Below are 115,343 nucleotides of genomic sequence, written 5' to 3'. Positions count from 1 at the left end.
CAGGTCGACAGTCATGTCCATATCAACGGCTTTGACAGTTTTGAACAGCAAAGGCTGTGGTTGCTTGAATCAGGCTTCAGGCAGCAATCTTTTAAGCAGCAGACTGAAACGCTTTACTACCCTGAACTGTTTCAGATGTTGAGAGAATTAAAAGCATTAGGGGTAAATACGGTGCATGGTCGGCCATCCGGTTTGGTAACCCGGAGGCGGTTGACCCAACTGCAGGAAGCCTACGAGTCTTTTCGGGCGGACGCCGGTTTACCCCTCTCCTATCAGGTGTTGTACGGAATTTTAAGAAAACCAGCCCATGCCTAGAACGTTTTTTGTCACCGGCACCGATACGGATGCCGGGAAGACTTTTGTCACCTGTGTAATGTTGCAGGCTGCCAATGAGCAAGGGCTTAAAACACTGGCCCTGAAACCGGTGGCTGCGGGCTCCGATGAGACTTCAGACGGCCCAAGAAATGCTGATGCCCTGAACCTGATGAGTGCCATGAATATCAAGTTGAGTTATTCACAGGTTAATCCGGTTCTTTTTGAAGCACCCATTGCCCCTCATATTGCGGCACAGGAAGAAGGTCGGCGAATCACTGTCGATCGTCTGACCGGTTTTTGCCGTGGGGCCCTGATGACCCGCCATGATCTTTCTTTCATTGAAGGCGCGGGCGGTTGGCGAGTCCCCCTGAACGACCGGGAGATGCTGGCCGATCTGGCTAAGGCGATGAACCTTCCGGTGATTCTGGTGGCAGGAATGAAGCTGGGATGTATCAGTCATTCCCTGTTGACGGTCGAATCCATTTTGCAAAGTGGTTGTCAGCTGGCGGGTTGGGTGGCCAATCAGGTGGATCCCGATATGAGCCGTTTTCAGGAAAATGTTGAAGCTCTCAAGCAGTCAATTCATGCGCCCTGCCTTGGCGTTGTCCCCTGGTGTTCTGAACAACAGGCGGGTGACGCGGTAGTCAGTCTTGATCTCTCTCCTTTAACTGTCTGATCTTTTGTGAACTACTCGCTCCTAGCAGCGAGTAGTTCACCACAGTAAGCGAGACAGTGAGCCGCTTGCTTCCCGGGTGACCGCAATAAAAAAGCCAGTGTTCAGGTTTCTCTGCAAATCCTTCGCAACACAGGCATCGGATCATGTCGCCCTTTCGGGCAACGGCATCCGGAGGTACTTCACGCTGTTTGCTGAATGGGATGATGCCTTTTTTCCTACCTTGCCCCGGCGTTGATCAGGAGTCTCTCGCAGTCAGCATTGCCCATCCCGGTTGCGATGGCAAGAAGAGTGGTGCCATCCGACAAGACGGCGTTGAGGTCAGCCCCGGCGTTGATAAGGAGTTCCACGCAGTCGGTGTTATCTTCTTGTACAGCCATGAGCAACGGGGTGGCACCATCCTCGATCCAGACGGCATTGGGATCGGCCCCGGCGTTGATCAGGAGTTTCACACAGTCGATGTGATTTTCTTGTGTAGCGATGAACAGTGGGCTGGCGCCATCCTCAGCCCGGGCGTTGATATTCGCCCCGGCGTTGATCAGGAGTTGCACGCAGTCGGTATTGCCCTTCTCGGCTGCTATGAGTAGCGGGGTGGTGCCATCCTCAGTCCGGGCGTTGATATCCGCCCCGGCATTGATCAGGAGTTTCAGGCAGTCGGTGTGATTTTTTTGTGCAGCGATAAGCAATGGGGTGGAGCCACTCTTATTCCGGAGGTTGAGATCGGCCCCGGCGTTGATGAGGAGTTCCACGCAGTCGGTATTGCCCTCCTGGGCTGTGATGAATAGTGGGGTGATGCCATTCTCACTCGGGATGTTGATATCCGCCCCGGCGTTGATCAGGAGTTTCAGGCAGTCGATGTGATTTTCTTGTGCAGCTATGAACAACGGGGTGGTACCATCCTTGATCCAGACGGCATTGAGATCGGCCCCGGCGTTGATCAGGAGTTTGACGCAGTCGATGTGATTTTCTTGTGTAGCGATGAACAGTGGGCTGGCGCCATCCTCAGCCCGGGCGTTGATATCCGCCCCGGCGTTGATAAGGAGTTCCACGCAGTCGGTATTGCCCTTCTGGGCTGCGATGAATAGCGGGGTGGCACCATCCTCGATCCAGACGGCATTGAGATCGGCCCCGGCGTTGATCAGGAGTTTCAGGCAGTCGATGTGATTTTCTTGTGTAGCGATGAACAGTGGGCTGGCGCCATCCTCAGCCCGGGCGTTGATATCCGCCTCGGCATTGATCAGGAGTTTCACGCAGTCGGTGTTATTTTCCTGGGCAGCGATGAACAGTGCCGTGGCACCAGCCTCATCGACAGCGTTGAGATTCGCTGCGGCGTTGATAAGGCGTTCCACGATAGCCTTGTGTCCCCGGTAGGATGCGATCAGCAAGGCAGTCAAGCCATTCGTCATAACGGCATTGACATTGACGCCTTCTGCCAGTGACCTATTCAACTGATCCAAATCTCCGTTCAGACAGGCACTATAAAACGTCTGATCGGGGAAAAATGTATCCGGGTGAGATTCACCGGTGTTCAGATTCACCACAGGCATCGGGTCCTGCCGACAAATAGCGCACCGACGTGAGCCGATGGGCTGATCAACAAAACATCTTGAAATACAGTCCAGATCGAAGCGGTGACCACAACATTGGGTTTTGACGACCACAGGGGCTGGACTTCGGCCATGAAAGTAAGCCAAACAAACAGGACAGTGATCGGCCTTAAGTGTCAATGGGGAGAGTACAGAGAGCAATGCGATCCGTAAAAAGAACATCTGTGTTGGTCAAGCAAGTGGCCAGGGTTTGATGCAGAAAAATTATGGTAGTTTATTTATGGGCCTATCAAAGTTTGCTGTGGCTAAATAATCACGCATTTTAAAATACAGAAGCCGACAACAACTGAAAGCCGTGTTCACTGGATAATACAACGACTTTCTGTTGTTCCCTCCCTTGCTCCGGCATTGATCAGGAGTCTCGCGCAGCCAGCATTGCCCATCTCGGTCGCGATGGCGAGAGGAGTAGTGCCATCCGACAAGGCGGCGTTGATATCTGCCTCGGCCCTGATCAGGCGTTTCAGACACTCTATATTGCCATCCCGGGCTGCGATGAACAGCGTGGTCGCGCCATCCTCAGTCCTTCGGGCGTTGAGGTCAGCCCCGGCGTTGATCAGAAGTTCCATGCATTCGGTATTGCCCTTCCGGGCTGCAATGAATAGCGGGGTGGTGCCATCCTTACCCGGGATGTTGATATCTGCCCCGGCGTTGATCAGGAGTTTCAAGCAGTCGGTGTTATTTCTATAGGCAGCAACGAACAACGGTGTGGCACCAAGCTTGGTCCAGATGGCGTTGAGATCCGCCCCCTCTTTGATCAGAAGTTTAACGCAGTCGATGTGATTTTCTTGTGCAGCTATTAACAGTGGGCTGACGCCATCCTTAGTCCGGGCGTTGATATCTGCCCCGGCGTTGATCAGGAGTTTCAGGCAGTCGGTGTTATTTTCTTGCGCAGCGATGAGCAGCGGGGTGGCACCATCCTGGATCAGGGCGGCGTTGAGATCTGCCCCGGCGTTGATCAGGAGTTTCAGGCAGTCGGTGCTATTTTCTTGTGCAGCCATGAAAAGCGGGCTGGCGCCATCATTATTCTGGGCGTTGAGATCAGCCCCGGCTTTAATCAAGAGTTTCAAACAGTCGGTGTTATTTTCTTTTGCAGCGATAAACATTGGGGTGACGCCTCTCTCATTCCGGGGGTTGAGATCCGTCCCGGCGTTGATCAGGAGTTTCAGGCAGGCGGTGTGATTTTTTCGTGCAGCGATAAGCAATGGGGTGGAGCCACTCTTATTCCTGGGGTTGAGATCCGCCCCGGCGCTGATCAGGAGTTTCACGCAGTCGGTGTTATTACGCAGGACTGCCATGAACAGCGGGCTGATGCCGTCTTCAGTTCGGGTGTTGATATCAACCCCGGCCTTGATCAGGGCTTTCATGCAGTCGGCGTTATTTTCCTGGGCAGCCAAGAGCAGCGGGGTGACGCCATACCTAGGCCCGGCATTGAGATCTGCCTTGGCTTCGATCAGGGCTTTCACGCAGTCGGTATTGCCTTTCGCAGCAGCGATGAGCAGCGGGGTGTTGCCATCCTCAGTTTTGATGTTGAGGTTCGCCTTTGCTTCGATCAGGGCTTTCACGCAGTCGGTATTGCCCAACTGGGCGGCCATGAACAGTGGGGTGGAGCCATCCTCAGCCACCGCATTGAGATCTGCACCGGCCTTGATCAGGAGATTCACGCAGTCGGTGTTATTATTCTGGGCAGCGAGGAACAGTACCGTGCCACCATCCCCATCGGCGGCGTTGGGATTCGCCCCGGCGTTGATCAAGAGTTTCACACAGTCGATGCTATTTCTCAGGACAGCGATGTACAGCGGAGTGATGTCATCTTCAATTCTGGTGTTGATATCCGCCCCTGCCTTGATCAGGAGATTCACGCAGTCGGTGTTATTTTCCTGGGCAGCGAGGAACAGTGCCGTGGCACGAGCCTCACTGGTGGCGTTGAGATTCGCTCCGGCGTTGATCAGGCACTCGACGATAGCCTTGTGCCCCCGGTAAGATGCGATCATCAAGGCAGTGAAATCATCATGCGTAATGGCATTGACATTGACGCCTTCTGCCAGTGACCTCTCCACCTGATCCAAATCCCCGTTTAAACAGGCATTAAAAAACGTCTCATCGGGAAAAAATGTATCCGGATGAGATGCACCAGTGTTCAGATTCACTACAGGCATCGGGTCTTGCCGACACATAGCGCACTGGCGTGAGCCGATGGGCTGATCAACAAAACACCTTGAAATACAGTCCAGATCGAAGCGGTGACCACAACATTGGGTTTTGACGATCACAGGGGCTTCAGTTCTGCCATGAAAGTAAGCCAAACAAATAGGACAGTGATCGGCCTTCAGTGTCCACGGTGAGAGGATAGAGAGCAATGCGATCCGTAAGAAGAACATCTGTGTTGGTCAGGCAAGTGGCCAGGGTTTGATGCAGAAAAATTATGGTAGTTTATTTATAGGCCTATCAAAGTTTGCTGTGGCTAAATAATCACGCATTTTAAAATACAGAAGCCGACAACCACTGAAAGCCGTGTTCACTGGATAATACAAGGCCTTTCTGTTGTTCCCTTCCTTGCCTATCTTTCCTGTCTGGCCCCGGCGTTGACCAGGAGTTTTACGCAGTCGGAATTGCCTTTCGCAGCAGCGGCGAACATTGGAGTGGCGCCATCCGAAGTCCGGCGGATGTTGAGATTAGCCCCGGCGTTGATCAGGAGTTCCACGCATTCGGTATTGCCTTTCACAGCAGCGGCGAACACCGGGGTGGCACCATCCTTAATCCTGGCGGTGTTGAGATCCGCCCCGGCGTTGTTCAGGAGTTTCACGCAGTCAATGTGATTTTCTTGTGTAGCAATGAACAGTGGGGTGGCGCCATCTTCAGGCTGGGCGTTGATATCCGCCCCGGCACTGATCAGGAGCTTCAGGCAGTCGGTATTGCCCTTCTGGGCTGCGATAAACAGCGGGGTGGCACCATCCGACGCAGTAGCATTGAGATCCGCCCTGGTGTTGATCAGGAGTTTCACGCAGTCGATATTGCCTTTCGCAGCAGCGATGAACAGTGGGGTAGCGCCTCTCCTGGTTCGCGTCTTGGGATCTGCCCCGGCGTTGATCAGGAGTTCCACGCAGTCAGTATTGCCATTCTGGGTAGCTATGAACAGCGCAGTGGCACCAACCTCACAGGCGGCGTTGAGATTCGCCCCGGCGATGATCAGGAGTTTTACGCAGTCGGTCTGGCCTTTCTCAGCAGCAGTAAACAGCGGGGTGGTACCATCCGACGCAGTAGCGTTGAGATCCGCCCTGGCGTTGATCAGGAGTTTCACGCAGTCGATATTGCCTTTCGCAGCAGCGATGAACAGAGGGGTAGCGCCTCTCCTGGTTCGCGTCCTGGGATCGGCCCCGGCGTTGATCAGGAGTTTTACGCAGCCAGTATGGCCTTTCTCAGCAGCGATAAACAGCGGGGTGGCACCATCTGACAATGTAGCGTTGAGATCCGCCCCAGCGTTGACCAGGAGTTTTACGCAGTCGGTCTGGCCTTTCTCAGCAGCAATACACAGCGGGGTGGCACCATCCGACAAAGTAGCGTTGAGATCCGCCCCGGCGTTGATCAGGAGTTTTACGCAGTCGGTGTGGCCTTTCTCAGCAGCAATAAACAGCGGGGTAGCGCGTCTCCTGGTTCGCGTCTTGGGATCTGCCCCGGCGTTGATCAGGAGTTCCACGCAGTCTGTGTGATTTTCCTGGGCAGCGAAGAATAGCGCAGTGGCACCAGTCTCACAGGCGGCGTTGAGATTCGCTCCGGCACTGATCAGGCATTCGACGATAGCCTTGTGCCCCCGGTAAGATGCGATCATCAAGGCAGTGAAATCACCATGCGTAATGGCATTTACATTAACGCCTTCTGCCGCTGACCTCTCCACCAGATTCAACTCCCCGTCAACACAGGCATCATAAAACGCCTGATCGGGAAAAAATGTATCAGGGTGAGATTCACCGGTGTTCAGATTCACCAAAGGCATCGGGTCTTGTCGACACATAGCGCACCGACGTGAGCCGATGGGCTGATCAACAAAGCACCTTGAAATACAGTCCAGATCGAAGCGGTGACCACAACATTGGGTTTTGACGATCACAGGGGCTTCAGTTCTGCCATGAAAGTAAGCCAAACAAATAGGACATTGATCGGCCTTCAGTGTCCATGGGGAGAGGATAGAGAGCAATGCGATCCGTAAGAAGAACATCTGTATTGGTCAAGCAAGTGGCTAGGAGGCTACTAGGGTTTGATGCCGAAAAATTATGGTAGTTTATTTATAGGCCTATCAAAGTTTGCTGTGGCTAAATAATCACGCATTTTAAAATACAGAAGCCGACAACCACTGAAAGCCGTGTTCACTGGATAATACAAGGCCTTTCTGTTGTTCCCTTCCTTGCCAATCTTTTCTACCTTGCCCCGGCGTTAATCAGTAGTCTCGCGCAGTCAGCATTGCCCATCCCGGTTGCGATGGCGAGTGGGGTAGTGCCATCCGACAAGGCGGCGTTGAGAGCTGCCCCGGCGTTGATCAGGAGTTTCACGCAGTCGGTATTACCGAACTCAGCAGCGATGTACAGTGCGGTGGCACCACCCGAACGGGCAGCGTCAAGGTTTGCCCCGGCGTTGATCAGGAGTTTTACGCAGCCAGTATGGCCTTTCCCAGCAGCGATAAACAGCGGGGTGGCACCATGCGACAAAGTTGCGTTGAGATCCGCCCCCTCTTCAATCAGGAGTTTCACGCAGTCGGTGTTATTTTCCTGCGCAGCCATGAACAGTGGGCTGGCGCCATCCTCAGTCCGGGCGTTGATATCCGCCCCGGCGTTGATCAGGAGTTTCAGGCAGTCGATATGATTTTCTTGCGCAGCGATGTACACAGGGGTGGCACCACTGTTGGCCCCAGCATTGAGATCTGCCCCTTTATTGATCAGGAGCTTCAAGCAGTCGGTGTTATTTTCCTGGGCAGCGAAGAGCAGTGGGGTGGCGCCATCCCTATTCCGAGCGGTGTTGACGTCCGCTCCGGCGTTGATCAGACGTTCGACGACATCCGTGTGCCCCCTGATGGATGCCAACATCAAGGCAGTCAAACCATCCGTCATAACGGCATTGACATTGACGCCTTCTGCCAGCGACCTCTCCACCTGATCCAACTCCCCGTAATTACAGGCATCATAAAATGCCTGATCGGGGAAAAATGTATCAGGGTGAGATTCACCGGTGTTCAGATTCACCAAAGGCGTCGGGTCTTGTCGACACATAGCGCACCGACGTGAGCCGATGGGCTGATCAACAAAGCACCTTGAAATACAGTCCAGATCGAAGCGGTGACCACAACATTGGGTTTTGACGACTACAGGGGGCAGACTTCGGCCATGAAAGCAAGCCAGACAAATAGGGCAGTGATCGGCCTTCAGTGTCCATGGGGAGAGTACAGAGAGCAATGCGATCCGTAAAAAGAACATCTGTATTGGTCTGGCAAGTGAGAAGGGTTTGATACAGAAAAATTATGGTAGTTTATTTATGGGCCTATCAAAGTTTACTGTGGCTAAATAATCACGCATTTTAAAATACAGAAGCCGACAACAACTGAAAGCCGTGTTCACTGGATAATACAACGCCTTTCTGTTGTTCCCTGCCTTGCCCGGGCATTGATCAGGAGTTCCACGCAGTCGGTATGGCCCATCCCGGTTGCGATGGCGAGAGGAGTGGTGCCATCCGACAAGGCGGCGTTGATGTCTGCCTCGGCTCTGATCAGGCGTTTCAGACACTCGATATTGCCCTCCCGGGCTGCGATGAACAGCGGGGTCGCGCCATCCTCAGTCCTGCGGGCGTTGAGATCGGCCTCGGTGTTGAGCAGGAGTTCCACGCAGTCGGTATGGCCCTTCTGGGCTGCGATGAATAGCGGGGTGGTGCCATCCTCACCCGGGATGTTGATATCCGCCCCGGCACTGATCAGGATTTTTACGCACTCGGTATTGCCCATCTCGGCTGCGATGTGCAGGGCAGTGGTGCCGTATTTGGTCCGGGCGTTGAGATCCGCCTCGGCGTTAATCAGGTGTTTCAGGCAGTCGGTGTTATTTTTTTGTGCGGCGACGTGCAGCGGGGTGCCGCCATCATTATTCTGCTTGTTAAGGTCCGCCTCTGCTTCGATCAGGAGTTGTACAATATCGGTGTTATTTTCTTGTGCAGCAATGAACAACGGGGTAGCACCCTCCTCGATCCAGACGGCGTTGAGATCCGCCCCCTCTTTGATCAGGAGTTTCACGCAGTCGGTGTTATTTTCTTGTGCAGCCATGAACAGTGGGCTGGCGCCATCCTCAGTCCGGGCGTTGATATCCGCCCCCTCTTTGATCAGGAGTTTCAGGCAGTCGATATGATTTCTTAGTGCAGCGATGTACACAGGGCTGGCGCCACTCTCAGTCCGGGCGTTGATATTCGCCCCCTCTTTGATCAGGAGTTTCACGCAGTCGATGCTATTACGCAGGACGGCGACAAAAATCGGGCTCATGCCATCTTCAGATCGGGCATTAAGATCTGCCCCGGCCTTGATCAGGAGTTTCAGGCAGTCGGCGTTATTTTCCTGGGCAGCCAAGAGCACCGGGGTGATGCCACTCTTATGCCCGGCATTGGGATCTGCCTTGGCTTCGATCAGGGCTTCCACGCAGTCGGTCTTGCCTTTCGCAGCAGCGATGAGTAGCGGGGTGTGGCCAGCCTTATCCTTGACGTTGAGGTTCGCCTTCGCTTCGATCAGGGCTTTCACGCAGTCGACGTTGCCCAACTGGGCGGCCATGGACAGTGGGGTGGAGCCATCCTCAGTGCCAGCATTGAGATCTGCCCCGGCCTTGATCAGGAGTTTCATGCAGTCGGTGTTATTTTCCTGGGCAGCAGCGAACAGTGCCGTGGCACCAGTCTCACTGGCAGTGTTGAGATTCGCTCCGTGGCTGATCAGGCGTTCGACGATAGCCTTGTGCCCCCGGTAAGATGCGATTATCAAGGCAGTGACATCATCATACCTAACGGCATTAATATTGACTCCTTCTGCCAGTGACTTCTCCACCTGATCGAAATCCCCGTCATAACAGGCAGTATAAAACGTCTGATTGGGGAAAAATGTATCCTGGTGAGATTCACCGGTCTTCAGATTCACAACAGGCATGGGGTCTTGCCGACACATCGCGCAGTGTCGTGAGCCAACGGGCTGATGAACAAAGTGTCTTGTAATGCAGTCCAGATGGAAGCGGTGGCCACATTGGGTTCGACATTGGGTTTTGACGTCCATTGGCGCCACATCGCGGCCATGGAATTCATCGTGACAAATAGGGCAGACATCGGCCTCCGACTTTACGTCAGCTCCAATGGTGAGAGGGGGGCGAGCAATACCATCCATAAGTAAAACAACTGTGAAAGCAGCAAAATAATATAGATATGACATGAGAGCGGTAGGATAGTTCATTTATGTGGCTGTAAAGTCCACTGTGGCTAAATAATCACCTATTTCAAAATATCTGATGCATATCTGCCGCAATACCGGCACCGGGTCATGCCGACCTGTCGCACACCGGCCTCATTCACCTTCCCTGCATTGCCTCTGTTGCCTGCCTGGTCCCGGCGTTGGTCAGGAGTCTCGCGCAGTCGGCATTGCCCATCTCTGTTGCGATGGCGAGAGGAGTGGTGCCGTCCGACAAGGCGGCGTTGATGTCTGCCTCGGCTCTGATCAGGCGTTTCAGACATTCGATATTGCCTTCCCGGGCTGCGATGAACAGCGGGGTCGCGCCATCCTGAGTCCTGCGGGCGTTGAGATCGGCCTCGGTGTTGAGCAGGAGTTCCACGCAGTCGGTATGGCCCTTCCGGGCTGCGATGAATAGCGGGGTGGTGCCATCCTCACTCGGGATGTTGATGTCTGCCCCGGCACTGATCAGGCGTTTCACACACTCGGTACTGCCCATCTCGGATGCGATGTGCAGTGCAGTGCTGCCGTATTTAGTCCGGGCGTTGAGATCTGCCCCGGCGTTGAGCAGGAGTTTCAGGCAGTCCGTGTTATTTTTTTGCGCAGCGATGTGCAGCGGGGTGCCGCCATCATTATTCTGCTTGTTAAGGTCCGCCTCTGCTTCGATCAGGAGTCTCACAATATCGGTGTTATTTTCAAGTGCAGCAATGTGCAATGGGGAGGCACCATGCTCGATCCAGACGGCGTTGAGATCCGCCCCCTCTTTGATCAGGAGTTTCACGCAGTCGGTGTTATTTTCTTGTGCAGCCATGAACAGTGGGCTGGCGCCACTCTCAGTCCGGGCTTTGATATCCGCCCCCTCTTTGATCAGGAGTTTCATGCATTCGATATGATTTTCTTGTGCAGCGATGTACACAGGGGTGGCACCATTGTTATTCGGGGTGTTGATATCCGCCCCCTCTTTGATTAGGAGTTTCACGCAGTCGATGCTATTACGCAGGACGGCGACAAACAGCGGGCTCATGCCATCTTCAGATCGGGCATTAAGGTCCGCCTCGGCCTTGATCAGGAGTTTCATGCATTCGGTGTTATTTGCCTGGGCAGCCAAGAGCAGCGGAGTGGTGCCATTCTCAGGCTTGGCGTTGGGATCTGCCTTGGCTTCGATCAGGAGTTTCACGCAGTCGGTGTTGTCTTCCGCAGCAGCCATGATTAGCGGGGTGTTGCCATCCTCATCCTTGGTGTTGAGGTTCGCCTTGGCTTCGATAAGGGCTTTCAGGCAGTCGGTATTGCCCATCTCGGCAGCGATGGACAGAGGGGTGGCACCATTCTTGGCCCTGGCATTGAGATCTGCCCCTTTATTGATCAGGAGCTTCACGCAGTCGCTTTTATTTTCCTGGGCAGCGAAGAGCAGCGGAGTGGCACCAAGCTCATTCCGGGCGTTGAGATCCGCCTCGGCGTTGATCAGGAGTTCCACGCATTCGGTATTGCCATTCACAGCAGCCATGATTAGAGGGGTGTCGCCATCCTCATTCCGAGCGGTATTGACGTCCGCTCCGGCGTTGATCAGACGTTCGACGACATCCGTGTGCCCCCTGATGGATGCCACCATCAAGGCAGTCAAACCATACGTCATAACGGCATTGACATTGACGCCTTCTGCCAGCGACCTCTCCACCTGATCCAAACCCCCGTAATAACAGGCATCATAAAATGCTTGATTGGGGAAAGATGTATCCGGGTAAGATTGACTGGTGTCCAGATTCACTACAGGCATCGGGTCTTGCCGGCACACCGCGCAGTGTCGTGAGCCGATGGGCTGATAAACAAATTGTTCTGAAATACAGTCCAGATGGAAGTGGTGGCCGCAGTGGGTTCGACATTGGGTTCTGACGTCCACTGGCGCCACATCGTGGCCATGAAATTCAGTCAAACAAATAGGGCAGACATCGGCCTCCGACTTTACGTCAGCGCCAATGGGGAGAGGGGGGTGAGCAAGGCTATCCATAAGAGTTGAACATTCTTGATATCCAATAAATAGTACTGATCAGACATAAGAAAATTACGATAGTTCATTTGTTTGGCTATTAAGTTTGCTGCGGCTAAATAATCACCAATTACAAAAACTCAGAAGATGGGAACACCTGAAAGCCTTGTTCACTGGACAACATAATGTCTTTCTTTTGTTTTTTTCACCGCCTCTGTCCCCCTCTTTGCCCCGGCGTTTATCAGGAGTCTTGCGCAGTCGGCATTGCCCATCCCGATTGCGATGGCGAGAGGAGTGGTGCCGTCCGACAAGGCGGCGTTGATGTCTGCCTCGGCTCTGATCAGGCGTTTCAGACACTCGATATTGCCCTCCCGGGCTGCGATGAACAGCGGGGTCGCGCCATCCTCAGTCCTGCGGGCGTTGAGATCGGTCTCGGTGTTGAGCAGGAGTTCCACGCAATCGGTATGGCCCTTCTGGGCTGCTATGTGCAGTGCAGTGCTGCCGTATTTAGTCCGGGCGTTGAGATCTGCCCCGGCGTTGAGCAGGAGTTTCAGGCAGTCCGTGTTATTTTTTTGCGCAGCGATGTGCAGCGGGGTGCCGCCATCATTATTCTGCTTGTTAAGGTCCGCTTCTGCTTCGATCAAGAGTTTTACAATATCGGTGTTATTTTCTTGTACAGCAATGAACAATGGGGTGGCACCCTCCCTGATCCAGACGGCATTGAGATCTGCCCCCTTGTTGATCAGGAGTTTCACACATTCGATGTGATTTTTTTGTGCAGCGATGAACAGTGGACTGACGCCATCTTTAGCCCGGGCGTTGATATTCGCCCCCTTTTTGATCAGGAATTTCAGGCAGTCGATATGATTTTCTTGCGCAGCGATGTACACAGGGGTGACACCATCGTTATTCGGGGCATTGATATTCGCCCCCTCTTTGATCAGGCGTTTCATGCAGTCGATGCTATTACGCATCACGGCGATGAATAGCGGGGTCATGCCATCTTCAGTTCGGGCATTAAGATCCGCCCCGGTCTTGATCAGGGCTTCCATACAGTCGCTATGACCCATCGCAGCAGCGATCATCAGCGAGGTGCTGTCATCCTTATTCCGGGCGTCGGGGTCTGCCTTGGCTTTGAGCAGGGCTTTTACGCAAGCGGTATGGCCATTCGCAGCAGCGATGAACAGCAGGCTGCTGCCAGCCTCGGTCCGGACGTTAGGATCCGCCCCGGCGTTGAGCAGGAGTTTCACGCATTCGATGTAATTATTTTGTACCGGAATGAAAAGCGCGGTGACGCCATCCTCATCCCTGGTGTTGAGGTTCGCCTTGGCTTCGATAAGGGCTTTCAGGCAGTCGGTATTGCCCATCGCGGCAGCGATGGACACAGGGGTGGCACCATTCTTGGCCTCAGCATTGAGGTCTGCCCCTTTATTGATCAGGAGCTTCACGCAGTCGCTGTTATTTTCCTGGGCAGCGAAGAGCAGTGGGGTGCCGCCATCCTCATTCCGAGCGGTGTTGACCTCCGCTCCGGCGTTGATCAGACGTTCGACGATATCTGTGTGCCCATTGATGGATGCCAACATCAAGGCGGTCAAACCATCCGTCATAACGGCATTGACATTGACGCCTTCTGCCAGCGACCTCTCCACCTGATCCAAATCCCCGTAATCACAGGCATCACAAAATGCCTGATTGGGGAAAGATGTATCCGGGTAAGATTCACCGGTGTCCAGATTCACTACAGGCATCGGGTCTTGCCGGCACATCGCGCAGTGTCGTGAGCCGACGGGCTGAAAAACAAATTGTTCTGAAATACAATCCAGATGGAAGCGGTGGCCACAGTGGGTTCGACATTGGGTTCTGACGTCCACTGGCGCCACATCGTGGCCATGGAATTCAGCCAAACAAATAGGGCAGACATCGGCCTCCGACTTTACGGCAGCGGCAACGGAGAGAGGGGGGTGAGCAATGCTATCCATAAGGGTTGAACATCCTTGATAACCAATAAATAGTACGAATTAGACATAAAAAAAGTACGATAGTTCATTTATTTGGCTATAAAGTTTGCTGCGGCTAAATAATCACCTATTGCGAAAACTCAGAAGATGGAAACACCTGAATGCCGTGTCCTCCGGACAACCTAACGCCTTTCTTTTGTTCCTTTCACCGCCTCTACTCCCTCTCAGCCCCGGCGTTCATCAGGAGTCTCGCGCAGTCGGCATTGCCCATCCCGGTTGCGATGGAGAGAAGTGTGGTGCCATCCGACAAGACGGCGTTGATATCTGCCTCGGCCCCGATCAGGCGTTTCAAACACTCGATATTGCCTTCCCTGGCTGCGATGAACAGCGGGGTCGCGCCATCCTTAGTTCTTCGGGCGTTGAGGTCGGCCCCGGCGTTGATCAGGAGTTCTACGCAGTCGGTATTGTCCTCCCTGGCTGCGATGAACAGCGGGGTCGCGCCATCCTCAGTCCTTCGGGCGTTGAGGTCAGCCCCGGCGTTGATCAGGAGTTTCAGGCAGTCGGTGTGATTTTCTTGTGCAGCCATGAACAACGGGGTGACACCCTCCTCAATCCAGACGGCGTTGATGTCGGCCCCGGCGTTGATCAGGAGTTTCACGCAGTCGATGTGATTTTCTTGTGCAGCGATGAACAGTGGGCTGGCGCCATCCTTAGCCCGGGCGTTGATATCCGCCCCGGCGTTGATCAGGAGTTTCAGACAGTCGATATTGCCCCTCTGGGCTGCGATGAATAGCGGGGTGGTGCCATCCTCACAGGGGATGTTGAGATCCGCCCCGGCGTTGATCAGGAGTTTCAGACAGTCGATGTTATTTTTTTGCGCAGCCATGAACAACGGGGTGGCACCATCCACGAGCCAGACGGTGTTGAGATTGGCCCCGGCGTTGATCAGGAGTTTCACGCTGTCAATGTGATTTTCTTGTGCAGCGATGAACAGTGGGCTGGCGCCATCCTTAGCCCGGGCGTTGATATCCGCCCCGGCATTGATTAGAAGTTTCACGCAGTCGCTGTGATTTTCCTGGGCAGAGAGGAACAGTGCCGTGGTACCAGTCTCAGAGGTGGCGTTGAGATTCGCTCCGGCGTTGATCAGGCATTCGACGATAGCCTTGTGCCCCCGGTAAGATGCGATCATTAAGGCAGTGAAATCATTATGCGTAAAGGCATTGACATTGACGCCTTCTGCCAGTGACTTCTCCACCTGATCCAAATCTCCGTAATAACAGGCATCACAAAACGTCTCATTGGGGAAAAATGCATCCGGATGAGATTCACCGGTGCTCAGATTCACTACAGGCATCGGGTCTTGCCGGCATATCGCACACTGTCTTGAGCCAACGGGCTGAGAAACAAATTGTCTTGAAATACAGTCCAGATGGAAGTGGTGGCCACATTGGGTTTTGACGACCACTGGCGGTACTTCGTGGCCATGAAAATCAGCCAAACAAATTGGGCAGACATTGACCTCCGGCTTTACGTCAGTTCCCATGGAGAGGAGGGCGAGCAATACCATCCATAAGTAGAACATCTGTGAAACCTGCCAGATAGTACAGATTAGTCATAAGAACAGCAGGTTAGTTCATTTATGTGGCTATTAAGTTCCCTGCGGCTAAATAATCACCTATTTCAAAATCTCAGAAGATGGGAACACCTGAGAGCCTTGTTCACCGGGAAGGATGTTAATTTTCCTGCATTGTCTCTGTTTCCTGCCTTGCCCCGTGATAGATCAGGAAATTCGCGCATGAGGTATTGCCCATCCTGGTTGCGATGGCCAGTGGGGTGGTGCCATCCGATAAGGCGGCGTTGGGATCCGCCCCGGCTTTGACAAGGAAACCCAGGCAAAAGATATTGCCCTCCTGAGCTGCGAGGTACACCGGGGTGGAGCCATCCGTAGTCCGGGCGTTGGGGTCCGCTCTGTTTTTGAGCAGCAGTCTCATGATTTTGTTGTTATTATGCAGGATCGCGATTAGCAAGGAGGTGCAGCCATTCGGCAAGGCAGCGTCGACATCCGCTCCAGCTTCAATAAGTTTTACCGTGCAGCAGGTGTTATTTTCCTTGACAGAGGTTAGCAAAGGGGTAAAGCCGTCCTTGTTCCGGGCGTTAAGATTCGTCTCAGCTTTGATCAGGAGTTCCAGGTTGTCGACGTGATTGTTCTGGGCAGCCAGGGACAGTGGTGTGGCGCCCAGGGAATCGGCGGCATTGACTTTCGCCCCGGCGTTGAGCAGGAGTTCCACAACGGCAGGGTTATTTTTTCTGGCAGCCAAGAGCAGTGGTGTGGCGCCATCCTCAGTCCGGACAGCGTTGACCTGCGCCCCAGACCTGATCAGGTGTTCGACGACCTCCTCGCTCCCGGTCGAGGATGCTATCATCAAGGCGGTGAGATCATCAGTCATAACGGCATTAACATTGACTCCTTCTGTCAATGACTTCTTCACCTGATCCAAGTCCCCTTTATAGCACGCACTTAAAAACACCTCGTCGGGGAAAGATTCATCCGGGTAAGTTTCGCCGGTGTTCTTATTCACCACAGGCATGGGGTTTTGCTCGCACACCATGCAATGGCGTGAGCCGATGGGCTGTTTAACCACATGCTTGGAAATACAGACCCGATCGAAGTCGTGGCCACATTGGGTTCGACATGGGGTTCTGGCAGCCAGAGCCGCCACATCGCGGTCATGGAAATCAACCGGACAAACAGGACTGGCATCGGCCTTCGCCGCCTCTTTTTCCGCCACGGCGTTGCTCAGTAGTTTCACGCAGTCGATATTGCCCAGCTTGGTTGCGATGGACAGCGGGGTGTTACCATTGGGCAAGGTAGCGTCGGGATCTGCGCCCCTGTCGATCAGGCGTTTCACCACATTGGTGTTATTTTTTCTGGCAGCAAAGTGCAGCGGGGTGGCGCCATATTTATTCCGGACGCGGGGGTCCGCCCCTTCGTCGAGCAGGAATTGCACGAAGTCGGCATTGCCCTTATCGATTGCCTCGAACAGCGGGGTGCCGCCATCCTCATCCCGGACCTTGAGATCCGCCCCATTCTCTAGCAGGAGTTTAACCATATCGGCGTTATTTTTTTGGGCAGCCAAGTGCAGCGGTGTGGTGCCAAACATAGTGGGAGTGTGGACATTAGCCCCGGCTTTGATCAGGCGTTTCACGCAGTCGATATTATTTTTCAGGACTGCGATGGCCAGTGGGGTTTTGCCATCGGGCAAGTCAGTGTCGAGATCCGCCCCATTGTTGAGTAAGAGTTCCAGAATGTCGGTTTTATTGTCCTGGGCAGCGCAGAACAGCAGGCTCCTGCCATAGGCAGTGGGCTTATTGACGTTTGCCCCGGCATTGAGCAGGTGTTTCACGCAGTCGATATTATTTTCCTGGACTGCGATGGCCAGTGGGGTGGTACCATCGGGCAGGGCAGCGTTGATATCCGCCCCATTGTCGAGCAGGAGTTGCATGCAGTCGCTATTGCCCATCTCGGCTGCTAAGAACAGCGATGTGGCGCCCTTCATATTCCGGTCGTCGATATCCACCCCTTTCTCGAGCAGGAGTTTCACAATATCGGTGTTATTTTTTCGGGCAGCGAAGTGCAGCGGGGTCTCGCCATCCTTATTCCGGGCGTTGAAATCCGCCTCGTTTTCGAGCAGGAGTTTCACAATGTCGGTGTTATTTTCATGGGCAGCGGAGTGCAGCGGGGTGTGGTCAATCTTATTCCGGGCGTCGAGCTCCGCCCCTCCCTCGAGCAGGAGTTTCACAATATCGATGTTATTTTTTCGGGCAGCGAAGTGCAGCGGGGTGTCGCCAAACACAGTGAGCATGTTGACATTCGCCCCGGCTTTGATCAGGTGTTTCACGCAGTCGATATTGCCCATCAGGGCTGCATAGTGCAGCGGTGTGTCGCCACACTCATTGCGGGCGTCGAGCTCCGCCCCTTTCTTGAGCAGGAGTTTAACAATATCGGTGTTATTTTTTAGGGCAGCGAGGTGCAGCGGAGTGGACCTACTAGAGGCTTGGACAGCGTTAACGTCTGCCCCGTGTTTGATCAGGTGTTTGGCGATGTCTGTGTACCCCCTAAAGGATGCCGTTATCAAGGCAGTGCAATTATCCTTCATAGCGGCATTGACATTGACTCCTTCTGCAAGTGACTTTTTCACCTGATCCAAATTTCCATTCAAGCAGGCAACTGAAAACACCTGGTCGGGGAAAAACTTGTCCGGGTGAGATTCACCGGTTTTCAAATCCAACACAGGGAACGGGTTCTGTCCGCAATGCAAGCAGCTGCGTGAGCCTATGGGCTTATAAAGAAATAGCCATGTAAGATAGGCCAGATGAAAGCGGTGGCCACAGCGGGTTTGACATTCCTGTTTGAGGTCCACATCCGCCACATCGCGGCCGTGGAACTTAACGAGACTGACAAAACAGATATCGGCCTTCGACGTTACGTCATTGCTCGAGGGAAGACGGTGGGGATTAATAGCGTCCATAACTAGAATCTCCATGTTATTCAATAAGTTATATAAGTTAGACACAAAAAAAGTACGATAGTTCATTTTTATGGCTACAAAGTTTTTTGTGGCTAAATCATCACGCATTGCAAAACTCAGGGGATGAAAACACTTGAAAGCCGTGTTTACAGGATGATGCAGAGTCCTTCTTCTGTTCTTCTTGTCTTAGCCTCGTTAATGGCTTCCACGCAGTCGAAATGGCCCATCATGGTTGCGACGTTCAGCGGGGTGGCGCCATTGGTCAGAGCAGCGTCCGGATCCGCTCCTTTCTCGAGCAGGAGCTGTACGCACTTGCTTCTGCGTTTGAAGACTGCGACGAACAGCGGGGCGAAGCCATCCGAGAGAGCGGCGTTGGGATCTGCCCCAGCGTTGAGCAGGAGTTCCAAACATTCGGTATGGCCTCCGTCAGCAGCTACGAACAGCGCAGTGGTGCCGTGTTCAGTCCGGGCGTCGAGATCCGGCTCTTTCTCGAGCAGGAGTTGCACGCAGTCGGTCTTGCCTCTGAGGGCTGCGGCGTACAGTGGAGTGACGCCATTCAACAAGGCGGTGTTGGGATTCACCCCTTTGTCGAGCAGGAGTTTCACGCAGCCGCCAGAGCCCTGCTGGGCTGCCATGGACAGCGGGGTGGCGCCATCCGAAGTCCGGGGGGTGTTGAGATTTGTCCCGTTGTCGATCAGGAGTTTCGCAATTTCGGTGTGATTTTTTTGTGCAGCGAAGAACAGCGGGGTGACGCCATTCTCATTCCGGGCGTTGATATCCGCCCCGTAGGTGAGAAAGAGCTTCACGCATTCGATATTGCCATTCTGTGCTGCGATGTGCAGCGGGGTCATGCCAGAGGACAAGACGGCGTTGGGATTCGCCCCGGCGCTGATCAAGAGTCTCACGGAGTCAATAGAGCCCGTCTGGGCCGCCATGGACAGCGGGGTGTGGCCATCCTTAGTCTGGGGGAGGTCGAGTTTCGCCCCCTTACTGATCAGCAGTTCCACAATGTCGGTGTGATTGTTTTGCGCAGCGAAGAACAGTGATGTAACGCCTCTCTCAGCCATAGTGGCGTTGACGTTCGCCCCGTTGTTAATCAGGACTTCGGCTAATTCTGTGTGCCCCTCAGCGGATGCAATCAACAAGGGATTGAAATCATAACTCATAACGGCATTGACATAGACTCCTGCTGCCAGTGACTTCTTCACCTCATCCACATCCCCATTCCAGCAGGCACGAGAAAACGCCTGGTCGGGAAAAAACTCGTCCGGGTAAGATTTACCGGTTTCCGTATCCAACGCAGGGAACGGGTTTCCTCGGCAATACGCGCAGCTGCGTGAGCCTATGGGCTTATGAACAGATAGCATCGTAAGACAGTCCAGATGGAAGATGTGGCCGCAGTGGCTTTTACATTTAGGGTTGTGTTGCGCAGGCGCCACATTGCGGCCATGGAACTCAGCAAAACAAATATCACATTTATCGGGCTCCGACGTTAATTCAGTGCTGGTGGGGAGAGGGGGGTGATTAAGAGTAATGGCATCCACAAGTAGAACCTTCATGTTATTAAAGTAAGTTATACGAATTAGACAAAAAAAAAGTAGATAGTTCAGTTTTATGGCTACAAAGTTTTTTGTGGCTAAATAATCACGCATTGCAAAACCCAGGGTATAAAAACACCTGAAAGCTGTTTTTACAGGATGATGCAGAGCCCTTCTTCTGTTCCCCTGCTTCTCTCGGCCTCATTAAGGGCTTCCACGCACTCGGTATGGCCCATCCTGGTCGCGATGGACAGCGGTGTGCTGCCATCTGGCAAGGCGGCGTTGGGATCTGCCCCAGCGTTGAGCAGGAGTTCTAAACATTCGGTATGGCCTCCCTCTACAGCTACGAACAGCGCAGTGGTGCCGCGTTCAGTCCGGGCATCGAGATCTGGCCCTTTCTCGAGCAGGAGTTGCACGCAGTCGATCCTGCCTTTAAGGGCTGCGGCGTACAGCGGAGTGACGCCATTCAACAAGGCAGTGTTGGGATTCACCCCTTTGTCGAGCAGGAGTTTCACGCAGCCGCCAGAGCCCTGCTGGGCTGCCATGGTCAGCGGGGTGGCGCCATCCGAAGTCCGGGGGGGGGTGAGATTTGCCCCGTCGTCGATCAGGAGTTTCGCAATTTCGGTGTGATTTTTTTGTGCAGCGAAGAACAGCGGGGTGACGCCATTCTCATTCCGGGCGTTGATATCCGCCCCGTAGATGAGCAAGAGGTTCACGCATTCGATATTGCCTTTCTGTGCTGCGATGTGCAGCGGGGTCATGCCACAGGACAAGACGGCGTTGGGATTCGCCCCGGCGATGAGCAAGAGTCGCACGGAGTCGTTAGAGCCCTGCTGGACTGCCATGGACAGCGGGGTGTAGCCATCCGTAGTCCGGGGGGAATCGAGTTTCGCCCCCTTATTGATCAGGAGTTTCAAAATATCGGTGTGATTTTGTTGTGCAGCGAAGAACAGCGGGGTAACGCCATCCTCAGCCATAGCGGCGTTGATGTCCGCCCCTTGGTTAATCAGGACTTCGGCGAGGGTTGTGTGCCCCTCACCGGATGCCATCAACAAGGCATTGAAATCACCCTTCATAACGGCATCGACATAGACTCCTTCTGCCAGTGACTTCGTCACCTGATTCAAGTCCCCGTGAAGACAGACATCATAAAACCTCTTATCGGGGAAAAACTTATCCGGGTAAGATTTGCCGGTTTTCATATTCAACACAGGGAACGGCTTTCCTCGGCAATACGCGCAGCTGCGTGAGCCTATGGGCATACCATAAAATAGCCTCGTAAGACATTTCAGATGGAAGAGATGGCCACAGTGGGTTTTACATTCGGGGTCGTCTTCCACAGGCGTGACATCTCGACCACGGAACTCAACGAAACAAATATTACATTCATCGGCCTCTGAAGTTACTTCAGTGCTCATGGTGAGAGCAGAAAGACTAATTGTATTCATAAGTAAAACCCCCGTGTAATTTAATGAGTTATACAAATTTAGACACTAAAAAAGTACGATAGTTCAGTTTTATGGCTATTGAGTTTGCTGTGGCTGAATCATCACGCATTGCAGAGCTCAGGGGATGGAAACACCTGAAAGCTGTGTTTACTGGAGAACATCGCGCTTTTCTTTTGCTTCTTTGCTTTTCTCGGTCTCGATAAGGACTTTTACGCAGTCGGTATGGCCCATCCTGGTTGCGATGGACCGCGGGGTGGTGCCATCCGGCAAGGCGGCGTTGATATCTGCCCCGGCCCGGATCAGGCGTTTCAAACATTCGGTATGGCCTCCCTCAGCGGCTACGAACAGCGCAGTGGTGCCGTATTTAGTCCGGGCGTTGAGATCCGGCCCTTTCTCTAGCAGGAGTTGCACGCAGTCGATCCTGCCTTTAAGGGCTGCGGCGTAAAGCGGAGTGACGCCATTCGACAAGGCGGTGTTGGGATTCACCCCTCTGTCGAGCAGGAGTTTCACGAAGTCGGTAAAGCCATGCTGGGCTGCCAAGGCCAGTGGGGTGGCACCATCCGAAGTCCGGGGGGTGTTGAGATTTGCCCCGGCGTTGATCAGGAGTTTCGCAATTTCGGTGAGATTTTTTTGTGCAGCGAAGAACAGCGGGGTGGCGCCATCCTCATTCCGGGCGTTGACATCCGCTTTGGCGAGGAGCAAGAGTCTCACGGAGTCGGTAGAGCCCTTCTGGACTGCAATGCTGAGCAGGGTGTGGCCAGACGACAAGACGACGTTGGGATTCGCCTCGGCGATGAGCAAGAATCTCACTGAGTCGATAGAGCCCACCTGGGTCGCTACGGACAGCGGGGTGTGGCCATTCTTAGTCTCGGGGGTGTCGAGCTTCGCCCCCTTATTGATCAGCAGTTTCACAATGTCGGTGTGATTGTTTTGAGCAGCGAAGAATAGCGGTGTAACGCCTGTTTCAGCCATAGCGGCGTTGACGTCCGCCCCGTTGTTAATCAGGACCTTGGCTAATTCTGTGTGCCCCTCAGTGGATGCAATCAACAAGGCATTGAAATCACCCTTCATAACGGCATCGACATAGACTCCTTCTGCCAGTGACTTCGTCACCTGATTCAAGTCCCCGTGAAGACAGACATCATAAAACCTCTTATCGGGGAAAAACTTATCCGGGTAAGATTTGCCGGTCTTCATATTCAACACAGGGAACGGCTTTCCTCGGCAATACGCGCAGCTGCGTGAGCCTATGGGCATACCATAAAATAGCCTCGTAAGACATTTCAGATGGAAGAGATGGCCACAGTGGGTTTTACATTCGGGGTCGTCTTCCACAGGCGTGACATCTCGACCACGGAACTCAACGAAACAAATATTACATTCATCGGCCTCCGAAGTTACTTCAGTGCTCATGGTGAGAGCAGAAAGACTAATTGTATTCATAAGTAAAACCCCCGTGTAATTTAATGAGTTATACAAATTTAGACACAAAAAAAGTACGATAGTTCAGTTTTATGGCTGTTAAGTTTGCTGTGGCTGAATCATCACGCATTGCAAAACTCAGGGGATGAAAACACCTGAAAGCCGTGTGTACAGGATGACGCAGAGCCCTTCTACTGTTCCCCAACTTGTCTCGGCCTCGTTAAGGGCTTCCACGCACTCGGTATGGCCCATCCTGGTTGCGACGGACAGTGGGGTGGTGCCATCCGGCAAGGCGGCGTTGATATCTGCCCCAGCCCCGATCAGGCGTTTCAAACATTCGGTATGGCCTCCCCTGGCAGCTACGAACAGCGCAGTGGTGCCGTATTCAGTCCGGGCGTCGAGATCCGGCCCTTTCTCTAGCAGGAGTTGCAAGCAGTCGATCCTGCCTTTAAGGGCTGCGGCGCACAGCGGAGTGACGCCATTCAACGAGGCGGTGTTGGGATTCACCCCTTTGTCGAGCAGGAGTTTTACGCAGCCGCCAGAGCCCTCTTGGGCTGCGATGGCCAGCGGGGTGGCGCCATCCGAAGTCCGGGGGGTGTTGAGATTTGCCCCGTTGTCGATCAGGAGTTTCGCAATTTCGGTGAGATTTTTTTCTGCAGCGAAGAACAGCGGGGTGGCGCCATCCTCATTCCGGGCGTTGACATCCGCTTTGGCGAGGAGCAAGAGTCTCACGGAGTCGGTAGAGCCCTTCAGGACTGCAATGCTGAGCAGGGTGTAGCCAGACGACAAGACGACGTTGGGATTCGCCCCGGCGATGAGCAAGAATCTTACTGGGTCGATAGAGCCCACCTGGGTCGCTATGGACAGCGGGGTGTGGCCAGCATTAGTCTCGGGGATGTCGAGCTTCGCCTCCTTACTGATCAGCAGGTTCACAATGTCGGTGTGATTGTTTTGAGCAGCGAAGAACAGCGGTGTAACGCCTGTTTCAGCCATAGCGGCGTTGACGTCCGCCCCGTTGTTAATCAGGACCTTGGCTAATTCTGTGTGCCCCTCAGTGGATGCAATCAACAAGGGATTGAAACCATGACTCATAACGGCGTCGACATAGACTCCTGCTGCCAGTGACTTCTTCACCCCATCCACATTCCCATTCCAGCAGGCACGTAAAAATACCTGGTCGGGGAAAAACTCGTCCGGGTAAGATTTACCGGTTTCCGTATCCAACACAGGGAACGGGTTTCCTCGGCAATACGCGCAGCTGCGTGAGCCTATGGGCTTATGAACAGATAGCATCGTAAGACAGTCCAGATGGAAGATGTGGCCGCAGTGGCTTTCACATTTAGGGTTGTGTTGCGCAGGCGTCACATCGCGGCCATGGAACTCACCGAAACAAATATCACATTTATGTGCCTCCGACGTTAATTCAGTGGTGATGGGGAGAGGGAGGTGATTAAGATCAATGGCATCCATAATTAGAGCCTCCATGATATTCAAGTAAGTTATACAAATTAGACACAAAAAAAGTACGATAGTTCAGTCTTATGGCTGTTGAGTTTACTGTGGCTGAATCATCACGCATTTCAGAACTCAGGAGATGGAAACACCTGAAAGCTGTTTTTACAGGATGATGCAGAGCCCTTCTTCTGTTCCCCTGCTTCTCTCGGCCTCGTTAAGGGCTTCCACGCACTCGGTATGGCCCATCCTGGTTGCGATGGACAGCGGGGTGGTGCCATCCGGCAAGGCAGCGTTGATATCTGCCCCGGCCTGGATCAGGCGTTTCAAACATTCGGTATGGCCTCCCTCAGCGGCTACGAACAGCGCAGTGGCGCCGTATTTAGTCCGGGCGTTGAGATCCGGCCCTTTCTCTAGCAGGAGTTGCACGCAGTCGATCCTGCCTTTAAGGGCTGCGGCGAAAAGCGGAGTGACGCCATTCAACAAGGCGGTGTTGGGATTCACCCCTCTGTCGAGCAGGAGTTTCACGCAGCCGCCAGAGCCCTGCTGGGCTGCCAAGGCCAGTGGGGTGGCGCCATCCGAAGTCCGGGGGGGGTTGAGATTTGCCCCGGCGTTGATCAGGAGTTTCGCAATTTCGGTGAGATTGTTTTGTGCAGCGAAGAACAGCGGGGTGACGCCATCCTCATTCCGGGCGTTGACATCCGCTTTGGCGAGGAGCAAGAGTCTCACGGAGTCGGTAGAGCCCTTCTTGACTGCAATGTTGAGCAGGGTGCAGCCAGACGACAAGACGACGTTGGGATTCGCCTCGGCGATGAGCAAGAATCTCACTGAGTCGATAGAGCCCACCTGGGTCGCTATGGACAGCGGGGTGTGGCCATCCTTAGTCTCGGGGATGTCGAGCTTCGCCCCGTTATTGATCAACAGTCTCACAATGTCGGTGCGATTGTATAGCGCAGCGGAGAACAGCGGTGTAACGCCTGTCTCAGCCATAGCGGCGTTGACGTCCGCCCCGTTGTTAATCAGGACTTTGGCTAATTCTGTGTGCCCCTCAGCGGATGCAATCAACAAGGGATTGAGACCATTACCCACAACGGCGTCGACATAGACTCCTGCTGCCAGTGACTTCTTCACCTGATCCACATTCCCAGTCAAGCAGGCAGTTAAAAACACCCGGTCGGGGAAAAACTCTTCCGGGTAAGATTTACCGGTTTCCGTATCCAACACAGGGAACGGCTTTCCTCGGCAATACCCGCAGCTGCGTGAGCCTATGGGCTTATGAACAGATAGCATCGTAAGACAGTCCAGATGGAAGATGTGGCCGCAGTGGCTTTTACATTTAGGGTTGTGTTGCGCAGGCGCCACATCGCGGCCATGGAACTCACCGAAACAAATATCACATTTATGTGCCTCCGACGTTGATTCAGTGGTGATGGGGAGTGGGGGGTGATTAAGATCAATGGCATCCATAAGTAGAGCCTCCATGATACTCAAGTAAGTTATACAAATTAGACACAAAAAAAGTACGATAGTTCAGTTTTATGGCTGTTGAGTTTGCTGCGGCTAAATCATCACGCATTTCAGAACTCAGGAGATGGAAACACCTGAAAGCTGTGTTTACTGGAGAACACCGCGCCTTTCTTTTGCTTCCTGGCTTTTCCCGGTCGCGATAAGGACTTTTACGCAGTCGGTATTGCCCATTCTGGTTGCGATGGACAGCGGGGTGGAGCCATTCCTGGTCCGGGCGTTGAGATCCGCACCGGCATTGATCAGGCGTTTCACGCAGTCGGTATTGCCTTTCAGGGCTGCGATGTACAGCGGGGTGATGCCAATCGACGAAGCATCGTTGGGATCCAGCCCGGCGTTGAGCAGGAGTTCCACGCAGTCGGTATTGCCTCTCAGGGCTGCGATGTACAGCAGGGTCATGCCACTGGACAAGGCTGCGTTGATATCCGCCCCGGCGTAGATCAGGAGTCTCGCGCACTCGGTGCAGCCCTCCTGGACTGCGATGGCCAGCGGGGTGGCGCCATCCGAAGTCCGGGGGGTGTTGAGATCCGCCCCGGCACCGATCAGGAGTCTCGTAATGTCAATGTCATTGTTTTTTGCAGCGAAGAACAGCGCGGTAACGCCATCCTCAGCCCGAGCGGCGTTGACGTCCGCCCCGTGTCTAATCAGGAGTTCGGCGAGGTCTGTGACCCCCTCACTGGATGCAATCATCAAGGCTGTGAAACCAGCATTCATAACGGCATTGATATAGACTCCTTCTGCCAGCAGCTTCTGCACCTGTTGCAAATCCCCGGAACAACAGGCACTACGGAACATCTGATCGGGGAAAAATTTATCCGGGTAAGATTTACCGGTGTTTATATTCAACAACGGGATCGGATTTTGTCGGCAAAGCTTGCAGCGGCGTGAGCCTATGGGCTCATCAACAAATTGCCCCGTAATGCAGTCCAGATGGAAGTAGTGGCCACAGTGGGTTTGACATTTGGGGTTGAGGTTCACAGGCACCACATTGCGGCCATGGAACTCACCGTGACAAATAGAACAGACATCGGCTTCCGACGTCAATTCAACGCCCATGGAGAGAGGGGAGGGAGCAATAGCATCCATAAGTAGAGTTTTCGTGTTATTTAATGAGTTATACAAACCAGACATAAAAAAATTACGATGGTTCAGCTATATGGCTATATCAAAAACTCGGAAAATGAGAACACCTGAGAGCCGTGTTTACCGGATAACATAACGCCTTTCTTTTGTTCCCTTCCTTGCCTATGTTCCCTGCCTTGCCCCAGCGTTGATCAGGAGTTTTTCGCAGTCGGTATTGTCATTCTGCGCAGCGATGGACAGTGGGGTGCTGCCATCCTTAGTCCTGGCCTTGATGTCAGCCCCGGCTTCGATCAGGGCTTTCACGCAGTCGGTATTGCCCATCTCGGCTGCGATTAACAGTGGGGTGGCGCCATCCGGCAAGGTGGTGTCGAGATTCGCCCCGGCTTCGATCAGGAGTTTCAGGCACTCGGTATGGCCATTCTCTGCAGCGATGGACAGCGGGGTGGCACCATCCGACAAGACAGTGTTGATATCCGCCCCGGCATTGATCAGGCGTTTCAGGCAGTCAGTATTGCCATTCTGTGCTGCCATGAACAGTGGGGTGGCACCATCCTCAGCCTGCGCTTTGACATCCGCCCCGGCTTCGATCAGGGCTTTCACGCAGTCGCTATGGCCCATCTCGGCTGCGATGAACAGCGGGGTGGCGCCAGCCTCAGTCCGGGCGTTGAGATCCGCCCCGGCTTCGATCAGGATTTGCATGCAGTGGGTGCTATTTTCCTGGGCGGCGATGAACAGCGCAGTGATGCCACCCTCAGTCCGGGCGTTGAGATCTGCCTTGGCTTCGATCAGGATTTTCATGCAGTCTGCGTTATTTTTCAGGGCAGTGATGTACAGCGGGGTTGCACCATTTTTAGTTTGTATGTTTGGATTCGCACCGGCTTTGGTCAGGAGTTCCACGCAGTCGGTGTGATTTTCCCGGGCAGCGAATAACAGTGCAGTGGCACCCACCTCACAGGTGGCGTTGAGATTCGCCCCGGCGTTGATCAGGCGTTCGACGATAGCTTCGTACCCCCCGTCGGATGCCATCATCAAGGCAGTGTAATCATCATGCTTTACGGCATTGACATTGACGCCTTCTGCCAGTGATCTCACTACCTGATCGAAATCCCCGTCATAACAGGCATCATAAAACGCCTGATCGGGGAAAAATGTATCCGGGTGTGATTCACCGGTGTTCAGATCCAGCAGAGGCATCGGGTCTTGCCGACACATCGCGCATCGACGTGAGCCAATGGGCTGATCAACAAAACACTTCGAAATACAGTCCAGATCGAAGTGATGGCCACAACAACGGGTTTTGAGGACCACAGGCGCTGCTTTACGGCCATGAAAACCAGTCAAACAAATAGGGCATTTGTCGACCCCCGACGGTTCGACAGGATTCCCGGGGGCCGAGGTGCGAGCAACGCTATCCATAAATAGAGCATCGTGTGCCAGTCAATAAGTGCTTAAGGTTGGATACAAAAACAGTTAAATAGTTCAGTTCTATGGCTATAAAGTTTGCTGTGGCTAACTAAATAATCACCTGTTTCAAAAACTCCGAAGATGAGAACACCTGAGAGCCGTGTTTACCGGATAACTAACGCTTTTGTTTTGTTCCCTGCCCTGCCCCGGCGTTGATCAGGAGTTTCTCGCAGTCGGTATTGCCCATCACGGTTGCAATGGCCAGTGGGGTGGTGCCATCCGACAAGGCAGCGTTGATATCTACCTCGGCCCTGATCAGGAGTTTCATACACTCGCTATTGCCTTTGCGGGCTGCGATGAACAGCGGGGTCGCACCATCCTCAGTCCTTCGGGCGTCGAGATCGGCCCCGGCGTTGATCAGGAGTTCCACGCAGTCGGTATTGTCTTGTGCAACAGCGGCGTGCAGCGGGGTGGCGCCATTCTTGATCCGGGCGTTGAGATCCGCCCCGGCTTCGATCAGAATTTTCAGGCAGTCGACGTTATTGTTCAGGGCAGCGATGAACAACGGGGTGGCGTCATCCTTGGTTCGGGGGTTGAGACCTGCCTTGGCGTCGGCCAGGAGTTTCACGCAGTCGGGGTGATTTTCCTGGGCAGCGATGAACAGCGCGGTGGCGCCATCCTTATTCTGGGCGTTGAGGTCCGCCCCGGCGTTGATCAGGAGTTTCGCGCAGTCGGTATTGCCTTTCTGGGCTGCGATGTATAGCGGAGTAGAACCATCTTTGATGCGGGCGTTGAGGTCCGCCCCGGCTTCGATCAGGAGTTTTACGCATTCGCTATGGCCTCCTGCAGCAGCGCTGAACAGCGGAGTGCAGCCACTCGACAAGATGACGTTGGGATCCGCTCCGTCGTTGATCAGGAGTTTCAAGCTGTCGATGTGATTTTCTTGTGCAGCGATGAACAGCGGGGTGACGCCATGCTTATTTCGCGCGTTGAGATCCGCCTTGGCTTCGATCAGGGTTTTCACACAGTCGCTATGACCTCTCGCAGCAGCAATGATTAGCGGGGTGCTGTCATCCTTGTTCCGGGCGTCGGGGTCTGCCTTGGCTTTGAGCAGGGCTTTTACGCAAGTGGTATGGCCTTTCGCAGCAGCGATGAACAGCGGGGTGGTGCCATCCTCAGTCCGGACGTCAGGCTCTGCCCCGGCGTCGAGCAGGAGTTTCACGCACTCGGTGTGATTTTTTTGTACCGCAATGAAAAGCGGGGTGACGCCATCCTCAGTCTTGGCGTTGAGATCCGCCTTGGCTTCGATCAGGGCTTTCACGCAGGCGGTATTGCCCATCTCGGCCGCAATGTAGAGCGGGTTGGCACCATCTTTGAAGCGGGCATTGAGATTCGCCCCGGCCTTGATCAGGAGTTTCAAACAGTCGATTTGATTTTCCTGTGCCGCAATGAAAAGCGCAGTGATGTCACCATCCTTAGTCCTGGCATTGAGATCTGCCTTGGCTTCGATCAGGGCTTCCACGCAGTCGGGATGGCCTTTCGCAGTAGCAACGATCAGTGGGGTGAAGTCATCCTTAGCCCTGGCGTTGAGGTCTGCCTTGGCTTCGATCAGGGCTTTCACGCAATCGGTATGGCCATTCGCAGCAGCGATGAACAGTGGGCCGGTGCCATCTTCATTACGAGTGTTGATATCAACCCCGGCGTTGAGCAGGGCTTTCACGCAAGCGGTATGGCCATTCGCAGCAGCGATGACAAGCGGGGTGCTGCCATCCTTAGTCCTGGCGTTGAGGTCCGCCTTGGCTTCGATCAGGAGTTTCACGCATTCGGCGTGATTTTCCTGTGCAGCCATGAGCAGCGGGGTGGCGCCACCCTTGGTCCGGGCATTGAGATCCGCCCCGCCTTCGATCAGGAGTTTCATGCACTCGGTATTGCCCATCTCGGCTGCGATGAGCAGCGGGGTGGTGCCATCCGGCAGGGCAGCGTCAAGATTTGCCCCGGCTTCGATCAGGAGTTTCACGCAGTCGATATTGCCCATCTCGACTGCCATGAGCAGCGGAGAGGTGCCATCCAGCAGGGCGGCGTCAAGATCTGCCCCGGCTTCAATCAGGAGTTTCACGCACTCGGTATTGCCCATCTCGACTGCCATGAGCAGCGGGGTGTTACCATCTTTAGTTCGGACGTTGAGGTCTGCCTTGGCTTCGATCAGGAGTTTCAGGCATTCGGTATTGCCGTTCTGGGCTGCCAGAAGCAGCGGGGTAGCACCATCCTTAGTCCCGGCGTTGAGATCCGCCCCGGCTTTGATGAGGGCTTTCACGCACTCGGTATTGCCTTTCGAAGCAGCGATGAGCAGCGGGGTGGCGCCCTGCCTGGACTGGGTGTCGAGATTCGCCTTGGCTTCGATCAGAGCTTTCACGGACTCGGTATTGCCTTTCGAAGCAGCGATGAACAACGCGGTGGCGCCATGGGAAGTTCGGGCGTTGCTATCCGCCTTGGCTTCGAGCAGTCTTTTCAGGCAGGCAGTGTTATTTTTTTGTGCAGCTATGATCACTGCGGTAAGACCGCTCTTAGCGACGGCGTTGAGATTGGCTCCGGCGTTGATCAGGCATTCGACGATCGCCATATGCCCACTCATGGATGCCATCATCAAGGCAGTGAAATCATCATACGCAATGTAATGGACATTGACATTGATTCCTCCTGCCAGAGTTCTTTCCACCTGATCCAAATCCCCTTCAAAACAGGCACGAAAAAACGTCGGATCAGGGAAAAACGTATCCGGGTGAGACTCCCCGGTGTTCAGATTCAACACAGGCATCGGGTCTTGTCGGCACATTGCGCACCGCCGTGAGCCGATGGGCTGATCGACAAAACACTTCGAAATACAGTCCAGATCGAAGAGGTGGCCACAACATCGGGTTTTGACCACCACGGGCGCTATAACACGACCATGAAAATGGGTCAAACAAATAGGACAGGGATGTGCCTCCTCTGGTACTTCACTATCCCCGGGGACAGGGGGGTGAGCAATGCCGTCCATAAGTAGAACATCTATATCAGTCAATAAGCAATGCAGTTTGGACACAGGAAAAATATGATAGTTCAATCGGGTAGTTATTAAATTTGCAGTAGGCAGATAATCACCTATTTCAACAACCCGCAAGATAGGAACCCCTGAGAGCTGTGTTTACTGAACAAATCAACGTCTTTCATTTGTTTCCTTCTCTGCCTCTGTTCCGAACTCTGCCCCGGCGTCGGTCAGGAGCTTCACGCAATCGGTATTGCCCATCTTGGTTGCGATGCCAAGTGGGGTGGTGCCATCCGGCAGGGCTGCGTTGAGATTCGCCCCGGCCCGGATCAGGAGTTTCACGCAGTCGGTGTTGCCCAACCCGGCTGCAATGTATAGCGAGGTGACACCATCCTCGACCCGGGCATTGAGATTCGCCCCGGCGTTGATCAGGATTCTCAGGCAGTCAGTATTGCCGTTCTGGGCTGCCGTGAACAGAGGGGTGGCACCATACGTAATCGTGGCGGCGTTTTGATCTGCCCCGGCTTCGATCAGGATTATCAGGCAGTCGGTATTGCCGTTCTGGGCAGCGATGAACGCAGGGTTGGCACCACTCTTGGTCACGGCGTTGATATCTGCCTCGGCTGCAATCAGGATTTTCAGGCTGTCGATGTTATTTTTTTGGGCAGCGATAAACACCGGGGTAACGCCATCCTCAGTCTGGACGTTGAGATCCGCCCCGGCGTCGATCAGGAGTTTCATGCAGACGTTATTGCCCCTTTGGGCTGCGATGAAGAGCGGGGTAGCGCCACCCTTAGTCAGGGCGTTGAGATCCGCCCCGGCGTCGATCAGGAGTTTCAGGCATTCGGTATTACCTCGCGCAGCAGCGGCGAAGAGCGGGGAGGCGCCATCCTCAGTCTGGGCGTTGAGATCCACCCCGGCTTCGATCAGGATTTTCAGGCTGTCGATGTTATTTTGTTGAGCAGCCATGAATAGCGGGGTGGCTCCGCCGCCAGTCCGGGCGTTGAGATTCGCCCCTGCGTTGATCAGGCTTTTCACGCAGAGGGTATTACCACAATCAGCAGCGATGATCAGTGCGGTGGCATTATTCGAAAGGGTATTGGCAGTGTCGGGGTTCGCCCCAGCGTTGATCAGGTGTTCGACGACTTCCGTATGCCCCCAGAGGGATGCCAATATCAAGGCAGTGAAGCCACCAATCATAACAGCATTGACATTGACTCCTTCTGCCAGTGACCTCTCCACCTGTTCCAGATCCCCGTTAAAACAGGCAAGATAAAACGTCTGATCGGGGAAGAATGTATCCGGGTGAGATTCACTGGTGTTCTGATTCACCACAGGCATCGGGTTTTGCCGACACATCGCGCACCGGCGTGCGCCGATGGGCTGATCAAAAAAGCACATCGAAAGACAGTCCAGATCGAAGCGTTGACCACAACATTGGGTTTTAACGATCACAGGCGCTCCACTTCGGTCATGGAAGTTAGCCAAACAAATAGGACAGTGATCGGCCTTGAGTGTCCATGGGGAAAGGGCAACGAACAATGCCGCATATAAGTAGAACATCTGTGTTGGTCAATAAGCAGTGTGGGTTGGATGCAAAAAAGCATGTTAGTTCATTTATTCGGCTATCAAAGTTTGCTGTGGCCAGATAATCACCTGCTTCAAAAACTCAGGAGATGGGAACACCTGAAAGGTGTATTTACTGGAGAGCACAAGATCTTTCTTTTGTTTCTCTGACCGCCACTGTTTCCTACTTTGCCCCGGCGTTGGTCAGGAGTTTCAGGCACTCGGTATGGTCATTCTGAGCTGCGATGAACAGAGGGGTAGCACCAGTCGTAATCTTGGCGGCGTTGAGATCCGCTCCGGCTTCGATCAGGATTTTCAGGCAGCCGGTATTGCCATTCTGCGCTGCCATGTACAGCGGGGTGGCGCCATCTTTATTCCGGGCGTTGAGGTCCGCCCCGGCGTTGATCAGGAGTTTCAGGCAGTCGGTATTGCCTAACGCAGCAGCAACGTGCAGCGGTGTGATGCCTTTCCTGGACCGGGCGTTGATATCTGCCCCGGCGTTGATGAAGAGTTTCACGCACTCGATGCTATTACTCAGGGTGGCGATGTACAGCGGGGTGGTGCCATCCCTGATCCTGAAAGCGTTGAGATCCGCTCTGGCATTGATCAGTATTTTAACGCAGTCGGTGTTATTTTCTTGTGTAGCAATGAACAACGGGGTGGCGCCATGCTCAGTTTGCGCGTTGATATCCGCCCTGGCATTGATCAGGAGTTTCACACAGTCGGTATGGCCTTTCGCAGCAGCAACGTGCAGCGGCGTGGCGCCAGACCTGGTCCGGGCGTTGATATCTGCCCCGGCGTTGATCAGGCGTTTCACGCACTCGGTATTACCGAACTCAGCAGCGATGAACAGAGCGGTGGCACCATTAGAACGGGCAGCGTCGTGGTTTGCTCCCGTGTTGATCAGGCGTACGACGACATCCGTATGTCCACTGTGGCATGCTAACATCAAGGCTGTGAAATCATCAGTCCTAAAGGCATTGACATTGACTCCTTCTGCCAGTGACCTCTCTAGCTGATCCAGATCCCCGTTAAAACAGGCAAGATAAAACCTCCAATCGGGGAAGAATGTATCCGGGTGAGATTCACTGGTGTTCTGATTCACCACAGGCATCGGGTTTTGCCGACACATCGCGCATCGGCGTGCGCCGATGGGCTGATGAACAAAGCACATCGAAAGGCAGTCCAGATCGAAGCGGTGACCACAACATTGGGTTTTAACGACCACAGGCGCTCCACTTCGGTCATGGAAGTTAGCCAAACAAATGGGACAGTGATCGGCCTTCAGTGCCCATGGGGTGAGGGTAGCGAGCAATGTCACATATAAGTAGAACATCTGTGTTGGTCAATAAGCAGTGTGGGTTGGATGCAAAAAAGCATTTTAGTTCATTTATCTGGCTATCAAAGTTTGCTGTGGCCAGATAATCACCTATTTCAAAAACTCAGAAGATCGGAACACCTGAAAGTTTTGTTTACTCGATAGCACAAGGCCTTTCTTGTTTTCCCCTCCTTATCTTGCCCCGGCGTTGGTCAGGAGTTCCACGCAGTTGGTATTGCCCATCTCGGTTGCGATGGCAAGTGGGGTGGTGCCATTCGACAAGGCGGCGTTGATATCTGCCTCGGCCCTGATCAGGAGTTTCAGACCCTCGGTATTACCCTCCTCAGCGGCGATTAAAAGCGGAGTCGCACCATCCTCAGTCCTTCGGGCGTCGAGATCGGCCCCGGCGTTGACCAAGCGCTCCACGGAGTCGCTATTGCCCATCTCGGCTGCAATGAATAGGGGGGTTCTGCCATCCTCAGTCCTGGCGTCGAGATCTGCCTCAGCTTCGATCAGGAGTTTCAGGGAGTCTATGTTATTTTCCTTGGCAGCGATTAACAGCGGGGTGGCGCCAACCTTAGTCCGGATGTTGAGGTCCGCCCCGGCTTCGATCAGGCGTTTCACACAGTCGGCGTGATTTTCTTGTGCAGCCAAAAACAGCGGGGTGCCGCCATCCTTGGTCTGGGTGTTGAGATCTGCCCCGGCATTGATCAGGAGTTCCACGCAGTCAGTATGGCCATTCGCAGCAGCGATCAGCAGCGGGGTGCAGCCTTCCTTATTCCTGGCGTTGAGGTCAGCCTTGGCTTCGATCAGGGATTCCACACAGTCGGTATTGCCATTCTGGGCTGCGATGTACAGCGGGGTGGCACCATCTGACAAGCTGGCTTCGAGATCCGCCCCAGCGTTGATCAGGAGCTTTACGCAGTCGCTGTAGCCCATCGCAGCAGAGCTGATCAGCGGAGTGCAGCCATTCGACAGTATAGTGTTGGGATCCGCTCCGTCGTTGATCAGGAGTTTCACGCAGTCGATGTGATTTTCCTGTGCAGCGATGAACAGCGGGGTGACGCCCTCCTTATTTTGTGCGTTGAGATCCGCCCCTGCTTCGATCAGAGCTTTCAGGCAGTCGATATGACCTCTCGCAGCAGCAATGATCAGCGGAGTGCTGTCTTCCTTTGCCCTGACGTTGGGGTCTGCCTTGGCTTCGATCAGGGCTTTCAGGCAATCGGTATAGCCTTTTGCAGCAGCGATGTACAGCGGGGTGGTGCCATCGTTAGCTGGGGCGTTGGGATCCGCCCCGGCGTTGCACAGGAGTTTTACGCAGGCGGTGTTATTTTCTTGTATAGCGATGAGCAGCGGGGTAGCGCCATCTTGAGTCAGGGCATTGAGTTTTGCCTTGGCTTCGATCAGGCGTTTCACGCAGTCGGTATTGCCTTTCGCAGCTGCGATGAACAGAGGAGTGGAGCCATCCGACAAGGCGGCGTCAAGATCCGCCCCGGCTTCAATCAGGAGTTTCACGCAGTCAATATTGTTGTTCTGGGCAGCGATGAGCAGCGAGGTGGCGCCATCCTTATTCCGGGCATTGAGATCCGCCCCGGCGTCGATCAGGGCTTTCACGCAGTCGGTATTGCCCATCTCGGCTGCGATGAATAGTGGAGTGAAGCCACCCGACAAGACGGCGTCGAGATCCGCCCCGGCTTCAATCAGGAGTCTCACACAGTCAGTATTGCCATTCTGGGCAGCGATGAGCAGCGAGGTGGCGCCATCCGGCAAGCTGGTGTTGAGATCCGCCCCGGCGTTGATCAGGCATTCGGCGACCGCCATATGCCCCCCGATGGATGCCATCATTAAGGGGGTGTAATCATCATTCGTAATGTCATGGGCATTGACATTGACTCCTTCTGCCAGTGACTTCTCCACCACATCCAAATCCCCTTCAAAACAGGCACGAAAAAACGTCAGATCGGGGAAGAATGCATCCGGGTGAGATACACCGGTGTCCAGATTCAACACAGGCATCGGGTCTTGCCGACACATTGCGCACCGTCTTGAGCCGATGGGCTGATCGACAAAACACTTCGAAATACAGTCCAGATCGAAGAGGTGGCCACAACATCCGGTTTTGACGACCACAGGCGTGACACTTCGGCCATGAAAGTAAGTCAAACAAATAGGACACTGATCGGCCTTGACTGTATATGGGGAGAGAGTAGCGAACAACGCCACATATAAGTAGAACATCTGTGTTGGTCAATATGTAATGCGGGTTAGATACAAAAAAAGCATGTTAGTTCATTTATGTGTCAATCAAAGTTTGCTGTGGCTAAACCGGACGGTGAAAGCAAAACTGAGGCAGAGCGCTTGGAGTGGGATACACTCTGTGCATGGAAAGACCAACGCTTTGACTATGGAGAGCAGCGCATGGTTGGTTTTGCCCTCTGGGGTGAGCGACTTTATTGCGTGGTGTACACCGATCGTGGTGAGACGCGACGTATTATTTCCCTTCGAAAAGCTAATAACCGGGAGAAAACTGCTTATGCGAATCAAGACTAAATCCGGTCGGTGGATCCAGATGAACACCGACGAAGAAGAGGCAGCCATCAATGCAGGCATTGCCGCTGATCCTGACACATATGAACTTACTGACGAGGAGTTCAAACAACTACGACCAGTGGGGCGACCCAAGGCCGAACAGACCAAGGAGCGGATTTCTATCCGGCTGTCACCCGAGGTGGTTGAATTTTTCCGCGCCACTGGCAAAGGCTGGCAGACCCGTATGGATGAAGCTTTGCGTGAATATGTGGTCAGGCATTCAGGGTGACAGCTTGCAGTCTCCTCCTGCTTTGGTTTCACCAGATCCCCAGCCAGCCGAAACGCCACTTCTCGGGCTCTGGCAATCAGAAATCGATTCAACTGGCTGACACAGAGTTCTTCCTGATCCTGCTCGGCGTGGAGCAGGGCCAGAAGGCGGGTGTCCAGCTTTACTGAATAGCACAAGGCCTTTCTTGCTTTCCCGTCCTTACTTTGCCCCGGCTTTGGTCAGGAGTTCCACGCAGTCGCTATTGCCCATCTTGGTTGCGATGGTCAGCGGGGTAGCGCCACTCCCTGTTTGTGCGTTGAGATCCGCCCCAGCGTCGATCAGTAGTCTCACAATATCGGTGTTATTTTCAAGTGCAGCGATGTGCAATGGGGTGGCACCATGCTCGATCCAGACGGCGTTGAGATCCGCCCCGGCGTTGATCAGGAGTTGCACGCATTCGGTGTTACCTTTGGCAGCAGCAACGTACAAGGCGGTGGCGCCATTCAGCAGGGCAGCGTTGAGATCCGCCCCGGCTTCCATCAGGAGTTTCACACAGTCGGCGTGATTTTCTTGTGCAGCCATGAACAGCGGGGTGCCGCCGTCCTTGGTCTGGGCGTTGAGATCCGCTCCGGCATTGATCAGGAGTTTCACGCAGTCGGTATTGCCTTTCGCAGCGGCAACGTACAGCGGGCTGGCGCCAGTATCAGTGCGGGCGTTGAGATCCGCCTCGGCGTTGATCAGGAATTGCACGCATTCGGTGTTATTTTTTTTGGCAGCGATGAACAAAGGGGTGGCGCCATTCTTAGCCCGGGCGTTGAGCTCCACCCCGGCGTTGATCAGGAGTTTCACGCAGTCGGTATTACCGTACACAGCAGCGATGAACAGCGGCGTGGCACCAATCTTAGTCTGGACGTTGAGATCCGCCCCGGCTTCGATCAGGCGTTTCACGCAGTCGGTATTACCGTACTCAGTAGCGAGGAACAGTGCGGTGGCACCATTCGAGCGGGCAGCGCCAAGGTTCGCCCCAGCGTTGATCAGGCGTTCGACGATATCTGTGTGCCCTCTGTTGGATGCCAACATCAAGGGAGTGAAGTCAGCAATCATAGCGGCATTGACATTGACCCCTTGTGCCAGAGACCTCTCCACCTGATTCAAATCCCCGTCTAAACAGGCACTATAAAACGTACGATCGGGGAAAAATGTATCCGGGTGAGATTCACTGGTGTTCTGATTTACCACAGGCATCGGGTTTTGCCGACACATTGCGCACCGACGTGAGCCAATGGGCTGATCAACAAAACACCTCGATATACAGTCCAGATCGAAGAGGTTGCCGCAACATTGAGTTTTGACGACTACAGGTGCGGCACTTCGGCCATGAAAGTCAGCCAAACAAATGGGACAGTGATCGGCCTTCAGTGTCAAAGGAGAGAAGGTAGCGAACAACGCCACATATAAGTAGAACATCTGTGTTGGTCAATATGTAATGCGGGTTAGATACAAAAAAGCATGTTAGTTCATTTATGTGTCAATCAAAGTTTGCTGTGGCTAATCCGGACGGTGAAAGCAAAACCTTAAGAGATTAAGTATGCCATTTGCTTCAGTCCAAGCTGAAAGTGACCTGATCCTGCTTAACATCTAGCAGGGCCAGAAGCGGGGAGTCGGGCTCTTCCCGATTGTTGACGTCACTTCTTAGTTGAGTGAGTACATCGCTCAAAGCGCCGCATTATTTCCCTGCGAAAAGCCAATAAACGAGAGGTACGAACTTATGCAAATCAAGACTAAATCAGGGCGCTGGCTTGAGCTGCGCACCGACGAAGAAGATGCGGCTATCAATGCAGGCATTGCCGCTGATCCTGACACATATGAACTTACTGACGAGGAGTTCAAACAACTACGACCAGTGGGGCGACCCAAGGCCGAACAGACCAAGGAGCGGATTTCTATCCGGCTGTCACCCGAGGTGGTTGAATTTTTCCGCGCCACTGGCAAAGGCTGGCAGACCCGTATGGATGAAGCTTTGCGTGAATATGTGGTCAGGCATTCAGGGTGACAGCTTGCAGTCTCCTCCTGCTTTGGTTTCACCAGATCCCCAGCCAGCCGAAACGCCACTTCTCGGGCTCTGGCAATCAGAAATCGATTCAACTGGCTGACACAGAGTTCTTCCTGATCCTGCTCGGCGTGGAGCAGGGCCAGAAGGCGGGTGTCGAGCTTTACTGAATAGCACAAGGCCTTTCTTGCTTTCCCGTCCTTACCTTGCCCCGGCGTTGGTCAGGAGTTCCACGCAGTCGCTATTGCCCATCTTGGTTGCGATGGACAGCGGGGTAGTGCCATCCGAAGTCCTGGCGGCGTTGAGATCCGCTCCAGCTTCGATCATGAGTGTCACAAAGTCGCTGTTATTCTCTTGTGCAGCGAAGAACAGCGGGGTGGCGCCATCCGAAGTCCTGGGGGTGTTGAGATTCGCCCCGGAGTCGATCAGGAGTTTCCCAATGTCGGTGTTATTTTCTTGTGCAGCGTAGAACAGCGAGGTGGCGCCATCCGTGGCCCGGGCAACATTGACGTCCGCCCCGTCTTTTATCAAACGTTCGACGACGTCTATGTGCCCCTCACTGGATGCTACGATCAGGGCAGTGAAATCATCAGTCATAACGGCGTTGACACAGACTCCTGCTGCCAGTGACCTCTCCACCTGAATCAAATCCCCGTCATAACAGGCATCATAAAACACCTGATCGGGGAAAAATGTATCTGGGTGGGATTCACTGGTCTTCTGATTCACCACAGGCATCGGGCATTCCCGACACATCGCGCATCGGCGTGAGCCGATCGGTTCAAAAATGAATTGTTTCGAAATACAGTCCAGATGGAAGCGGTGGCCACACTGGGTTAGACATTGGGTTTTGACGTCTACTGGCGCCACATCGCGGCCATGGAAATTAGCCAAACAAATAGGACATACATCGGGCTCCGACGTTACGTCAGTTTCCATGGGAAGAAGAGTGCGAGCCATGCCATCCATAAGTAGAACATCTGTGTCAGTCAATAATGCAGTGTTGGTTAGACATAAGAGCAGTACAAAAGTTCAATTGTGTGACTATAAAGTCCGCTGTGGCTAAATAATACCAATCGTGCTTTCTAACTCCCGTGATGAGCATGGAGATTTGAGCCTTAAGACAAGGCGGCGTGAGGAGTCATAGCCTTAGCTATGGCGACGATCGCCAACGCAGGATTAAGGCTCAAATCTTCAGCGCAATAGGGAGTTAGAAAGTTCGATTGGTATAATCACCTGTTTTAAAAACTCGGAAGATGGAAACACCCAGAGGCGGGTTTACCGGTTAACACAACGCCTTTCTTTCCTTCATCGCCTCTGTTCCCTACTCTGCCCCGGCGTTGATCAGGAGTTTCACGCAGTCGGAATTGCCTTTTGCAGCAGCAACGAACAGCGGGGTAGCACGATCCGTAATTCTGGCAGTGTTGAGATCCGCTCCGGCATTGATCAGGAGTTTCACGCAGTCGGAATTGCCCACCAGGGCTGCGATAAACAGCGGGGTGGAGCCATCCTCGGCCTGGGCGTTGAGATCTGCCCCTGCGTTGATCAGTATTTTCAGACAGTCGGTATTGCCCATCAGGGCTGCGAGGAACAGCGAGGTGGCGCCATTCTCAGTCCGGACGCTGACATCTGCCCCGGCATCGAGAAGGAGTTTCACGCAGTCGATGTTGCCCTTCTGGACTGCGATGATCAGAGGTGTGCAGCCATCCGACATGGCGGCGTTAAGATCCGCTCCGGCGTTGATCAGGAGTTCCACGCAGTCAGTGTTATTTTCTTGAGCAGCGGTGAGCAGCGGTGTGGCGCCATCCAACATGGCGGCGTTGAGATTCGCCTTGGCTTCGATCAGGGCTTTCACGCAGTCGGTATTGCCTATCCAGGCTGCGATGAGCAGCGGGGTGGAGCCATCATCGGTCTGGGCGTTGAGATCCGCCCCGGCTTCGATCAGGGCTGTCAAGCAGTCGATGTTATTTTCTTGGGCAGCGATGACCAGCGGGGTGGTGCCATCCGACAAGGCGGCGTTGAGATCCGCCCCGGCGTTGACCAGGAGTTTCACGCAGACAATGTTATTTTCCTGGGCAGCAATGAACAGCGATGTGGCGCCACTCGACATGGCGGCGTTGAGATCTGCCTCAGCTTCGATCAGGATTTTTACGCAGTCATCGTTATTATGATGTGCAGCGATGAGCAGCGGGGTGGCGCCATTCGACAAGGCGGCGTCGACGTCCGCCCCGGCTTCTATCAGGCGTTGGACGACAGTCTTGTTCCCGTTTTGGGATGCCAACATCAAAGCAGTGAAGCCACCAACCATAACCGCATTGACATTGACTCCTTCTGCCAGCGACCTCTCTACCTGATTCAGATCCCCGTTTAAACAGGCATTATAAAAAGTCTGATCGGGGAAAAATGTATCCGGGTAAGCTTCACTGGTGTTCTGATTCACCACAGGCATCGGGTTTTGCCGACACATTGCGCACTGGCGTGAGCCGATGGGCTGATCAACAAAGCACATCGAAAGACAGTCCAGATCGAAGCGGTGACCGCAACATTGGGTTTTGACGACCACAGGCGCTTCATGACGGTCATGGAAGTGAGCTAAACAAATAGGACAGGGATCAGCTTCCAGTGTCCATGGGGAGAGGGTAGCGAACAATGCCATATATAAGAAGAACATCTGTGTTGGTTAGTAGTGTGGGTTGGATACAAAAAAAGGAATGGTAGTTCATTTATATGGCTATCAAAGCTTGCTGTGACTAAATAATCACCTGTTTTAAAAAAAATTCAGAAGATGGGAACACCTGAGAGTCGTTTTTACTGGACAAAGTAACGCCTTTCTTTTGTTGCCTTCACGGCCTTTGTTCCCTACTTTGCTCCAGCCTTGATCAGGGCTTCCATGCAGTCGGTATTGCCCATCGCGGTTGCGATGTAGAGTGGGGTGGCGCCATCTGAAGTCCTGGCGGCGTCGAGATCTGCCCCGGCATTGATCAGGCGTTCTACGCAGTCGGTATCGCCATTCAGGGCTGCGATGAACAGCGGGGTGGCACCATCTGAAGTCCTGGCAGCATTGAGATCCGCTCCGACGTGGATCAGGGTTTCCATGCAATCGGTATGGCCATTCAGGGCTGCAGTGAACAGCGCGGTGGTGCCATCAATAGTCCGGGCGTTGAGATTCGCCCCGGCCTTGATCAGAAGTTTCACGCAGTCGGTGTTATTTTTCTGAACTGCGATGAACAGCGGGGTGGCGCCGTCCGAAGTCCTGGTGGCCTTAAGATCCGCCCCGACCTGGATCAGTATTTCCACGCAATCGGTATGGCCTAGCCAGACTGCGATGAGAAGCGGGGTTGCACCATTCTTATTTCTCGCGTTGAGATCTGCGTTGGCTTCGGTCAGGGCTTTCACGCAGTCGGTATTGCCTCTCAGGGCAGCGACGAATAGCGGGGTTGTACCATTCTCAGTCCTGGCGTTGAGATTCGCCCCGGCGTTGATCAGGAGTTCCACGCATTCGATGTTATTTTCTTGGGCAGCGAAGAACAGCGGTGTGGCGCCATCCAACAAGGCGGCGTTGATATCCGCCCCGGCGTTGATCAGGAGTTTCATGCAGTCGGTATTGCCCTCCTTGGCAGCGATCAACAGTGCGGTGGCACCATTTGAAAAGGTGGCGTTAACATCCGCCCCGGCGTTGATCAGGAGCTTCACGCAATCGATGTTATTCTCCTGGACAGCAAAGAATATTGCGGTGGCTCCACCTGTGGAGGTGGCGTTGAGATTCGCCCCGGCGCTGATCAGGCGTTCAACGATTGCCTCGTGCCCCCCGTCAGATGCCAACATCAAGCCAGTGAAATCATCATGTATAACGGCATTGACATTGACTCCATTTGCCAATGACCTCTCTACCTGATCCAAATCCCCGTCATAACAGGCATCAAAAAACACCTGATCGGGGAAAAATGTATCCGGGTGAGATTCACTGGTGTTCTGATTCACCACCGGCATCGGGTTTTGCCGACACATTGCGCACTGGCGGGAGCCAATGGGCTGATCAACAAAACACTTCGAAATACAGTCCAGATCGAAGAGGTGACCACAGCATTGGGTTTTGACGACCACAGGCGCTTCACTTCGGCCATGGAAGGGAGCCAAACAAATAGGACAGTGATCAGCCTTCAGTGTCCATGGGGAGAGGGTAGCGAACAATGCCACATATAAGTAAAACATCTGTATTGGTCAAGAAGCAGTGTAGGTTTGATACAAAAAAGCATGTTAGTTCATTTGTATGGCTATCAAAGTTCGCTGTGGCCAAACAATTACCTGTTTCAAAAACTCAGAAGATGGGAACACCTGAGAGCCATGTTCACTGGACAACACAAATCCTTTCTTTGGTTGCCTTCATGGTCTTGGTTCCCTATTTTGCTCCAGCCTTGATCAGGACTGCCACGCAGCCGGCATCGCCTTTCAGGAATGCGATGTAAAGTGGGGTGACTGGGGTGATGCCATCCATGGTACTGGCGACATGGGGATCTGCCCCGCCACTGATCAGGATTTCCACGCAATCGGTATGGCCTTGCCAGACTGCGATGAGCAGCGGGGTGGCGCCATCTGAAGCCCGGGGGACGTTGAGATCCACCCCGGCGTTGACCAGGAGTTTCAAGCACTCGGTGTTATTTTCTTGTATAGCGAAGGACAGCGGTGTGGCGCCATCCAACCTGGCGGCGTTGAGATCCGCCCCGGCGTTGATCAGGAGCTGCACGCAGTCGGTATTGCCTTTCGCAGTGGCAGCGAACAGTGGGGTGGCACCATCCGTAATCCTGACGGCGTTGAGATCCGCCCCGGCGTTGATCAGGAGTTTCATGCAGTCGGTATTGCCTTTCGCAGCAGCAGCGAACAGTGGAGTGGAGCCGTTATCGGTCTGGGCGTTGAGGTTCGCCCCGGCGTTGATCAGGAGTTTCACGGAGTCGACGCTATTTTCCTGGACAGCCATGAACAGTGCGGTGACCCCATCCTCAGTTTGTGCGCTGAGATCCACCTTGGCTTCGATCAGGGCTTGCAGGCATTCGATTTTATTTTCTTGTGCCGCAAAGAAGAGCGGGGTGGCGCCATCACTACTCCGGGCGGCGTTAAGGTCCGCCCCGGCCTTGATCAGGCGTTTCATGCATTCGATATTGCCTAGCACAGCAGCGATGAATAGCGGGGTGGCACCATCCTCAGTCCGGGCGTTCACATCCGCCCCGGCGTTGATCAGGAGTTTCAAACAGTCGGTATTACCCTTCAGGGCCGCGACGAACAGCGGGGTGGCGCCACCCGGAGTCCTGGCGATGTTGATATTCGCCCCGGCGTTGATCAGCAGTTTCACGCAGTCGGTATTGCCCTCCTGGACAGCGATGTAAAGCGGGGTGGCGTGATTCTTATTCCGGGCATCGAGATCCGCCCCGGCGTTGATCAGGAGTTTCAAACAGTCGCTATTGCCCTCCTCGGCAGCGACGAAAAGTGGGGTGGCGCCATTCTCATTCCGGGCATTGAGATCTGCCCCGGCGTTGATCAGGAGTTTCAAAATGTCGGTATTACCCTCCTGGGCAGCGACGAAAAGCGGGGTGGCGCCATTCTCATTCCGGGCGTTGAGATCCGCCCCGGCCTCGGTCAGGAGTTTCACGCAGTCGATGTTATTTTGTTGGGCAGCAATAAGCAGGGGGGTGTCGCCATTCTCGGTTCGGGCGTCGAGATTCGCCTTGGCTTTGATCAGGGCTTTCAGGCAGTTGATATTGCCTTTTGCCGCAGCGATGAGCAACGGGCTGGCGCCATCTGAATTCAGGGGAGGGTTGAGATTCGCCCCGGCGTCGATCAGGCGTTGCACGCAGTCGGTATTGCCCACCTGAGCTGCGATGTATAGCGGGGTGGCGCTATCCTTAGTCTGGGCGTCGAGATCCGCCCCGGCCTTGATCAGGATTTCCATGCAGTCGGTATTGCCTTTCTGGGCTGTGATGAAAAGCGGTGCGGAGCCATCTGAAGTCCGGGGGAGGTTCAGATCCGCCCCGGCCTCGATCAGGAGTTTTACGCAGTCGCTGTTGCCCTTCCAGGTTGCGATGAAAAGCGGTGTGGCGCCATCCGAAGTCCTGGCGGCATTGAGATTAGCCCCGGCGTTGATCAGGAGTTTCACGCAGTCTGTATGACCGAACTCAGTAGCGGTTAACAGTGCGGTGGCACCGTTCGTACGGGCAGTGTCGAGGTTCGCCCCAGCGTTTATCAGGCGTTTGACGACATCCGTGTGACCCCTGCTGGATGCTAACATCAGGGCAGTAAAGCCACCAATCATAACGGTATTGACATTGACTCCTTCTGCCAGTGACCTCTCCACCTGATCCAAATCCCCATATATACAGGCACGATAAAACGCCTGATCGGGGAAAAATGCATCCGGGTAAGCTTCACTGGTGTTCTGATTCACCAAAGGCATCGGATCTTGCCGACACATCGCGCAGCGGCGTGAGCCGATGGGCTGTTTAACAAAAGACTTCGAAAGACAGTCCAGATCAAAGAGGTGGCCACAACAATGGGTTTTGACAACCACAGGCGCTAAACTTCGGCCATGGAAGGGAGCCAGACAAATAGGACACTGATCGGCCTTCAGTGTCCATGGGGAGAGAGCGGCGAGTAATGCCAGATATATGTAGAACATTCTGTGCCTGTCGATAACTGCTGCGGCTTGGGTACAGGAAAGGAATGATAGTTCATTTATGTGTCTCTCAACGTTTGCTTTGGTTGAATAATCACTTGTTTCAAAAACTCAGAAGATGGGAACAACCAGGGCCGTGCTTACGGGCCATGTACCAACTCAGTCCGAGACCGACATTGCGGCGGCACGGTTGGCGATTGTGGGTCAGTGCGATGAGGATAAAAGACCGCATTTGAATACCTGGCTAAAACGGATGGCCGTAGTACCTAAAGTGGAAAATCCACAAGGAGGCTCACATGAGAAAACAATGGAAGGGAACGCCAGAAAGCAGAGGCCATGAAGCCCGCCTGCGGTGGATTAGAAAAGCAGGTGGCAAGATTGATAAGAACAAAGCAGTAATGAAGATGCTTAAGAAAAGTATTAGAAAATGGAATACTAAACGCACTAAAAAACAACCACATAAATAGCAGCAAAAACATTACCAGCCGATGATTCAGGAATGAGCCAGCCCTAGCATGGCGACAATCTGTTTGGGTTCTCTGGCGAGCAGGTTCAGCAATACACGGGCAGGGCCGTTCGGTTTGCGGTCACCCCGCTCCCAGTGGCGAAGGGTGGGGAGTTTTACACCTACAGCCTGGGCAAACTCTTCCTGAGTCATATCGAGCTGCTGGCGAATGCCTTTGATGTCCAGGGGTGTCACCTCATGGACGATCGCACCTGTATTCTCACCTTTTGTGTAGGTTACGGCCTCTTCAAGGCCCTGGATAATGCTGTTCGCTACGCTTGCCATTTTTTCCATCCTCTTTCGAGTAGAGTGACTAACTGTTTCATGGTGTTGCGGTCTGCCTTTGACAGGTTTTCCTGTTGGTTTTTCCCATAAACCGTGAGCAGGAACAGGGGCATTGATGGATTCTTGTAGAAGTGAATAATCTGCACTCCTCCACTCTTGCCTGATGCACCTCTTCGCCACCGGAGCTTACGGATGCCGCCTGTACCCTTCATGATCTCACCAGCCTCAGGGTTTGCCGCCAGGTAATCAATGATATGGCGGCGTTCCTCACTGGATAGAAGGCTCTCAGCTTCGTCCTGATAGTTTTTCAGCTCAACGACCGTATGCATTAGAATGTAATCCAATGGATTAGTTCAGGCAAAGTATAATGGTTGGTAAGAAAGATGCAGGCCGGTGGTTTTTCGCACTACACCTGACTATTTAATGGCGAACCCTGATAAAGCGTAAAGACTAGCAATTTACAACAAGTCCATATAGTGCCCATATATGGACTTTTTCGTTAATTGGGCTTATCCTTTGACTGATAAATTTTTCATTATTGGAGTCAAGCATGAGCTCATCAACCTCACCTCGCATCACAACGGTATCGGCCTTCAAGAAAAAGCTGGCTTCTATGGATGTATCAGAGCCTGTAGTTGTAACCCAAAATGGGGAACCTTTGTATGTAGTTCAAGATCCTGTCCAGTTTGAGATGCAGCAGGAACAAATGGCTCTACTACGATTGCTATCTTTTGCCGAAAAAGATGTTCAGGCAGGCCGAACCGTATCATCTTCCGACCTTCGGGCTGGATTGAAAGGGCTTATTGATGAAGTTTGAGTATTCACTAGCTTTCCAATGTCAGCTTCATGACAGGTTTTATTATTTAGCTCGACACATCGGACAGGTAGCGGCTCAGGAGCTTCTTGATGGCTTTATTGTTGGATTTGAGAAAAGAGTGAATGGACATCCTGACAGTGCTCCATTGTGTATAGAGGCGGCAGAACTTGGGCTCACAACTTATCACGATTATGTTGATCCAAAACTCCAATTGCGAACAATCTATCGCTTTTCTGAGGCAGAGGGCGTTGTGTACCCATTGTTATTTTTGAGCACAAAACAAAGCATCCGGCAGGCTTTGATTCAATATTGTCTACGCCATTAACACCCTGTTTTATATTTTTTCCAAGAAAAACAATATAGGTACGTGATTTTTATGAAGATTTGTCACGGTTACGGGCCATGTACCTACTGGATAACACAACGCCTTTCTTTTGTTCTCTTCCTGACCTCAGTTCCCTACTTTGCTCCAGCCTTGATCAGGGCCTCCACGCAGTCGGTATTGCCCTTCGCGATTGCAATGGAGAGCGGGGTGGCACCATCTGTAGTCCTCTCAGCATTGAGATCCGCCCCGGCGTTGATCAGGAATTTCACGCAGCCGGTATTGCCTTTCGAAGCAGCAAAGTGCAGCGGGGTGGAGCCAGTCTTAGTGTGAGCGTTGAGATCCGCCCCGGCGTTGATCAGGCGTTTCACGCAGTCGGAATTGCCCTTCAGGGCTGCGTTAAACAGCGGGGTGTGGCCATCCTCGCTCTGGGCATTGAGATCCGCCCCGGCGTCGAGAAGGAGTTTCACGCAGTCAGTGTCATTTTCTTGGGCAGCGAACAACAGCGCTGTGGAGCCATCCGACATGGCGGCGTTGAGACTCGCCTTGGCTTTAATCAGGGCTTTCACGCAGTCGGTATGGCCCAATGTAACAGCGATGACCAGCGGGGTGGTGCCATCTGTAGTCCGAGCGGCGTTGAGCTCCGCTCCGGCTTCGATCAGGGCTGTCAGGCAGTCGATGTCATTTTGCTGAGCAGCCATGAACAGCGGGGTGCTGCCATCGGACAAGGCAGCGTTGAAATCCGCCCCGGCGTTGATCAGGAGTTTCATGCAGACGATGTTATTTCTATAGACAGCCATCATCAGCGGTGTGGTGCCACCCGACATGGCGGCGTTGAGATCTGCCTCAGCTTCGATCAGGATTTTTACGCAGTCGTAGTTATTTTGCTGTGCAGCGATGTGCAGCGGGGTGACGCCATTCGACAAGGCGGCGTTGACGTCTGCCCCAGCTTCGATCAGGCGTTCGACGACGTCCCTGTGCCCCCTGCCGGATGCCAACATCAAGGCAGTGAAATCATCAGTCATAACCGCATTGACATTGACTCCTTCTGCCAGTGACCTCTCCACCTGATCCAGATCCCCGTCAAAACAGGCATCATAAAACGTCTGATCGGGGAAAAATGTATCCGGGTGAGATTCACTGGTGTTCTGATTCACCACAGGCATTGGGTTTTGCCGACACATCGCGCACTGGCGTGAGCCGATGGGCTGATCAACAAAGCACATCGAAAGACAGTCCAGATCGAAGAGGTGGCCGCAACATTGGGTTTTGACGACCACAGGCGCTGCACTTCGGCCATGGAAGGAAGCCAGACAAATAGGACAGTGATCGGCCTTCAGTGTCAAAGGGGAGAGGGTAGCGAACAGTGCCACACATAAGTAGAACATCTGTGTTGGTCAATAAGCAGTGTGGGTTAGATACAGAAAAGCATATTAGTTCATTTATATGACTATCAAAGTTTGCTGTGGCCAAACAATTATCTGTTTCAAAAACTCAGAAGATGGGAACACCTGAGAGCCCTGTTTACTGGACGGCATGACGTTTTTCTTTTTTTTCCTTCACTGCCTCTGTTCCCATCACTGCCTTAGCGTTGATGAGAAGTTTCACGCACTCGGTATTGCCTTTCGCAGCAGCAACGAACAGCGGAGTGGTGCCATCCTCGATTTGCGCATTGATATCCGCCTTGGCTTCGATCAGGATTTTCAGGCTGTCGATGTTATTTTGCTGGGCAGCGATAAACAGCGGGGTACCGCCATCGTCACTTCGGGCGTTGAGATCGGCCCCGGCGTTGATCAGGAGTTCCACGCAGTCGGTCTTGCCTTCCGCAGCAGCAGCGAACAGCGGGGTGGCGCCAGTCTTAATCCGGGCGTTGAGATCCGCCCCGGCGTTGATCAGGAGTTTCACGCAATCGGTATTGCCTTCCACAGCAGCAACGTACAGCGGGGTGCCGCCATGCGAAGTCCGGGCGTTGAGATCCGCCCCGGCGTTGATCAGGAGTTGCACGCAATCGGTATTGCCTTCCATAGCAGCAATGAACAGCGGAGTGATGCCATCCTCAGTTTGCGCATTGATATCCGCCTTGGCTTCGATCAGGATTTTCAGGCTGTCGAGATTATTTTGCTGAGCAGCCATGAACAGCGAGGTGGCGCCAGTCTTAGTCCGGGCATTGAGATCCGCCCCGGCGTTGATCAGGAGTTTCACGCATTCGGTGTTATTTTCTTGTGCAGCGACGAACAGCGGAGTGGCACCACGCGGCAAGGCGTCGTCGAGATCCGCCCCGGCGTTGATCAGGAGTTTCACGCATTCGATGTTATTTTCTTGTGCAGCCATGAACAGCGGGGTGGCGCCATCCTCATTCCGGGGGTTGAGATCCCCCCCGGCGTTGATCAGGTATTTCAGGCAGTCGGTATTATCGAACTCAGCAGCGATAAACAGTGCGGTGGCACTATTCAAACCGGCAGCGTCAAGGTTCGCCCCAGCGTTTATCAGGCGTTCGACGACATCCGTGTGCCCCCAGATGGCTGCCAACATCAAGGCCGTGAGATCATCAGTCATAACGGCATTGACATTAACCCCTTCTGCCAGAGACCTCTCTACCTGATCCAGATCTCCGTTTAAACAGGCATCATAAAAAGTCTGATCGGGGAAAAATGTATCCGGGTGAGATTCACTGGTGTTCTGATTCACCACAGGCATTGGGTTTTGCCGACACATCGCGCACTGGCGTGAGCCGATGGGCTGATCAACAAAGCACATCGAAAGACAGTCCAGATCGAAGAGGTGGCCGCAACATTGGGTTTTGACGACCACAGGCGCTTCACTTCGGCCATGGAAGGGAGCCAGACAAATAGGACAGTGATCGGCCTTCAGTGTCAAAGGGGAGACGGCAGCGAACAGTGCCAGACATAAGTAGAACATCTGTGTTGGTCAATAATCCGTGTGGGTTAGATAGAAAAAAGCATGTTAGTTCATTTTTATGGCTATCAAAGTTGGCTGTGCCCAAACAATCACTTGTTTCAAAAACTCAGAAGATGGGAACACCTGAGAGCCATGTTCACCGGGCAACATAAATCCTTTCTTTTGTTGCCTTCACGGTCTTTGTTCCTTTGTTCCAGCCTTGATCAGGGCTTCCATGCAGTCGATATTGCCCATCGCGGTTGCAATGGAGAGCGGGGTGGCACCATCCTCAGTCCGGGCGTTGAGATCTGTCCCGGCGTTGATCAGGAGCTTCACACAGTCGCTATTGCCCTTCCGGGCCGCCATGTGAAGAGGAGTGGCACCATCCTTAATCCTGGCGATGTTGAGATCCGCCCCGGCGTTGATCAGGAGTTTCACGCAGTCGGTGTTATTTTCCTGGGCAGCCATGAACAGTGCGGTGACCCCATCCTTATTTCGGACGTTGATATTCGCCTTGGCTTTGATCAGGAGTTTCACGCAGTCGGTATTGCCTTTTGCAGCAGCGACGAAAAGCGGAGAGGTGGCATCCCTGAGCCTGACAGCGTTGAGATCCGCCCCGGCTTCGATCAGGATTTTAAGGCATTCGCTATTGCCCTTCTGGGCCGCCATGTGAAGAGGAGTGGCACCATCCTTAATCCTAGCGATGTTGAGATCCGCCCCGGCTTCGATCAGGATTTTCAGGCTGTCGATGTTATTTTTTTGGGCAGCGATAAACAGCGGTGTAGCGCCATCCTCAGTTCGGGCGTTGAGATCTGCCCCGGCGTTGATCAGCAGTTTCACGCTGTCGGTATTGCCCTCCTGTGTGGCGACGAACAGCGGGGTGCCGCCATCCAAAGTCCGGGCGTCGAGAAGCGCTCCCGCTTTGATCAGGAGTTCCACGCATTCGGTGTTGCCTTGCGCAGCAGCAACGAACAGCGGGGTGCCGCCATCCAAAGTCCGGGCGTTGAGATCCGCCCCGGCGTTGATCAGGAGTTCCACGCAGTCGGTATTGCCTTGCCCAGCAGCAACGATCAGCGGGGTGGTGCCATCCTCAATGTGCGCATTGATATCCGCCTTGGCTTCGATCAGGATTTTCAGGTTGTCGATGTTATTTTGTTGAGCAGCTATGAACAGCGGGGTGGCACCATCCGAAGTCCCGGCATTGAGAGCCGATCCGGCTCCGATCAGGATTTTAAGGCAGTCGGTATTGCCGTTCTGGGCTGCCATGAACAGCGGGGTGGCACCATCCGAAGTCCTGCCGTTGAGAGCCGCTCCGGCTTCGATCAGGATTTTAAGGCAGTCGGTATTGCCGTTCTGGGCTGCGATGAACGGTGGGTTGGCACCACTCTTAATCCGGGTGTTGAGATCTGCCTCGGCTTCAATCAGGATTTTCAGGCTGTCGATGTTATTTTTTTGGGCAGCGATAAACAGCGGGGTAGCGCCACCCTCAGTTCGGGCGTTGAGATCTGCCCCGGCGTTGATCAGAAGTTTCACGCAGTCGGTATTGCCCTCCTGTGTTGCGATGAACAGCGGGGTGACGCCATCCAAAGTCCGGCAGATGTTGGGATCCGCCCCGGCGATGATCAGGAGTTTTACGCAGTCGGCATTGCCTTTCGCAGCAGCAACGTGCAGCGGGGTAGCGCCAGTCTTGGTGCGGGCGTTGAGAACCGCCCCGGCGATGATCAGGCGTTTCACGCAATCGCTGTCACCGTACTCAGCAGCGATGAACAGTGCGGTGGCACCATTTGAACGGGCAGCGTCAAGGTTTGCCCCAGCATTGATCAGGCGCTCGATGACATCCGTGTGCCCTCTGTTGGATGCTAACATCAAGGCAGTGAAATCATTAGTCATAACGGCATTGACATTGACCCCTTCTGCCAGAGACCTCTCCACCTGATCCAGATCCCCATTTAAACAGGCACGATAAAACGTCTGATCGGGGAAAAATGTATCCGGGTGAGATTCACTGGTGTTCTGATTCACCACAGGCATCGGGTTTTGTCGGCACATCGCGCACCGGCGTGAGCCGATGGGCTGATCAGCAAAACACCTTGATATACAGTCCAGGTCGAAGCGGTGGCCGCAACATTGGGTTCTGACGACCACAGGCGCTTCACTGCGGCCATGGAAGGGAGCCAGACAAACAGGACAGTGATCAGCCTTCAATGTCAAAGGGGAGAGGGTAGCGAACAATGCCACACAAAAGTAGAACATCTGTTGGTAAATAAGCCGTGTAGGTTAGATACGGAAAAGCATATTAGTTCATTTATACGACTATCAAAGTTGGCTGTGGCCAAATAATAACCTGTTTCAAAAACTCAGAAGATGGGAACGCCTGAGAGCCATGTTCACTGGGCAACATAAATCCTTTCTTTTGTTGCCTTCACGGTCTTTGTTCCTTTGCTCCAGCCTTGATCAGGGCTTCCACGCAGTCGGTATTGCCCATCGCGGTTGCAATGGAGAGCGGGGTGGCACCATCCTCAGTTTGCGCATTGATATCCTCCTTGGCTTCGATCAGGATTTTCAGGCTGTCGATGTTATTTTGTTGGGCAGCGATAAACAGCGGGGTAACGCCATCCTGAGTCCGGGCGTTGAGATCTGCCCCGGCGTTGATCAGGAGTTTCACGCAGTCGGTCTTGCCCTCCTGTGACGCGATGAACAGCGGGGTGGCGCCATCCGAAGTCTGGCAGATGTTAAGATCCGCCCCGGCTTTGATAAGGAGACTCACGCAGTCGCTATTGCCTTTCGCAGCAGCAATGAACAGCGGGGTGCTGCCATCATCAATTTGGGCATTGAGATCCGCCTTGGCTTCGATCAGGATTTTCAGGCTGTCGATGTTATTTTGCTGAGCAGCCATGAACAGCGGGGTGATGCCATCCGGAGTCCTGGCGTTGAAAGCCGCCCCGGCTTCGATCAGGATTTTAAGGCAGTGGGTATTGCCCTTCTGGGCTGCCATGAGCAGGGGGGTGACACCACGCTTAATGGTGGCAGCGTTGAGATCCGCCCCGGCTTCGATCAGGAGTATCAGGCAGTCGGTATTGCCGTTCTGGGCTGCCATGAACAGAGGCGTGGTACCATCCTCAATCCTGGCGGCGTTGAGATTCGCCCCGGCTTCGATCAGGAGTATCAGGCAGTCGGTATTGCCGTTCTGGGCTGCGATGAACGCTGGGCTGGCACCACTCTTAATCCCGATGTTGAGATCTGCCCCGGCTTCAATCAGGATTTTCAGGCTGTCGATGTTATTGTTTTGGGTAGCGATAAACAGCGGGGTAGCGCCATTCTGAGTCCGGACGTTTAGATCCGCCCCGGCGTTGATCAGCATTTTGACGCAGTCGGTATTGTCCTCCTGTGATGCCATAAACAGCGGGGTGCCGCCTTTCGAAGTCCGGGCGTCGAGAAGCGCTCCCGCTTTGATCAGGATTTGCAGGCATTCGGTGTTGCCTTTCGCAGCAGCAACTAATAGCGGGGTGGTGCCATCCGACAGTGCGGCTTTGTGATCAGCCCCGGCGTTGACCAGGCGTTTAACGCAGTCGGCATTGCCGTACTCAGTAGCGATGAACAGTGCGGTGGCGCCATCCTTAGCCCGGGCGTTGAGATCTGCCCCGGCTTCGATCAGAATTTTAAGGCATTCGGTATTGCCTTTCGCAGCAGCCATGGACAGAGGAGTGACACCATCCTCAAACGCGGCGGTGTTGAGATCTGCTTCGGCTTCGATCAGGATTTTAAGGCTGTCGATGTTATTTTTTTGGGCAGCGATAAACAGCGGTGTAGCGCCATCCTCAGTTCGGGCGTTGAGATCTGCACCGGCGTTGATCAGCCTATTCACGCTGTCGGTATTGCCCTCCTGTGTGGCGATGAACAGCGGGGTTTCGCCACCCGACGGGGTGGCGTTGAGATCCGCCCCGGCGTTGATCAGGAGTCTCACACAGTCGGTATTGCCCTTCTGTGATGTGATGTACAGTGCGGTGGCACCTCTCCAAGTGGCAGCGTCAAGGTTTGCTCCGGCGTTGATCAGGAGTTTTACGCAGTCGGTGTTATTTTCTTGTGCAGCGAGGAACAGCGCAGTGGCGCCATCTTCATGCCGAGCGGCGTTGACATCCGCCCCGGCATTGATCAGGCGTTCGACGACGTCAGTCTGCCCCCCACCAGATGCCAACATCAAGGCAGTTGAGCCATCAGTCATAAAAGCATTGACGTTGACCCCCTCTGCCAAAGACTTCTCCACCTGATCCAAATCCCCGTGAAGACAGGCATTATAAAAAGTCTGATCGGGGAAAAATGTATCCGGGTGAGATTCACTGGTGTTCTGATTCACGACAGGCATCGGGTTTTGCCGACACATCGCGCAACGGCGTGAGCCGATGGGCTGATTAAAAAAACACCTCGAAATACAGTCCAGATCGAAACGGTGACCACAACATTGGGTTTTGACAACCACAGGCGCTTCACTGCGGCCATGGAAGGGAGCCAAACAAATCGGACAGTGACCGGCCTTCAGTGCCAGAGGGGAGAGGGTAGCGAACAGTGCAACACATAAGTAGAACATCTGTGTTGGTCAATAAGCCGTGTGGGTTAGGTTCAAAAAAGCATATTAGTTCATTTATACGACTATCAAAGTTCGCTGTGGCCAAATAATCACCTGTTTCAAAAACTCAGAAGACAGGAACAACTGAGAGCTCTATTTTACAGGACAGCATGACGCTTTTCCTTTGTTTCCTTCACTCTGTTCCCATCTCTGCCTTAGCGTTGATGAGAAGTTTTACGCACTCGGTATTGCCCATCTCGGTTGCGATGGACAGCGGAGTGACGCCATTCGGCAGGGCAGCGTCAAGATCTGCCCCGGCGTTGATCAGGAGCTTTGCGCATTCGGTGTTACCATTCGCAGCAGCAACTAGTAGCGGGGTGGTGCCATCCGGCAAGGCGGTGTTGAGATCCGCCCCGGCGTTGACCAGGCGTTTGACGCAGTCGGCATTGCTGTGCTCAGTAGCGATGAACAGTGCGGTGGCGCCATCCTTGGCCCGGGCGCTGAGATCTGCCCCGGCTTCGATCAGGATTTTAAGGCATTCGATATTGCCTTTCGCAGCAGCCATGGACAGAGGAGTGGCACCATGCTTAAACGCGGCGGTGTTGAGATCTGCCTCGGCTTCGATCAGGATTTTAAGGCTGTCGATGTTATTTTTTTCGGCAGCGATAAACAGCGGTGTAGCGCCATTCTCAGTTTGGGCGTTGAGATCTGCACCGGCGTTGATCAGCCTATTCACGCTGTCGGTATTGCCCTGCTGTGTGGCGATGAACAGTGGGGTGCCGCCGTCCAAAGTTCGGGGGGCGTCGAGAAGCGCTCCCGCTTTGATCAGGAGTTCCACGCATTCGGTGTTGCCTCTCTCAGCAGCAACGAACAGCGGGGTGGCGCCACCCGACGGGGTGGCGTTGAGATCCGCCCCGGCGTTGATCAGGAGTCTCACACAGTCGGTATTGCCCTTCTGTGATGCAATGTACAGTGCGGTGGCACCACTCCAAATGGCAGCGTCAAGGTTTGCTCCGGCGTTGATCAGGAGTTTTACGCAGTCGGTGTTATTTTCTTGTGCAGCGAGTAACAGCGCAGTGGCACCATCTTCATGCCGAGCGGCGTTGACATCCGCCCCGGCATTGATCAGGCGTTCGACGACGTCAGTGTGCCCCACACCAGATGCCCACATCAAGGCAGTGAAGCCGTCAGTCATAACAGCATTGACATTGACCCCCTCTGCCAGAGACCTCTCCACCTGATCCAAATCCCCGTGAAGACAGGCATTATAAAAAGTCTGATCGGGGAAAAATGTATCCGGGTGAGATTCACTGGTGTTCTGATTCACCACAGGCATCGGGTCTTGCCGACACATCGCGCACTGGCGTGAGCCGATGGGCTGATCAACAAAGCACATCGAAAGACAGTCCAGATCGAAGCGGTGGCCGCAACATCGGGTTCTGACAACTACAGGCGTTTCACTGCGGCCATGGAAGGGAGCCAGACAAATAGGACAGTGATCGGCCTTCAGTGTCCATGGGGAGAGGGTAGCGAACAAGGCCAGACATAAGTAGAACATCTGTGTTGGTCAATAAGCCGTGTGGGTTAGATACAAAAAAGCATGTTAGTTCATTTATATGGCTATCAAAGTTTGCTGTGGCCAAATAATCACCTGTTTCAAAAACTCAGAAGATGGGAACACCTGAGCCCTGTTTACTGGACAGCATGACGCTCTTCTTTTGTTTCCTTCACTGCCTCTGTTTCCATCTCTGCCTCAGCGTTGATGAGGAGTTTAACGCAGTCGGTATTGCCCATCTTGATTGCTAGGGACATTGGGGTGGCGCCGTCCGAAGTCCTGGCGGCATTGAGATCCGCCCCGGCGTTGATGAGAAGTTTCACGCAGTCGGTATTGCCCGTCTTGATTGCTATGAACAGAGGGGTGGCGCCATCCTTAATCTTGGCGGTGTTGAGATTCGCCCCGGCTTCGATCAGGAGTATCAGGCAGTCGGTATTGCCGTTCTGGGCTGCGATGAACGGTGGGCTGGCACCACTCTTAATCCGGATGTTGGGATCTGCCCCGGCTTCAATCAGAATTTTCAGGCTGTCGATGTTATTTTTTTGGGCAGCGATAAACAGCGGAGTAGCGCCATCCTCAGTCCGGGCGTTGAGATCTGCCCCGGCGTTGATCAGCATTTTCACGCAGTCGCTATTGCCCTCCTGTGATGCGATGAACAGCGCGGTGCCGCCTTTCGAAGTCCGGGCGTCGAGAAGCGCTCCCGCTTTGATCAGGAGTTCCACGCATTCGGTGCTGCCTTGTGCAGCAGCGACGAACAGCGGGGTGGTGCCAGTCTTGGTGTGGGCGTTGAGATCCGCTCCGGCGTTGATCAGGAGTTTCACGCATGCGGTGTTATTTTCTTGTGCAGCGACGTAAAGCGGGGTGGCGCTATATTCAGTCTGGGCATTGAGATCCGCCCCGGCTTCGATCAGGATTTTCAGGCAGTCGATGTTATTTTGTTGGGCAGCGATGAATAGCGGGGTGGCGCCATCTGAAGTGTGGGGGGCATTGAAATCCGCCCCGGCTTCGATCAGGATTTTCAGGCAGTCGGTATTACCGTTCTGGGCTGCGATAAACGTTGGGTTCGCACCACTCTTAGTCCGGATGTTGAGATCTGCCCCGCCACTGATAAGGATTTCCACGAGATCGCTATTGCCCTCCTGTGTTGCAAAGAGCAGCGGGTTGGCGCCATCCGACGAGGCGGCATTGATATCTGCCCCGCCACTGATAAGGATTTCCACGCAATCGGTATGGCCTTTCCAGACTGCGATGAGAAGCGGGGTTTCGCCACTCTTGGTTCTCGCGTTGAGATCCGCCCCGGCGTTGATCAGGAGTTGCACGCAGATGGTATTGCCTTTCACCGCAGCGGCAAACAGCGGGGTGGTGCCAGTCTCTGTGCAAGCGTTAAGAGCTGCCCCGGCGTTGATCAGGCGTTTCACGCAGCCGGTATTACCATACTCAGCAGCGATGAACAGTGCGGTGGCGCCATTCGAACGGGCAGCGTCAAGGTTCGCCCCAGCGTTGATCAGGCGTTCGACGACATCTGTGTGCCCGCTGACGGATGCCAACATCAAGGCATTGAGATCAGCAGTCATAACGGCATTGACATTGACCCCTTCTGCCAGAGACCTCTGCACCTGATCGAGATCCCCGTGAAGACAGGCATTATAAAAAGTCTGATCGGGGAAAAATGTATCCGGGTGAGATTCACTGGTGTTCTGATTCACCACAGGCATCGGGTTTTGCCGACACATCGCGCACCGGCGTGAGCCGATGGGCTGATCAACAAAGCACATCGAAAGACAGTCCAGATCGAAGCGGTGACCACAACATTGGGTTCTGACAACCACAGGCGCTTCACTTCGGCCATGGAAGGGAGCCAAACAAATAGGACAGTGATCGGCCTTCAGTGTCCATGGGCAGAGGCTAGCGAACAATGCCACACATAAGTAGAACATCTGTGTTGGTCAACAAGCAGTGCGGGTTAGATACAAAAAAGCATATTAGTTCATTTTTATGGTTATCGAATGAGCGTAAAACCCCGTACTTTTAGTGCGGGGATGTAAGCTCGTCGGCGATAGCCGACTAATGCGGTGTTCTCTGCTGTTGCACATACTGTTTGATGACCTCTATAGGAGCGCCACCACAGCTTGCGGCAAAGTAACTTGGACTCCATAGAGCTGACTTGTAGTACCGTTTCGCCACTTCTGGGTGATGAAGCTTTAGTTTCCTGCTGGATACACCTTTTAAGCTATTGACCAGTTTTGACAACGCTATCTTTGGGGGGTAGTTGATGAGCAGGTGTACATGGTCGGACTCCCCGTTGAACTCTACCAAATCTGTCTCAAAGTCAGAACAGACCTTCTCGAAAAGGCTTTTCAGTACTGGAAACATGTAGCCTTCAAGCACGTTGTATCGGTACTTTGTTACAAAGACCAAGTGGCAGTGAAGTTTAAAAACACAATGTCTGCCAGTTCTATATTCATTTGTTTTACTCATAGACCAATTGTATACTCAGGCCATGAAGAAGACAAAGACACTGAAGGTTCGAGTAAAAGACAAACATGTGAAGCTGCTTAACTGCTTGGCTCGCTCTGTTAATTTCGTCTGGAACTACATCAATGAACTCAGTACTCGCTCTATAAAGGAGCGTGGCAACTTTTTGTCTGCCTATGACATACATCCATACACCAAAGGAGCGGGTAAAGAACTCGGCTTGCACAGCCAGTCATTGCAGTGCATAGCTGCTGAATATGTGACTCGCCGGAAACAGTTCAAAAAAGCCAAACTTAACTGGCGCAAGTCAAATGGTGTTCGCCGCTCTCTCGGCTGGATTCCAGTCAACACAGGGCAGTCCAAATGGAAGAATGGTCAGGTGTTTCATAACGGCCACTATTTCTCGGTCTGGGATTCCTATGGATTGAGCGGGTACAAGTTCCGTACAGCCAGTTTTAATGAAGATGCTCGCGGTCGCTGGTATTTCAATGTTGTTGTGGACGTAGATACAGAAGCAACAGAGGGAAAATGCTCGGTAGGCATCGACCTTGGTTGCAAAGAGGCTGCAACGGACTCTAATGGTGACGGTGTTAAAGGTCGTGAGTACAGGGCACTTGAGGCGAAACTCGGTATTGCCCAGAGAGCCAATAACGGAAAAAGAGTTAAGGCGATACACGCCAAAATCAAAAACAGAAGACAAGATGCCTTACATCAATACAGCCGTAAGCTTGTCAATGAGAATGCGGCCATCTTCGTTGGTAATGTGTCCAGTCTGGCAATGACCAAAACCAAAAAAGCAAAATCGGCTTTGGATGCTGGATGGGGAATGTTGAAAACTATGCTGGAATATAAATGCGATCACGCAGGCGTGGTTTTTGAAGTAGTCAACGAAGCTTACTCCACCCAGACTTGTTCGTGCTGCCGGAAAATACCCGACAGTAGTCCGAAAGGTAGGGCAGGTCTTGGAATAAGAGAATGGGTCTGTTCAGAGTGCGGAGCTGAACATTTGCGTGATTTGAACGCAGCCAGAAACATTCTTGCGGTCGGGCATGACCGTCTAGCAGTAGGAATCCCCGTCCTTTAGGGCGGGGAGGATGTCAACAATCTTCACCGCCTATGTTCCCTACCTTGCCCCGGCGGTGATAAGGAGCTTAACGCAGTCGGTATTGCCCATCTCGATTGCCATGGACAGTGGGGTGGCGCTGTCCGAAGTCCTGGCGGCATTGAGATCCGCCCCAGCGTCGATCAGGAGTCTCAGGCAGTCGGAATTGCCTTTTGCAGCAGCGGCAAACACTGGGGTGGCGCCATCTTTAGTCCTGGCGGTGCTGAGATCCGCCCCGGCCTTGATCAGGATTATCAGACAGTCGCTATTGCCCTTCTCGGCTGCCATGAGCAGAGGGGTGGCACCATCCTTAATCCTGGCGGCGTTGAGATCCGCCCCGGCTTCGATCAGGAGTCTCAGGCAGTCGGTATTGCCGTTCTGGGCTGCGATGAACGGTGGGCTGGCACCACTCTTAATCCGGATGTTAAGATCTGCCTCGGCTTCAATCAGGATTTTCAGGCTGTCGATGTTATTTTTTTGGGCAGCGATAAACAGCGGAGTAGCTCCATCCTTAGTCCGGGCGTTGAAATCTGCCCCGGCGTTGATCAGCATTTTCACGCAGTCGTCATTGCCCTCCTGTGATGCGAAGAACAGCGGGGTGGCGCCATGCGAAGTCCGGGCGTCGAGAAGCGCTCCCGCTTTGATCAGGAGTTCCGCGCATTCGGTGTTGCCTTTCGCAGCAGCAACTAACAGCGGGGTGGTGCCATCCGACAGGGTGGGGTTGAGATCAACCCCGGCGTTGATCAGGCGTTTCACGCAGTCGGTATTACCATACTCAGCAGCGATGAGCAGTGCGGTGGCACCAGTCGAACAGGCGGCGTCGAGATTCGCCCCAGCGCTGATCAGGCGTTCGACGATGTCCATATATCCCCTGCCGGATGCCAACATCAAGGCAGTGAAGCCACCCATCATAACAGCATTGACATTGACCCCTTCTGCCAGAGATCTCTCCACCTGATCCAGATCCCCGTTTAAACAGGCATTATAAAAAGTCTGATCGGGGAAAAATGTATCCGGGTAAGATTCACTGGTGTTCTGATTTACCACAGGCATCGGGTTTTGCCGACACATTGCGCAACGGCGTGAGCCGATGGGCTGATCGACAAAACACCTCGTTATACAGCCCAGATCGAAGCGGTGGCCGCAACATTGGGTTTTGACGACCACAGGCGCCACATTTCGGCCATGGAAGGGAGCCAGACAAACAGGACAGTGATCGGTCGTCAGTGTCAAAGGGGAGAGGGTAGCGAACAATGCCACACATAAGTAGAACATCTGTGTTGGCCAACAATCAGTGCGGGTTAGATACAAAAAAGCATATTAGTTCATTTATACGGCTATCAAAGTTTGTTGTGGCCAAACAATCACCTGTTTCAAAAACTCAGAAGATGACAACACCTGAGAGCCACGTTCACTGGACAACATAAATCCCTGCTTTTGTTGCCTTCACGGCCTTTGTTCCCTACTTTGCTCCGGCCTTGATCAGGGCTTCCATGCAATCGGTATTGCCGATCGTGGTTGCAATGGAGAGAGGGGTGGTACCATCTGAAGTCCTGGCGGCGTTGAGATTTGCATTTGCTTCGATCAGTATTTTTACGCAGTCGGTATTGCCTTTCGAAGCAGCAGCGTGCAGCGGGGTGGTGCCATCCGACACGGTGGCATTGAGATCTGCCTCAGCGTTGATCAGGAGTTTCAAACATTCGGTTTTGCCTCGCGCAGCAGCGGCGAACAGAGGGGTGACGCCATAGGAAGTCCGGGCGTTGAGAAGTGCTCCCGCTTTGATCAGGAGTTCCACGCATTCGGTGCTGCCTTTCCCAGCAGCAACGAACAGCGGGGTCTCGCCATTCGACATGGTGGCGTTGAGATCCGCCCCGGCGTTGATCAGGCGTTTCACGCAGTCGGTGTTATTTTCATGGGCAGCGATTAACAACGGGGTGGCGCCATCCTTAGCCCGGGCGTTGAGATTCGCCCCGGCTTCGATCAGGATTGTAAGGCATTCGGTATTGCCCATCTGGGCTGCCATGGACAGAGGAGTGGCGCCATCCGACCTGGCGGCGTTGCGATCAACCCCGGCGTTGATCAGGTGTTTCACGCAGTCGGTATTACCATACTCAGCAGCGATGAACAGTGCGGTGGCACCAGTCGAACAGGCGGCGTCGAGATTCGCCCCAGCGCTGATCAGGCGTTCGACGATGTCCATATACCCCCTGCCGGATGCCAACATCAAGGCAGTGAAGCCACCCATCATAACAGCATTGACATTGACTCCTTCTGCCAGTGACCTCTCCACCTGATCCAGATCCCCGTTTAAACAGGCATTATAAAAAGTCTGATCGGGGAAAAATGTATCCGGGTGAGATTCACTGGTGTTCTGATTCACCACAGGCATCGGGTCCTGCCGACACATCGCGCACCGGCGTGAGCCGATGGGCTGTTCAACAAAACACCTTGTTATACAGTCCAGATCGAAGCGGTGACCACAACATTGGGTTCTGACGACCACAGGCACTTCACTTCGGCCATGGAAGGGAGCCAAACAAATAGGACAGTGATCGGCCTTCAGTGTCCATGGGGAGAGGGTAACGAACAATGCCAGACTTAAATAGAACATCTGTGTTGGTCCACAAGCCGTGTGGGTTAGATACAGAAAAGCATATTAGTTCATTTATATGGCTATCAAAGTTCGCTGTGGCCAAACAATCACCTGTTTTAAAAACTCAGAAGATGGGAATACCTGAAAGCTTTGTTTACTGGATAGCACAGGGCCTTTCTTGTTTTCCCGTCCTTACCTTGCCCCGGCGTTGATCAGGAGTACCAGACATTCGATATTGCCTTTCGCTATAGCAGCGTGCAGCGGGGTGGTGCCACTCATTGTGCGGGCGTTGAGATCCGCCCCGGCGTTGATCAGGAGTTTCACGCAGTCGGTATTGCCTTTCAGGGCTGCAACGAACAGCGGGGTGGTGCCAGTATTAGTGCAGGCGTTGAGATCCACCCCGGCGTTGATCAGGCGTTTTACGCATTCGATGTTATTTTCTTGTGCAGCGATGAACAACGGGGTCACAGCGTCCTTAATCCTGCCGACATTGAGACCCGCCCCGGCTTCGATCAGGATTTTAAGGCAGTCAGCATTGCCCTTCTGGGCTGCCATGAGCAGAGGGGTGGCACCATCCTTAATCCTGGCGACGTTGAAATTCGCCCCGGCTTCGATCAGGATTATCAGGCAGTCGGTATTGCCGTTCTGGGCTGCGATGAACACTGGGCTGGCACCACTATTAATAACGGTGTTGAGACCTGCCTCGGCTTCAATCAGGATTTTCAGGCTGTCGATATTATTTTTTTGGGCAGCGATAAACAGCGGGGTAGCGCCATCCTCGGTCTGTAAGTTGAGATCTGCACCGGCGTTGATCAGCATTTTCACGCAGCCGGTATTGCCCTCCTGTGTTGCGATGAACAGCGAGGTGGTGCCATAGGAGGTCTGGGCGTTGAGAAGCGCTCCCGCTTTGATCAGGCGTTTCACGCAGTCGGTATTACCGAACTCACAAGCGATGTACAGTGCGGTGGCGCCATCCTTATTCCGGGTGTTGAGAGCCGCCCCGGCTTCAATCAGGATTTTCAGGCTGTCGATGTTATTTTTTTTGACAGCGATAAACAACGGGCTAGCGCCATCCCGGGTCCGGACGTTGAGATCCGCCCCGGCGTTGATCAGGCGTTTCACGCAGTCGTTGTTACCGTACTCAGCAGCGATGAACAACGGGGTGGCGCCATCCTTAGCCCGGGCGTTGAGATTCGCCCCGGCTTCGATCAGGATTTTAAGGCATTCGGTATTGCCCTTCTGGGCTGCCATGGACAGAGGAGTGGCGCCATCCGACCTGGCGGCGTTAAGATCAACCCCGGCGTTGATCAGGTGTTTCACGCAGTCGGTATTACCATACTCAGCAGCGATGAACAGTGCGGTGGCACCAGTCGAACAGGCGGCGTCGAGATTCGCCCCAGCGCTGATCAGGCGTTCGACGATGTCCATATATCCCCTGCCGGATGCCAACATCAAGGCAGTGAAGCCACCCATCATAACAGCATTGACATTGACCCCTTCTGCCAGAGATCTCTCCACCTGATCCAGATCCCCGTTTAAACAGGCATTATAAAATGTCCGATCGGGGAAAAATGTATCCGGGTGAGATTCACTGGTGTTCTGATTCACCACAGGCATCGGGTCCTGCCGACACATCGCGCACCGGCGTGAGCCGATGGGCTGTTCAACAAAACACCTCGTTATACAGTCCAGATCGAAGCGGTGACCACAACATTGGGTTCTGACGACCACAGGCACTTCACTTCGGCCATGGAAGGGAGCCAAACAAATAGGACAGTGATCGGCCTTCAGTGTCCATGGGGAGAGGGTAACGAACAATGCCAGACTTAAATAGAACATCTGTGTTGGTCCACAAGCCGTGTGGGTTAGATACAGAAAAGCATATTAGTTCATTTATATGGCTATCAAAGTTCGCTGTGGCCAAACAATCACCTGTTTTAAAAACTCAGAAGATGGGAACACCTGAAAGCTTTGTTTACTGGATAGCACAGGGCCTTTCTTGTTTTCCCGTCCTTACCTTGCCCCGGCGTTGATCAGGAGTACCAGACATTCGATATTGCCTTTCGCTACAGCAGCGTGCAGCGGGGCGGTACCATTCATAGTGCGGGCGTTGAGATCCGCCCCGGCGTTGATCAGGAGTTTCACGCAGTCGGTATTGCCTTTCAGGGCTGCAACGAACAGCGGGGTGGTGCCAGTATTAGTGCGGGCGTTGAGATCCACCCCGGCGTTGATCAGGCGTTTTACGCATTCGATGTTATTTTCTTGTGCAGCGATGAACAACGGGGTCACAGCGTCCTTAATCCTGCCGACATTGAGACCCGCCCCGGCTTCGATCAGGATTTTAAGGCAGTCAGCATTGCCCTTCTGGGCTGCCATGAGCAGAGGGGTGGCACCATCCTTAATCCTGGCGACGTTGAAATTCGCCCCGGCTTCGATCAGGATTATCAGGCAGTCGATATTGCCGTTCTGGGCTGCGATGAACACTGGGCTGGCACCACAATTAATAACGGTGTTGAGACCTGCTTCGGCTTCAATCAGGATTTTCAGGCTGTCGATATTATTTTTTTGGGCAGCGATAAACAGCGGGGTAGCGCCATCCTCGGTCTGTAAGTTGAGATCTGCACCGGCGTTGATCAGCATTTTCACGCAGCCGGTATTGCCCTCCTGTGTTGCGATGAACAGCGAGGTGGCACCATAGGAGGTCTGGGCGTTGAGAAGCGCTCCCGCTTTGATCAGGAGTTCCACGCAGTCGGTGTTGCCTTTTGCAGCAGCAATGAACAGAGCGGTGGCGCCATCCGACAGGGTGGCGCTGAGATCCGCCCCGGCGTTGATCAGGCGTTTCACGCAGTCGGTATTACCGAACTCACAAGCGATGTACAGTGCGGTGGCGCCATCCTTATTCCGGGTGTTGAGAGCCGCCCCGGCTTCAATCAGGATTTTCAGGCTGTCGATGTTATTTTTTTTGACAGCGATAAACAACGGGGTAGCGCCATCCCGGGTCCGGACGTTGAGATCTGCCCCGGCGTTGATCAGCATTTTGACGCAGTCGGTATTGCCCTCCTGTGATGCCATGAACAGCGGGGTGGCGCCATTCGAAGTCCGGGCGTCGAGAAGCGCTCCCGCTTTGATCAGGATTTGCACGCATTCGGTGTTGCCTTTCGCAGCAGCAATTAATAGCGGGGTGGTGTCATCCGACAGTGTGGCCTTGGGATCAGCCCCGGCGTTGATCAGGCGTTTCAGGCAGTCGGCATTACCGTACTCAGTAGCGATGAACAGTGCGGTGGCGCCATTCGAACGGGCAGTGTCAGGGTTCGCCCCAGCGTTGACCAGGCGTTCGACGACATCCGTGTGCCCGCTGATGGATGCCAACATCAAGGCAGTGAGACCATCAGTCATAACGGCATTGACATTGACGCCTTCTGCCAGAGACCTCTCCACCTGATCCAGATCCCCGTCTAAACAGGCACGATAAAACGTCTCATCGGGGAAAAAATTATCCGGGTAAGATTCACTGGTGTTCTCATTCACCACAGGCATCGGGTTTTGCCGACACATTGCGCAGCGGCGTGAGCCGATGGGCTGATCAACAAAACACCTCGTTATACAGTCCAGATCGAAGCGGTGGCCGCAACATTGGGTTTTGACGACCACAGGCGCTTCACTTCGGCCATGGAAGGGAGTCCAACAAATAGGACAGTGATCGGCCCTCAGTGTCGATGGGGAGAGGATAGCGAGCAATGCCACATATAAGTAGAACATCTGTGTTGGTCAGTAGTTTGGGTTGGATACAAAAAAAAGAATGGTAGTTCATTTATATGGCTATCAAAGTTTGCTGTGGTCAAATAATCACCTGTTTTTAAAAATTCAGAAGACAGGAACAACTGAGAGCCCTTTTTACTGAACAGCATGAAGCTTTTCCTTTGTTTCCTTCACTGCCTCTGTTCCCACCTCTGCCTCAGCGTTGATGAGGAGTTTCATGCTGTCGGTATTGCCCATCTTGATTGCTATGGACAGCGGGGTGGCGCCATCCGAAGTCCTGGCAACGTTGAGATTTGCCCCGGCGTTGATCAGGAGTTCTACGCAGTCGGTATTGCCATTCAGGGCTGCGATGAACAGCGGGGTGGCACCATCTGAAGCCCTGGCAGCGTTGAGATCTGCCCCGACGCGGATCAGGATTTCTGCGCAATCGGTATGGCCATTCAGGGCTGCGATGAAAAGTGGGGTGACGCCATCCATAGACCAGACAGCATTGAGATCAGCCCCCCCAGCGATAAGAGTTTCCACGCAATCGGTATGGCCTTCCCAGACTGCGATGAGAAGCGGGGTGCCGCCATTGTTAGTTCTCACGTTGAGATCTGCGTTGGCTTCGGTCAGGGCTTTCACGCTGTTGGTATTGCCATTCAGGGCAGCGATGAATAGTGGAGTTGTACCCTTCTTAGTCCGGGCATTGATATTCGCCCCGGCCCTGACCAGGATTTTCACGCAGTCGGTGTTATTTTCCTGGGCAGCAAAGAACAGCGGGGTGGCACCATCCGATAAGGCGGCGTTGATATCCGCCCCGCCGTTGATCAGGAGTTTCACGCAGTCGGTTTTGCCCTGCCTTGCAGCGATCAACAGTACAGTGGCACCATCTGAAAAGTTGGCGTTGAGATCCGCTCCGGCGTTGATCAGGAGCTTCACGCAATCAATGTTATTTTTCTGGACAGCAAAGAATATGGCAGTGGCACTCGTTGTTGAGGTGGCGTTGAGATTCGCCCCGGCGTTGATCAGGTGTTCGACGATTGCCTTGTGCCCCCCGTAAGATGCCATCATCAAGCCAGTGAAATCATCAAGCATAACGGCATTGACATTGACTCCTTCTGCCAGAGACCTCTCCACCTGATCCAAATCCCCTTCATAACAGGCATCATAAAACACCTGATCGGGAAAAAATGTATCCGGATGAGATTCACTGGTGTTTTGATTCACCATAGGCATCGGATCTTGCCGACACATCGCGCACTGGCGTGAGCCAATGGGCTGATCAGCAAAACATTTCGAAATACAGTCCAGATCGAAGAGGTGACCACAACATTGGGTTTTGACGACCACAGGCGCTTCAACTCGGCCATGGAAGGGAGCCAAACAAATAGGACAGTGATCGGCCTTCAGTGTCCATGGGGAGAGAGTGGCGAGCAATGCCACATATAGGTAGAACATTCTGTGCCAGTCGATAAGTCGTGCGGCTTGGGTACAGAAAAGGAATGATAGTTCATTTATGTGTCTCCCAAACTTTGCTGTGGTTAAACAATCACCTGTTTCAAAAACTCAGAAGATGGGAACACCTGAGAGCCATGTTCACTGGGCAACATAAATCCTTTCTTTTGTTGCCTTCACGGCCTTTGTTCCCTACTTTGCTCCGGCGTTGGTCAGGAGTTGCACGCAGTCGGTATTGCCTTTCGCAGCAGCAAGGTGCAGCGGTGTGATGCCATCTGAAGTCCGGCAGATGTTGAGATCTGCCCCGGCGTTGATCAGGAGTTTTACGCAGTCGGTATTGCCTTTCGCAGCAGCAATGAGCACCGGGGTGCTGCCATCCTTAATTTGCGCATTGATATCCGCCTTGGCTTCGATCAGGATTTTCAGGCAGTCGATTTTATTTTGCTGAGCAGCGATTAGCAGCGCAGTGGCGCCATCCTCAGTCCGGGCTGAGAGATGCACTCCAGCGTCGATCAGGACTTTAACGCAGTCAGTATTGCCTTCCTGAGTTGCCATGAACAGTGGGGTAGTGCTATCCGACGCAGTGGCGTTGGGATCCGCCCCGGCGTTGATCAGGAGTTTCAAGCAGTCGGTCTTATTTTCTTGTGCAGCGATGAACAGAGCGGTGGCGCCATCCTTATTCCGGGTGTTGAGAGCCGCCCCGGCGTTGATCAGGAGTTCCACGCATTCGGTGTTGCCTCTTGCAGCGGCTTCGAACAGTGGGGTGGAGCCATCCGAAGTCCGGGAGTTGTCGAGATCCGCCCCGGCGTTGATCAGGAGTTTCAAGCATTCGGTATTGCCTAGCGCAGCAGCGGCGCAAAGAGGGGTGGCGACATACGAAGTCCGGACGTTGAGATCTGCCCCGGCGTCGATCAGGATTTTCACGCAATCGGTATTGCCATTGGCAGCGGCGGCGAACAGCGGGGTGACGCCATCGGGACTATGAGGGGGGTTGAGATCTGCCCCGGCGTTGACCAGGAGTTTCATGCAGTCAACATTGCCTTTCGCAGCAGCGGCAAGCAGCGGCGTGGCGCCATCCGAAGCCCGGGCATTGATATTCGCCATGGCTTCGATCAGGATTCTCAGGCAGTCTGTATTGCCCTGTATTGCTGCGCTGAACAGCGGCGTGTCGCCATCCTTATTTCGGGCGTTGATATTCGCCTTGGCTTTGATCAGGACTTTCATGCAGTCGGTATTGCCTGTTGCAGCAGCGGCGAAAAGCGGAGTGGCGGCATCCGTGATCCTGGCGGCGTTGAGATCTGCCCCGGCGTTGATCAGGAGTTTCACACAGTCTATCTCATTCCTTTGTGCAGCGATGAACAGCGGGGTGGCGCCATCCGATAAGGCGGCGTTAAGATCTGCCCCGGCTTCGATCAGGGCTTTCACGCAGTCGATATTGCCTCTCGTAACAGCAGCGATCAGCGGGGTGTCGTCAGTCTTAGTCCGGGTGTTGACAACTGCCCCGGCGTTGATCAGTATTTTCACGCAGTCGGTGTTATTTTCTTGTGCAGCGATGAACAGCCCAGTGGCGCCATCCTCATGCGGGGCGGCGTTGACATCTGCCCCGGCATTGATCAGGCGTTTGACGACGTCAGTGTGCCCCCCACCGGATGCCAACATCAAGGCAGTAAAGCCATTATTCATAACAGCATTAACATTGACTCCTTCTGCCAGTGACCTCTCCACCTGATCCAGATCCCCGTTTAAACAGGCAAGATAGAACGTCTGATCGGGGAAAAATGTATCCGGGTGAGATTCACTGGTGTTCTGATTCATCAGAGGCATCGGGTCTTGCCGACACATCGCGCAACGGCGTGAGCCGGTAGGCTGATTAAAAAAACACCTCGAAATACAGTCCAGATCGAAGCGGTGTCCACAACAGTGGGTTTTGACGACCACAGGCGCTTCATTGCGGCCATGGAAGGGAGTCAAACAAATTGGACAGTGATCGGCCTTCACTGTCCATGAGGAGAGGCTAGCGAACAATGCTACACATAAGTAGAACATCTGTGCTGGTCAATAAGCCGTGTGGGTTAGATACAAAAAAGCATGTTAGTTCATTTTTGTGGCTATCAAAGTTGGCTGTGGTCAAACAATCACCTGTTTCAAAAACTCAGAAGGTGGGAACACCTGAGAGCCCTGTTTACTGGACAGCATGAAGCTTTTCCTTTGTTTCCTTCACTGCCTCAGTTCCCAGCTTTGCCTCGGCGTTGATGAGGAGTTTCATGCTGTCGGTATTGCCCATCTTGATTGCTATGGCCAGCGGGGTGGCGCCATCCGAAGCACGGACGTTGAGATTGGCTCCGGCTTCGATCAGGAGTTTCACGCAGTAGGTATGGCCCATCTGTGCAGCGATGAAAAGCGTGGTGGTGCCATCCGACAAGGCAGCATTGAGATTCCCCCCGGCATTGATCAGGCGTTCGACGACGTCCGTGTGCCCCCAGCCGGATGCCAACATTAAGGCAGTGAGACCATTAGTCATAACGGCATTGACATTGACTCCCTCTGCCAGAGACCTCTCGACCTGATCCAGATCCCCGTTTAAACAAGCAAGATAAAAAGTCTGATCCGGGAAAAATGTATCCGGGTGAGATTCACTGGTGTTCTGATTCACCACAGGCATCGGGTTTTGTCGGCACATCAAGCAACGGCGTGAGCCAATGGGCTGATCAACAAAACACCTCGAAATACAGTCCAGATCGAAGCGGTGGCCGCAACATTGGGTTCTGACGACCACAGGTTCTACATTTCGGTCATGGAAGGGAGCCAAACAAATAGGACAGGGATCGGCCTTCAGTGTCCATGGGGTCAGGCTCCTAGCGTAATTGATTTTGCGATTGTTGCAATTTTATTTGACTGCAAAACCCGGAAGACAGGAACACCAGAAAGCCGTGTTTACTGGATAGCACAACGCCTTTCTTTTGTTCCCTTCCTTGCCTACTTTGTCATGGCGTTGAGCAGGATTTCCAGGCAATAGGTTTTGCCCTTCAGGGCTGCTGCGGACAGCGGGGTGCATCCATTCTTATTCCGGGTGTTGAGATCTGCTCCGGCGTTGATCAGGAGTTTCACGCAGTCGCTGTTACCTTTTGCAGCAGCAACGTACAGCGGGGTGGCGCCATCCGAAGTCCGGTAGATGTTGAGATCCGCCCCGGCGTTGATCAGAAGTTCCACGCAGCCGGTATTGCCTTTCGCAGCAGCAATGTACAGCGGGGTGGCGCCATCCGAGGTTCGGCAGATGTTGAGATCCGCCCCGGCGTTGATCAGCAGTTTCAGGCTGTCGGTGTTATTTTTCAGGGCAGCGATGAACAGTGGGGTGTTACCATTTTCAGGCCGGGTGTTGAGACTCGCCCCGGCATTGGTCAGGAGTTTTACACAGTCGGTGTTATTTTCTTGGGCAGCGAAGAATAGAGGGGTGGCGCCATTTTTGGTTCGGGCGTCGAGATTGGCCTTGGCTTTGATCAGGGCTTTCACGCAGTCGGTATTGCCTTTCGCAGCAGCGATGAACAGCGGGTTGCTGCCATCCGAAGACAGGGGGATGTTGAGATTCGCCCCGGCGTCGATCAGAAGTTGCACGCAGTCGTTATTGCCCTCCTGAGCTGCGATGTACAGCGCAGTGGCGCTATTCTTAGTCCGGGCGTTGAGATCTGCCCCGGCGTTGATCAGGAGTTTCACACAGTCGGTATTGCCTTTCGCAGCAGCGGCGAGCAGTGGGGTGGCACCATCCGTAATCCTGGCGGCGTTGAGATCCGCCCCGGCATTGATCAGGAGTTTCACGCATTCGGTGTTATTTTTCTGGGCAGCCATGAAGAGTGGGGTGGTGCCATCCTCAGTCCGGGCGTTGAGATCCGCCTCGGCGTTGATCAGGAGTTTCAAACAGTCGGTATTGCCCTTCAGGACTGCGATGAACAGCGGGGTGGTGCTATCCGAAGTTCTGGCGGCGTTGATATTCGCACCGGCGTTGATCAGGAGTTTCACGCAGTCGGTATTGCCCTCCTGGACAGCGATGAAAAGCAGGGTGGCACCGTTCCTGGTTCGGGCGTCGAGATCTGCCCCGGCGCTGATCAGGAGTTTCACGCAGTCGGTATTGCCCTTCGCAGCAGCAACGTATAGCGGGGTGGCGCCATCCGAAGTCCTGGCGGCGTTGACATCCGCCCCGGCGTTGGTCAGGAGTTTTACGCAGTCGGTATTACCGTATTCAGCAGCGATGAGCAGTGCGGTGGCACCATTCGAACGGGCAGTGTCGAGGTTCGCCCCAGCGTTTATCAGACTTTTGACGACATTCATGTGACCCCGGCAGGATGCCAGCATCAAGGCAGTGAAGCCACCAGTCATAACGGCATTAACATTGACCCCTTCTGCCAGAGACCTCTCCACCTGATCCAGATCCCCGTTTAAACAGGCGCGAAAAAATGTCTTGTCGGGGAAAAATGTATCTGGGTGAGATTCACTGGTGTTCTGATTCACCACAGGCATTGGGTCTTGCCGACACATGGCGCACCGTCGTGAGCCGATGGGCTGATCAACAAAACACCTCGAAATACAGCCCAGATCGAAGCGTTGACCACAACATTGAGTTTTGACAACCACTGGCGTTTCACTTCGGCCATGGAAGAGAGCCAGACAAATAGGACAGTGATCGGCCTTCAGTGTCCATGGGGAGAGGGTGGTTAACAATGCCACACATAAGTAGAACATCTGTATTGGTCAATAAGCAGTGTGGGTTAGATACAAAAAAGCATATTAGTCCATTTATATGGCTATCAAAGTTTGCTGTGGCTAAATAATCACGCATTGCAAAACTCGGAAGATGGGAACAACTGAAAGCCCTGTTTGCTGGATAGCACAACGCGTTTCTTTTGTTGCCTTCCTTGCCTCAGTTCCCTACTTTGCTCCAGCCTTGATCAGAGCCTCCACGCAGCCGTTATGGCCTTTCAAGGCAGCAATGAAAAGTAGGCCGCCATCCATAGTATTGGCGGCATTGGGATCTGCCCCACCACTGATCAGGATTTCCACGCAATCGGTATGGCCTTGCCAGACTGCGATGAGAAGCGGGGTGACGCCATCCGAAGCCCGGGGGGTGTTGAGATCCACCTCGGCGTTGATCAGGAGTTTCAAGCACTCGGTGTTATTTTCTTGTATAGCGAAGAACAGCGGTGTGGTGCCATCCGACCTGGCGGCGTTGAAATCCGCCCCGGCGTTGATCAGGCGTTTCACACAGTCGGTATTGCCCATCTCGATTGCGATGAACAGCGGTGTGGCGCCATCCTCAGTCCGGGCGTTGAGATCCGCTCCGGCATTGATCAGGAGTTTCAGACAGTCGGTATTGCCCTTCAGGGCTGCCATGAACAGCGGGTTGGCGCCATCCGAAGTCCTGGTGGCGTTGATATTCGCCCCGGCGTTGATCAGGAGTTTCACGCAGTCGGTATTGCCCTTCTGGACAGCGATGTAAAGCGGGGTAGCGCCAGTCTTAGTGCGGGCGTTGAGAGCTGCCCTGGCGTTGATCAGGAGTTTCAAACAGTCGGTATTGCCCTCCCGTGCAGCGACGAAAAGCGGGGTGGCGCCATTCTCATCCGGGACATCGAGATCCGCCCCGGCGTTGATCAGGAGTTGCACGCAGTCGGTAATGCCCTCCTCAGCTGCGATGTATAGCGGGGTGGCGCCAAACGAACACCGGGCGTTGAGAGGCGCTCCCGCTTTGATCAGGATTTCCACGCAGTCGGTATTGCTCACTTCGGTTGCGACGGACAATGCAGTCGCGCCATCACTATTTCTGGCGGCTTTGAGATCTGCCCCAAAGTTGAGCAGGAGTTTCAGGCATTCGGCATTGTCCTCAAGGGCTGCGATGAACAGCGGGGTGGCACCATCCGATAAAGCAGCGTTGGGATTCGCACCGGCATTGAGCAGGAGTTTCACGCAGTCAGTATTGCCTTTCTGAGCTGCTTGGAACAGCGGGGTGCGGCCATCCGGCAAGGCAGTGTTGGGATTCGCACCGGCGTTGAGCAGGAGTTTCACGCAGTCAGTATTGCCTTTCTGAACTGCTTGGAACAGCGGGGTGCGGCCATCCACAGACCGGGCGTTGAGATCCGCTTCGGCGTTAATCAGGAGTTTCACGCAGTCGGTATTACCTCTCATAGCAGCAACCAACAGTGGGGTTGCGCTATACTCATTACCGGCGTTGAGGTCTGCCCCGGCGTTGATCAGGAGTTTAACACACTCGGTATTGCCTCTCGTGGCAGCGGCGAACAGCGGGGTGACGTCGTCCGAATTTCGGGCATTGATATCCGACATGGCTTCGATCAGGAGTTTCAGGCAGTCGGTATTGCCATTCAGGGCTGCGATGAACAGTGGGGTGGCACCCGCTACCACACCCCCGGTATTGAGATTCGCCCCGGCGTTGAGATCCGCTCCGGCGTTGGCCAGGAGTTTCACGCAGTCGGTATTGCCCTTCGAGGCTGCGATGAAAAGCGGGGTTGCGCCATCCGAAGTTCTGGCGGCGTTGAGATTGGCTCCGGCGTTGATCAGGAGTTTCACGCAGTCTGCATGACCGAACTCAGCAGCGACGAACACTGCGTTGGCACCGTTCGGACGGGCAGTGTCGAGGTTCGCCCCAGCGTTTATCAGGTGTTTGACGACATCCACGTGACCCCTGCTGGATGCTAACATCAAGGCAGTGAAGCCACCAATCATAACGGTATTGACATTGACTCCTTCTGCCAGTGACCTCTCCACCTGATCCAAATCCCCATATATACAGGCACGATAAAACGTCTGATCGGGGAAAAATGCATCCGGGTAAGCCTCACTGGTGTTCTGATTCACCACAGGCATCGGGTTTTGCCGACACATCGCGCACCGGCGTGAGCCGATGGGCTGTTTAACAAAAGACCTCGAAATACAGTCCAGATCGAAGCGGTAACCACAACATTGGGTTTTGACGACAACAGGCGCTTCACTTCGGTCATGAAAGGGAGCCAAACAAATAGGACACTGATCGGCCTTCAGTGTCCATGGGGAGAGAGTGGCGAGTAATGCCAAATATATGTAGAACATTCTGTGCCAGTCGATGAATGGTGCGGCCTGAGTACAGGAAAGTAATGATAGTTCATTTGTGTGTCTCTCAACGTTTGTTGTGGCTAAATAATCACCTGTTTCAAAAACTCAGAAGATAGGAACACCTGAGAGCCATGTTCACTGACACGATGCTTTTTTTGTTTCCTTCACCGCCTCTGTTCCCCACTCTGCCCCGGCGTTGATAAGGAACTTCACACAGTCGCTATTGCCCATCTCGATTGCTATGGACAGTGGCGTGGCGCCGTCCGAAGTCCGACAGATGTTGAGATCAGCCCCGGCGTTGCTCAGGAGTTCCACGCAGTCGGTATTGCCTTTCGCAACAGCAACGTGCAGCGGGATGGTGCCAGTCTTAGTTCGAGCGTTGAGATCCGCCCCGGCATTGATCAGGAGTTTCACGCATTTGGTGTTATTTTCGTGTGTAGCGATGAACAGCGCAGTGGTGCCATCCGGCAAGGCGGTGTTGAGATCAGCCCCGGCGTTGATCAGGAGTTCCACGCATTCGATGTTATTTTCTTGGGCAGCGATGAACAGCGGGGTGGTGCCATCCTCAATATGCGCATTGATATCCGCCTTGGCTTCGATCAGGATTTTCAGGCTGTCGATGTTATTTTGCTGAGCAGCCATGAACAGCGGGTTGGCACGATCCGTAATCCTGGCAGTGTTGAGATCCGCCCCGGCGTTGATCAGGAGTTTCACGCAGTCGGAATTGCCCCTCAAGGCCGCGATAAACAGCGAGGTGGAGCCATCCTCGGTCCGTGCGTTGAAATCCGCCCCGGCGTTGATCAGTATTTTCAGGCAGTCGGTATAGCCCTTCAGGGCTGCGATGAACAGCGAGGTGGCGCCATTCTTCGTCCGGGCGCTGACATCTGCCCCGGCGTCGAGAAGGAGTTTCACGCAGTCAATGTTGCCCTTCTGGGCTGCAATGAATAGCGCTGTGGCGCCATCCGACAAGGCGGCGTTGAGATCCGCCCCGGCGTTGATCAGGAGTTCCAGGCAGTCTGTGTTATTTTCCTGGGCAGCGATGAACAGCGGTGTGGCGCCACCCGACATGGCGGCGTTGAGACTCGCCTTGGCTTCGATCAGGGCTTTCACGCAGTCGGTATTGCCTTTTGCCGCAGCTACTAACAGCGGGGTGGAGCCATCTATAGTCCGAGTGGCGTTGAGATCCGCCCCAGCTTCGATCAGGGCTGTCAAGCAGTCAATGTTATTTTCCTGGGCAGCGATGAACAGCGGGGTGGAGCCATCCGACAAGGCGGCGTTGAGATCCGCCCCGGCGTTGATCAGGAGTTTCACGCAGACTATGTTATTTTCCTGGGCAGCGATGAACAGCGGTGTGGCGCCACCCGACATGGCGGCGTTGAGATCTGCCTCAGCTTCGATCAGGATTTTTACGCAGTCGTTGTTATTTTGCTGTGCAGCGATGAGCAGCGGGGTGGCGTTATTCCAAGTCCGGGAGGCGTTGACGTTCGCCCCGGCTGCTATCAGTCGTTGAACGACGGCATTGTTCCCGTTATTGGATGCCAACATCAAAGCAGTGTAATCATAAGCCATAACCGCATTGACATTGACTCCTACTGCCAGTGACCTCTCCACCTGATCCAAATCCCCGTTTAAACAGGCATGATAAAACGTCAGATCGGGGAAAAATGTATCCGGGTGAGATTCACTGGTGTTCTCATTCACCACAGGCATCGGGTCTTGCCGACACATCGCGCAGCGGCGTGAGCCGGTGGGCTGATCAACAAAATACCTCGAAATACAGTCCAGATCGAAGCGGTGACCACAACATTGGGTTTTGACGACCACAGGCGCTACATGACGGTCATGGAAGTGAACTAAACAAATAGGACAGGGATCGGCTTCCAGCGTCCATGGGGAGAGGGTAGCGAGTAATGCCAAAGATAAGAAGAACATCTGTGTTGGTCAATAAGTAGTGTGGGTTGGATACAAAAAAGGAATGCTAGCTCATTTATATGGCTATCAAAGTTTGCTGTGGTCAAACAATCACCTGTTTCAAAAACGCAGAAGATGGGAACACCTGAGAGCCATGGTTACTGGATAGAATGAGGCCTTTCTTCTGTTCTCTTCCCTGCCTCAGTCCCCTTCTTTGCCCCAGCCTCGATCAGGGCTTTCATGCAGTCGGTATTGCCCATCCTGGTTGCGATGGACAGTGGGGTTTTGCCATTTGGAAAGGCAGTGTTGAGATCTGCCCCGGCGTTGATCAGGAGTTTCACGCAGTTGGTATTGCCCTTATAGGCTGCGGCGTGGAGGGGGGTGGCGGCACTCTTAATCCGGCTGTTGAGATCCGCACCGGTATTGATCAGTAGTTTCAAGCAGTCGATATTGCCCTCCCGGGCAGCAACGAACAGAGGCGTGGAGCCATCCGACAAGGCGGCGTCGGTTTTCGCCCCGGCGTTGATCAGGAGTTTCACGCAGTCGGTATTGCCCTTATAGGCTGCGGCGTGGAGGGGGGTGGCGCCACTCTTAATCCGGCTGTTGATATCCGCACCGGTATTGATCAGTAGTTTCAAGCAGTCGATATTGCCCTCCCGGGCAGCAACGAACAGAGGCGTGGAGCCATCCGACAAGGCGGCGTCGGTTTCCGCCCCGGCGTTGATCAGGAGTTTCACGCAGTCGGTATTGCCCTCCTGAGTTGCGATGTATAGCGGGGTGGCGCCATTTTTATTTGGGGCATTGATATTCGCCTTGGCTTCGATCAGGGCTTTCAAGCAGTCGGCATTTCCTCTCGCAGCAGCGGCGAATAGCGGAGTGGCACCATCAGCAGTCCGAGCGGCGTTGACGTCCGCCCCAGCATCGATCAGGAGTTTCAGGCATTCTGTATTGCCTCTCTCAGCAGCGGCGTACAGAGGGGTGATGCCATCCGAAGTTCGGGGATTGATATCCGTCTCGGCGTTGATCAGTATTTTCACGCCGTCGGTGTTATTTTTCAGGGCAGCGATGAACAGCGGGCTAGCGCCATTCCTGGTTCGGGCGTTGGGCTCTGCCCCAGCGTTGGTCAGGAGTTGTATGCAGCCGGTATTGCCTTTCGCAGCAGCAGCGAACAGCGGGGTTGCGCCATCCGAAGTTCGGTTGGCGTTGAGATCCGCCCCGGAGCTAATCAGTATTTTCACGCAGTCGGTGTTATTTTCTTGGGCAGCGATGAATAGCGCGGTAACGCCATCCGACGAGGCGGCGTTGAGATTTGCCCCGGCCTTGACCAGGAGTTTCACGCAGTCGGTATTGCCTCTCAAAGTAGCAACGTGCAGCGGGGTGGCGCCAGTATTAGTGTGAGTGTTGACCTCCGCCCCGGCGTTGATCAGGCGTTTCACGCAGTCGGTATTGCCCTCCTGTGATGCGATGAACAGCGAGGTGACGCCATCCTCAGTCCGAGCGTTGACGTCCGCCCCGGCTTTGATAAGGCGTTCGACGACCTCGTGGTCCCCAATGGATGCCAACATCAAGGGAGTGAAATCATCAGTCATAATGGCATTGACATTGACTCCTTCTGCAAGAGACCTCTCCACCTGATCCAGATCCCCGTTTAAACAGGCAAGATAAAAGGTCTGATCGGGGAAAAATCTATCCGGGTAAGATTCACTGGTGTTCAGGTTCACCATAGGCATCGGGTCTTGCCGACACATCGCGCATTGGCGTGAGCCGATGGGCTGATCAAGAAAACACCTCGAAATACAGTCCAGATCGAAGCGTTGACCACAGCATTGGGTTTTGACAACCACAGGCGCTTCACTTCGGCCATGAAAGTGAGCCAGACAAACAGGACAGTGATCGGCCTTCAGTGTCCATGGGAAGAGGGTAGCGAGCAATGCCAGACATAAGTAGAACATCTGTGTTGGTCAAAGCAGTGTGGGTGAGATACAGAAAAGCATATTAGTTCATTTATGTGGCTATCAAAGTTTTCTGCGAATAAATAGTCACTCCTTTGTATGACTCTGAGTCTGGGAACACCTGAACGCTGTTTTTACTGGATAGCAAAATGCCTTTCTTTTGTTCCCTTCCTTTCCCTGGCCTCGATAAGGGCTTTCAAGCAGTCGCTATGGCTGCGATAGACAGTGGGGTGGTGCCATCCAAAGTCCTGGCGACGCTGAGATCTGCCTCGGCTTCGATCAGTGCTTTCAGGCATTCGGTATTGCCTTTCTCAGCAGCGACGAACAGCGGGGTGGCGCCACCCGAAGTCGTGGCGGCGTTGAGATCTGCCCCGACGTGGATCAGGATTTCCACGCAATCGGTGCAGCCCCTCCAGGCTGCGATAAATAGCGGGGTGGCGCCATCCGTAGTCCTGGCGGCACATCGCACACCGTCGCGAGCCGATGGGCTGACCAACAAAAGACTTTGAAATACAGTCCAGATCGAAGCGGTGTCCACAACATTGGGTTGTGACGACCACAGACGCTTCACTTCGGGCATGGAAGGGAGCCAAACAAATAGGACATATATCGGCCTCCAGTGCCGACGGGGAGAAGGCAGCGAGCAATGCCATACATAAGTAGAACATCGTATTATCAATGAGTTGTCCGGGTCAGTCACAAAGGAGGTATGATAGTTCATTGGTATGGCTATCAAAGTTTGCTCTGGCTAAATAACCACGCATTGCAAAACTCGGAAGGTGGGAACACCTGAAAGCCCTATTTTGCTCCAGCCTTGATCAAGGCTTCCACGCAGTCGATATTGCCCAGCTCGGTTGCGATGGACAGTGGAGTTTCGCCAGTCAGCATGGCAGCGTTGAGATCCGCCCCGGCGTTGATCAGGAGTTTCAAACAGTCGATGTTATTTTCCTGGGCAGCGATGGACAGCGGGGTGGTGCCATCCGGCAAGGCAGCGTTGAGATCCGCTCCGGCGTGGATCAGGCGTTTCACGCAATCGGTATTACCATAGTTAACAGCGAAGAGCAGTGCAGTGGGACGAGTCGAACCGGCAGCGTCGAGGTTCGCCCCAGCGTTGATCAGGCGTTCGACGACGTCTATGTGCCCCAGGCCGGATGCCAACATCAGGGCAGTGTAATCATCAATCATAACCGCATTGACATTGACTCCTTCTGCCAGAGACCTCTCCACCTGATCCAGATCCCCGAATAAACAGGCACGAAAAAATGTTCGATCGGGGAAAAATGTATCCGGGTGAGATTCACTGGTGTTCTGATTAACCAAAGGCATCGGGTCTTGCCGACACATCGCGCACCGGCGTGAGCCGATGGGCTGATCAGTAAAATATCTCGAAATACAGTCCAGATCGAAGCGTTGGCAACAACATTGGGTTGTGACGACCACGGGCGGTACACTTCGACCATGGAAGGGAGCCAGACAAATAGGACATTGATCGGCCTCTGGTGTCGATGGGAAGAAGGCAGCAAGCAATGCCATACATAAATAGAACATCTGGATTGGTCAAAAGTGTTAAGGGTTAGATACAAAAAAGCATTAAAATCATTCCATCGCTTCCATGATGAATGGTGGTGCTTCCCTGCTCCAAACTATCTGTAAAATATCGTTGAAAGGATATTGCAGCAGAAACCGTCATCAACACTGCAACCAGAGAAATGGTATGTAGAGAAACGCAAGGTCATTTTTATAATGGCGTTCCATGAAGTGTCTTCGCCTGAGGATGGCCACAATGATTGACTGCAAATGCTGATAAAAGCATAGCGACTACAAGAAAACCGGCAACTCCTCCGAGGAATGCGTACAAGGCGGTGTAATCGTTATCAGGACGCACTGGAAAGAATACATTGTTCCAGTTTTCGTTCGCATATTCATTTTTAGTGTGAATTTTAGTCAGCTGATGAATCCCGGCCCCATCAATTCTGTACTCGAGTAAATAGCCATTGCCATCACTGAGTGAAAAATAACCAGGCTCCAGTTCAAGATTTAATATGGCAAGAGTCATGCCCTCTTTATTTTTGATAACAATTTGAGTGCCGACATTTTCGGGAATGGCTTCCGAAGCGTCTGGCATGAATCGTCTCGTTGAGGACAGTATGGATGAGGATGGTGCCGAAGAAGACATTGTTGCTGAAGGGCTGATTGTTGTATACGCCATACCATTATTATCAGACATTGCAACTGACGCTATTGCATCCTCTGATTTCCAAGCCACTTCGATTGAATATTCAAGCTCTTTTTCCAAACTCAGAATGGGTTTGAAGGACTTAAACTCGCGCCCTTTTGGCATTAAACCCTGTAGTCCAGTTGTATTACGGGAAGTCAAATTAGTATTTATAAGAGTGTCGTTTGCAGACAGATCTGAATGAGGTGGTAGAGCCGTGCTATTGGTAGCAGTACCATTGATTGCAGAAGCTGATGTGTCAGACTTGTATAAAACGTCTTTCAACAAGATGGGTGCTGGCGTTGAACTGAAAACAGTATTATCAATAACACTGTCTTCATTGTCCTCATAGTAACCAAGATATAACTTTGAGGAGTCTTCTGGATTTTCGATTAAAATGAGATGAAACAAAGTTTTCAGTGATGCATGCCCCCTGAGTGTGTAGTAAAGAAAATCAGACTCTTTAGTCTGAAAGCGGACTTTTGATTCGATTTTGTTTATTGGCTGACTCCCTCGAGCGGACTTCCCCAGCGGGTTTATGGAGACAGATATTTTTTTAGAGGTGGACAGGGAGTAGCCTTTCATGAATTTTGCAATTTTAACTCTGGCTCTTGATACTGATGATTTTATGTAGCTTGTCACTTTGTGACCGCTTTTTTTTGAACCGCCACCCTTGTGACTGCCACCCTTGTAACTGCCACCCTTGTAACTGCCTCCTTTTGAACCGCTACTTCTTCCACCTCCTGAGGAACCTCCGCCTCTGCGGGCCTCTCTTCTGTCTCTTTGAGAAACTACACCGCCCTTTTCAGGAGCGGCATACTCCTGAGGATCGTATTGCAAAAAGCCATCTGCACTGATCTCATTATTCACAGCCCAAAGGGAAGAACAAAATGGAAGTATCAAGGCCAGAAAAAGGCTTGAAAGTATTTTCATGATTCTATGGACCGCCTGTAGGATAAATACCAAAAGAAAAGGGTAATCCCCGTACCTAACCGATTGCTTGAGAGACCGCCGGAGTAGAGGGAAGCTTAGACATCACATTTTTACCTGTCCAATCAAAACACTTGTAGATTTCCATGGAGTTTATTGAATGGTGCTAATGTTCAATTTTTAAAAATATGATCGTTCGCACAGGTATGGTCGATAAAGCTTGATAGTTCATCTACATCGCTTACAAAGTTTGCTGTGGCTAAATAATCACGCATTGCAAAACTCGGAAGATGGGAACACTTGAAAGCCCTGTTTGTTGGATAGCACAACGCGTTTCTTTTGTTGCCTTCCTTGCCTCAGTTCCCTATTTTGCTCCAGCCTTGATCAGGGCTTCCACGCAGTCGATATTGCCCAGCTCGGTTACGATGGACAGCGGAGTGTCCCCAGTCGGCAAGGCAGCGTTGAGATCCGCGCCGACGTTGATCAGGAGTTTCGCGCAGTCGGTATTGCCCTTCAGGATTGCGATCAACAGCGGAGTCGCGCCCTTCTCATACCGGGCGTTGAGATCCGCCCCGGCGTCGACCAGGATTTTCAGGCAGTCGATGTTATTTTGTTGGGCAGCGATATACAGCGGGGTGGCGCCATTCAGCAGGGCAGCGTTGAGATCCGCCCCGGCGTTGATCAGGAGTGGCAGGCATTCGGTGTTATTTTTTTGGGCAGCGATTAACAACGGGTTGGCGCCATGTTCATTCCGGGCGTTGAGATCCGCCCCGGCGTTGATCAGGAGTTTCAAACAGTCGGTATTGCCTTTTAGAGCTGCGGTATAGAGCGGGGTGGCGCCATTCCTTTTTCGGGCTTCGAGATTCGCCCTGGCTTTGATCAGGGCTTTCAAGCTGTCAGTATTGCCATTCACGGCAGCGACGAAAAGAGGGGTGGCACCATCCGTAATCCTGGCGGCGTTGAGATCCGCCCCGGCTTCGATCAGGATTATCACGCAGTCGGTATTGCCCTCCTGAGCTGCGATGTATAGCGAGGTGGCGCTATTCCTGATCCGGGCATCGGGATTCGCCCCGGCGTTGATCAGGAGTTTTATGCAGTCGGTATTGCCTTTCATAGCAGCAATTTGCAGTGGGGTGGCGCCATCCGAAGTCCTGGCGGTGTTGGGGTCCGCCCCGGCGCTGATCAGGAGTTTCACGCAGTCGATGTTATTTTCCTGGGCAGCTACGAACAGTGCGGTGGCACCAGTCGAACAGGCGGCGTCGAGGTTCGCCCCAGCGCTGATCAGGCGTTCGACGATGGCCTTGTTCCCGTTATTGGATGCCAACATCAAGGCAGTGAAATCATAAGTCATAACCGCATTGACATTGACTCCTTCTGCCAGAGACCTCTCCACCTGATCCAGATCCCCGTCTAAACAGGCACGAAAAAATGTCTTATCGGGGAAAAATGTATCCGGGTGAGATTCACTGGTGTTCTGATTCATCACAGGCATCGGGTCTTGCCGACACATCGCGCAACGTCGCGAGCCGATGGGCTGATTAAAAAAACACCTCGAAATACAGTCGAGATCGAAGCGGTGTCCACAACATTGGGTTTTGACAACCACAGGCGCTTCACTTCGGCCATGGAAGGGAGCCAGGCAAATAGGACAGTGATCGGCCTTCACTGTCCATGGGGAGAGGGTAGCGAGCAATGCCACATATAAGTAGAACATCTGTGTTGGTCAATAAGCAGTACGGGTTAGATACGAAAAAGCATGTTAGTTCATTTACTGAATATCAAAGTTTCCTATGGCCAAATAATCACCTGTTTTAAGAACTCAGAAGATGGGAGCACTTGAGAGCCGTATTGACTGAACAATATAATGCCTTTCTTTCATTTCTTTTACTGCCTCTGATCCCTACTCTGCCCCGGCGTTGATCAGGAGTTCCACACAGTCGGTATTGCCCATCGCGGTTGCGATGAAGAGCGGGGTGGCGCCAGTCTTAGTCCGGGCGTTGAGATCCGCCCCGGCGTTAATCAGGAGTTTCACGCAGTCGGTATTACCCTCCCCGGCGGCGATGTAAAGCGGGGTGGCGCCATTCTTGGTTCGGGTGTCGAGATTCGCTTTGGCCTTGATCAGGGCTTTCATGCAGTAGGTATTGCCTATTGCAGCGGCGATGAACAGTGGGGTGCTGCCATCCGAAGTCAGGGGGGTGTTGAGATTCGCCCCGGCGTCGATCAGGAGTTGCACGCAGTCGGTATATCCCTCCTGAGCTGCGATGTATAGTGGGGTGGCGCTATCCTCAGTCCGGGCATCGAGATCCGCCCCTGCCTTGATCAGGATTTCCATGCAGTCGCTATTGCCCTTCCAGGCAGCGATGAAAAGCGGTGTGGCGCCATCCAGAGTCGGGAGGGTGTTGACATCTGCCCCGGCATTGATCAGGCGTTTCACGCAGTCGGTATTGCCTCTCGCAGCAGCGGCGAACAGTGGGGTGGCAGCATCCGTAATCCTGGCGGCGTTGAGATCCGCCCCGGCTCCGATCAGGGTTATCAGGCTGTCGGTATTGCCTTTTTGGGCTGCGATGAACAGAGGGGTGGAGCCATTCTCGACCCGGGCGTTGATGTTTGCCCCGGCGTTGATCAGGAGTTTCACGCAGTCGGTGTTATTTTCTTGGGCAGCGATGAAGAGCGGGGTGTCGCCATCCGGACTCAGGGCGGCGTTAACGTCCGCCCCGGCGTTGATCAGGCGTTTCACGCAGTCGGTATTGCCTTTTGCAGCAGCGGCGAACAGTGGGGTGGCAGCATCCGTAATCCTGGCGGTGTTGAGATCCGCCCCGGCTTCGATCAGGATTTCCACGCAGTCGCTATTGCCTTTCCAGGCTGCGATGAAAAGCGGGGTGGCGCCATCCGAAGTCCGGACGCTGTTGACATCCGCCTTGGCGTTGATCAGGAGTTGCAAGCAGTCGGTGTTATTTCTCTGGGCAGCGATGAAGAGCGGGGTGTCGCCATCCGACGAGACAGCGTTGACATCCGCCCCGGCTTTGATCAGGAGTTTCAAACAGTCGATGTTATTTTCCTGGGCAGCGATGGCTAGCGAGGTGGCGCCACCCTCAGAGCGGGCGTTGAGATCTGCCCCGGCGTTAATCAGGAGCTTCACACAGTCGATGTTATTTTCCCGGGTAGCGATGAACAATGGGGAATTAGCAGTCGAACAGGCGGCACCGTCGAGGTTCGCTCCGGCGTTGATCAGGCGTTCGACGACGGCCTTGTTCCCGTTTTTGGCTGCCAACATCAAGGCAGTGAAATCATGAGTCATAACCGCATTGACATTGACTCCTTCTGCCAGAGACCTTTCCACCTGATCCAAATCCCCGCTTAAACAGGCACAAAAAAATGTCAGATCGGGAAAAAATGTATCCGGATGAGATTCACTGGTGTTTTGATTCACCATAGGCGTCGGGTTTTGCCGACACATCGCGCACTGGCGTGAGCCAATGGGCTGACCGGAAAAACATTTCGAAACACAGTCCAGATCGAAGCGATGGCCACAACATTGGGCTTTGACAATCACAGGCGCTAAACTCCGGCCCTGGAAGGGAACCAGACAAACAGGACAGTGATCAGCCTTCAGTGACCATGGGGAGAGGGTAGCGAGCAATGTCACGTATAAGTAGAACATCTGTGTTGCCCGATAAGCAGCTCGGGTTAGATACAAAAAAGCATGATAGTTCATTTATGTGGCTATCAAAGTTTTCTGCGAATAAATAGTCACTCCTTTGTATGACTCTGAGTCTGGGAACACCTGAATGCTGTTTTTACTGGATAGCAAAATGCCTTTCTTTTGTTCCCTTCCTTTCCCTGGCCTCGATCAGGGCTTTCACGCAGTCGGTATAACCCAACCTGGTTGCGATAGACAGTGGGGTGGCGCCATCCAAAGTCCTGGCGACGCTGAGATCTGCCTCGGCTTCGATCAGTGCTTTCAGGCATTCGGTATTGCCTTTCTCAGCAGCGACGAAGAGCGGGGTAGCGCCACCCGAAGTCGTGGCGGCGTTGAGATCTGCCCCGACGTGGATCAGGATTTCCACGCAATCGGTGCAGCCCCTCCAGGCTGCGATAAATAGCGGGGTGGCGCCATCTATAGTCCTGGCGGCGTTGAGATCCGCCCCGGCTTGGATCAGGATTTCCACGCAATCGGTATAACCTCTCCAGATTGCGGTGACAAGCGGGGTGGTGCCATCCGAAGTTCTGGCGGCGTTGAGATCCGCCCCGGCGTTGCTCAGGAGTTGCACGCATTCGGTGTTATTTTTCTGGGCAGCGATAAACAGCGGGGTGGCACCATTCACCAGGGCAGCGTTGAGAGCCGCCCCGGCGTTGATCAGGAGTTTCACGCAGTCGGGGTTATTTTCCCGGGCAGCGAAGAACAGCGCAGTAGCACCGGTCGAATGGGCGGCATTGAGGTTCGCCCCGGCGTTGATAAGGCGTTCGACGACGTCCGTGTGCCCCCCGTAGGATGCTAACATCAAGGCCGTGAAATCATCAGCCATGACGGCATTGACATTGACGCCTTCTGTCAGTGACCTCTCCACCAGATCCAAATCCCCGTCATAACAGGCATCATAAAACGTATGATCGGGGAAAAATGTATCCGTGAGAGATTCACCGGTGTTTTGATTCAGCAAAGGCATCGGGTTTTGCCGGCACATCGCGCAATGGCGTGAGCCGATGGGCTGATTAAAAAAACACCTCGTTATACAGTCCAGATCGAAGAGTTGGCCGCAACATTGGGTTTTGACGACCTCAGTCGCTGCATCACTGCTACGGAAGTAATCCAGACAAATAGGACATTGATCGGCCTTCAGTGTCCAGGAGAGGGTAGTGAGCAATGCCATCCATAAGTAAAACATCTGTGCTGGCCAATAAGTAGTTCGGGTTAGGTACAAAGAAGCTATGGTAGTTCATTTGTATGGCTATCCAATGTTCCCTACTTTGCCCCGGCCTTTATCAGGAGTCCTATGCAGTCGGTATTGCCATTCAGGGCTGCTGCGGACAGCGGGGTGGCGCCGTCTGAAGTCCGGAGGGTGTTGACATCTGCCCCCGCGTCGATCAGCAGTTTCATGATGTCGGCGTTACCATACTCAGCAGCGATGAACAGTGCGGTGGAACCATCCAAGCGGGCCACTTCGAGGTTCGCGCCGGTGTTGATCAGGATTTCCACGCAATCGGTATGGCCCTTCAGAGCTGCAAAGATCAACACGGTGGTGCCATCCGTAGCCCGGGTGTTGAGATTCGCCCCGGCATTGATCAAGAGTTTCATAGAGTCGGCGTTATTTTCCTGGGCTGCGACAAACAGTGGTGGCACACCATTCGGAGTGGCGGCGTTGAGATTTGCCTTGGCTTCAATCAGGAGTTTCAGGCTGTCGATGTTATTGTGTCGGACCGCCACGAGCAAAGCATTGGAGCCAATCTTGTTCTGGGCGTCGAGATCTGCCCCGGCATTGATCAGTATTTTTACACAGTCGGTGTTATTTTTTTGTACAGCCATGTGCAGTGGGGTGAAGCCATTCTGGGCCCGGGCGTTGAGATTCGCCTCGGCTTCGATCAGTGCTTTTACGCAGTCGGTATTGCCTTTTCCGGCAGCGATGAACAGCGGGGTGGCGCCATACTCAGACCGTGCGTTGACATCCGCCCCGGCGCTGATCAGGAGTTTCACGCAGTCGATGTTATTTTCCTGAGCAGCGATGGACAGTGCGGTGGCACCAGTCGAACAGGCGGCGTCGAGGTTCGCCCCGGCGTTGATCAGGCGTTCGACGACGTCCTTGTTCCCGTCACTGGATGCCAACATTAAGGCAGTGAAGCCACCAATCACAACGGCATTGACATTGACTCCTTCTGCCAGTGACCTCTCCACCCGATCCAGATCCCCGTTTATACAGGCTAGATAAAACGCCTGATCGGGGAAAAATGTATCCGGGTGAGATTCACTGGTGTTCTGATTCACCAAAGGCATCGGGTCTTGCCGACACATCGCGCACCGGCGTGAGCCGATGGGCTGATCAGTAAAATATCTCGAAATACAGTCCAGATCGAAGCGTTGGCAACAACATTGGGTTGTGACGACCACGGGCGGTACACTTCGACCATGGAAGGGAGACAGGCAAATAGGACATTGATCGGCCTCCGGTGTCGACGGGAAGAAGGCAGCGAGCAATGCCATACATAAATAGAACATCTGGATTGGTCAAAAGTGTTAAGGGTTAGATACAAAAAAAGTATATTAGTCCATTGGTATGGCTACCAAAGTTTGCTACGGCTAAACAATCACGAATTTCAAAAATCCAGAAGATGGGAACACCTTAAAGTCGTGGTTACTGGATAACACAACTCGATGCTTTCATTCCTTTCCCTTGCCTGGCCTCGATAAGGACTTTTTCGCAGTCGTAGTTGCGTCAAATATCCTGAGCCAGTTGCCGTTCTGCCGGATCGTCGCTTGCGCTCAAAAACAGTCAAATAAAATTGCTACAATCGCAAAATCAATTACGCCAGACACAAGATAAATCGTCAAAAGGTGAATTTATCTTGTGGGGTTCAACTACAAAGCTAGCCAAGATTGAAGGCGTAACCAGCCAAACTATGAGGCACAAGATCGAAAGCGGTCACTACGAAAAAGTGAAGCAAACCAGTGGTGGTCACTTCCGCATATTCATTAACCAGCAGAGGAAGATATGCTATACAAGAGTGAGTTCTGGAAAGCAAAAATCCAGCATTGACACGCAAAAGCGTATCTTACTCAAAGAGCACCCTGATGCAGAATTTATCAGCGACATTGCCAGTGCTTTCAACTTTAAGCGAAAAGGACTGCAAACCATTCTGGAATCACCGGTGTGCGGAAATCCAACCCATATTGTGGTTGCCACAAAAAATCGCCTTGCCCGATCAGGATTTGAACTTATCAAGTGGCTTGTTGAATTATCGGGAGGACACATCGAGGTTTTGGATGACCCGGATAACGCCTGTGAGCCATTCGACACCCAAGAGCTTATCGGTTTCATTACCTCATTCTGCAATAGCCACTACGGGAAGCGATCTGCTAAAAGACGCAAAGGACGCAAAGGACGCAAAGAGAGTAGCATCAAAAAAGACCAGGTTTTACCCAGAGAATAAGCAAGCCTATCACGATGCCCTGATGCTCTATCGGAGGTCGTACAACCTTGCTGTTGAGCGTTTCCGCAATGATGACTATAAAGATGCCAGCGGAAAATTCATCAACATGCGACCTGCCATTAAAGCTCAAGTGAAGCAAGAGCAAAAAGGGAGCTAAAGAGGGCTTTGCAGAAATCAGTTTCAAAAGCCGCAAAGGTAGCAGGCACTCATTCTCTATTGACCGTTTGCCAAAGGGATTAAATCCCTGCGTAGAGGCTCTTGGCAAGATTCACCTGACAGAAGATGTGCCAGCAGAAGCGATTGGCAAGTCTTGTGTCATAACCTACGACAAAGGTCGCTGGTTCATTCAGGTTCAACAACATATTGAGCTAAATCCCGAAATCCAAGGGAAGGTTAGATGCGTTGGAGTTGACCCCGGTGAACACGCGGAAGGGCGTTGAGTTCCACGATATGCCCCAGTGGGCAAGAGATCGGATTATTCATTTCAACAGGGAAATTGACCGGCTGAAATGCAAAAAGGATGACATTGTTCTTGATCTGCATAACCGGCTGGCGTTCGAGCTGGTGTCGAACTACGACGTTGTATTTTTGCCAACCTTTGAGACAAGAGGTATGGTCACACGCAAAGATAAGAAGGTTCGCACCATTCGCCGTAACACCTGCCGCCAGATGCTTGACCTCAATCACTACCAATTCAAAAAGCGGCTTAAGTGGTACGCAAAAAAGTATGGAAAGCATGTGGTTGATTGCAACGAAGCCTATACATCCAAGACTCGATCATGGAGCGGGACCATTGACGAAAAATTAGGTTCTTCCAAAATTATTAAGGGTGAGGGCTTCATCGTTGATCGTGATATCAACGGTGCCAGAAATGTCTTTCTTAAGTGTTTGACAAGGTAGCTTGAACCTTAGCCATAACAGCGAGTGTTGCGCTCGTTGCGGTTTTAATCAAGAGTAAAGCCCGAAGCGCATTAACTTTATTGTTCATGTCCTCTCTCTGAATCTTGCGATCATAGAATTCTTTCTGCATCCCCATCATTTCCTTGCGATACTGACGGTTCTCTTTGGCATCAATGGCCGAATTGACCAGCCCAAAACCACGGGCAAAGCCCCCGACAAAGGCATCTGTGCTTTGGTAATTCATTTTGATTCCCTTCTGTTATTTGCCTACAGTGGTAGGGCAATGGAGGTATTTTTATGAATAATTTATATAACACTGATTATCATCAATGGCTGAGTCAGCAAGTAACCCTGTTGAAAACTCAAAACTTTAATCAGTTGGATTTAGAAAACCTGATTGAGGATTTAGAGTTGAGCATTAAGCAAGACCTTCGTGTACTGGACAGTCACTTGGTAATTCTTATACTTCATCTTCTCAAAATAGACTACCAAACCAGTGTGTTGAGAGACAGTATAGCTACTGAAAGAGTACTTAAGGGTTGGGTGGTTAGCATATGCAATGCAAGACGTGATATTGATAAATTAATAGAAAAAAATCATTGTCTTACAGCAAAAATTGAAGAGGTTTTAAGTGAGGCTTATCCTGATGCCAAAGAGAGAGCCGTTAAAGAAATGAACATCTACGCCAGTAGCGAAACGCAACGACTGAATGACAGTAGTTTCCCGCCTGAGTGTCCGTGGTCATTTGAACAGATCATGACTGAAGACTGGTATCCCCTTAATGGCGTCAATCTCTACGACAGAAGACTGGCTGCCGGGGGCTGACCATGAGTAACCTATACAATACCGATTACCACCAAAGACTGACCCAACAGCGTGAACTGCTGACCAAACGACAGTTTGACCAGCTTGACATTGACAATCTGTTGGAGGCTGTGTAGCACGAAATAGTATTACAGGCACCATGAAATGTCCAATCGGGGAAAAATGTATCCGGGTGAGATTCACGAATTTCAAAAATCCAGAAGATGGGAACACTTGAAAGTCGTGGTTACTGGATAACACTCCGACTTTCTTTTGTTCCTTTCCTTACCTCATTTCCCTACTTTGCCTCAGCCTCTGTAAGGACTTTCACGCAGTTGGTATTGCCCATTTCGGTTGCGATGGACACTGGGGTGGAGCCATCCAAAGTCGTGGTGGCATTGAGATCCACCCCGACGTGGATCAGGATTTCCACGCAATCGGTATTGCCTTTCCAGGCTGCGATAAAAAGCGGGGTGGCGCCATCCAAAGTCCTGGCGGCGTTGAGATCCGCCCCGGCGTTGATCAGGATTTCCAGGCAATCGGCATTGCCCTTCAAAGCTGCGAGGAAAAGCGGAGAGGTGCCATCCAAAGTTCTGGCAGCGTTGGGATTCGCCCCGGCGTTGATCAGGCGTTCGACGACGTCCGTGTGCCCCCTGATGGATGCCACCATTAAGGCAGTGAGACCCTTAACCATCACGGCATTGACATTGACTCCATCCGCCAGTGACCTCTCCAACTGATCCAAATCCCCGTCATAACAGGCATCATAAAATGTCCAATCGGGGAAAAATGTATCCGGGTGAGATTCATTGGTGTTCTGATTCACCACAGGCATCGGGTCTTGCCGACACATCGCACACCGGCGTGAGCCGATGGGCTGATCAAGAAAACACCTCGTAATACAGTCCAGATCGAAGCGTTGGCCACAACATTGGGTTGTGACGACCACAGGCGCTAAACTTCGGCCATGGAAGGAAGCCAGGCAAATAGGACATTGATCAGCCTTTACTATTGACGGGGAGAGGGTAGTGAGCAATGCCACCCATAAGTAGAACATCTGTGCTAGCCAATAAGTATTATGGGTTAGGTTCAAAGGGAGTATGTTAGTTCATTTGTACGGCTATCAAAGTTTGCTGCGGCTAAATAATCACGAATTTCAAAAATCCAGAAGATAGGAACACCTGAAAGTCGTATTACTGGATAACACAGCACTTTTCTTTTGTTCCCTTGCCTTGCCTCTGTTCCTTATTTTGCTCCAGCCTTCATCAGTGCTATCGCAGACTCGTTATTGCCCTTCAGGATTGCGATGGACAGCGGGGTGGCGCCATCACTGGTTCTGGCAGCGTTGAGATTCGCCCCGGCTTTGATCAGGACTTCCAGGCAGCCGGAGTTATTTTCCTGGGCAGCGAGGAACAGCGGGGTGGAACCATCCGGCAAGGCGGCGTTGAGATCCGCCCCATTTTTGATCAGGAGTTTCGTGCAGCCTCTATTGCCCTTAAAGGCCGCGATGAGAAGCAGCGTGTTGCCATCCCTAAACCGGGTGTTGAGATCTGCCTCGTCTTTGATCAAGAGTTCCACACACTTGACATAGCTTTTTGAAACAGCGAGGAACAGTGGGGTGGCGCCATCCGAAGTCTTGGGGATGTTGCGATCTGCCCCGGCCTTGAGCAGGCGTTTCACGCAGTCGGTATTGGCACTATCAGTAGCAAAGTACAGTGGGGTGAGGCCCAAAACCGTTCGGGCGTTGATATCGGCCCTGGCCTTGAGCAGGCGTTTCAGGCAGTTGGTTCTGCCAAGCTGGGCAGCTATCATCAGCGCGGTGGCGCCGTCCTCAGTCCGGGCGGTATTGACGTCCGCCCCGGCCTTGATCAGGCGGCCGACGATCACTTCATCCCCCTCACTGGTTGCCAACATCAAGGGAGTTTTCTTATTCATGACGGCATTGACATTGACGCCTTCTGCCAACGCCCTAAACACATCTCTCCGGTTCCCGTATTCACAGGCCCGGTAAAACATCAGATTGGGGAAAAATTTAGCCTGGTGATATTCACCAGTGTTCAAATTCATCACAGGGAACGGGTCTCCCCGGCAATACGCGCACTGGCGGCGGTCTATGGCTACTTCAAGAAATAACTGCGTAATACAGTCCACATGGTAGCGGTGGCCACATTGGGTTTGAAATACAGGATTGACGGTCACAGCCGTCACATCGCGACCATGGAAATCTTCCAAACAAATAGGACAGGCATCGTTCGTCGACGTTACGTCAGTTCCCACGGGGAAAGGGGAGTGAGTAATGGCATCCACAAGTAAAACCTCCTCGTTATTTTATTCAATGAGTTATCCACATAAGTCTTGGACACCAAAAAAGTACGATAATTCAGTTTTATGGCTAATAAATTTGCTGTGACTAAATAATCTCGCATTGCAAAACACAGAAGCAGGGAATACCTGAAAGCTGTGTTTACCGGGAAACACAACGCCTTTCTTTTGTTCCCTTCCTTGCTTCAGTTCCCTACTTTGCTCCAGCCTTGATCAGGGCTTTCGCGCAGTCGGTGTTGCCTTTCCGGGTTGCGATGGACAGCGGGGTAGTGCCAAGATCAGTCCGGCTGTTGAGGTTTGCCCCGGCGTTGATCAGTAGTTTCAAGCAGTCGGTATTGCCATTCTGAGCAGCGATAAACAATGCGGTGGCGTCATTCGTGTTGGCGGCGTCGAGATCCGCGTGAGCATTGATCAGGAGTTTCACGCAGTCGGTATTGCCCAACTGGGCAGCGACCATCAGTGCGGTGGCGCCAGTCACAGTTCGTGCGTTGATATTTGCGCTGCCTTCGATCAGGGCTTTCAAACAGTCAGTATTACCATTCTGGGCTGTTATGAACAGCGGGCTGACGTCACGCGGCGTGGCGGCGTTGATATCCGCCCCAGCGCTGATCAGGAGTTTCGCGCAGTCGGTATTGCCCTCTTGGGCAGCAATCCACAACGCAGTGGCGCCACCCTTAGACCTGGTGTTGAGATCCGCTTTGGCTCCGATCAGGGCTTTCAAGCAGTTGGTGTTATTTTTCTGGGCAGCCTGGAGCAGCGGAGTGCCGCCATCCTCAGACCGAGCCGCGTTAAGGTCCGCCCCGGCCTTGATCAGGCGTCCGACGACGTCTATGTGTCCGCCAATGGATGCCAACATCAAGGCAGTGAAGCCTTCATTCATAGCAGCATTGACATTGACGCCTTCTGCCAGTGACCTCTCCACCTGATCCAAATCTCCATTACAACAGGCATCATAAAATGTCCTATCGGGGAAAAATGTATCCGGGTGAGATTCACTGGTGTTCTGATTCACCACAGGCATCGGGTCTTGCCGACACATCGCGCACCGGCGTGAGCCGATGGGCTGATCAGCAAAACACCTCGATATACAGTCCAGATCGAAGCGTTGGCCACAACATTGGGTTTTGACGACCACAGGCGCTTCACTTCGACCATGGAACTCAGCCAGACAAACAGGACATTGATCAGCCTTTACTGTTGTCGGGGAGAGGGCAGTGAGCAATGCCATCCATAAGTAAAACATCTGTGCTAGCCGATAAGTAGTACGGGTTAGGTGCAAAGAAAGTATGGTAGTTCATTTATATGGCTATCAAAGCTTGCTCTGGCAAAATAATTACACATTGCAAAACTCGGGAGATGGGAACACCTGAGAGCTGTGTTTACTGGACAATATAACGCCTTTCTTCTGTTTCTTTCACTGCCTCTGTTCCCTACTCTGCCCCGGCGTTGACCAAGAGTTCCATACAGTCGGTATTGCCCTTCTGGGCTGCTGCGGAGAGCGGTGTGGCGCCATCCGAAGTCCGGCAGATGTTGAGATTTGCCCCGGCGTTGACCAAGAGCTTCACGCATTCGGTATTGCCCAACTCGGCAGCGATTAACAGTGGAGTGGCGCCATCCAAAGTCCTGGTGGCGTTGAGATTCGCCTCGGCTTCGATCAGTGCTTTCACGCATTCGGTATTGCCTATCGCAGCAGCGGCAAACAACGGGGTGACGCCATTTGGCAAGGCAGCGTTGAGATCCGCCCCGGCGTTGATCAGGAGTTGTATGCAGTCGGTGTTGTTTTCCTGGATAGCCATGAACAGTGCGGTGGCGCCATTCTTCTTACACCGGGCGTTGAGATCCGTCCCGTCCTTGATCAGGGCTTTCACGCAATCGGTATTGCCCAACTGTACTGCCATGGACAGCGGGGTGGCGCCATCCATAGTTCGGGCGGCGTTGAGATCCGCCCCGGCGTTGATCAGGAGTTTCACGCAGTCGATGTTATTTTCTTGTACAGCGATGAACAGCGGGGTGGCGCCATTCCTATTCCGGGCGTTGAGATCTGCTTCGGCTTCGATCAGGATTGCCACGCAATCGGTATTACCCTTCCGGGCTGCAATGTATAGCGGGGTGGTGCCATCCGCAGTCGCGGGGGTGTTGGGGTTCGCCCCGGCTTTGATCAGGATTTTCAGGCAGCCGGTATTGCCCGTCAGGGCCGCGATGAACAGCGGGGTGGTGCCATCTTCATTCCGAGCTACGTTGACGTCTGCCCCGGCGTTGATCAGGCGTTCAACGATGTCCATGTGCCCCTTGCTGGATGCCAACATGAAGGCAGTGAAGCCATCATTCATAGCAGCATTGACATTGACGCCTTCTGCCAGTGACCTCTCCACTTGATCCAAATCTCCATCACAACAGGCATCATAAAATGTCCGATCGGGGAAAAATGTATCGGGGTGAGATTCACTGGTGTTCTGATTCACCACAGGCACCGGGTCTTGCCGACACATCGCGCACCGGCGTGAGCCGATGGGCTGATTAAAAAAACACCTCGATATACAGTCCAGATCGAAGCGTTGGCGACAACATTGGGTTTTGACGACCACAGGCGCTTCACTTCGACCATGGAAGTCAGCCAGACAAATAGGACATTGATCAGCCTTTACTGCTGACGGGGAGAGGGTAGTGAGCAATGCCACCCATAAGTAAAACATCTGTGTTGGTCAATAAGTAGCTTGGGTTAGATACAAAAAAAGTATGGTAGTTCATTTGTATGACTATCACAGTTTGCTGTGACCAAATAATCATGAATATCAAAAAACACGAAGATGGGAACACTTGAAAGCTGTTTTTACTGGATAGCAAAATGCCTTTCTTTTGTTTCCTTCCTTTCTTTGGTCGCAGTAAGGGCTTCCACGCAGTCGGTATGGCCCAAGCTGGTTGCGATGGACAGTGGGGTGGCGCCATCCGAAGTCCTGGCGGCGTTGAGATCCGCCTCGGCGTTGACCAGTGCTTTCACACATACGGTATTGCCTTTCTCAGCAGCGGCGAGCAACGGGGTGGCACCATCCGAAGTCCTGGCGGCGTTGAGATCCGCCCCGGCGTTGATCAGGATTTTCATGCAATCGGTATGGCCTTTCCAAGCTGCGAAGAAAAGCGGGGTGGCGCCATTCGAGGTCATGGCGGCGTTGACGTTTGCTCCGGCGTTGATAAGGCGTTCAACGACGTCCGTGTGCCCTCCGGAGGATGCCAACATCAAGGATGTGAAATCATCGGTCATAACGGCATTGACATTGACTCCTTCTGCCAGTGACTTCTCCACCTGATCCAAATCCCCGTCATAACAGGCATCATAAAAGGTCTGATTGGGGAAAAATGTATCCGGGTACGATTCACCGGTATGCCAATGCAAAACAGGGAGCGGGTTTTGTCGGCAATACCCGCACTGGCGAGAGCCTGTGGGCTGAATAACAAATTGCCTCGTAATGCAGTCCAGATGGTAGAAGTGGCGACATCGGGTGATGACGAACACAGTCTCTCTACTACGGCTATGGTAGCGGTAGCAATCCAGACAAATTTCAAGTAGATCGGCCTTCAGTGTCCATGAGAAGAGGGCAGCGATCAATGTGACCTTTAGGTAGAACATCTGTACTAGCCAATAAGCAGCGCAGTTTAGGTCCAAAGTAATCATGATAGTTTATTTGTATGGCTATCAAAGTTTGCTGTGACTAAATAATCACGAATTTCAAAAACTCAGCAGATGGGAACTCCTTAAAGCCGTGTTACAGGATAATGCAGTACCCTTCATTTGTTCTCTTCGGAGTCTTGGCCTTGATAAGGGCCAATGCGCAGTCGATGTTGTCCATCTCGATTGCGATAGACAGCGGGGTGGCGCCATCCGAAGTTCTGGCGGCGTTGAGATCCGCCCCGGCGTTGATCAGGGTTTCCACGCAATTGGTATTGCCTTTCAAAGCTGCGATGAAAAGCGGGGTGGCGCCATCCGAAGTCCTGGCGGCGTTGACATTCGCCCCGCAGTTGATCAGGGTTTCGACGCAATCGGTATTGCCTTTTAAAGCTGCGATGAAAAGCGGGGTGGCGCCATCCGAAGTTCTGGCGGCGTTGAGATCCGCCCCATGTTTGATCAGGAGTTCCATGGTGCCCTTACAGGCTGCAATGAGTAGCAGCGTGTTGCCATCCCTGAACCGGGTGTTGAGATCTGCCTCGTCTTTGATCAAGAGTTCCACGCACTCGACATAGCTTCTCGAAACAGCGATGGACAGAGGGGTGGCGCCATCCGAAGTCTTGGGGATGTTGCGATCTGCCCCGGCATTGAGCAGGAGTTTCGCGCACCCGGTTCTGCCTTTCTCAGCAGCAAAGTACAGTGGAGTGGCGCCCGTCACATTTCGGGCGTTGACATTCGCCCTGGCCTTGAGCAGAAGTTTCACGCAGTTGGTCCTGCCCCGCTGGGCAGCTACCATCAGCGCGGTGGCGCCGTCCTCAGTCCGGGCGGTATTGACGTCCGCCCCGGCCTTGAGCAGGTGGTCGACGATCACTTCATCCCCCTCATTGGATGCCAAGATCAAGGGAGTATCCTTATTCATGACGGCATTGACATTGACTCCTTCTGCCAGCGCCCTGGACACCTGTTCCCGGTTCCCGTTTGAACAGGCATAATAAAACCTCAGATTGGGGAAAAATTTAACCTGGTGAGATTCACCGGTGTTCAAATTCATCACAGGGAACGGGTCTCCCCGGCAATACGCGCACTGGCGGCGGTCTATGGCTACTTCAAGAAATAGCTGCGTAATACAGTCCACATGGTAGCGGTGGCCACATTGGGTTTGAAATACAGGTTTGACGCTCACAGCCGTCACATCGCGACCATGGAAATCTTCCAAACAAATAGGACAGGCATCGTTCGTCGACGTTACATCAGTTCCCATGGGTAAATGAGAGTGAGTAATGGCATCCACAAGTAAAACCTCCTCGTTGTTTTATCTAATGAGTTTTAGACACAAAAAAAGTACGATAATTCAGTTTTATGGCGAATAAATTTGCTGTGACTAAATAATCACGCATTACAAAACTCGTAAGATGGGAACACCTGAAAGCTGTTTTTAGTGGATAGCAAAATGCCTTTCTTTTGTTTCCTTCCTTTCTCTGGCCTCGGTAAGGGCTTTGACGCAATCGCTATGGCTCAGCATGGTTGCGATGGACAACGGGGTGGCGCCATCTTTAGTCAGGGCGTTGAGATCAGCCCCGGCTTCGAGTAGTGCTTTCAGGCATTCGGTATTGCCTTTTTCAGCAGCGGCGAACAGTGAGGTGGCACCATCTGAAGTCGTGGCGGCGTTGAGATCTGCCCCGACGTGGATCAGGATTTCCACGCAATCGGTGAAGCCCTTCCAGGCTGCGATGAATAGCGGGGTGGCGCCATCCAAAGTCCTTGTGGCGTTGAGATCCGCCCCGGCGTGGATGAGGATTTCCAGGCAATCGGTATTGCCTTTCAAAGCTGCGATGAAAAGCGGGGTGGCGCCATCCGAAGTTCTGGCGGCGTTGAGATCTGCCCCGGCGTTGATCAGGAGTTTCACGCAGTCGGGGTTATTTTCCTGGACAGCGAAGGTCAGCGCGGTAGCACCACATGATCGGGCGGCGTTGGGGCTTGCCCCGGCGTTGATAAGGCGCTCGACAACGTCTGTATGCCCCCCATAGGATGCCATCATCAAGGCCGTGAGATCATCAGAGGTAACGGCATTGACATTGACTCCTTCTGCCAGTGACTTCTCCACCTGATCCAAATCCCCGTCATAACAGGCATCAAAAAAGGTCTGATCGGGGAAAAATGTATCCGGGAGAGATTCACTGGTGTCCAGGTTCACCACAGGCATCGGGTCTTGTCTGCACATCACGCACCGGCGTGAGCCGATGGGCTGATCAGCAAAACACCTCGATATACAGTCCAGATCGAAGCGTTGGCCACAACATTGGGTTGTCACGACCACAGGCTCTTCACTTCGGCCATGGAAGGGAGCCAGACAAACAGGACATATGTCGGCCTCCAGTGTCGTCGGGAAGAAGGCAGCGAGCAATGCCATACACAAGAAGAACATCTGTGCTAGCTAATAAGTAGTAAGGGTTAGGTTCAAAGGGAGTATGGTAGTTCATTTGTATGGCTATCACAGTTTGCTGTGGCTAAATATTCAAGCATTTCAAAAACTCAGAAGGTGGAATCACCCTAAAGCTGTGTTTGCTGGATAACACGATGCCTTTGATGTGTTCTCCTCCTCTCCTCAGTTTCCTACTTTGCCCCAGCCTTGATCAGGGCTTTCACGCAGTCGGTGTTGTCCTTCCGGGTTGCGATGGACAGCGGGGTGGCACCATCCGAAGTTCTGGCGGCGTTGAGATCCGCCCCGGCGTTGATCAGGGTTTCCACGCAATCGGTATTGCCTTTCAGGGCTGCGATGAACAGCGGGGTAATGCCATTCGGCAAGGCAGCGTTGAGATCCGCCCCGGCGGTGATCAGGAGTTGTAAGCAGTCGATGTTATTTTCATAGGCAGCCAAGAACAGTGGGGTGGTGCCATTCTTACCCCGGGCGTTGAGATCCGCCCCGGCGTTGATCAGGGCTTTCACGCAATCGGTATTGCCCATCAGCGCTGCGCTGGACAACGGGGTGGCGCCATCCTTGGCCCGGGCGGCGTTGAGATCCACCCCAGCGTTGATAAGGAGTTTCACGCAGTCGATGTTATTTTCTAGTGCAGCGGTGTACAGCGGGGTGGCGCCATTCTTATTCCAGGCGTTGAGATCTGCTTCGGCTTGGATCAGGATTTTCAGGCAGCCGGTATTGCCCTCATAGGCAGCTATGAATAGCGGGGTGGCGCCATCCGTAGTCCGGGGGGTGTTAGGGTTCGCGCCGGCTTCGATCAGGATTTTCAGGCAGCCAGTATTACCCAACAGGGCAGCGATGAGCAGCGGGGTGGTGCCATCCTCATTGCGAGCGATGTTGACGTCCGCCCCGGCATTGATCAGGCGCTCGACGACGTTCATTTGCCCATAACAGGATGCGAGCATCAAGGCGGTGAAACCATTAGTCATAACGGCATTGACATTGACGCCTTCTGCCAGTGATCTCTCCACCTGCTCCAGATCCCCGTTGGAGCAGGCGATATAAAATGTCTGATCGGGGAAAAATGTATCCGGGTGAGATTCACTGGTGTTCTGATTCATCAAAGGCATCGGGTTTTGCCGACACATCGCGCAACGGCGTGAGCCGATGGGCTGATCAACAAAACACCTCGAAACACAGTCCAGATCGAAGAGTTGGCCGCAACATCCGGTTTTGACGACCACTGGCTCTTCATTACGGTTATGGAAGTTAGCCAAACAGATAGCGCATTGATCGGCTTTTAGCGTCCATGAGTAGAGGACAGCGATCAATGTCATCCATAGGTAGAACATCTGTACTGGCCAAGAAGTCGTGCGGGTTGGGTACAAAGAAATTATGGTAGTTTATTTTTATGGCTACAAAAGTTTGCTGTGACTAAATAATCACCTATCTCAAAAGCTCAGAAGACAGGAACACTTGAAAGCCGTGGTTACAGGATAACGCAGTACCCTTCATTTGCTCTCTTTGCTGCCTCGGCCTTGGCAAGGGCTTCTGCGCAGTCGTTGTTGCCCTTCTCAGTTGCGATGGATAATGCAGTTGCGCCATCCCTATATCTGGCGGCTTTGAGATCTGCTCCAAAGTTGAGCAGGAGTTTCAGGCACTCGACATTGCCCTTCTCGGCTGCGATGAACAGTGGAGTGACACCCTCTGGCAAGGCAGTGTTGGGATTCGCACCGGCGTTGAGCAGGAGTTTCACGCACTGGGTATTGCCCTCTTGAGCTGCCATGTAGAGCGGGGTGGTGCCCTCTGAAGTCCCGGCGGCGTTGAGATCCACCCCGTGTTTGATCAGGAGTTTCACGCACCCGGTGTTATTTTCTTGGGCAGCGAGAAACAACATGTTATAACCACCGTTAGTCCGGACGTTTAAATCCGCCCCGGCTTTGATCAGGATTTCCGCGCAATCGGTTTTGCCTTTCCAGACTGCGATGGACAGTGGAGTGAAGCCATCCGAAGCTCTGGCAGTGTCAAAAGCCGCCCCTTTTTCAATCAGAAGTTGTAAACACTTGGTATTGCCCTTCAGTGCTGCGGTAAACACTGGGGTGGTGCCCCACAAGTCGGCGTTGGGGTCTGCCCCATCGGCAATCATGATTCGCACCTTTTCGGTATTGCCCTTGAGGACTTCGATGAGCAGTGGAGGGATGCTTTTGAGATCAGCCCCTTTGTCGATCAGGAGTTGCGCACACTCGGTATTGCTCTCCAGGACTGCAATAATAAGCGCGGTGGCACCATCCTCAGTTCTGGTAGCGCCGACCTTTGCCCCAGCTTTGAGCTGGCGTTCGACGACTGCGCTGTTCCCACTACAGGATCCCAGCATCAAGGCAGTGAGACCATATTTCATAACGGCATTGATATTGACCCCCTCTGCCAGTGACTTATCCACCTGATCGTAATCCCCTTGAAGACAGGCATCGTAAAACGTCTCGTCGGGGAAAAATTTATCCGGGTAAGATTTACCGATTTTCTTACCCACCACAGGCATCGGGTCTTGCCGACACATTGCGCACTCGCGTGAGCCGATAGGTTTTGTAAAATACTGACTCGTAAGACAGACCAGATGGAATGTGTGGCCACAATGGGTTAGACATTCGGTTTCGTCGGCGTCCACTGGCGTCACATCGTGGCCATGGAAATTTTCCAAACAAATAGCACAGACATCGTCCTTCGAACTTACGTCAGTACCCATGAGGAAAGGAGAGTGAGTATTGATATTCATAAGTAAAACCTCTGTGTTTTTTTAAGAAGCTATACAGATTTAGATACAAAAAAAGCACGATAGTTCAATTTTATGACTATAAAGTTTGCTGTGACTAAATAATCACCCGTCTCAAAAGCTCAGAAGATGGCAACACCTGAGAGCTGCGGTTACCGGATAAAACAACGCCTTTTTTTGCTTCCTTCCTTGCCTCAGTTCCTTACTTTGCTCCAGCCTTGATAAGGGCTTGCGCACACTCGCTATTGCCCATCTCGGTTGCGATGGACAGCGGGGTGGAGCTATCCGAAGTTCTGGCGGCGTTGAGATCCGCCCCGGCGTTGATCAGGATTTCCAAGCAACCGTGATTACCTCTGCGGGCTGCGACGTGAAGCGGGGTGGCGCCATCAGTCCTGGGGAGGTTGAGGTCTGCCTTGGCTTCGATCAGTGCTTTCACGCATTCGGTACTGCCTCTCCAGGCTGCGACGGAAAGTGGTGTGGCGCCATCCGACGTTCTGGCGACGTTGAGATCTGCCCCGGCGTTGATCAGGTGTTTCACGCAGTCGCTATTACCCAAGTAAGCAGCCATGAGCATTGCATTGGCGCCACTCGAAAGGACAGTGTTGACGTTCGCCCCGGCAATGATCAGGCGTTCGACGAGGTCTGTGTCTCCTATAGTGGATGCCAACATCAATGCCGTAAAATCATTAGTCATAGCGGCATTGACATTGACTCCTTCTGCCAGCGACCTCTCCACCTGATCCAGATCTCCAGATAAGCAGGCAAGATAAAACGTCTGATTGGGGAAAAATGTATCCGGGAGAGTTTCATTGGTGTTCTGATTCACCAAAGGCATCGGGTTTTGCCGACACGTCGCGCAACGGCGTGAGCCGATGGGCTGTTCAGAAAAACATTTCGAAATACAGTCCAGATCGAAGCGTTGGCCACAACATTGGGTTGTCACGACCACAGGCTCTTCACTTCGGCCATGGAAGGGAGCCAGACAAACAGGACATATGTCGGCCCCCAGTGTCGTCGGGAAGAAGGCAGCGAGCAACGCCATACATAAGAAGAACATCTGTGCTAGCCAAGTGAGTAGTAAGGGTTAGGTTCGAAGGGAGTATGGTAGTTCATTTGTATGGCTATCACCGTTTGCTGTGACCAAATAATCACCCATCTAAAAAGCTCAGAAGATGGGAACACCTTAAAGCCGTGTTTACAAGATAACGCAGTACCCTTCATTTGCTTTCTCGGCCTCAACAAGGGCTTCTGTGCAGTCGTTGTTGCCCTTCTCAATTGCGATGGACAATGCAGTCGCGCCATCCCTATATCTGGCGGCTTTGAGATCTGCTCCAAAGTTGAGCAGGATTTTCAGGCACTCGACATTGCCCTTCAGGGCTGCGATGAACAACGGGGTGGTACCAGTTGGTAAGGCAGTGTTGGGATTCGCACCAGCGTTGAGCAGGAGATTCACGCACTGGGTATTGCCCTCTTGAGCTGCCATGTACAGCGGGGGGTGCCATCTTTAGTCCTGGGGGTGTTGAGATCGGCCCCGTGTTTGATCAGGGTTTCCGCGCAATCGGTATTGCCTCCCCAGACTGCGGCTAACAGTGGGTTGAAGCCGTCCTGAGCCCTGGCGGTGTCGAGAGCCGCTCCGTTTTCGATCAGAATTTCTACGCACTCTTTATAGCCCTTCATGGCTGCGATTAACAGTGAGGGGGTGCCATCCAACAAGGCGGCGTTGGGATCTGCCTTGTAGCAATCAGGAGTCGCACCTTCTCGGTATTGCCCATCATGGCCGCCATGAAAAGCGGTGTGGCACCATCCTCAGTCCGGGCAAAGTTGACCTTCGCCCCGGCGTTGAGCTGGCGTTCGACGACTGCCCTGTTCCCACTGAAGGATCCCAGCATCAAGGCAGTGACACCATATTTCATAACGGCATTGATATTGACTCCGTCTGCCAGTGACTTATCCACCTGATCGTAGTCCCCTTGATAACAGGCATCGTAAAACGTCTCATCGGGGAAAAACTTATCCGGGAGAGATTCACTGGTTTTCTCTTTCTCCACAGGCATTGGGTTTTGCCGACACATTGCGCACTGGCGTGAGCCGATAGGTTTTCTAAAATATTGACTCGTAAGACAGCGCAGATGGAATGTGTGGCCACAATGGGTTAGACATTTGGTTTCGTCGGCGTCTACTGGCGCCACATCGTGGCCGTGGAAATGTTCCAAACAAATAGCACAAACATCGTCCTTCGAGCTGGCGTCAGTACCCATGGGGAAAGGGGGGGAGTGTTGATATTCATAAGCAAAACCGTGGTTACTGGATAACACAACGCCTTTCTTTCGCTGCCTTCCTTGCCTCAGTTCTCTACTTTGCTCCAGCCTTGATAAGGGCTTGCGCACACTCGGTATTGCCCATCTCTGTTGCGATGGACAGCGGGGTGGCGCCAGTCTTGGTCTGGACGTTGAGATCTGCCCCGGCGTTGATCAGGAGTTGTACGCAGTCGGTGTTACTTTCTTGGGCAGTGATGAACACTGCGGTGACCCCACGCTCAGTTCGTGCGTTGAGATCTGCCTTGGCTTCGATCAGGGCTTGCAGGCAGTCGGTTTTATTTTCCTGCGCTGCGAAGAACAGCGGGGTGGCGCCCGTCTTGGTCGGGGTGTTGAGATCCGCCCCGGCGTTGATCAGGGCTCTCACGCAATAGGTATTGCCCATCTGTGCTGCGGCGGACAACGGGGTGGCGCCATCCTCGGTCCGGGCGGCGTTGAGATCAGCCCCGGCGTTGATCAGGCGTTTCACGCAGTCGATGTTATTTTCTTGTGCAGCGGTGAACAGCGGGGTGGCGCCATTCTTAGTCCGGGTGTTGAGATCTGCTTCGGCTTCAATCAGGATTTTCAGGCAGCCGGTGTTGCCTGTTTGGGCAGCTATGAATAGCGGGGTGGCGCCATCCTCATTCCGGGCGATGTTGACGTCCGCCCCGGCGTTGATCAGGCGCTCGACGACGTTCATTTGCCCATAATAGGATGCGAACATCAAGGCGGTGAAACCATTAGTCACGACGGCATTGACATTGACGCCTTCTGCCAGTGACCTTTCCACCTGATCCAGATCCCCATTGGAGCAGGCGCTATAAAACGTCAGATCGGGGAAAAATGTATCAGGGAGAGATTCACTGGTGTTTTGATTTAACACAGGCATCGGGTTTTGCCGACACATCGCGCAACGGCGTGAGCCGATGGGCTGATCAACAAAACACCTCGAAACACAGTCCAGATCGAAGAGTTGGCCGCAACATGCGGTTTTGACGACCACAGGCACTTCATTACGGTTATGGAAGTTAGCCAGACAAATAGCACATTGATCGGCCTTTAGTGTCCATGAGGAGAGGGCAGCGATCAATGTCATCCATAGGTAGAACATCTGTACTGGCCAAGAAGTAGTGAGGGTTGGGTACAAAGAAATTATGGTAGTTTATTTTTATGGCTATAAAAGTTTGCTGTGACTAAATAATCACCTACCTCAAAAGCTCAGAAGATGGGAACACCTGAAAGCTGCGGTTACCGGATAACACAACGCCTTTTTTTCGCTCCCTTCCTTGCCTCAGTTCCCTACTTTGCTCCAGCCTTGATAAGGGCTAGCGCACACTCGGTATTGCCCATCGCGATTGCGATGGACAGTGAGGTGATGCCATCCGAAATCCGAGGGATGTTGAGATCCGCCCCGGCGTTAATCAGGAGCTTCACGCAATTGATGTTATTTTGTTGAGCAGCCATGAACAGTGCGGTGAGCCCATCCTCAGTTTGTGCGTTGAGATCCGCCTCGGCATTGATCAGGAGTTCCAAGCAGTCGGTATTGCCTTTCACAGCAGCGGCCAACAGTGGGGTGGAGCCATCCGAAGTCCGAGGGATGTTGATATCCGCCCCGGCGTTGATCAGGAGTTTTACGCAGTCGGTGTTATTTTCTTGTGCAGCCGCGAAGAGTGGTGTGGTGTCAGTCTTGGTTCGGGCGTTGAGATCCGCCCCGGCGCTGAGATCCGCCCCGGCGTTGAGATCCGCCCCGGCGTTGATCAGAAGTTTCACGCAGTCGGTATTGCCTCTCATAGCAGCGGCGAACAGTGGAGTGGCGCCATCCGAAGTCCGGGGGATGTCGAGATCCGCCCCGGCGTTGATCAGTATTTTTACGCAGTCGGTAAAGCCATACATAGCAGCCAGGAACAGCGAGGTGGTGCCATCCCCATGCCAGGCAGTGTTGACGTTTGCCCCGGAATTGATCAGGCGTTCTGCGACTTCAGTGTGCCTCCAGCGGGATGCCAACATCAAGGCAGTGAGACCATTAGTCATAACAGCATTAACATTAACGCCTTCTGCCACTGACCTCTCCACCTGACCCAGATCCCCGATAGAACAGGCAAGATAAAACCTCTGATCGGGGAAAAATGTATCCGGGTGAGATTCATTGGTGTTCTGATTCACCACAGGCATCGGGTCTTGCCGACACATCGCGCACTGTCGCGAGCCGATGGGCTGTCCAACAAAAGACTTCGAAATACAGTCCAGATCGAAGAGTTGGCCACAACATTGGGTTTTGACGACCACGGGCGCTGCACTTCGGCCATGGAAGTGAGCCAGACAAATAGGACAGTGATCAGCCTTCACTGTCCACAGGGAGAGGGTAGCGAGCAATGCAACACTTAAGTAGAGCATCTTTGTTGGCCACTAGGTCCACTAGGTGGTCCGGGTTAGGTACAAAGAAACTATGGTAGTTCATATATATGGCAATCAAAGTTTGTAGTGACTAAATAGTCACCAATTTCAAAAACTCAGAAGATGGGAACACCTGAAGGCCGTGGTTACTGGATAACACAACGTTTTTTTCCGTTCTCGCATGCCAGCATCAAAGCAGTGATACCATTATTCACAATGGCATCGACATTAATTTTTTCTGCCGATGATTGCTTCACCTGATCCAAATACCCCGCAAAACAGGCTTAAAAAGCGCTCGATCAAGAAAAAAATCATCCGCATAAGATATACCACTGACCTCATTCACCACAGGCGCTGCATCATAGCTCTCGACCATGAAAATCAACCGAGCAAACTGAAGGGAACATGAACAATAGTTGACATTTACTGTAAGCGAACGTAACTTTCAAACGACTGTTTGAAACTGTTGCTATACTTTTGCAATCTGTTTCATGAATAAATATAAGACAACCCAGAGGTACCGTTATGCCAGACTATAAGGCCCCCCTGCGCGATATCCGGTTCGTTCGTGACGAGCTCCTGGGATATCAGGAACATTACGCCAGTCTCCCCGGCGGAGAAGAAGCTAGCCCTGATATGGTAGACGCCATCCTTGAAGAAGGTGCCAAGTTCTGTGAACAGGTTCTGGCCCCTTTGAATCAGGTCGGTGATGAGCAAGGCTGCACCTGGTCCGAGGACGGTGTAAAAACACCAGACGGTTTTAAAGAGGCTTACCTGCAATACGTTGAAGGCGGCTGGCCTTCACTGTCCAGTGATCCAGAATACGGTGGCCAGGGTCTGCCTTACTCTCTGGGTCTGGTTCTCAGCGAACTGATGGGAGAAGCCAACTGGGCCTGGGGCATGTATCCCGGACTCAGTCATGGTGCCATGAATACTTTGGAAGCCCATGGTACTGAAGAACAGAAGCAAGCTTACCTGACCAAGCTGGTATCCGGTGAATGGACAGGTACCATGTGTCTGACCGAGCCTCACTGCGGTTCTGACTTGGGTATGCTGCGAACCAAAGCCGAGCCTGCCGCTGATGGTACTTATAAAATTTCAGGTACCAAGATCTTTATTTCTGCCGGTGAACACGACATGGCAGACAATATTGTCCACATCGTTCTGGCGCGTCTGCCGGGTGCTCCAAAAGGTACCAAAGGAATCTCGCTGTTTATCGTTCCCAAATATCTGCCTGGCAAGCACGGTGAGAGCAATGGCGTAAGTTGTGGTTCCATCGAGCACAAGATGGGGATTCACGGTAACGCCACCTGTGTCATGAACTTTGACGAAGCAACCGGCTTCCTGATTGGTCCGGAAAACCGTGGTCTGCACTGCATGTTCACCTTCATGAATACTGCCCGCCTGGGTACGGGTATTCAGGGCCTGTCCCACGGTGAAATCGCCTTTCAGGGTGCTCTGCGCTACGCCCGCGAACGTCTGCAAATGCGCTCCCTGAGCGGTGCCAAGAACACTGAAGGTCCGGCTGACCCAATTATTGTGCACCCTGACGTACGTCGGATGCTGCTGACCATCAAATCCTTAACCGAAGGCAATCGTGCCCTTCTTTACTACACAGCCAAGAAAGCAGATCTGCTGCACAGTCCTGATGAAGCAGTGCGTGAACAGGCTGATAAGGAACTGGGCTTCCTGACACCTATCGTCAAGGCTTTCCTGACCGAAACCGGTTTTGAGTCCGCCAACCACGCACTTCAGTGCTACGGTGGCCACGGTTATATCAGTGAATGGGGTATGGAGCAGAACGTTCGTGACTGCCGTATCTCCATGCTGTACGAAGGAACTACCGGTATCCAGGCACTGGACCTGCTGGGAAGAAAAATCTTCCAGAGCGGTGGTGAAACCATGAAGCCATTTACCAAGGAAATTCACAAGTTCTGTAAAGCTCACGCTGAAAACGAAGACCTGAAAGCCTTTGTTGAGCCACTGGCTGCCTTGAACAAGGAGTGGGGCGATCTCACCATGCAGCTGGGCCTGAAGGCGATGGAAAATCCTGATGAAGTGGGTGCGGCTTCCGTCGACTTCCTGATGTATTCCGGTTATGCGACTCTGGCTTATATGTGGGCTGATATGGCTCGCCTGGCCAAGGAGAAGCTGGCTGAAGGTACAACTGAAGAAGGCTTCTACAAAGCCAAGATTCAGACTGCACGTTTCTACTTTGAACGTATCCTGCCAAGAACACAGGCTCACAAATCTGCCATGTTGTCAGGCACAGCGAATCTGCTGGATATGGCTGAGGAAGATTTCGGTGAACTCTAATCCCGGATAAGAGTTTTCTGACAGGGGGTTGCTTCGGCAGCCCCTTTTTTTATGTCTGAACACTAGGAGCCTGACCGAGAATAGCGCCCGTCTAGGCGACCCCGTAGCGAGGACGGCAGAAAATTGAGGATGAAAATTCGGTTTTGTGAGGAGAATAGCGAGCTATTTGACGAACAAAAGCGGATTTTCAGACCAATTTGCTGCCGCCGCACGACTGCATGGATGCAGGAGCTAGAGCAACGCAGGAGCAGTTGCTGTGTAGGGCAGTCTATTCTCGGTCTAACGGGATGGTCCGCCCCTCCTAAACGGCTTCAAATGAGCCAAAATGGAGTTAACCATTTAAACAGGATTAACCGGAGCGAACCACCCATGACTATTTCAGCACTTGGTATCGATATTGGCAAGAACAACTTTCACCTAGCATTGAAGGCAGCCGTTGGTGATGCGACGTATTTTAAATCTGGTCGACACCTTGCCGCATGGTTGGGATTAGTTCCAAGACAGCATTCCACAGGCGGTAAGTCAGTCCTGCTGGGCATCAGTAAACGGGGTGATAAATACCTGCGCACATTATTGATACACGGCGCACGTTCGGTACTCCACTGCCTCAAAAATAAGGATGACCGCTGTAAAAAATGGGTTAGCCAACTTAATGAGCGCAGCAATCACAACGTTGCCGCCGTTGGTCTGGCTAATAAAATGGCTCGGATTGTCTGGGTCATCATGACCCGAAATGAAGTTTACAAGGCTGCATAATGAGGTAAAGGCGGCAGCGGCAAAGTAAAGCATAAGCTTAATCAAAGGGGAACCCCCCCGCAGATTGCGATGAGCATGTACAGTTGATGGCAAACAGGTAAAAACCGGCAACCTGAAACCTGATAGGAGTCTTGGCCCTTGAGGCCGTCGGACTGATAAGGCCAGGTTGCGCGGATACCCATCAGGGCCAGAGGGTTAGACCTCATGAATAGGCCGTATATATGATTGCAGTTATCTTTGTTTGCTAATTAACAAAACAGGCTCTTGCAAAACGGGGCGGACCATATAGGCTCCTAGGAAGTTTCATCGAGAATAACAAAACTGAGGAGGGTAACGGGAAGAGCGATTAGCATCACAATGTGTATAACCGGATTAATCAGCATTAACAGTCCGGCTGCGATCCAGATGTTTTTGACAATCTTTTTCTTGGCTCGATAAGAGCCAGTCAAGGTTCGACGATAAAAGTGACGGTTATCGGGCAGCTGATCCTGCATCCAGTCTGGCTGCCATGTGATTTTCAGCATCATGCTGATCAGGGTTATAAGATACCGCATAAACATTCCTTTGAAATATGCGCAGTTATTTAATAAAAATGCAGTCTGGTGATTTTTTTCCAGACACTGTTTTGAGTCTAATGTTTTTTGCCTAACCTCCAACGCTGGTCTATAAAAAACACGGCATTGGTCCTTTTTCAAAGTCCGTGGAGATATAAGTACCTAACCGGAGCTGTATTAGGCGAGGCGATGAGCAAGCAGAAAACACTAATAAATCCCTTATCGGGCTTTTTTAAGCAATCCATTAATTCTTTCTTACAGATATTTCTTCTTTTGATACCCTGCGGCTTGAAAGTGCAAGCGGCTGAAAATAATGAAATGAACTACGAGCTTCGGGCTCATCAGGGGCATTTGCAATGGTTAGAGCCGACAGACATTCTATTGGCTGTTGACACAGACCTTAAAAACTTGCAGATCAGGGATGAGGGCTCGCATGGGAAAGAAGAACTCGTTTCAGTCACTGCAGACACTTCTTTGCCTTATGACAGTTTTAACAAGGAGACAGATTGGGTCGATCAAATTTGGGGTCGTCCTTCCAGAGATCATCTCTACCTGGGCATGTGGACCTTTCATCTTGAGGGTGGTGATGATCAGGAAAGCAACAATAAGCTGATCGCTTTCTCCTATAAAGGCTATTACGGCGCAACTCTCATTAATACCCACTGTGACAGAGTCTGGTCTGGAGGTGTGCAGCGAACTCTGTACCAACAAAAATATGGAGCCTTTGATATAGAGGCAGGGTATCGCGCAGGGATTGTCTATGGATATAAGGAATATCTAAGCCGTGTCTTCCCTCTGGTTCAGGCCGTACTCGACATCGACTATAAGGGGTTTGGTGTTGAGTTATCCTATGCGGCGGTGGTTTTCTCTGCGGGTTTTTATTACCGTTTCTAATGCCCTGAACGTTTGCCACCCTTATCAAAAAATACCACAAATTGGAGATGTCGTTTTTTTGTAGTTAAAAATTCAAACGTTAGTTTAAAACATTCCTTTTAGCCCCTGTTCCTCTGGGGTAAAATGACCGGACACTGATTAAAAACATTAAAATTTCAGGAGTGTCCCCCATGGCAGACTATCAGGCACCTCTCCGTGATATGCGCTTTGTAATGTACGAAGTGTTCAACACCGACAAGCGATGGAGTCAGTGGCCTGCTACCCAGGAAGTGGTTGATCGTGAAACGGCTGATGCTTTCCTGGAAGAAGGTGCCAAACTGGCTGCGAGAACAGTGGCTCCTCTCAACCGGGAAGGTGATGAGGAAGGTTGCCACTGGAGTGAAGAAGGCGTTACCACTCCGAAAGGCTATAAAGAAGCCTATCGGTTGTTTTCAGAAGCTGGTTTGACAGGCATCGCCGGCAATCCCGAGTATGGTGGTATCGGGATGCCAAAAGCACTGAGTGCACAATTTGATGAAATGTTCAGCAGTGCCAGCCTGGCCTTTATCCTCTACCCGAGCCTGACATCCGGTTCTGCGCTGGCGATTGATGCCCACGCCAGCGAAGAGCTTAAGTCCCTTTATCTTCCCAGACTCTATTCCGGCGAATGGACGGGAGCTATGTGCCTGACTGAGTCACACAGTGGAACAGACCTGGGTATAATCAGAACCCGGGCGGAAGATAATGGTGACGGTTCCTACAACATTACCGGCACCAAGATTTTCATTACTGCCGGTGAGCATGATCTGACAGAAAACATCATTTATCTGGTTCTGGCCAAATTGCCCGATGCACCTGCCGGACCCAAAGGTATTTCCATGTTCCTGGTACCCAAGGTAAATGTGAATGAAGATGGGACTCTGGCAGATAGAAACCAGGTTCACTGTGGTTCTCTGGAACACAAAATGGGGATCAAGGGTTCAGCCACCTGTGTCATGAACTTTGATGGCGCCAAAGGTTACCTGGTGGGAGATCTTAACAAGGGTCTTAACGCTATGTTCACCATGATGAACTATGAGCGACTCTTTGTGGGTATTCAGGGACTGGGCACCAGTGAAATGTCTTATCAGTCAGCCCTCGAATATGCTCTGGACAGAGTTCAGGGCCGGGCAGCTACCGGTCCGCAACAGCCCGAAAAGGCTGCCGATCCGATCATTGTGCATGGCGATGTTCGAAGAATGCTGCTTAACATGAAAGCTCTGAACGAGGGTGGGCGAGCTTTTTCAACCTATGTCGCGAATCTGCTGGATACAGCCAAGTTCAGCCCGGATGAAACAGAAAGAAACCAGGCTTCAGATCAGGTGGGCCTGTTGACCCCCGTTGTGAAAGCGTTCCTGACCGATATGGGCCTTGAAAGCTGTGTTTCCGGTCAGCAGGTATTTGGTGGTCATGGTTACATCCGTGAGTGGGGCCAGGAGCAACTGGTCAGGGATGTTCGTATTGCCCAGATTTATGAAGGTACCAATGGCATTCAGGCACTGGATCTGCTGGGTCGCAAGATCGCTATGAATGGTGGTGCCTCATTCAAACAATTTGCCGCTAATATCAGGAGCTTTATTGCTGAGGGACAAAGCGATGAGTTCACTGCTCCTCTGGAAACAGCTCTGGTCAAACTTGAGACCCTGACAGATGATCTGCTGAGTCAGGCTGCCAATGATCCGAATGTGATTAACTCCAGCTGTAATGATTATCTGCATGCATTCTCGTACGTTGCTTACGCCTGGATGTGGGCGATGATGGCAAGAGAAGCTCAAGTCAAGTTGTCAGCAGGCACTCAGGAAGATGATTTTTATCGGGCAAAGATTATTACTGCCCGATACTTTTACCAGCGTTTATTGCCCAGAATGGAAGGTTTACTTGTTTCTGCGGCTTCTGGAACAGAAGCGCTTTATGAATTGTCGGCTGAGCAATTTTGATAGCGAATAATTCCCTTATTTAACCAATAAATAAAGCCTTTCTTCACTCGGGTGTTGAAAGGCTTTTTCATATTAATTCAAGTTTGTAAATCAATTGAAAGACCCATAACGCTATTCTTTATTTCAGCTGATTTTGCATTCTTGGGTAATTGTCTATGATTAAAGTACTGGGCCATTAATCTACATGGAATGTAGATGCAGGGACGCAAAATAATGAGCAGGATGCTCACACGGAGTCAGCCCGGAATTCATTAACCTCGCATTGCGAGGTTTTTTTCTTTGTGCGCCGAATATGGCGCGTAGCGCCAACTGGCAGTCGATTCCGGAAAAATTGACTATGGCTCAGAGTGATTTAAGTGCCTCAGTGGTTTTAATCAAAGCCTCTTCGAGTTCAGGGATTAAGTGAATGGCATCGGATAGCTTATTATCTTTACCCATTTTTTCGATTTCCAGTGCAATACCAGCCAACAAGGATGCACCAAAGTTATTACTACTGGATTTTAAGGTGTGAGCCGCTCGAATCATAATCTGTAAGTCTGCTTCTTTTGAAGCATTTTGAATGTCTTTCAACAGTGATGGGGCGTCTTCAAGATAGCTTTCAACAAGGGTGTCAAATTCCTCTTCCATGATGTCTTTCAGGGTATTCAGGGTGGCCATATCCAGAATCGGGTCTTGATCTTCTGTTTCAAGGCTGTCTTCTGGCTCAAGGCTATCTTCTCGCTCAAGGCTGTCTTCTGTTTCTATCTTTTTGGAAACAGGTTTAATATCTGATTCGAAATCATTGTCATCAAGATCATTAATCAGCCATTGGCTCAGTTTCTCTTTGAGGGTATCGGTCTTAATGGGCTTGCTCAGATAATCGTCCATGCCGGATGCCAGACATTTCTCTCTGTCTCCCTGCATAGCATTGGCCGTCATGGCAATAATGGGAGTGCGTGGCAGGTTATGAAGACTTTCTCGCTTTCTTATCAGACCGGTGGCTTCATAGCCGCTCATTTCCGGCATCTGGCAGTCCATGAGTATCAGATCATATGCCTGATTATGGCTCATACTGACTGCTTCATTGCCATCTGCTGCAATGTCAGTTTGATTTAATCCAATTTTTTTAAGCATACTGACAGCGACTTTCTGGTTAACCTGGTTGTCCTCAACCAGAAGAATTCGGATGTGATGACTGAAGGCATTATCCTCGACAGTCACTTCTGTGTAGTCTTCCGGAGCATGACTGATATTTTCAGGCTCGAGTGTCTGAGAGTCAGATACATTCAGATCCAGAACAAATGAGAACGTGGAGCCCAGGTTCAAGGCACTGGATACTTCGACGTCACTGCCCATCAGCTCCAATAACTGTCTGGATATAGTGAGCCCCAGACCTGTTCCACCAAACTTGCGGGTGGTGCTTCCGTCAGCCTGGGTAAAGGCTGAGAACAGATTGGTCAGTACATCGGGTGCGATACCAATACCGGTGTCTTTTACTGAAAATTCCACTTTGACCCGGTTTTCCCTGGCTTCCAACATATTCAGTCGGACAATCACCTCACCTTCTTCAGTAAACTTGACAGCATTACCCACAAGATTGGTGAGTACCTGTCTCAGTCGTACCGGATCTCCCTGCAAAATAGCAGGTAGATCTACATCGGTATAACAGCTTAAATCCAGACCTTTTTCTCTGGCTTCTCCTGCCAGAAGGGCACAGATATCCTCAGCGATCTCTGCAGGGTTCATGTTAATGGATTCAATATCCATCTTTCCTGCTTCAATTTTGGAAAAGTCGAGGATGTTGTTAATGATCAGCAGCAACACATCTGCGGAGTTATAGGCAGTCTCCAGAAAGTCCTGCTGTGCTGGATTAAGGTGTGTATCTTTTAACAACTCCAGCATACCCAGAACGCCATTCATAGGCGTGCGGATTTCATGACTCATATTGGCGAGAAAAGCGCTTTTA

General features: G+C 52.7%; 86 protein-coding genes and 2 pseudogenes (2 of these 88 only partly in view). 17 read left to right on the top strand and 71 right to left on the bottom strand.

All coding sequences use genetic code 11. The annotated features are described in order from the left end of the window. Both bioC and bioD read left to right on the top strand, forming a co-directional pair. On the top strand, positions 1 to 315 hold the final stretch of the coding sequence (gene bioC / locus ACOJUO_RS05095; RefSeq protein ID WP_422139137.1) for a malonyl-ACP O-methyltransferase BioC. It extends 504 nt beyond the left edge of the window; 315 of the gene's 819 nt are visible here — the last part of the coding sequence; the start codon falls outside the window, past its left edge; it ends in the stop codon at positions 313 to 315. After that, positions 308 to 991 (top strand): dethiobiotin synthase, encoded by a 684-nt coding sequence (bioD, locus tag ACOJUO_RS05090; protein ID WP_422139136.1) that lies wholly within the window; start codon positions 308 to 310, stop codon positions 989 to 991. Before bioC ends, bioD begins: the two co-directional genes overlap by 8 nt. Positions 992 to 1,206: 215 nt before the next feature. On the opposite strand, the gene ACOJUO_RS05085 is transcribed toward bioD, so the two are convergent. The 20 genes from ACOJUO_RS05085 to ACOJUO_RS04990 form a co-directional block, all read right to left on the bottom strand. Beyond that, complete coding sequence (locus ACOJUO_RS05085) at positions 1,207 to 2,757, bottom strand: ankyrin repeat domain-containing protein (RefSeq protein WP_422139135.1); 1,551 nt, start codon at positions 2,755 to 2,757, stop codon at positions 1,207 to 1,209. Between the two features lie 137 nt (positions 2,758 to 2,894). Then, positions 2,895 to 4,973, bottom strand: a complete 2,079-nt coding sequence (locus ACOJUO_RS05080; protein ID WP_422139134.1) for an ankyrin repeat domain-containing protein — start codon at positions 4,971 to 4,973, stop codon at positions 2,895 to 2,897. A gap of 179 nt (positions 4,974 to 5,152) precedes the next feature. Further along, positions 5,153 to 6,808 (bottom strand): ankyrin repeat domain-containing protein, encoded by a 1,656-nt coding sequence (locus tag ACOJUO_RS05075; RefSeq protein ID WP_422139133.1) that lies wholly within the window; start codon positions 6,806 to 6,808, stop codon positions 5,153 to 5,155. 199 nt (positions 6,809 to 7,007) lie between these two features. Then, positions 7,008 to 8,057 carry an ankyrin repeat domain-containing protein gene (locus ACOJUO_RS05070; protein ID WP_422139132.1) on the bottom strand — a complete coding sequence of 350 codons (1,050 nt, stop codon included), beginning with the start codon at positions 8,055 to 8,057 and terminating at the stop codon, positions 7,008 to 7,010. Between the two features lie 137 nt (positions 8,058 to 8,194). Further along, positions 8,195 to 9,982: an ankyrin repeat domain-containing protein gene (locus tag ACOJUO_RS05065; protein WP_422139131.1), complete on the bottom strand. Its 1,788-nt coding sequence runs from the start codon at positions 9,980 to 9,982 to the stop codon at positions 8,195 to 8,197. A 181-nt stretch (positions 9,983 to 10,163) separates the two neighbouring features. Next, positions 10,164 to 12,047 carry an ankyrin repeat domain-containing protein gene (locus ACOJUO_RS05060; RefSeq protein WP_422139130.1) on the bottom strand — a complete coding sequence of 628 codons (1,884 nt, stop codon included), beginning with the start codon at positions 12,045 to 12,047 and terminating at the stop codon, positions 10,164 to 10,166. A gap of 149 nt (positions 12,048 to 12,196) precedes the next feature. Beyond that, positions 12,197 to 14,005 carry an ankyrin repeat domain-containing protein gene (locus tag ACOJUO_RS05055; protein ID WP_422139129.1) on the bottom strand — a complete coding sequence of 603 codons (1,809 nt, stop codon included), beginning with the start codon at positions 14,003 to 14,005 and terminating at the stop codon, positions 12,197 to 12,199. 193 nt (positions 14,006 to 14,198) lie between these two features. Then, entirely contained in the window at positions 14,199 to 15,566 is a 1,368-nt protein-coding gene (locus tag ACOJUO_RS05050; protein ID WP_422135643.1) for an ankyrin repeat domain-containing protein, read from the bottom strand. 151 nt (positions 15,567 to 15,717) lie between these two features. Then, entirely contained in the window at positions 15,718 to 18,513 is a 2,796-nt protein-coding gene (locus ACOJUO_RS05045) for an ankyrin repeat domain-containing protein (protein WP_422139128.1), read from the bottom strand. Between the two features lie 146 nt (positions 18,514 to 18,659). Continuing rightward, positions 18,660 to 20,057 carry an ankyrin repeat domain-containing protein gene (locus ACOJUO_RS05040; protein ID WP_422139127.1) on the bottom strand — a complete coding sequence of 466 codons (1,398 nt, stop codon included), beginning with the start codon at positions 20,055 to 20,057 and terminating at the stop codon, positions 18,660 to 18,662. A gap of 146 nt (positions 20,058 to 20,203) precedes the next feature. Continuing rightward, positions 20,204 to 21,499, bottom strand: a complete 1,296-nt coding sequence (locus tag ACOJUO_RS05035; RefSeq protein ID WP_422139126.1) for an ankyrin repeat domain-containing protein — start codon at positions 21,497 to 21,499, stop codon at positions 20,204 to 20,206. 147 nt (positions 21,500 to 21,646) lie between these two features. Further along, on the bottom strand, positions 21,647 to 22,942 hold the full coding sequence (locus tag ACOJUO_RS05030) for an ankyrin repeat domain-containing protein (protein WP_422139125.1): 1,296 nt from the start codon (positions 22,940 to 22,942) through the stop codon (positions 21,647 to 21,649). A gap of 117 nt (positions 22,943 to 23,059) precedes the next feature. Beyond that, positions 23,060 to 24,391, bottom strand: coding sequence for an ankyrin repeat domain-containing protein (locus ACOJUO_RS05025; RefSeq protein ID WP_422139124.1), 1,332 nt, complete (start codon positions 24,389 to 24,391; stop codon positions 23,060 to 23,062). Positions 24,392 to 24,538: 147 nt separating this feature from the next. Continuing rightward, entirely contained in the window at positions 24,539 to 25,840 is a 1,302-nt protein-coding gene (locus tag ACOJUO_RS05020) for an ankyrin repeat domain-containing protein (RefSeq protein ID WP_422135638.1), read from the bottom strand. A gap of 147 nt (positions 25,841 to 25,987) precedes the next feature. Further along, on the bottom strand, positions 25,988 to 26,983 hold the full coding sequence (locus tag ACOJUO_RS05015; protein WP_422139123.1) for an ankyrin repeat domain-containing protein: 996 nt from the start codon (positions 26,981 to 26,983) through the stop codon (positions 25,988 to 25,990). Between the two features lie 159 nt (positions 26,984 to 27,142). Then, positions 27,143 to 28,396, bottom strand: a complete 1,254-nt coding sequence (locus tag ACOJUO_RS05010; protein WP_422139122.1) for an ankyrin repeat domain-containing protein — start codon at positions 28,394 to 28,396, stop codon at positions 27,143 to 27,145. 163 nt (positions 28,397 to 28,559) lie between these two features. After that, a complete protein-coding gene (locus ACOJUO_RS05005) occupies positions 28,560 to 31,445 on the bottom strand; it encodes an ankyrin repeat domain-containing protein (RefSeq protein WP_422139121.1) in 2,886 nt (961 codons plus the stop codon). A gap of 135 nt (positions 31,446 to 31,580) precedes the next feature. Further along, a complete protein-coding gene (locus tag ACOJUO_RS05000; protein WP_422139120.1) occupies positions 31,581 to 32,972 on the bottom strand; it encodes an ankyrin repeat domain-containing protein in 1,392 nt (463 codons plus the stop codon). Between the two features lie 187 nt (positions 32,973 to 33,159). Next, complete coding sequence (locus ACOJUO_RS04995; RefSeq protein ID WP_422139119.1) at positions 33,160 to 34,311, bottom strand: ankyrin repeat domain-containing protein; 1,152 nt, start codon at positions 34,309 to 34,311, stop codon at positions 33,160 to 33,162. Positions 34,312 to 34,485: 174 nt separating this feature from the next. Next, positions 34,486 to 36,531, bottom strand: a complete 2,046-nt coding sequence (locus tag ACOJUO_RS04990) for an ankyrin repeat domain-containing protein (RefSeq protein WP_422139118.1) — start codon at positions 36,529 to 36,531, stop codon at positions 34,486 to 34,488. A gap of 57 nt (positions 36,532 to 36,588) precedes the next feature. Here ACOJUO_RS04990 and ACOJUO_RS04985 point away from each other — a divergent pair, with 57 nt between their 5' ends. Both ACOJUO_RS04985 and ACOJUO_RS04980 read left to right on the top strand, forming a co-directional pair. After that, complete coding sequence (locus ACOJUO_RS04985) at positions 36,589 to 36,843, top strand: BrnT family toxin (RefSeq protein WP_422139117.1); 255 nt, start codon at positions 36,589 to 36,591, stop codon at positions 36,841 to 36,843. A 19-nt stretch (positions 36,844 to 36,862) separates the two neighbouring features. Continuing rightward, the gene (locus ACOJUO_RS04980) at positions 36,863 to 37,111 is read left to right on the top strand and encodes a BrnA antitoxin family protein (RefSeq protein ID WP_422135630.1); all 249 of its coding nucleotides are present in this window, start codon (positions 36,863 to 36,865) and stop codon (positions 37,109 to 37,111) included. Positions 37,112 to 37,309: 198 nt separating this feature from the next. Here ACOJUO_RS04980 and ACOJUO_RS04975 read toward each other — a convergent pair whose 3' ends face one another. Beyond that, positions 37,310 to 38,557, bottom strand: a complete 1,248-nt coding sequence (locus tag ACOJUO_RS04975; protein WP_422139116.1) for an ankyrin repeat domain-containing protein — start codon at positions 38,555 to 38,557, stop codon at positions 37,310 to 37,312. A 301-nt stretch (positions 38,558 to 38,858) separates the two neighbouring features. On the opposite strand from ACOJUO_RS04975, the gene ACOJUO_RS04970 reads away from it, so the two are divergent. After that, on the top strand, positions 38,859 to 39,143 hold the full coding sequence (locus ACOJUO_RS04970) for a BrnA antitoxin family protein (protein WP_422139115.1): 285 nt from the start codon (positions 38,859 to 38,861) through the stop codon (positions 39,141 to 39,143). 198 nt (positions 39,144 to 39,341) lie between these two features. On the opposite strand, the gene ACOJUO_RS04965 is transcribed toward ACOJUO_RS04970, so the two are convergent. The 4 genes from ACOJUO_RS04965 to ACOJUO_RS04950 all read right to left on the bottom strand — a co-directional run bounded on the left by ACOJUO_RS04965 (position 39,342) and on the right by ACOJUO_RS04950 (position 45,807). After that, a complete protein-coding gene (locus tag ACOJUO_RS04965) occupies positions 39,342 to 40,100 on the bottom strand; it encodes an ankyrin repeat domain-containing protein (RefSeq protein ID WP_422139114.1) in 759 nt (252 codons plus the stop codon). Positions 40,101 to 40,464: 364 nt separating this feature from the next. Continuing rightward, complete coding sequence (locus ACOJUO_RS04960) at positions 40,465 to 41,811, bottom strand: ankyrin repeat domain-containing protein (protein ID WP_422139113.1); 1,347 nt, start codon at positions 41,809 to 41,811, stop codon at positions 40,465 to 40,467. Between the two features lie 188 nt (positions 41,812 to 41,999). After that, positions 42,000 to 43,352, bottom strand: a complete 1,353-nt coding sequence (locus ACOJUO_RS04955) for an ankyrin repeat domain-containing protein (protein ID WP_422135627.1) — start codon at positions 43,350 to 43,352, stop codon at positions 42,000 to 42,002. Positions 43,353 to 43,539: 187 nt separating this feature from the next. Continuing rightward, positions 43,540 to 45,807: an ankyrin repeat domain-containing protein gene (locus ACOJUO_RS04950; RefSeq protein WP_422135626.1), complete on the bottom strand. Its 2,268-nt coding sequence runs from the start codon at positions 45,805 to 45,807 to the stop codon at positions 43,540 to 43,542. A 293-nt stretch (positions 45,808 to 46,100) separates the two neighbouring features. Between ACOJUO_RS04950 and ACOJUO_RS04945 the strand changes: the two genes are divergently transcribed. Beyond that, on the top strand, positions 46,101 to 46,271 hold the full coding sequence (locus tag ACOJUO_RS04945) for a hypothetical protein (RefSeq protein ID WP_422135625.1): 171 nt from the start codon (positions 46,101 to 46,103) through the stop codon (positions 46,269 to 46,271). A gap of 26 nt (positions 46,272 to 46,297) precedes the next feature. Here ACOJUO_RS04945 and ACOJUO_RS04940 read toward each other — a convergent pair whose 3' ends face one another. Further along, positions 46,298 to 46,594: a helix-turn-helix domain-containing protein gene (locus ACOJUO_RS04940; RefSeq protein WP_422135624.1), complete on the bottom strand. Its 297-nt coding sequence runs from the start codon at positions 46,592 to 46,594 to the stop codon at positions 46,298 to 46,300. Continuing rightward, a complete protein-coding gene (locus ACOJUO_RS04935; RefSeq protein WP_422135623.1) occupies positions 46,582 to 46,923 on the bottom strand; it encodes a hypothetical protein in 342 nt (113 codons plus the stop codon). Before ACOJUO_RS04935 ends, ACOJUO_RS04940 begins: the two co-directional genes overlap by 13 nt. A gap of 221 nt (positions 46,924 to 47,144) precedes the next feature. Here ACOJUO_RS04935 and ACOJUO_RS04930 point away from each other — a divergent pair, with 221 nt between their 5' ends. Both ACOJUO_RS04930 and ACOJUO_RS04925 read left to right on the top strand, forming a co-directional pair. After that, entirely contained in the window at positions 47,145 to 47,411 is a 267-nt protein-coding gene (locus tag ACOJUO_RS04930) for a type II toxin-antitoxin system Phd/YefM family antitoxin (RefSeq protein WP_422135622.1), read from the top strand. Continuing rightward, positions 47,401 to 47,736 carry a hypothetical protein gene (locus ACOJUO_RS04925; protein WP_422135621.1) on the top strand — a complete coding sequence of 112 codons (336 nt, stop codon included), beginning with the start codon at positions 47,401 to 47,403 and terminating at the stop codon, positions 47,734 to 47,736. The genes ACOJUO_RS04930 and ACOJUO_RS04925 overlap by 11 nt, the downstream gene beginning before the upstream one ends. Before the next feature lie 134 nt (positions 47,737 to 47,870). Here the strand turns inward: ACOJUO_RS04925 and ACOJUO_RS04920 are convergent, their stop codons facing one another. The 7 genes from ACOJUO_RS04920 to tnpA all read right to left on the bottom strand — a co-directional run bounded on the left by ACOJUO_RS04920 (position 47,871) and on the right by tnpA (position 59,228). Beyond that, positions 47,871 to 49,121 (bottom strand): ankyrin repeat domain-containing protein, encoded by a 1,251-nt coding sequence (locus ACOJUO_RS04920; protein ID WP_422139112.1) that lies wholly within the window; start codon positions 49,119 to 49,121, stop codon positions 47,871 to 47,873. A 136-nt stretch (positions 49,122 to 49,257) separates the two neighbouring features. Next, on the bottom strand, positions 49,258 to 50,652 hold the full coding sequence (locus ACOJUO_RS04915; RefSeq protein ID WP_422139111.1) for an ankyrin repeat domain-containing protein: 1,395 nt from the start codon (positions 50,650 to 50,652) through the stop codon (positions 49,258 to 49,260). A gap of 171 nt (positions 50,653 to 50,823) precedes the next feature. Next, entirely contained in the window at positions 50,824 to 52,884 is a 2,061-nt protein-coding gene (locus tag ACOJUO_RS04910; protein ID WP_422139110.1) for an ankyrin repeat domain-containing protein, read from the bottom strand. 169 nt (positions 52,885 to 53,053) lie between these two features. Further along, positions 53,054 to 55,216, bottom strand: coding sequence for an ankyrin repeat domain-containing protein (locus ACOJUO_RS04905; RefSeq protein WP_422139109.1), 2,163 nt, complete (start codon positions 55,214 to 55,216; stop codon positions 53,054 to 53,056). 172 nt (positions 55,217 to 55,388) lie between these two features. Then, positions 55,389 to 56,753 carry an ankyrin repeat domain-containing protein gene (locus ACOJUO_RS04900; RefSeq protein WP_422139108.1) on the bottom strand — a complete coding sequence of 455 codons (1,365 nt, stop codon included), beginning with the start codon at positions 56,751 to 56,753 and terminating at the stop codon, positions 55,389 to 55,391. Positions 56,754 to 56,887: 134 nt separating this feature from the next. Then, a complete protein-coding gene (locus tag ACOJUO_RS04895) occupies positions 56,888 to 58,687 on the bottom strand; it encodes an ankyrin repeat domain-containing protein (RefSeq protein WP_422139107.1) in 1,800 nt (599 codons plus the stop codon). 127 nt (positions 58,688 to 58,814) lie between these two features. Further along, a complete protein-coding gene (gene tnpA / locus ACOJUO_RS04890) occupies positions 58,815 to 59,228 on the bottom strand; it encodes an IS200/IS605 family transposase (protein WP_422139106.1) in 414 nt (137 codons plus the stop codon). A 22-nt stretch (positions 59,229 to 59,250) separates the two neighbouring features. Here tnpA and ACOJUO_RS04885 point away from each other — a divergent pair, with 22 nt between their 5' ends. Next, positions 59,251 to 60,309 (top strand): RNA-guided endonuclease InsQ/TnpB family protein, encoded by a 1,059-nt coding sequence (locus ACOJUO_RS04885; RefSeq protein ID WP_422139105.1) that lies wholly within the window; start codon positions 59,251 to 59,253, stop codon positions 60,307 to 60,309. A 39-nt stretch (positions 60,310 to 60,348) separates the two neighbouring features. Here ACOJUO_RS04885 and ACOJUO_RS04880 read toward each other — a convergent pair whose 3' ends face one another. The 19 genes and pseudogenes from ACOJUO_RS04880 to ACOJUO_RS04790 all read right to left on the bottom strand — a co-directional run bounded on the left by ACOJUO_RS04880 (position 60,349) and on the right by ACOJUO_RS04790 (position 88,427). Beyond that, positions 60,349 to 61,602, bottom strand: coding sequence for an ankyrin repeat domain-containing protein (locus ACOJUO_RS04880; protein ID WP_422139104.1), 1,254 nt, complete (start codon positions 61,600 to 61,602; stop codon positions 60,349 to 60,351). 187 nt (positions 61,603 to 61,789) lie between these two features. Further along, positions 61,790 to 62,938: an ankyrin repeat domain-containing protein gene (locus ACOJUO_RS04875; RefSeq protein ID WP_422139103.1), complete on the bottom strand. Its 1,149-nt coding sequence runs from the start codon at positions 62,936 to 62,938 to the stop codon at positions 61,790 to 61,792. A 174-nt stretch (positions 62,939 to 63,112) separates the two neighbouring features. After that, positions 63,113 to 64,759: an ankyrin repeat domain-containing protein gene (locus tag ACOJUO_RS04870; protein ID WP_422135612.1), complete on the bottom strand. Its 1,647-nt coding sequence runs from the start codon at positions 64,757 to 64,759 to the stop codon at positions 63,113 to 63,115. A gap of 174 nt (positions 64,760 to 64,933) precedes the next feature. Further along, positions 64,934 to 66,679, bottom strand: coding sequence for an ankyrin repeat domain-containing protein (locus tag ACOJUO_RS04865; protein WP_422139102.1), 1,746 nt, complete (start codon positions 66,677 to 66,679; stop codon positions 64,934 to 64,936). Positions 66,680 to 66,814: 135 nt separating this feature from the next. Next, entirely contained in the window at positions 66,815 to 68,119 is a 1,305-nt protein-coding gene (locus ACOJUO_RS04860) for an ankyrin repeat domain-containing protein (protein ID WP_422139101.1), read from the bottom strand. Between the two features lie 189 nt (positions 68,120 to 68,308). Then, positions 68,309 to 70,162: an ankyrin repeat domain-containing protein gene (locus ACOJUO_RS04855; protein WP_422135609.1), complete on the bottom strand. Its 1,854-nt coding sequence runs from the start codon at positions 70,160 to 70,162 to the stop codon at positions 68,309 to 68,311. Between the two features lie 136 nt (positions 70,163 to 70,298). Continuing rightward, positions 70,299 to 70,925, bottom strand: a complete 627-nt coding sequence (locus ACOJUO_RS04850; protein WP_422139100.1) for an ankyrin repeat domain-containing protein — start codon at positions 70,923 to 70,925, stop codon at positions 70,299 to 70,301. 167 nt (positions 70,926 to 71,092) lie between these two features. Beyond that, positions 71,093 to 72,850: an ankyrin repeat domain-containing protein gene (locus tag ACOJUO_RS04845; RefSeq protein WP_422135607.1), complete on the bottom strand. Its 1,758-nt coding sequence runs from the start codon at positions 72,848 to 72,850 to the stop codon at positions 71,093 to 71,095. A gap of 186 nt (positions 72,851 to 73,036) precedes the next feature. Beyond that, entirely contained in the window at positions 73,037 to 75,205 is a 2,169-nt protein-coding gene (locus ACOJUO_RS04840; protein WP_422139099.1) for an ankyrin repeat domain-containing protein, read from the bottom strand. Positions 75,206 to 75,343: 138 nt separating this feature from the next. Beyond that, positions 75,344 to 77,140 (bottom strand): ankyrin repeat domain-containing protein, encoded by a 1,797-nt coding sequence (locus ACOJUO_RS04835; RefSeq protein ID WP_422135605.1) that lies wholly within the window; start codon positions 77,138 to 77,140, stop codon positions 75,344 to 75,346. Positions 77,141 to 77,277: 137 nt separating this feature from the next. After that, the gene (locus ACOJUO_RS04830) at positions 77,278 to 79,071 is read right to left on the bottom strand and encodes an ankyrin repeat domain-containing protein (RefSeq protein WP_422139098.1); all 1,794 of its coding nucleotides are present in this window, start codon (positions 79,069 to 79,071) and stop codon (positions 77,278 to 77,280) included. A 196-nt stretch (positions 79,072 to 79,267) separates the two neighbouring features. Continuing rightward, positions 79,268 to 79,651, bottom strand: a complete 384-nt coding sequence (locus ACOJUO_RS04825; RefSeq protein WP_422139097.1) for an ankyrin repeat domain-containing protein — start codon at positions 79,649 to 79,651, stop codon at positions 79,268 to 79,270. After that, positions 79,593 to 79,724, bottom strand: a pseudogene (locus tag ACOJUO_RS04820) (hypothetical protein); the annotation flags it as partial. The pseudogene ACOJUO_RS04820 and the gene ACOJUO_RS04825, both read right to left, overlap by 59 nt. Before the next feature lie 145 nt (positions 79,725 to 79,869). Continuing rightward, complete coding sequence (locus ACOJUO_RS04815) at positions 79,870 to 80,619, bottom strand: ankyrin repeat domain-containing protein (RefSeq protein ID WP_422135602.1); 750 nt, start codon at positions 80,617 to 80,619, stop codon at positions 79,870 to 79,872. Between the two features lie 190 nt (positions 80,620 to 80,809). Then, complete coding sequence (locus ACOJUO_RS04810) at positions 80,810 to 82,219, bottom strand: hypothetical protein (RefSeq protein ID WP_422139096.1); 1,410 nt, start codon at positions 82,217 to 82,219, stop codon at positions 80,810 to 80,812. Positions 82,220 to 82,580: 361 nt separating this feature from the next. Then, positions 82,581 to 83,930 (bottom strand): ankyrin repeat domain-containing protein, encoded by a 1,350-nt coding sequence (locus tag ACOJUO_RS04805; protein ID WP_422135600.1) that lies wholly within the window; start codon positions 83,928 to 83,930, stop codon positions 82,581 to 82,583. 186 nt (positions 83,931 to 84,116) lie between these two features. Next, a complete protein-coding gene (locus ACOJUO_RS04800; RefSeq protein WP_422139095.1) occupies positions 84,117 to 85,877 on the bottom strand; it encodes an ankyrin repeat domain-containing protein in 1,761 nt (586 codons plus the stop codon). A 136-nt stretch (positions 85,878 to 86,013) separates the two neighbouring features. After that, positions 86,014 to 87,102, bottom strand: a complete 1,089-nt coding sequence (locus ACOJUO_RS04795) for an ankyrin repeat domain-containing protein (protein ID WP_422139094.1) — start codon at positions 87,100 to 87,102, stop codon at positions 86,014 to 86,016. 77 nt (positions 87,103 to 87,179) lie between these two features. After that, on the bottom strand, positions 87,180 to 88,427 hold the full coding sequence (locus ACOJUO_RS04790; RefSeq protein WP_422139093.1) for an ankyrin repeat domain-containing protein: 1,248 nt from the start codon (positions 88,425 to 88,427) through the stop codon (positions 87,180 to 87,182). 347 nt (positions 88,428 to 88,774) lie between these two features. Here ACOJUO_RS04790 and ACOJUO_RS04785 point away from each other — a divergent pair, with 347 nt between their 5' ends. Both ACOJUO_RS04785 and ACOJUO_RS04780 read left to right on the top strand, forming a co-directional pair. Further along, on the top strand, positions 88,775 to 89,359 hold the full coding sequence (locus ACOJUO_RS04785; RefSeq protein WP_422135595.1) for an IS607 family transposase: 585 nt from the start codon (positions 88,775 to 88,777) through the stop codon (positions 89,357 to 89,359). Between the two features lie 417 nt (positions 89,360 to 89,776). Beyond that, positions 89,777 to 90,259: a zinc ribbon domain-containing protein gene (locus tag ACOJUO_RS04780; protein WP_422135594.1), complete on the top strand. Its 483-nt coding sequence runs from the start codon at positions 89,777 to 89,779 to the stop codon at positions 90,257 to 90,259. On the opposite strand, the gene ACOJUO_RS04775 is transcribed toward ACOJUO_RS04780, so the two are convergent. Then, entirely contained in the window at positions 90,240 to 90,503 is a 264-nt protein-coding gene (locus tag ACOJUO_RS04775) for a hypothetical protein (RefSeq protein ID WP_422135593.1), read from the bottom strand. The genes ACOJUO_RS04780 and ACOJUO_RS04775 overlap by 20 nt on opposite strands. Before the next feature lie 53 nt (positions 90,504 to 90,556). Between ACOJUO_RS04775 and ACOJUO_RS04770 the strand changes: the two genes are divergently transcribed. Then, positions 90,557 to 91,084 carry a DUF29 domain-containing protein gene (locus tag ACOJUO_RS04770; RefSeq protein WP_422135592.1) on the top strand — a complete coding sequence of 176 codons (528 nt, stop codon included), beginning with the start codon at positions 90,557 to 90,559 and terminating at the stop codon, positions 91,082 to 91,084. A 2-nt stretch (positions 91,085 to 91,086) separates the two neighbouring features. Beyond that, positions 91,087 to 91,200: a DUF29 family protein gene (locus tag ACOJUO_RS04765; RefSeq protein WP_422139092.1), complete on the top strand. Its 114-nt coding sequence runs from the start codon at positions 91,087 to 91,089 to the stop codon at positions 91,198 to 91,200. 161 nt (positions 91,201 to 91,361) lie between these two features. Here the strand turns inward: ACOJUO_RS04765 and ACOJUO_RS04760 are convergent, their stop codons facing one another. The 15 genes from ACOJUO_RS04760 to ACOJUO_RS04690 all read right to left on the bottom strand — a co-directional run bounded on the left by ACOJUO_RS04760 (position 91,362) and on the right by ACOJUO_RS04690 (position 106,923). Further along, positions 91,362 to 92,120 (bottom strand): ankyrin repeat domain-containing protein, encoded by a 759-nt coding sequence (locus ACOJUO_RS04760; RefSeq protein WP_422139091.1) that lies wholly within the window; start codon positions 92,118 to 92,120, stop codon positions 91,362 to 91,364. 188 nt (positions 92,121 to 92,308) lie between these two features. Continuing rightward, the gene (locus tag ACOJUO_RS04755; protein ID WP_422139090.1) at positions 92,309 to 93,370 is read right to left on the bottom strand and encodes an ankyrin repeat domain-containing protein; all 1,062 of its coding nucleotides are present in this window, start codon (positions 93,368 to 93,370) and stop codon (positions 92,309 to 92,311) included. Between the two features lie 208 nt (positions 93,371 to 93,578). Next, the gene (locus ACOJUO_RS04750) at positions 93,579 to 94,628 is read right to left on the bottom strand and encodes an ankyrin repeat domain-containing protein (RefSeq protein ID WP_422135589.1); all 1,050 of its coding nucleotides are present in this window, start codon (positions 94,626 to 94,628) and stop codon (positions 93,579 to 93,581) included. 187 nt (positions 94,629 to 94,815) lie between these two features. Further along, on the bottom strand, positions 94,816 to 96,078 hold the full coding sequence (locus tag ACOJUO_RS04745) for an ankyrin repeat domain-containing protein (protein ID WP_422139089.1): 1,263 nt from the start codon (positions 96,076 to 96,078) through the stop codon (positions 94,816 to 94,818). A gap of 137 nt (positions 96,079 to 96,215) precedes the next feature. Beyond that, the gene (locus tag ACOJUO_RS04740) at positions 96,216 to 97,010 is read right to left on the bottom strand and encodes an ankyrin repeat domain-containing protein (protein WP_422139088.1); all 795 of its coding nucleotides are present in this window, start codon (positions 97,008 to 97,010) and stop codon (positions 96,216 to 96,218) included. Between the two features lie 136 nt (positions 97,011 to 97,146). Then, the gene (locus ACOJUO_RS04735) at positions 97,147 to 98,337 is read right to left on the bottom strand and encodes an ankyrin repeat domain-containing protein (RefSeq protein ID WP_422135586.1); all 1,191 of its coding nucleotides are present in this window, start codon (positions 98,335 to 98,337) and stop codon (positions 97,147 to 97,149) included. 144 nt (positions 98,338 to 98,481) lie between these two features. Next, positions 98,482 to 99,471 carry an ankyrin repeat domain-containing protein gene (locus ACOJUO_RS04730; RefSeq protein ID WP_422135585.1) on the bottom strand — a complete coding sequence of 330 codons (990 nt, stop codon included), beginning with the start codon at positions 99,469 to 99,471 and terminating at the stop codon, positions 98,482 to 98,484. A 188-nt stretch (positions 99,472 to 99,659) separates the two neighbouring features. Then, a complete protein-coding gene (locus ACOJUO_RS04725) occupies positions 99,660 to 100,817 on the bottom strand; it encodes an ankyrin repeat domain-containing protein (protein WP_422135584.1) in 1,158 nt (385 codons plus the stop codon). A gap of 137 nt (positions 100,818 to 100,954) precedes the next feature. Further along, complete coding sequence (locus tag ACOJUO_RS04720) at positions 100,955 to 102,238, bottom strand: ankyrin repeat domain-containing protein (protein WP_422139087.1); 1,284 nt, start codon at positions 102,236 to 102,238, stop codon at positions 100,955 to 100,957. 199 nt (positions 102,239 to 102,437) lie between these two features. Continuing rightward, positions 102,438 to 103,292: an ankyrin repeat domain-containing protein gene (locus ACOJUO_RS04715; RefSeq protein WP_422139086.1), complete on the bottom strand. Its 855-nt coding sequence runs from the start codon at positions 103,290 to 103,292 to the stop codon at positions 102,438 to 102,440. Between the two features lie 138 nt (positions 103,293 to 103,430). After that, entirely contained in the window at positions 103,431 to 103,718 is a 288-nt protein-coding gene (locus ACOJUO_RS04710) for an ankyrin repeat domain-containing protein (RefSeq protein ID WP_422139085.1), read from the bottom strand. After that, positions 103,685 to 103,945, bottom strand: a complete 261-nt coding sequence (locus ACOJUO_RS04705; RefSeq protein ID WP_422139084.1) for an ankyrin repeat domain-containing protein — start codon at positions 103,943 to 103,945, stop codon at positions 103,685 to 103,687. Before ACOJUO_RS04705 ends, ACOJUO_RS04710 begins: the two co-directional genes overlap by 34 nt. Continuing rightward, a complete protein-coding gene (locus ACOJUO_RS04700; protein ID WP_422135579.1) occupies positions 103,921 to 104,550 on the bottom strand; it encodes an ankyrin repeat domain-containing protein in 630 nt (209 codons plus the stop codon). The genes ACOJUO_RS04705 and ACOJUO_RS04700 overlap by 25 nt, the downstream gene beginning before the upstream one ends. A 37-nt stretch (positions 104,551 to 104,587) precedes the next feature. Further along, on the bottom strand, positions 104,588 to 105,640 hold the full coding sequence (locus ACOJUO_RS04695) for an ankyrin repeat domain-containing protein (RefSeq protein ID WP_422139083.1): 1,053 nt from the start codon (positions 105,638 to 105,640) through the stop codon (positions 104,588 to 104,590). 188 nt (positions 105,641 to 105,828) lie between these two features. Beyond that, complete coding sequence (locus ACOJUO_RS04690) at positions 105,829 to 106,923, bottom strand: ankyrin repeat domain-containing protein (RefSeq protein ID WP_422139082.1); 1,095 nt, start codon at positions 106,921 to 106,923, stop codon at positions 105,829 to 105,831. Positions 106,924 to 107,448: 525 nt separating this feature from the next. Between ACOJUO_RS04690 and ACOJUO_RS04685 the strand changes: the two genes are divergently transcribed. Both ACOJUO_RS04685 and ACOJUO_RS04680 read left to right on the top strand, forming a co-directional pair. Continuing rightward, complete coding sequence (locus ACOJUO_RS04685; protein WP_422139081.1) at positions 107,449 to 109,239, top strand: acyl-CoA dehydrogenase C-terminal domain-containing protein; 1,791 nt, start codon at positions 107,449 to 107,451, stop codon at positions 109,237 to 109,239. 420 nt (positions 109,240 to 109,659) lie between these two features. After that, a pseudogene (locus tag ACOJUO_RS04680) lies at positions 109,660 to 109,995 on the top strand (transposase); the annotation flags it as partial. 293 nt (positions 109,996 to 110,288) lie between these two features. Here the strand turns inward: ACOJUO_RS04680 and ACOJUO_RS04675 are convergent. Further along, on the bottom strand, positions 110,289 to 110,549 hold the full coding sequence (locus ACOJUO_RS04675; protein WP_422139080.1) for a hypothetical protein: 261 nt from the start codon (positions 110,547 to 110,549) through the stop codon (positions 110,289 to 110,291). A 318-nt stretch (positions 110,550 to 110,867) separates the two neighbouring features. Here ACOJUO_RS04675 and ACOJUO_RS04670 point away from each other — a divergent pair, with 318 nt between their 5' ends. Both ACOJUO_RS04670 and ACOJUO_RS04665 read left to right on the top strand, forming a co-directional pair. Next, on the top strand, positions 110,868 to 111,443 hold the full coding sequence (locus tag ACOJUO_RS04670; protein WP_422135574.1) for a hypothetical protein: 576 nt from the start codon (positions 110,868 to 110,870) through the stop codon (positions 111,441 to 111,443). A 170-nt stretch (positions 111,444 to 111,613) separates the two neighbouring features. Further along, entirely contained in the window at positions 111,614 to 113,398 is a 1,785-nt protein-coding gene (locus tag ACOJUO_RS04665; protein WP_422139079.1) for an acyl-CoA dehydrogenase C-terminal domain-containing protein, read from the top strand. A 342-nt stretch (positions 113,399 to 113,740) separates the two neighbouring features. On the opposite strand, the gene ACOJUO_RS04660 is transcribed toward ACOJUO_RS04665, so the two are convergent. Continuing rightward, a protein-coding gene (locus ACOJUO_RS04660; protein WP_422139078.1) for an ATP-binding protein crosses the window boundary here: on the bottom strand, positions 113,741 to 115,343 show its 3' portion. Its footprint extends 848 nt past the window's final position; the window shows 1,603 of its 2,451 coding nt (coding positions 849–2,451); its start codon lies off the right edge, out of view; its stop codon occupies positions 113,741 to 113,743.

The organism is Endozoicomonas sp. ALC020 (assembly GCF_049275935.1).
Taxonomy (GTDB): domain Bacteria; phylum Pseudomonadota; class Gammaproteobacteria; order Pseudomonadales; family Endozoicomonadaceae; genus Endozoicomonas_A.
The sequence above is the reverse complement of the archived record's forward strand: the minus strand, read 5'-3'. Positions and strand labels throughout refer to the sequence as shown.

Excerpts from the sequence above, each read along its gene's own strand:
- bioD (WP_422139136.1), top strand. The coding sequence starts at position 308 with ATGCCTAGAACGTTTTTTGTCACCGGCACCGATACGGATGCCGGGAAG.
- ACOJUO_RS05085 (WP_422139135.1), bottom strand. The coding sequence starts at position 2,757 with ATGTTCTTTTTACGGATCGCATTGCTCTCTGTACTCTCCCCATTGACA.
- ACOJUO_RS05080 (WP_422139134.1), bottom strand. The coding sequence starts at position 4,973 with ATGTTCTTCTTACGGATCGCATTGCTCTCTATCCTCTCACCGTGGACA.
- ACOJUO_RS05075 (WP_422139133.1), bottom strand. The coding sequence starts at position 6,808 with ATGTTCTTCTTACGGATCGCATTGCTCTCTATCCTCTCCCCATGGACA.
- ACOJUO_RS05070 (WP_422139132.1), bottom strand. The coding sequence starts at position 8,057 with ATGTTCTTTTTACGGATCGCATTGCTCTCTGTACTCTCCCCATGGACA.
- ACOJUO_RS05065 (WP_422139131.1), bottom strand. The coding sequence starts at position 9,982 with ATGGATGGTATTGCTCGCCCCCCTCTCACCATTGGAGCTGACGTAAAG.
- ACOJUO_RS05060 (WP_422139130.1), bottom strand. The coding sequence starts at position 12,047 with ATGGATAGCCTTGCTCACCCCCCTCTCCCCATTGGCGCTGACGTAAAG.
- ACOJUO_RS05055 (WP_422139129.1), bottom strand. The coding sequence starts at position 14,005 with ATGGATAGCATTGCTCACCCCCCTCTCTCCGTTGCCGCTGCCGTAAAG.
- ACOJUO_RS05050 (WP_422135643.1), bottom strand. The coding sequence starts at position 15,566 with ATGTTCTACTTATGGATGGTATTGCTCGCCCTCCTCTCCATGGGAACT.
- ACOJUO_RS05045 (WP_422139128.1), bottom strand. The coding sequence starts at position 18,513 with ATGGACGCTATTAATCCCCACCGTCTTCCCTCGAGCAATGACGTAACG.
- ACOJUO_RS05035 (WP_422139126.1), bottom strand. The coding sequence starts at position 21,499 with ATGAATACAATTAGTCTTTCTGCTCTCACCATGAGCACTGAAGTAACT.
- ACOJUO_RS05030 (WP_422139125.1), bottom strand. The coding sequence starts at position 22,942 with ATGAATACAATTAGTCTTTCTGCTCTCACCATGAGCACTGAAGTAACT.
- ACOJUO_RS05025 (WP_422139124.1), bottom strand. The coding sequence starts at position 24,391 with ATGGATGCCATTGATCTTAATCACCTCCCTCTCCCCATCACCACTGAA.
- ACOJUO_RS05020 (WP_422135638.1), bottom strand. The coding sequence starts at position 25,840 with ATGGATGCCATTGATCTTAATCACCCCCCACTCCCCATCACCACTGAA.
- ACOJUO_RS05015 (WP_422139123.1), bottom strand. The coding sequence starts at position 26,983 with ATGGATGCTATTGCTCCCTCCCCTCTCTCCATGGGCGTTGAATTGACG.
- ACOJUO_RS05010 (WP_422139122.1), bottom strand. The coding sequence starts at position 28,396 with ATGGATAGCGTTGCTCGCACCTCGGCCCCCGGGAATCCTGTCGAACCG.
- ACOJUO_RS05000 (WP_422139120.1), bottom strand. The coding sequence starts at position 32,972 with ATGTTCTACTTATATGCGGCATTGTTCGTTGCCCTTTCCCCATGGACA.
- ACOJUO_RS04995 (WP_422139119.1), bottom strand. The coding sequence starts at position 34,311 with ATGTTCTACTTATATGTGACATTGCTCGCTACCCTCACCCCATGGGCA.
- ACOJUO_RS04990 (WP_422139118.1), bottom strand. The coding sequence starts at position 36,531 with ATGTTCTACTTATATGTGGCGTTGTTCGCTACTCTCTCCCCATATACA.
- ACOJUO_RS04985 (WP_422139117.1), top strand. The coding sequence starts at position 36,589 with ATGTGTCAATCAAAGTTTGCTGTGGCTAAACCGGACGGTGAAAGCAAA.
- ACOJUO_RS04980 (WP_422135630.1), top strand. The coding sequence starts at position 36,863 with ATGAACACCGACGAAGAAGAGGCAGCCATCAATGCAGGCATTGCCGCT.
- ACOJUO_RS04975 (WP_422139116.1), bottom strand. The coding sequence starts at position 38,557 with ATGTTCTACTTATATGTGGCGTTGTTCGCTACCTTCTCTCCTTTGACA.
- ACOJUO_RS04970 (WP_422139115.1), top strand. The coding sequence starts at position 38,859 with ATGCAAATCAAGACTAAATCAGGGCGCTGGCTTGAGCTGCGCACCGAC.
- ACOJUO_RS04965 (WP_422139114.1), bottom strand. The coding sequence starts at position 40,100 with ATGGCTCGCACTCTTCTTCCCATGGAAACTGACGTAACGTCGGAGCCC.
- ACOJUO_RS04960 (WP_422139113.1), bottom strand. The coding sequence starts at position 41,811 with ATGTTCTTCTTATATATGGCATTGTTCGCTACCCTCTCCCCATGGACA.
- ACOJUO_RS04955 (WP_422135627.1), bottom strand. The coding sequence starts at position 43,352 with ATGTTTTACTTATATGTGGCATTGTTCGCTACCCTCTCCCCATGGACA.
- ACOJUO_RS04950 (WP_422135626.1), bottom strand. The coding sequence starts at position 45,807 with ATGTTCTACATATATCTGGCATTACTCGCCGCTCTCTCCCCATGGACA.
- ACOJUO_RS04945 (WP_422135625.1), top strand. The coding sequence starts at position 46,101 with ATGAGAAAACAATGGAAGGGAACGCCAGAAAGCAGAGGCCATGAAGCC.
- ACOJUO_RS04940 (WP_422135624.1), bottom strand. The coding sequence starts at position 46,594 with ATGGCAAGCGTAGCGAACAGCATTATCCAGGGCCTTGAAGAGGCCGTA.
- ACOJUO_RS04935 (WP_422135623.1), bottom strand. The coding sequence starts at position 46,923 with ATGCATACGGTCGTTGAGCTGAAAAACTATCAGGACGAAGCTGAGAGC.
- ACOJUO_RS04930 (WP_422135622.1), top strand. The coding sequence starts at position 47,145 with ATGAGCTCATCAACCTCACCTCGCATCACAACGGTATCGGCCTTCAAG.
- ACOJUO_RS04925 (WP_422135621.1), top strand. The coding sequence starts at position 47,401 with ATGAAGTTTGAGTATTCACTAGCTTTCCAATGTCAGCTTCATGACAGG.
- ACOJUO_RS04920 (WP_422139112.1), bottom strand. The coding sequence starts at position 49,121 with ATGTTCTACTTATGTGTGGCACTGTTCGCTACCCTCTCCCCTTTGACA.
- ACOJUO_RS04915 (WP_422139111.1), bottom strand. The coding sequence starts at position 50,652 with ATGTTCTACTTATGTCTGGCACTGTTCGCTGCCGTCTCCCCTTTGACA.
- ACOJUO_RS04910 (WP_422139110.1), bottom strand. The coding sequence starts at position 52,884 with ATGTTCTACTTTTGTGTGGCATTGTTCGCTACCCTCTCCCCTTTGACA.
- ACOJUO_RS04905 (WP_422139109.1), bottom strand. The coding sequence starts at position 55,216 with ATGTTCTACTTATGTGTTGCACTGTTCGCTACCCTCTCCCCTCTGGCA.
- ACOJUO_RS04900 (WP_422139108.1), bottom strand. The coding sequence starts at position 56,753 with ATGTTCTACTTATGTCTGGCCTTGTTCGCTACCCTCTCCCCATGGACA.
- ACOJUO_RS04895 (WP_422139107.1), bottom strand. The coding sequence starts at position 58,687 with ATGTTCTACTTATGTGTGGCATTGTTCGCTAGCCTCTGCCCATGGACA.
- tnpA (WP_422139106.1), bottom strand. The coding sequence starts at position 59,228 with ATGAGTAAAACAAATGAATATAGAACTGGCAGACATTGTGTTTTTAAA.
- ACOJUO_RS04885 (WP_422139105.1), top strand. The coding sequence starts at position 59,251 with ATGAAGAAGACAAAGACACTGAAGGTTCGAGTAAAAGACAAACATGTG.
- ACOJUO_RS04880 (WP_422139104.1), bottom strand. The coding sequence starts at position 61,602 with ATGTTCTACTTATGTGTGGCATTGTTCGCTACCCTCTCCCCTTTGACA.
- ACOJUO_RS04875 (WP_422139103.1), bottom strand. The coding sequence starts at position 62,938 with ATGTTCTATTTAAGTCTGGCATTGTTCGTTACCCTCTCCCCATGGACA.
- ACOJUO_RS04870 (WP_422135612.1), bottom strand. The coding sequence starts at position 64,759 with ATGTTCTATTTAAGTCTGGCATTGTTCGTTACCCTCTCCCCATGGACA.
- ACOJUO_RS04865 (WP_422139102.1), bottom strand. The coding sequence starts at position 66,679 with ATGTTCTACTTATATGTGGCATTGCTCGCTATCCTCTCCCCATCGACA.
- ACOJUO_RS04860 (WP_422139101.1), bottom strand. The coding sequence starts at position 68,119 with ATGTTCTACCTATATGTGGCATTGCTCGCCACTCTCTCCCCATGGACA.
- ACOJUO_RS04855 (WP_422135609.1), bottom strand. The coding sequence starts at position 70,162 with ATGTTCTACTTATGTGTAGCATTGTTCGCTAGCCTCTCCTCATGGACA.
- ACOJUO_RS04845 (WP_422135607.1), bottom strand. The coding sequence starts at position 72,850 with ATGTTCTACTTATGTGTGGCATTGTTAACCACCCTCTCCCCATGGACA.
- ACOJUO_RS04840 (WP_422139099.1), bottom strand. The coding sequence starts at position 75,205 with ATGTTCTACATATATTTGGCATTACTCGCCACTCTCTCCCCATGGACA.
- ACOJUO_RS04835 (WP_422135605.1), bottom strand. The coding sequence starts at position 77,140 with ATGTTCTTCTTATCTTTGGCATTACTCGCTACCCTCTCCCCATGGACG.
- ACOJUO_RS04830 (WP_422139098.1), bottom strand. The coding sequence starts at position 79,071 with ATGTTCTACTTATGTCTGGCATTGCTCGCTACCCTCTTCCCATGGACA.
- ACOJUO_RS04825 (WP_422139097.1), bottom strand. The coding sequence starts at position 79,651 with ATGCCCGAAGTGAAGCGTCTGTGGTCGTCACAACCCAATGTTGTGGAC.
- ACOJUO_RS04815 (WP_422135602.1), bottom strand. The coding sequence starts at position 80,619 with ATGTTCTATTTATGTATGGCATTGCTTGCTGCCTTCTTCCCATCGACA.
- ACOJUO_RS04810 (WP_422139096.1), bottom strand. The coding sequence starts at position 82,219 with ATGAAAATACTTTCAAGCCTTTTTCTGGCCTTGATACTTCCATTTTGT.
- ACOJUO_RS04805 (WP_422135600.1), bottom strand. The coding sequence starts at position 83,930 with ATGTTCTACTTATATGTGGCATTGCTCGCTACCCTCTCCCCATGGACA.
- ACOJUO_RS04800 (WP_422139095.1), bottom strand. The coding sequence starts at position 85,877 with ATGTTCTACTTATACGTGACATTGCTCGCTACCCTCTCCCCATGGTCA.
- ACOJUO_RS04795 (WP_422139094.1), bottom strand. The coding sequence starts at position 87,102 with ATGTTTTACTTATGGATGGCATTGCTCACTACCCTCTCCTGGACACTG.
- ACOJUO_RS04790 (WP_422139093.1), bottom strand. The coding sequence starts at position 88,427 with ATGTTCTATTTATGTATGGCATTGCTCGCTGCCTTCTTCCCGTCGACA.
- ACOJUO_RS04775 (WP_422135593.1), bottom strand. The coding sequence starts at position 90,503 with ATGAATTACCAAAGCACAGATGCCTTTGTCGGGGGCTTTGCCCGTGGT.
- ACOJUO_RS04770 (WP_422135592.1), top strand. The coding sequence starts at position 90,557 with ATGAATAATTTATATAACACTGATTATCATCAATGGCTGAGTCAGCAA.
- ACOJUO_RS04765 (WP_422139092.1), top strand. The coding sequence starts at position 91,087 with ATGAGTAACCTATACAATACCGATTACCACCAAAGACTGACCCAACAG.
- ACOJUO_RS04760 (WP_422139091.1), bottom strand. The coding sequence starts at position 92,120 with ATGTTCTACTTATGGGTGGCATTGCTCACTACCCTCTCCCCGTCAATA.
- ACOJUO_RS04750 (WP_422135589.1), bottom strand. The coding sequence starts at position 94,628 with ATGTTTTACTTATGGATGGCATTGCTCACTGCCCTCTCCCCGACAACA.
- ACOJUO_RS04745 (WP_422139089.1), bottom strand. The coding sequence starts at position 96,078 with ATGTTTTACTTATGGGTGGCATTGCTCACTACCCTCTCCCCGTCAGCA.
- ACOJUO_RS04740 (WP_422139088.1), bottom strand. The coding sequence starts at position 97,010 with ATGTTCTACCTAAAGGTCACATTGATCGCTGCCCTCTTCTCATGGACA.
- ACOJUO_RS04730 (WP_422135585.1), bottom strand. The coding sequence starts at position 99,471 with ATGTTCTTCTTGTGTATGGCATTGCTCGCTGCCTTCTTCCCGACGACA.
- ACOJUO_RS04725 (WP_422135584.1), bottom strand. The coding sequence starts at position 100,817 with ATGTTCTACCTATGGATGACATTGATCGCTGTCCTCTACTCATGGACG.
- ACOJUO_RS04720 (WP_422139087.1), bottom strand. The coding sequence starts at position 102,238 with ATGAATATCAATACTCACTCTCCTTTCCTCATGGGTACTGACGTAAGT.
- ACOJUO_RS04715 (WP_422139086.1), bottom strand. The coding sequence starts at position 103,292 with ATGTTCTTCTTATGTATGGCGTTGCTCGCTGCCTTCTTCCCGACGACA.
- ACOJUO_RS04710 (WP_422139085.1), bottom strand. The coding sequence starts at position 103,718 with ATGGCAGCTCAAGAGGGCAATACCCAGTGCGTGAATCTCCTGCTCAAC.
- ACOJUO_RS04695 (WP_422139083.1), bottom strand. The coding sequence starts at position 105,640 with ATGTTCTACCTATGGATGACATTGATCGCTGCCCTCTCCTCATGGACA.
- ACOJUO_RS04690 (WP_422139082.1), bottom strand. The coding sequence starts at position 106,923 with ATGCTCTACTTAAGTGTTGCATTGCTCGCTACCCTCTCCCTGTGGACA.
- ACOJUO_RS04685 (WP_422139081.1), top strand. The coding sequence starts at position 107,449 with ATGCCAGACTATAAGGCCCCCCTGCGCGATATCCGGTTCGTTCGTGAC.
- ACOJUO_RS04675 (WP_422139080.1), bottom strand. The coding sequence starts at position 110,549 with ATGCGGTATCTTATAACCCTGATCAGCATGATGCTGAAAATCACATGG.
- ACOJUO_RS04670 (WP_422135574.1), top strand. The coding sequence starts at position 110,868 with ATGAACTACGAGCTTCGGGCTCATCAGGGGCATTTGCAATGGTTAGAG.
- ACOJUO_RS04665 (WP_422139079.1), top strand. The coding sequence starts at position 111,614 with ATGGCAGACTATCAGGCACCTCTCCGTGATATGCGCTTTGTAATGTAC.